The organism is Lachnoanaerobaculum sp. ICM7 (assembly GCF_000287675.1).
Lineage (GTDB): Bacteria > Bacillota > Clostridia > Lachnospirales > Lachnospiraceae > Lachnoanaerobaculum.
In genome coordinates this window covers 1-115,343 of record NZ_ALJL01000021.1, presented here as the reverse complement: position 1 = coordinate 115,343, position 115,343 = coordinate 1, and the positions used below count along the sequence as shown (strand labels likewise).

Annotated in this window: 102 protein-coding genes, 1 tRNA gene and 3 pseudogenes; 95 read left to right on the top strand and 11 right to left on the bottom strand. The window is 35.4% G+C overall.

Going from position 1 to position 115,343, the window contains the following annotated elements; genetic code table 11:
• Positions 1–217: 217 nt before the first annotated feature.
• Positions 218–895, bottom strand: coding sequence for an adaptor protein MecA (locus HMPREF1140_RS05625; protein ID WP_009662859.1), 678 nt, complete (start codon positions 893–895; stop codon positions 218–220).
• 96 nt (positions 896–991) lie between these two features.
• Positions 992–1,062, bottom strand: a tRNA-Gly gene (locus tag HMPREF1140_RS05620).
• A gap of 235 nt (positions 1,063–1,297) precedes the next feature.
• On the opposite strand from HMPREF1140_RS05620, the gene ssnA reads away from it, so the two are divergent.
• The 11 genes from ssnA (at position 1,298) to moaC (ending at position 14,326) form a co-directional block, all read left to right on the top strand.
• Positions 1,298–2,641, top strand: coding sequence for a putative aminohydrolase SsnA (gene ssnA, locus HMPREF1140_RS05615; protein ID WP_035619971.1), 1,344 nt, complete (start codon positions 1,298–1,300; stop codon positions 2,639–2,641).
• Positions 2,641–5,625 carry a putative selenate reductase subunit YgfK gene (ygfK, locus tag HMPREF1140_RS05610; RefSeq protein ID WP_009662928.1) on the top strand — a complete coding sequence of 995 codons (2,985 nt, stop codon included), beginning with the start codon at positions 2,641–2,643 and terminating at the stop codon, positions 5,623–5,625. The genes ssnA and ygfK overlap by 1 nt, the downstream gene beginning before the upstream one ends.
• Before the next feature lie 79 nt (positions 5,626–5,704).
• The gene (gene hydA / locus HMPREF1140_RS05605; RefSeq protein ID WP_009662876.1) at positions 5,705–7,096 is read left to right on the top strand and encodes a dihydropyrimidinase; all 1,392 of its coding nucleotides are present in this window, start codon (positions 5,705–5,707) and stop codon (positions 7,094–7,096) included.
• 144 nt (positions 7,097–7,240) lie between these two features.
• Positions 7,241–8,272, top strand: a complete 1,032-nt coding sequence (locus HMPREF1140_RS05600; protein ID WP_009662921.1) for a molybdopterin-binding protein — start codon at positions 7,241–7,243, stop codon at positions 8,270–8,272.
• Between the two features lie 20 nt (positions 8,273–8,292).
• Positions 8,293–9,321, top strand: coding sequence for an XdhC family protein (locus tag HMPREF1140_RS05595; RefSeq protein ID WP_009662855.1), 1,029 nt, complete (start codon positions 8,293–8,295; stop codon positions 9,319–9,321).
• Between the two features lie 8 nt (positions 9,322–9,329).
• Positions 9,330–10,301 (top strand): GTP 3',8-cyclase MoaA, encoded by a 972-nt coding sequence (gene moaA / locus HMPREF1140_RS05590; protein WP_035619969.1) that lies wholly within the window; start codon positions 9,330–9,332, stop codon positions 10,299–10,301.
• A complete protein-coding gene (gene mog / locus HMPREF1140_RS05585; RefSeq protein WP_009662908.1) occupies positions 10,301–11,230 on the top strand; it encodes a molybdopterin adenylyltransferase in 930 nt (309 codons plus the stop codon). Before moaA ends, mog begins: the two co-directional genes overlap by 1 nt.
• A 19-nt stretch (positions 11,231–11,249) precedes the next feature.
• Positions 11,250–12,155, top strand: coding sequence for a molybdate ABC transporter substrate-binding protein (gene modA, locus HMPREF1140_RS05580; protein WP_009662882.1), 906 nt, complete (start codon positions 11,250–11,252; stop codon positions 12,153–12,155).
• Positions 12,148–12,816, top strand: a complete 669-nt coding sequence (gene modB, locus HMPREF1140_RS05575; protein WP_009662933.1) for a molybdate ABC transporter permease subunit — start codon at positions 12,148–12,150, stop codon at positions 12,814–12,816. Before modA ends, modB begins: the two co-directional genes overlap by 8 nt.
• A gap of 1 nt (position 12,817) precedes the next feature.
• The gene (locus HMPREF1140_RS05570) at positions 12,818–13,849 is read left to right on the top strand and encodes a sulfate/molybdate ABC transporter ATP-binding protein (RefSeq protein WP_009662863.1); all 1,032 of its coding nucleotides are present in this window, start codon (positions 12,818–12,820) and stop codon (positions 13,847–13,849) included.
• 12 nt (positions 13,850–13,861) lie between these two features.
• Positions 13,862–14,326 carry a cyclic pyranopterin monophosphate synthase MoaC gene (gene moaC / locus HMPREF1140_RS05565; RefSeq protein ID WP_009662902.1) on the top strand — a complete coding sequence of 155 codons (465 nt, stop codon included), beginning with the start codon at positions 13,862–13,864 and terminating at the stop codon, positions 14,324–14,326.
• Positions 14,327–14,398: 72 nt separating this feature from the next.
• Here the strand turns inward: moaC and HMPREF1140_RS05560 are convergent, their stop codons facing one another.
• Together HMPREF1140_RS05560 and HMPREF1140_RS05555 are read right to left on the bottom strand one after the other, a co-directional pair.
• On the bottom strand, positions 14,399–15,280 hold the full coding sequence (locus tag HMPREF1140_RS05560; RefSeq protein ID WP_009662890.1) for an SH3 domain-containing protein: 882 nt from the start codon (positions 15,278–15,280) through the stop codon (positions 14,399–14,401).
• 203 nt (positions 15,281–15,483) lie between these two features.
• On the bottom strand, positions 15,484–15,852 hold the full coding sequence (locus HMPREF1140_RS05555; protein WP_007596054.1) for a RidA family protein: 369 nt from the start codon (positions 15,850–15,852) through the stop codon (positions 15,484–15,486).
• Positions 15,853–16,044: 192 nt separating this feature from the next.
• Between HMPREF1140_RS05555 and HMPREF1140_RS05550 the strand changes: the two genes are divergently transcribed.
• Genes HMPREF1140_RS05550 through HMPREF1140_RS05515 form a run of 8 tightly spaced genes read left to right on the top strand, consistent with a single transcriptional unit; the run spans position 16,045 to position 23,825 of the window.
• Positions 16,045–17,319, top strand: a complete 1,275-nt coding sequence (locus HMPREF1140_RS05550; protein ID WP_009662858.1) for an SPFH domain-containing protein — start codon at positions 16,045–16,047, stop codon at positions 17,317–17,319.
• Positions 17,320–17,333: 14 nt separating this feature from the next.
• Positions 17,334–17,810 carry a methylglyoxal synthase gene (locus tag HMPREF1140_RS05545; RefSeq protein WP_007596063.1) on the top strand — a complete coding sequence of 159 codons (477 nt, stop codon included), beginning with the start codon at positions 17,334–17,336 and terminating at the stop codon, positions 17,808–17,810.
• A 1-nt stretch (position 17,811) separates the two neighbouring features.
• The gene (locus HMPREF1140_RS05540) at positions 17,812–18,147 is read left to right on the top strand and encodes a zf-HC2 domain-containing protein (protein WP_007596064.1); all 336 of its coding nucleotides are present in this window, start codon (positions 17,812–17,814) and stop codon (positions 18,145–18,147) included.
• Positions 18,148–18,157: 10 nt separating this feature from the next.
• On the top strand, positions 18,158–20,800 hold the full coding sequence (gene polA, locus HMPREF1140_RS05535) for a DNA polymerase I (RefSeq protein ID WP_009662906.1): 2,643 nt from the start codon (positions 18,158–18,160) through the stop codon (positions 20,798–20,800).
• On the top strand, positions 20,800–21,360 hold the full coding sequence (gene coaE, locus HMPREF1140_RS05530) for a dephospho-CoA kinase (RefSeq protein ID WP_009662836.1): 561 nt from the start codon (positions 20,800–20,802) through the stop codon (positions 21,358–21,360). The genes polA and coaE overlap by 1 nt, the downstream gene beginning before the upstream one ends.
• Before the next feature lie 4 nt (positions 21,361–21,364).
• A complete protein-coding gene (locus HMPREF1140_RS05525; protein WP_009662904.1) occupies positions 21,365–22,159 on the top strand; it encodes an MBL fold metallo-hydrolase in 795 nt (264 codons plus the stop codon).
• A 20-nt stretch (positions 22,160–22,179) separates the two neighbouring features.
• Entirely contained in the window at positions 22,180–22,452 is a 273-nt protein-coding gene (locus HMPREF1140_RS05520) for an ACT domain-containing protein (protein ID WP_009662872.1), read from the top strand.
• Positions 22,453–22,460: 8 nt separating this feature from the next.
• Positions 22,461–23,825 (top strand): PFL family protein, encoded by a 1,365-nt coding sequence (locus HMPREF1140_RS05515; protein WP_009662946.1) that lies wholly within the window; start codon positions 22,461–22,463, stop codon positions 23,823–23,825.
• 61 nt (positions 23,826–23,886) lie between these two features.
• Here HMPREF1140_RS05515 and lepB read toward each other — a convergent pair whose 3' ends face one another.
• Complete coding sequence (lepB, locus tag HMPREF1140_RS05510; protein ID WP_009662907.1) at positions 23,887–24,426, bottom strand: signal peptidase I; 540 nt, start codon at positions 24,424–24,426, stop codon at positions 23,887–23,889.
• A 362-nt stretch (positions 24,427–24,788) separates the two neighbouring features.
• On the opposite strand from lepB, the gene glgB reads away from it, so the two are divergent.
• The 8 genes from glgB (at position 24,789) to HMPREF1140_RS05470 (ending at position 33,842) form a co-directional block, all read left to right on the top strand.
• Positions 24,789–27,032, top strand: coding sequence for a 1,4-alpha-glucan branching protein GlgB (gene glgB / locus HMPREF1140_RS05505; protein ID WP_009662839.1), 2,244 nt, complete (start codon positions 24,789–24,791; stop codon positions 27,030–27,032).
• A gap of 41 nt (positions 27,033–27,073) precedes the next feature.
• Positions 27,074–27,988, top strand: coding sequence for a mechanosensitive ion channel domain-containing protein (locus HMPREF1140_RS05500; RefSeq protein ID WP_051000442.1), 915 nt, complete (start codon positions 27,074–27,076; stop codon positions 27,986–27,988).
• A 258-nt stretch (positions 27,989–28,246) separates the two neighbouring features.
• Positions 28,247–29,092 carry an amino acid ABC transporter substrate-binding protein gene (locus HMPREF1140_RS05495; RefSeq protein WP_009662837.1) on the top strand — a complete coding sequence of 282 codons (846 nt, stop codon included), beginning with the start codon at positions 28,247–28,249 and terminating at the stop codon, positions 29,090–29,092.
• Positions 29,093–29,247: 155 nt separating this feature from the next.
• Positions 29,248–29,898: an amino acid ABC transporter permease gene (locus tag HMPREF1140_RS05490; RefSeq protein ID WP_009662943.1), complete on the top strand. Its 651-nt coding sequence runs from the start codon at positions 29,248–29,250 to the stop codon at positions 29,896–29,898.
• A 6-nt stretch (positions 29,899–29,904) separates the two neighbouring features.
• A complete protein-coding gene (locus HMPREF1140_RS05485) occupies positions 29,905–30,660 on the top strand; it encodes an amino acid ABC transporter ATP-binding protein (protein WP_009662918.1) in 756 nt (251 codons plus the stop codon).
• 17 nt (positions 30,661–30,677) lie between these two features.
• Positions 30,678–31,880 (top strand): cofactor-independent phosphoglycerate mutase, encoded by a 1,203-nt coding sequence (locus HMPREF1140_RS05480; protein WP_009662936.1) that lies wholly within the window; start codon positions 30,678–30,680, stop codon positions 31,878–31,880.
• 71 nt (positions 31,881–31,951) lie between these two features.
• Positions 31,952–32,524 carry a DUF1836 domain-containing protein gene (locus tag HMPREF1140_RS05475; protein WP_035619984.1) on the top strand — a complete coding sequence of 191 codons (573 nt, stop codon included), beginning with the start codon at positions 31,952–31,954 and terminating at the stop codon, positions 32,522–32,524.
• Between the two features lie 121 nt (positions 32,525–32,645).
• Positions 32,646–33,842, top strand: a complete 1,197-nt coding sequence (locus HMPREF1140_RS05470) for an N-acetylmuramoyl-L-alanine amidase family protein (RefSeq protein WP_009662929.1) — start codon at positions 32,646–32,648, stop codon at positions 33,840–33,842.
• A 31-nt stretch (positions 33,843–33,873) separates the two neighbouring features.
• Here HMPREF1140_RS05470 and HMPREF1140_RS05465 read toward each other — a convergent pair whose 3' ends face one another.
• From HMPREF1140_RS05465 to HMPREF1140_RS05450, 4 genes are all read right to left on the bottom strand, one after another.
• Positions 33,874–35,148: a glutamate-5-semialdehyde dehydrogenase gene (locus tag HMPREF1140_RS05465; protein ID WP_009662885.1), complete on the bottom strand. Its 1,275-nt coding sequence runs from the start codon at positions 35,146–35,148 to the stop codon at positions 33,874–33,876.
• A gap of 63 nt (positions 35,149–35,211) precedes the next feature.
• The gene (locus tag HMPREF1140_RS05460; RefSeq protein WP_009662942.1) at positions 35,212–35,541 is read right to left on the bottom strand and encodes a branched-chain amino acid transporter permease; all 330 of its coding nucleotides are present in this window, start codon (positions 35,539–35,541) and stop codon (positions 35,212–35,214) included.
• Entirely contained in the window at positions 35,534–36,232 is a 699-nt protein-coding gene (locus HMPREF1140_RS05455) for an AzlC family ABC transporter permease (RefSeq protein WP_009662883.1), read from the bottom strand. Before HMPREF1140_RS05455 ends, HMPREF1140_RS05460 begins: the two co-directional genes overlap by 8 nt.
• Before the next feature lie 107 nt (positions 36,233–36,339).
• Positions 36,340–37,551, bottom strand: a complete 1,212-nt coding sequence (locus HMPREF1140_RS05450; RefSeq protein WP_009662843.1) for an FprA family A-type flavoprotein — start codon at positions 37,549–37,551, stop codon at positions 36,340–36,342.
• Between the two features lie 382 nt (positions 37,552–37,933).
• Between HMPREF1140_RS05450 and ppdK the strand changes: the two genes are divergently transcribed.
• From ppdK to HMPREF1140_RS05265, 42 genes and pseudogenes are all read left to right on the top strand, one after another.
• The gene (gene ppdK / locus HMPREF1140_RS05445) at positions 37,934–40,567 is read left to right on the top strand and encodes a pyruvate, phosphate dikinase (RefSeq protein WP_009662925.1); all 2,634 of its coding nucleotides are present in this window, start codon (positions 37,934–37,936) and stop codon (positions 40,565–40,567) included.
• 233 nt (positions 40,568–40,800) lie between these two features.
• Positions 40,801–41,250, top strand: a complete 450-nt coding sequence (locus HMPREF1140_RS05440; protein ID WP_009662853.1) for a DUF6075 family protein — start codon at positions 40,801–40,803, stop codon at positions 41,248–41,250.
• 22 nt (positions 41,251–41,272) lie between these two features.
• A complete protein-coding gene (locus HMPREF1140_RS05435) occupies positions 41,273–41,452 on the top strand; it encodes a hypothetical protein (RefSeq protein WP_009662954.1) in 180 nt (59 codons plus the stop codon).
• 28 nt (positions 41,453–41,480) lie between these two features.
• Entirely contained in the window at positions 41,481–42,263 is a 783-nt protein-coding gene (locus tag HMPREF1140_RS05430) for a ParA family protein (RefSeq protein ID WP_009662898.1), read from the top strand.
• Positions 42,256–43,134 (top strand): ParB/RepB/Spo0J family partition protein, encoded by an 879-nt coding sequence (locus tag HMPREF1140_RS05425; RefSeq protein WP_009662845.1) that lies wholly within the window; start codon positions 42,256–42,258, stop codon positions 43,132–43,134. The genes HMPREF1140_RS05430 and HMPREF1140_RS05425 overlap by 8 nt, the downstream gene beginning before the upstream one ends.
• Positions 43,135–43,150: 16 nt before the next feature.
• Positions 43,151–44,209, top strand: coding sequence for a DUF6017 domain-containing protein (locus HMPREF1140_RS05420; RefSeq protein ID WP_009662916.1), 1,059 nt, complete (start codon positions 43,151–43,153; stop codon positions 44,207–44,209).
• A 221-nt stretch (positions 44,210–44,430) separates the two neighbouring features.
• Entirely contained in the window at positions 44,431–45,234 is an 804-nt protein-coding gene (locus HMPREF1140_RS05415) for a KilA-N domain-containing protein (protein WP_009221108.1), read from the top strand.
• Positions 45,235–45,322: 88 nt separating this feature from the next.
• Positions 45,323–45,808: a PcfB family protein gene (locus HMPREF1140_RS05410; protein WP_009662874.1), complete on the top strand. Its 486-nt coding sequence runs from the start codon at positions 45,323–45,325 to the stop codon at positions 45,806–45,808.
• A gap of 266 nt (positions 45,809–46,074) precedes the next feature.
• Positions 46,075–46,815, top strand: a pseudogene (locus HMPREF1140_RS05405) (type IV secretory system conjugative DNA transfer family protein); the annotation flags it as partial.
• 97 nt (positions 46,816–46,912) lie between these two features.
• Complete coding sequence (locus tag HMPREF1140_RS05400; RefSeq protein WP_009662864.1) at positions 46,913–48,763, top strand: recombinase family protein; 1,851 nt, start codon at positions 46,913–46,915, stop codon at positions 48,761–48,763.
• Between the two features lie 71 nt (positions 48,764–48,834).
• Positions 48,835–49,359 carry a PadR family transcriptional regulator gene (locus tag HMPREF1140_RS05395; protein ID WP_009662866.1) on the top strand — a complete coding sequence of 175 codons (525 nt, stop codon included), beginning with the start codon at positions 48,835–48,837 and terminating at the stop codon, positions 49,357–49,359.
• Between the two features lie 3 nt (positions 49,360–49,362).
• On the top strand, positions 49,363–49,764 hold the full coding sequence (locus HMPREF1140_RS13735) for a HEAT repeat domain-containing protein (protein ID WP_009662851.1): 402 nt from the start codon (positions 49,363–49,365) through the stop codon (positions 49,762–49,764).
• Between the two features lie 57 nt (positions 49,765–49,821).
• Entirely contained in the window at positions 49,822–50,013 is a 192-nt protein-coding gene (locus tag HMPREF1140_RS13730) for a hypothetical protein (protein ID WP_242822868.1), read from the top strand.
• Positions 49,997–50,461, top strand: coding sequence for a hypothetical protein (locus tag HMPREF1140_RS05385; protein ID WP_009662862.1), 465 nt, complete (start codon positions 49,997–49,999; stop codon positions 50,459–50,461). Before HMPREF1140_RS13730 ends, HMPREF1140_RS05385 begins: the two co-directional genes overlap by 17 nt.
• Before the next feature lie 179 nt (positions 50,462–50,640).
• Positions 50,641–51,057, top strand: a complete 417-nt coding sequence (locus tag HMPREF1140_RS05380; RefSeq protein WP_009662919.1) for a sigma-70 family RNA polymerase sigma factor — start codon at positions 50,641–50,643, stop codon at positions 51,055–51,057.
• A gap of 68 nt (positions 51,058–51,125) precedes the next feature.
• On the top strand, positions 51,126–51,392 hold the full coding sequence (locus tag HMPREF1140_RS05375; RefSeq protein WP_035619966.1) for a DUF3847 domain-containing protein: 267 nt from the start codon (positions 51,126–51,128) through the stop codon (positions 51,390–51,392).
• Positions 51,393–51,799: 407 nt separating this feature from the next.
• Positions 51,800–53,434 (top strand): MobQ family relaxase, encoded by a 1,635-nt coding sequence (gene mobQ, locus HMPREF1140_RS05370; protein WP_009662938.1) that lies wholly within the window; start codon positions 51,800–51,802, stop codon positions 53,432–53,434.
• 85 nt (positions 53,435–53,519) lie between these two features.
• Positions 53,520–54,233, top strand: coding sequence for a hypothetical protein (locus HMPREF1140_RS05365; protein ID WP_009662931.1), 714 nt, complete (start codon positions 53,520–53,522; stop codon positions 54,231–54,233).
• 174 nt (positions 54,234–54,407) lie between these two features.
• The gene (locus tag HMPREF1140_RS05360; RefSeq protein ID WP_009662867.1) at positions 54,408–55,523 is read left to right on the top strand and encodes a PDDEXK nuclease domain-containing protein; all 1,116 of its coding nucleotides are present in this window, start codon (positions 54,408–54,410) and stop codon (positions 55,521–55,523) included.
• An 88-nt stretch (positions 55,524–55,611) separates the two neighbouring features.
• Positions 55,612–55,797 carry a transposon-encoded TnpW family protein gene (locus HMPREF1140_RS05355; RefSeq protein WP_009429691.1) on the top strand — a complete coding sequence of 62 codons (186 nt, stop codon included), beginning with the start codon at positions 55,612–55,614 and terminating at the stop codon, positions 55,795–55,797.
• 11 nt (positions 55,798–55,808) lie between these two features.
• A pseudogene (locus HMPREF1140_RS05350) lies at positions 55,809–56,630 on the top strand (VirD4-like conjugal transfer protein, CD1115 family); the annotation flags it as partial.
• Between the two features lie 70 nt (positions 56,631–56,700).
• On the top strand, positions 56,701–56,862 hold the full coding sequence (locus tag HMPREF1140_RS13520; protein ID WP_009662834.1) for a hypothetical protein: 162 nt from the start codon (positions 56,701–56,703) through the stop codon (positions 56,860–56,862).
• Between the two features lie 209 nt (positions 56,863–57,071).
• On the top strand, positions 57,072–57,404 hold the full coding sequence (locus tag HMPREF1140_RS05345) for a single-stranded DNA-binding protein (RefSeq protein ID WP_009662910.1): 333 nt from the start codon (positions 57,072–57,074) through the stop codon (positions 57,402–57,404).
• A complete protein-coding gene (locus HMPREF1140_RS05340) occupies positions 57,404–57,619 on the top strand; it encodes a Maff2 family mobile element protein (protein ID WP_005541812.1) in 216 nt (71 codons plus the stop codon). The genes HMPREF1140_RS05345 and HMPREF1140_RS05340 overlap by 1 nt, the downstream gene beginning before the upstream one ends.
• Before the next feature lies 1 nt (position 57,620).
• Positions 57,621–58,484, top strand: coding sequence for a VirB6/TrbL-like conjugal transfer protein, CD1112 family (locus HMPREF1140_RS05335; RefSeq protein WP_009662878.1), 864 nt, complete (start codon positions 57,621–57,623; stop codon positions 58,482–58,484).
• Positions 58,485–58,577: 93 nt separating this feature from the next.
• A complete protein-coding gene (locus tag HMPREF1140_RS05330) occupies positions 58,578–58,871 on the top strand; it encodes a hypothetical protein (protein ID WP_009662846.1) in 294 nt (97 codons plus the stop codon).
• The gene (locus HMPREF1140_RS05325; RefSeq protein WP_009662884.1) at positions 58,859–59,251 is read left to right on the top strand and encodes a PrgI family protein; all 393 of its coding nucleotides are present in this window, start codon (positions 58,859–58,861) and stop codon (positions 59,249–59,251) included. Before HMPREF1140_RS05330 ends, HMPREF1140_RS05325 begins: the two co-directional genes overlap by 13 nt.
• A gap of 43 nt (positions 59,252–59,294) precedes the next feature.
• Complete coding sequence (locus HMPREF1140_RS05320) at positions 59,295–61,721, top strand: VirB4-like conjugal transfer ATPase, CD1110 family (protein WP_051000441.1); 2,427 nt, start codon at positions 59,295–59,297, stop codon at positions 61,719–61,721.
• Positions 61,722–61,799: 78 nt separating this feature from the next.
• Positions 61,800–64,127: a C40 family peptidase gene (locus HMPREF1140_RS05315; protein WP_009662961.1), complete on the top strand. Its 2,328-nt coding sequence runs from the start codon at positions 61,800–61,802 to the stop codon at positions 64,125–64,127.
• 13 nt (positions 64,128–64,140) lie between these two features.
• A complete protein-coding gene (locus tag HMPREF1140_RS05310; protein ID WP_009662887.1) occupies positions 64,141–64,437 on the top strand; it encodes a hypothetical protein in 297 nt (98 codons plus the stop codon).
• Positions 64,418–65,269 (top strand): CD1107 family mobile element protein, encoded by an 852-nt coding sequence (locus HMPREF1140_RS05305; RefSeq protein WP_009662945.1) that lies wholly within the window; start codon positions 64,418–64,420, stop codon positions 65,267–65,269. Before HMPREF1140_RS05310 ends, HMPREF1140_RS05305 begins: the two co-directional genes overlap by 20 nt.
• A 174-nt stretch (positions 65,270–65,443) precedes the next feature.
• Complete coding sequence (locus HMPREF1140_RS05300) at positions 65,444–66,190, top strand: hypothetical protein (protein ID WP_009662952.1); 747 nt, start codon at positions 65,444–65,446, stop codon at positions 66,188–66,190.
• A 190-nt stretch (positions 66,191–66,380) separates the two neighbouring features.
• On the top strand, positions 66,381–68,102 hold the full coding sequence (locus HMPREF1140_RS05295) for a DNA topoisomerase 3 (protein ID WP_009662899.1): 1,722 nt from the start codon (positions 66,381–66,383) through the stop codon (positions 68,100–68,102).
• A 3-nt stretch (positions 68,103–68,105) separates the two neighbouring features.
• Positions 68,106–68,360 carry a hypothetical protein gene (locus HMPREF1140_RS13930; protein WP_009662963.1) on the top strand — a complete coding sequence of 85 codons (255 nt, stop codon included), beginning with the start codon at positions 68,106–68,108 and terminating at the stop codon, positions 68,358–68,360.
• Between the two features lie 126 nt (positions 68,361–68,486).
• The gene (locus tag HMPREF1140_RS13925; protein ID WP_009662895.1) at positions 68,487–68,657 is read left to right on the top strand and encodes a hypothetical protein; all 171 of its coding nucleotides are present in this window, start codon (positions 68,487–68,489) and stop codon (positions 68,655–68,657) included.
• Between the two features lie 45 nt (positions 68,658–68,702).
• On the top strand, positions 68,703–69,506 hold the full coding sequence (locus HMPREF1140_RS05285; protein WP_009662852.1) for a hypothetical protein: 804 nt from the start codon (positions 68,703–68,705) through the stop codon (positions 69,504–69,506).
• A pseudogene (locus HMPREF1140_RS14130) lies at positions 69,506–70,411 on the top strand (phage NrS-1 polymerase family protein); the annotation flags it as partial. The gene HMPREF1140_RS05285 and the pseudogene HMPREF1140_RS14130, both read left to right, overlap by 1 nt.
• 958 nt (positions 70,412–71,369) lie before the next feature.
• On the top strand, positions 71,370–71,828 hold the full coding sequence (locus HMPREF1140_RS14125) for a TnpV protein (RefSeq protein ID WP_442852171.1): 459 nt from the start codon (positions 71,370–71,372) through the stop codon (positions 71,826–71,828).
• A 338-nt stretch (positions 71,829–72,166) separates the two neighbouring features.
• Positions 72,167–79,900: a helicase-related protein gene (locus tag HMPREF1140_RS05280; RefSeq protein WP_442852170.1), complete on the top strand. Its 7,734-nt coding sequence runs from the start codon at positions 72,167–72,169 to the stop codon at positions 79,898–79,900.
• 112 nt (positions 79,901–80,012) lie between these two features.
• Positions 80,013–80,984 (top strand): single-stranded DNA-binding protein, encoded by a 972-nt coding sequence (locus tag HMPREF1140_RS05275; RefSeq protein WP_009662958.1) that lies wholly within the window; start codon positions 80,013–80,015, stop codon positions 80,982–80,984.
• A gap of 147 nt (positions 80,985–81,131) precedes the next feature.
• Positions 81,132–81,608 carry a hypothetical protein gene (locus HMPREF1140_RS05270; RefSeq protein ID WP_009662842.1) on the top strand — a complete coding sequence of 159 codons (477 nt, stop codon included), beginning with the start codon at positions 81,132–81,134 and terminating at the stop codon, positions 81,606–81,608.
• A gap of 361 nt (positions 81,609–81,969) precedes the next feature.
• The gene (locus HMPREF1140_RS05265; protein ID WP_009662962.1) at positions 81,970–82,281 is read left to right on the top strand and encodes a hypothetical protein; all 312 of its coding nucleotides are present in this window, start codon (positions 81,970–81,972) and stop codon (positions 82,279–82,281) included.
• A 185-nt stretch (positions 82,282–82,466) separates the two neighbouring features.
• Here HMPREF1140_RS05265 and HMPREF1140_RS05260 read toward each other — a convergent pair whose 3' ends face one another.
• Complete coding sequence (locus HMPREF1140_RS05260; RefSeq protein ID WP_009662893.1) at positions 82,467–83,837, bottom strand: relaxase/mobilization nuclease domain-containing protein; 1,371 nt, start codon at positions 83,835–83,837, stop codon at positions 82,467–82,469.
• Complete coding sequence (locus tag HMPREF1140_RS05255) at positions 83,837–84,205, bottom strand: plasmid mobilization protein (protein WP_009662915.1); 369 nt, start codon at positions 84,203–84,205, stop codon at positions 83,837–83,839. Before HMPREF1140_RS05255 ends, HMPREF1140_RS05260 begins: the two co-directional genes overlap by 1 nt.
• 950 nt (positions 84,206–85,155) lie before the next feature.
• Between HMPREF1140_RS05255 and HMPREF1140_RS05250 the strand changes: the two genes are divergently transcribed.
• The 26 genes from HMPREF1140_RS05250 to HMPREF1140_RS05130 all read left to right on the top strand — a co-directional run.
• On the top strand, positions 85,156–87,330 hold the full coding sequence (locus tag HMPREF1140_RS05250; RefSeq protein ID WP_009662905.1) for a hypothetical protein: 2,175 nt from the start codon (positions 85,156–85,158) through the stop codon (positions 87,328–87,330).
• Between the two features lie 116 nt (positions 87,331–87,446).
• Positions 87,447–87,872 (top strand): hypothetical protein, encoded by a 426-nt coding sequence (locus HMPREF1140_RS05245; protein WP_009662844.1) that lies wholly within the window; start codon positions 87,447–87,449, stop codon positions 87,870–87,872.
• A 20-nt stretch (positions 87,873–87,892) separates the two neighbouring features.
• Positions 87,893–88,321 carry a hypothetical protein gene (locus HMPREF1140_RS05240; RefSeq protein WP_009662959.1) on the top strand — a complete coding sequence of 143 codons (429 nt, stop codon included), beginning with the start codon at positions 87,893–87,895 and terminating at the stop codon, positions 88,319–88,321.
• A gap of 179 nt (positions 88,322–88,500) precedes the next feature.
• Positions 88,501–89,028: an FHA domain-containing protein gene (locus tag HMPREF1140_RS05235; protein WP_009662935.1), complete on the top strand. Its 528-nt coding sequence runs from the start codon at positions 88,501–88,503 to the stop codon at positions 89,026–89,028.
• 10 nt (positions 89,029–89,038) lie between these two features.
• Positions 89,039–89,530 (top strand): FHA domain-containing protein, encoded by a 492-nt coding sequence (locus HMPREF1140_RS05230; protein WP_009662841.1) that lies wholly within the window; start codon positions 89,039–89,041, stop codon positions 89,528–89,530.
• 110 nt (positions 89,531–89,640) lie between these two features.
• Positions 89,641–90,465, top strand: coding sequence for a protein phosphatase (locus HMPREF1140_RS05225; RefSeq protein ID WP_009662947.1), 825 nt, complete (start codon positions 89,641–89,643; stop codon positions 90,463–90,465).
• A 14-nt stretch (positions 90,466–90,479) separates the two neighbouring features.
• Positions 90,480–92,330, top strand: coding sequence for a PP2C family protein-serine/threonine phosphatase (locus HMPREF1140_RS05220; RefSeq protein WP_009662870.1), 1,851 nt, complete (start codon positions 90,480–90,482; stop codon positions 92,328–92,330).
• Positions 92,331–92,410: 80 nt separating this feature from the next.
• Entirely contained in the window at positions 92,411–93,712 is a 1,302-nt protein-coding gene (locus tag HMPREF1140_RS05215) for a hypothetical protein (protein ID WP_009662930.1), read from the top strand.
• Positions 93,713–93,737: 25 nt separating this feature from the next.
• On the top strand, positions 93,738–94,430 hold the full coding sequence (locus HMPREF1140_RS05210) for a hypothetical protein (protein ID WP_009662861.1): 693 nt from the start codon (positions 93,738–93,740) through the stop codon (positions 94,428–94,430).
• A gap of 122 nt (positions 94,431–94,552) precedes the next feature.
• Positions 94,553–97,150: a molecular chaperone gene (locus tag HMPREF1140_RS05205; protein ID WP_009662924.1), complete on the top strand. Its 2,598-nt coding sequence runs from the start codon at positions 94,553–94,555 to the stop codon at positions 97,148–97,150.
• A gap of 19 nt (positions 97,151–97,169) precedes the next feature.
• Complete coding sequence (locus HMPREF1140_RS05200) at positions 97,170–97,946, top strand: hypothetical protein (RefSeq protein ID WP_009662896.1); 777 nt, start codon at positions 97,170–97,172, stop codon at positions 97,944–97,946.
• Between the two features lie 45 nt (positions 97,947–97,991).
• Positions 97,992–98,957 (top strand): FHA domain-containing protein, encoded by a 966-nt coding sequence (locus HMPREF1140_RS05195; RefSeq protein ID WP_009662926.1) that lies wholly within the window; start codon positions 97,992–97,994, stop codon positions 98,955–98,957.
• Between the two features lie 45 nt (positions 98,958–99,002).
• Positions 99,003–99,479 carry a hypothetical protein gene (locus tag HMPREF1140_RS05190; protein WP_009662879.1) on the top strand — a complete coding sequence of 159 codons (477 nt, stop codon included), beginning with the start codon at positions 99,003–99,005 and terminating at the stop codon, positions 99,477–99,479.
• Positions 99,476–100,828 (top strand): hypothetical protein, encoded by a 1,353-nt coding sequence (locus HMPREF1140_RS05185; protein ID WP_009662940.1) that lies wholly within the window; start codon positions 99,476–99,478, stop codon positions 100,826–100,828. The genes HMPREF1140_RS05190 and HMPREF1140_RS05185 overlap by 4 nt, the downstream gene beginning before the upstream one ends.
• Positions 100,829–100,885: 57 nt before the next feature.
• Positions 100,886–102,127, top strand: a complete 1,242-nt coding sequence (locus HMPREF1140_RS05180) for a hypothetical protein (protein WP_009662912.1) — start codon at positions 100,886–100,888, stop codon at positions 102,125–102,127.
• A 163-nt stretch (positions 102,128–102,290) separates the two neighbouring features.
• Complete coding sequence (locus HMPREF1140_RS05175) at positions 102,291–103,367, top strand: PAAR-like protein (RefSeq protein WP_009662956.1); 1,077 nt, start codon at positions 102,291–102,293, stop codon at positions 103,365–103,367.
• A gap of 12 nt (positions 103,368–103,379) precedes the next feature.
• A complete protein-coding gene (locus tag HMPREF1140_RS05170) occupies positions 103,380–103,670 on the top strand; it encodes a hypothetical protein (protein WP_009221016.1) in 291 nt (96 codons plus the stop codon).
• Positions 103,667–103,987, top strand: a complete 321-nt coding sequence (locus HMPREF1140_RS05165) for a hypothetical protein (RefSeq protein WP_009221017.1) — start codon at positions 103,667–103,669, stop codon at positions 103,985–103,987. Before HMPREF1140_RS05170 ends, HMPREF1140_RS05165 begins: the two co-directional genes overlap by 4 nt.
• A 110-nt stretch (positions 103,988–104,097) precedes the next feature.
• Complete coding sequence (locus HMPREF1140_RS05160) at positions 104,098–104,673, top strand: hypothetical protein (protein WP_009662857.1); 576 nt, start codon at positions 104,098–104,100, stop codon at positions 104,671–104,673.
• Between the two features lie 3 nt (positions 104,674–104,676).
• A complete protein-coding gene (locus tag HMPREF1140_RS05155) occupies positions 104,677–105,240 on the top strand; it encodes a hypothetical protein (RefSeq protein ID WP_009662911.1) in 564 nt (187 codons plus the stop codon).
• Positions 105,241–105,335: 95 nt separating this feature from the next.
• Positions 105,336–110,507, top strand: coding sequence for a DUF6531 domain-containing protein (locus HMPREF1140_RS05150; RefSeq protein WP_009662850.1), 5,172 nt, complete (start codon positions 105,336–105,338; stop codon positions 110,505–110,507).
• Complete coding sequence (locus HMPREF1140_RS05145; RefSeq protein ID WP_242822867.1) at positions 110,494–111,018, top strand: hypothetical protein; 525 nt, start codon at positions 110,494–110,496, stop codon at positions 111,016–111,018. The genes HMPREF1140_RS05150 and HMPREF1140_RS05145 overlap by 14 nt, the downstream gene beginning before the upstream one ends.
• A gap of 763 nt (positions 111,019–111,781) precedes the next feature.
• Positions 111,782–112,180 (top strand): sigma-70 family RNA polymerase sigma factor, encoded by a 399-nt coding sequence (locus HMPREF1140_RS05140; protein WP_009662950.1) that lies wholly within the window; start codon positions 111,782–111,784, stop codon positions 112,178–112,180.
• 560 nt (positions 112,181–112,740) lie between these two features.
• Positions 112,741–112,899: a hypothetical protein gene (locus tag HMPREF1140_RS13515; protein ID WP_009662903.1), complete on the top strand. Its 159-nt coding sequence runs from the start codon at positions 112,741–112,743 to the stop codon at positions 112,897–112,899.
• Between the two features lie 37 nt (positions 112,900–112,936).
• Positions 112,937–114,634, top strand: a complete 1,698-nt coding sequence (locus HMPREF1140_RS05135) for a recombinase family protein (RefSeq protein ID WP_035619963.1) — start codon at positions 112,937–112,939, stop codon at positions 114,632–114,634.
• Positions 114,635–115,021: 387 nt separating this feature from the next.
• Positions 115,022–115,343: KilA-N domain-containing protein (locus HMPREF1140_RS05130; protein WP_009662932.1), on the top strand; the 322-nt coding region annotated here is incomplete at its 3' end.

Below are 115,343 nucleotides of genomic sequence, written 5' to 3'. Positions count from 1 at the left end.
TTCTATAATTCATTTATTTTGTTATCATGAAACCCGGGTGAAAAGGTATTTTTCCCCTTGATACAAAATATAAAGTTATGTACTCTTTCAAGTACAATTAACCTTATTAAAATATACATAACAATTTGGAAAAAAGCAATAATATTTTGAACTTTGTTAAAAAAAATACGAAATAAAAAAGCACTGAATAAGGCAGTGCTTTAAAATAATTAAAATATTATATTTTTGATATCTGTGAAATGGCATTTTCCCTGACCATCACCTTAAAATGTTCTTTATAATAGTCTTCACTGAATGTGGTAGCGGAAAGCTTCACACCGTATTCGGAAAGAATATTTGCGGCCGAGGCGAAATCCTTTTTATTCTCGTTCTTTTTAAGAACAAGAATAAATCTTTTATTTACTTCATCCTTATAAAGAGTGTTTTCGCCGGAATAGGTTTTAACAGCTTTGGCAGCCTCTATAAGTTCATCTAAAGTTTCAAATGAATATGCCCTTAAATACGGCTCTTTTTGAGATTCGCCAGCGTTATCGTCATCAAGATCAAGCGCACCCTCAAGAAGATTGTTAAACTTCATATCAAAAGAAGCAAACACATCATCAGCCATAGTAGGAGAGAACTTTGCAAAACGCGTATCAAGCTCGTCCGGATCGTCAACTTTTGTTACATATATAATAATGCTTTCATTTGAGAGAGGAACCGCCTCTATCATCAGAGGAGAGTCATCCGCATCAAATCCTACCTCATAAGAGGCTTTGCTTAGCATTTCCTGAAACAATGCCTTGGCATTGTCACTGCCGTAGGCCAATTCAACTACATTTAAATTTCTGTTTTCCAAATCCACATTTGACAGTGTACATCTTATCTGGTTGGTACTAATCCTTTCAATTCTCAAGGTATCACCCCTTTCTATAGGAATTGTACAAATATATTGTACTTATGTTTTACAATTATGTAAAGAGAGTAAGTGCCTAAAGAAAAGCACAAAAAAAGCAGGTGATGGGAATCGAACCCACGTATTCAGCTTGGAAGGCTGATGTTCTACCATTGAACCACACCTGCAAAAAATTACTTTGTCATGATATCAAAACGAAAGATAAATGTCAAGTGGAAAAAATAGAATAAATATGAATTTTGTGTATATTTTTTAATACATTCCTGTTTGTCTTAAAATATTTTAGAAATAATAAAATATAATTAGATAAGTATTGAAAAGGTTATAGAAAAATGTTAAAATACAAGCTACATTATTAGGTTTTTGTAATTAAAACTGCATAATTCAGAGAGGAGATTTACAATGCTACTAATTGGTAATGGAAGGGTAGTTACTGGAAATCAGGAACAGCCATTGATTGAGGATGGGTCTGTAGTACTGGATGGCAACACAGTTTTAGAGGTTGGAAACTACCGTGATTTGAAGGAAAAATATGCGGATGCAACTTTTGTGGATGCAAAGGGCGGGCTCATAATGCCGGCATTCATCAACACACACGAGCATATTTATTCTGCAATGGCAAGAGGCATGAGCATCAACGGTTACAACCCAAACGGATTCTTGGAGATCCTGGACGGCTTCTGGTGGACCATGGACAGAAATTTAGACAACGAGCTCACATATCTTTCTGCTATGACTACTTATATTGACTGCATCAAGAATGGTGTTACAACTATTTTTGATCATCATGCAAGCTTCGGTGAGATCGAGGGAAGTCTTTTTGCTATTGAAAAGGCTGCGAGAGAGACAGGTGTTAGAAGCTGTCTTTGCTATGAGATATCTGATCGTGATGGCGAAGACAAGATGAAGGCGGCTGTTAAGGAAAACGTTGATTTTGCAAATCATGCAAAAAAAGACGATTCAGACATGATTGCAGGTATGATGGGAATGCACGCAAGCTTCACAATTTCTGACAAGTCAATGGAATATGCTATGTCAAGAAAGCCGGAAGATATCGGATGTCATATCCACGTGGCTGAAGGTATTGAAGATTTATATTCATGCTTAAAAGTACACAACCAAAGAATTGTTGACAGATTATATGATTGGAAAGTTCTTGGCGATAAGTCATTACTTGCACACTGTATTTATATTAATCCACACGAGATGGATTTGATTAAGCATACAAATACATGCGTAGTACATAACCCGGAGTCAAACATGGGTAATGCATGCGGATGCCCTCCAACAATGGAACTTGTTCACAGAGGAATCGTATGCGGACTCGGAAGTGACGGCTATACACATGACGTTTTAGAGTCATGGAAGGTTGCAAATGTACTTCATAAGCACCATTTATGCGATCCTAGTGCAGCTTGGAGCGAAGTTCCGAAGATGCTCTTTGAGTACAATGCAAATATTGCAAACAGATACTTTAAGAAGCCGCTTGGAGTATTAAAGCCCGGTGCAGCAGCGGATGTTATCGTTGTTGATTATACACCGAATACACCTATGAACGATTCAAATATCAACAGTCATCTATTGTTCGGAGTATGCGGAAAGGATGTCAGAACTACAATTGCAAACGGAAATATCTTGATGAAAGATAGAGAGCTTCTTCACATTGATGAAAAAGAAGTACTTGCTAAGGTAAGAGAAGGTGCTATGAGACTTGCAAATAAGATCAATGGAAGGGGAAATGCATAATGGGCGATATAATGACACCCATTCCTTTTGATAGGATCATGGGAAGACTCCTTGAGGAGATGGAAAAAGAAGGCTCTTGTTACGGAGTAAAGAAGGCTTATAAGGCTGATAAGAATAAATTTTACACTATTTTCGGAAGAAAATTGGAGACACAGATAGGTCCTGCAGCAGGTCCTCATACACAGCTCGCACAGAATATTATCGCAGGATATTATGCAGGTGCAAGATTCTTCGAGCTTAAGACAGTTCAGAAGATGGACGGTAGAGAGCTTGCAGCTTGCGTTGCCAAGCCATGTATTACAGCTGAGGATGAGTGCTACAACTGTGAGTGGTCTACAGAGCTTACAGTTCAGGAGGCTTTTGATGAGTATATCAAGGGTTGGTTTGCACTTAAGGTTATTTCAAAAGAATGGGATCTTGGCGGTAGCGACGGCTTCCAGTTCAATATTTCAGTAGGATATGACCTTGCAGGTATTAAGCTTCCTAAGGTTGATAATTTCATCAACGGAATGATGGATGCTTCAGAAACACCTATATACAAAGAGTGTAAGGAATATCTTGAGAAGAATTTAAGCAAGTTCAAGAAGTTTACAAAGGCTGATCTTGATGCTATCACTCCTGATATTGTAAATTCCGTAACAGTATCTACATTGCATGGATGTCCTCCACAGGAGATCGAGGCTATTGCATCATACCTTATTACAGAAAAGGGATTAAATACATTTGTAAAATGTAACCCTACTCTTCTTGGATATGAAGTTGCAAGAGAGATGCTTGACAGCATGGGATATGACTACATTGCGTTTACAGATCTTCACTTTAAAGAGGATTTACAGTACTCGGATGCAGTTCCTATGTTAGAGAGACTTATGGCACTCGCTTCTTCAAAGAACCTTGAGTTCGGTGTTAAGATTACAAATACATTCCCGGTTGATGTAAAGAACAATGAACTTCCGTCACAGGAAATGTATATGTCAGGAAAGTCACTTTATCCACTTTCACTTCTTGTTGCGAGAAATCTTTCAAGAAGCTTTAACGGTAAGCTTAGAATTGCATATTCAGGTGGTTGTGATTACTTCAATATAGATAAGGTTGTCGGTAGTGGAATCTGGCCTGTAACAGTGGCTACTACTATCTTGAAACCGGGCGGATATCAGAGATTTATTGAGATGTCAGAAAAGCTTGAAAAGCCTGAGATTAAGGCTTGGTCAGGAATTGATGTAGAGGCTCTTGAGAAGCTTGTTTCAGATGTTAGAAGTGATAAGCATCACGTTAAGCCTGTTAAGCCGCTTCCAAACAGAAAGGCTGATAAGAAGGTTCCTTATCTTGATTGCTACATGGCACCTTGTGTAAACAGATGTCCTATCAATCAGGATATTACAACTTACGGAATCCTTGTTAATGAAGGAAAGTATGAGGATGCTCTTAATGTCATCTTAGAGAAGAACCCGCTTCCATTCATGACAGGTCATATCTGTACACATACATGTCAGAGTGCTTGTACAAGAAATCACTATGAAGAAGATGTGCAGATCAGAAGAAATAAGCTTATTGCGGCACAGAACGCATTTGAAAAGGTTGTACCTACTTTAAAGAGCGCTGATAAGAAGAACTTAAAGGTTGCTGTAGTAGGTGGTGGTCCTGCAGGTATCGCAGCTGCATTCTTCCTTGCAAGAGAAGGTGTGGATGTTACTGTATTTGATGAGAGAGATACCATGGGTGGTGTTGTTGCAAACATCATTCCGGGATTCAGAATTCCTGCTGATGATATCCAGAGAGACGTAGAGCTTGCAAAGGCTTACGGAGCAAAGTTTGTTACAAACAAGAGAATTGATGATATAAATGCACTTAAGGCTGAAGGCTTTGATAGGGTTATTCTTGCAATCGGTGCACATAAGGAGCTTCCACTTGAGCTTGAAGAAGGAAAGGCAATCAATGCACTTCACTTCTTAGAGGACTTCAAAAAGACTGAAGGAAAGATGGATCTTGGCGAGAATGTTATCGTTGTAGGTGGTGGAAACACAGCTATGGACGTTGCAAGAGCGGCTAAGAGAGTTCCGGGTGTTAAGAATGTATACCTTGCATACAGAAGAAATGCAAGATATATGCCGGCTGATGAGGAAGAACTTAACGAGGCAATTGAGGACGGCGTAGAGTTCGTTACACTTGTTTCTCCAAAATCATTCAAGGGCGGAAAGCTTGTATGTGCTAAGAATGTACTTGGTGAGCCTGATGCAAGCGGTAGAAGAGGTGTTAAGGAGACAGACGAACTTGTTGAATTACCATGTGATACACTTATCGCATCTATCGGTGAGAGTGTAAGAGGTGACTTCTACACAAGCAACGGTATTGAGATCGACAAGAAGAATCTTCCGGTACTCGATCCTGTTACTCTTGAGACAAATGTTAAGGGAGTATATGCTGCAGGTGACGGCGCTAAGGGCGCATCTGTTATCGTAAAAGCTATTGCTGACAGTAAGAAGGTTTGCGAGGCTATCGTAAATCATGCAATCGGTGAGCTTAAGATTTCCGATACTACTGACGAGAAGGTATACTCATACAGAGGAATCCTTGAAGAGGTAGAGGAGAAGAAGGCTGACAACAGATGTTTAGCTTGTGACTATATTTGTGAGAATTGTACAGAGGTTTGTCCAAACAGAGCTAATGTATATGTTAATGTAAAGGGTAGCCATCAGATAGTTCATGTGGATTATATGTGCAATGAGTGCGGTAACTGTGAGACATTCTGTCCATACGCTTCTGCACCATACAAGGATAAGCTTACATTATTCGCAAGTGAAGAAGACATGCTTGATTCAGAGAATGACGGTTTTGTAATCGTTAAGGGAAGCAAGGATGTTAAGGTAAGAATTGACGGACAAAATCTTGTATATAGAATAGGCGAGAGCAATGACAAGCTCAATTATAGATATGCTGAACTTATCGACACTATCTATAATGAATATGAGTATTTGCTCCTATAATATAGACTGAGATAAAATATGATATAGTTAAGATATGCCACCCTAAAAAGTGGCATATTTTGCTATGTAAGGAGATAATATGAAGAGAGTTTTTATTAAGGGTGGAAAAATAGTAAATTCCAAAGAAAGCTTTGTTGCCGATATACTCATTGAAGATGAGAAAATAAGCAAAGTATTTAAAAACGGTGAGGTAGCCAAGCTTGATGAAGGTACAAAGGTAGTAGATGCTTCCGGTAAGCTTATATTCCCGGGATTTATTGATGCACATACACATTTTGAATTGCATGTGGCAGGCACAGTGACATGTGATGACTTCTATTCAGGAACAAGAGCGGCGATAAGCGGTGGAACTACAACTATTATCGATTTCGGAACCCAGTACAAGGGAGAAACTCTTAATGAGGGCATGGACAATTGGCTTGAGAAGGCTAAAGATGGAGTATTCTGTGACTATGGAATACATATGTCAATCAGTGATTGGAATGAAGAGGCTAAACGCCAGTGTCAGGATATGATGGACAGAGGCGTTACCACTTTTAAAATCTATCTGACATATGATATTCTCCTGCATGACAATGAGGCTTTTGAAGTACTGCAAAGACTTAAGGAAGTAGGAGCTATTACAGGAGTACATTGTGAGAATGCCGGACTTATATTTGCACTTCAACAGGAATTTGTGGAAGCGGGATTACAGAACAAGGTTTCATCTCATTATAAGACCAGACCGGCAGCTGCGGAGGCGGAGGCTATTAACAGAATACTTCATCTTGCCGAGGTTGCAGGGAGCGATATAATTGATGTCCATCTGACCTGTAAGGAAGGACTTGATGAGATAAGGGCTGCAAGAGAAAGAGGACAGAAGGTATATGCGGAGACCTGTCCACAGTATCTTACGATGACCAACAGTCTGTATGAGTTACCCGGATTTGAAGGAGCCAAGTATGTTATAGCGCCACCACTTAGAGAACAGTCCGATATTGATGAGCTTTGGAAGGCTATTGCGGACGGAGAAATTCAAACTGTAGCAACAGATCACTGTTCTTTCACATATGAGCAAAAGAAACTTGGAATGGAAGATTTCAGAAAGATTCCGGGAGGAATGCCGGGTGTAGAGACAAGAGGTATTGTAATGTATTCCGAAGGCGTTGCTGCGGGCAGAATCAGTGTAGAAAAGATGTGTGAAGTACTTTGTGAAAACCCTGCAAAACTCTATGGACTTTATGACAGAAAGGGATTCATAGAGGAAGGCTTTGATGCCGATATCGTCATATTAGATCCTAATGCGCAGACTAAGATTACTGCCGCTGCTCAGGTTTCAAAATGTGACTATGCACCGCTTGAGGGTAAGGTTCTGAGCGGACATATCGACACAGTATTCTTAAGAGGTAGCGAAATAGTTGACAATACCAAAATCAAAGATACTCCTGAAGGTAAGTTCTTAGCAAGAAAGCCGTATCAGAAATTTTTATAATAATTAGTTTTTTAGACGCCATGATTTATTCTGTATTTAAATAAATCATGGCGCTTTTATTGATTTTATAGTATAATGCTCTAATATAGAAAAAAATGGTGTAGCGGATTGGCTCAAACCGTTACGGAATATAGAAGGGGAAATATGCGACTTATTGATACAAAAGATGCCGTAGGGCATATGCTCTGTCATGATATAACGCAGATCATAAAAGGTGAGAAAAAAGGTCCTGTGTTCAGAAAGGGACATATAATAAGAGAAGAAGATGTGGAGGTACTGCTTTCAGTTGGTAAGGATCATATCTATATCTGGGAAGTAAATGAAAATATGCTGCATGAAAATGATGCGGCACTTATGCTTTATGATATGTGTAAGAATGAACATCTTACAAGAGATCCGGATATAAAAGAGGGTAAGGTCGAGTTGATTGCAGAATGTGACGGACTCTTAAAGATAGATAAGGAAAGAATCAACAAGCTCAATTCACTTGGTGAGATGATGATTGCGAGTATACATGATAACTTCCCTGTAAAGGCCGGTCAGCATCTTGCAGGTATGAGAGTCATACCGCTTATTATAGAAAAAGAAAAAATGGAAAAGGCAAAGGAAATTGTGGGAGATAAGCCACTATTTGAACTTTTACCATATAAACAAATGAAAGTCGGAATAGTGACTACAGGTAATGAAGTTTACTACGGAAGAATAAAGGATACCTTTACACCTGTTGTTATAAACAAAATGAAAGAATACGGTGCTGAAGTTATAGCACATGAGATAAGCAGTGATGACGTGGAAATGGAAATAGAGTGCATAAAAAAGGTCATGGCTACAGGAGTGGATATTGTACTTTGTACAGGCGGAATGAGTGTGGATCCTGATGATAAGACACCTTATGCTATAGGACAGAATGCAAGCAGGGTTATTACTTATGGTGCACCTGTACTTCCGGGTGCCATGTTTATGCTTGCTTACGGCGGTGAAAATGAAAATGTAACCTTTATGGGACTTCCGGGCTGCGTAATGTATGAGAAGAAAACAATATTTGATATTGTATTGCCAAGAATTATGGCAGGGGAAAAGGTGGAAAAGTCTGATATTGACTGTTTGGGAGTAGGCGGATATTGCATGCATTGTCCGGTATGCATATTCCCGAATTGTTCATTTGGTGTGTCATAATTTTTTAAAGGAGCGAGGATATGGACAAGGAATTATACAAAGTTATAGCTGAGTCAAAGAAAAACGGATTAAGAACATTTGTATTTACATCATTGGGTGATAAAGATTATGGCAGTAAGGCTGTAATAAGAGAGGGAGAGCTTGTATGGATAAGTAAGGATACAAGCTTTTTCAAGGAAAATCTTGAACAGATAAAGGAAATAAATAAATCCGGTATGGTAGAGATAGCCGGTAACAGAGTATATGTAGAGCATATATGTAATACAAGCAAGATTGTAATTTGCGGTGCCGGTCATACAAGTATTGCTATGATTAAGATAGGTCAGATGCTTGGCTTTGAGATGGTAGTTGTAGAGGATAGAGAAGAATTTGCAGCCAAAGCAAAGAATGCAGGTGCAGACAGAGTTTGTTGTGAGGATTTTTCATCGGCACTTTCAAAATTTGAATCCGACTATGATACATATTTTGTAGTAGTTACAAGAGGACATCAGTGGGATAAAGAATGTATCAGAGAAATCCTTAAGAAACCATATGCCTATGTAGGACTTATGGGTGCAAAGAGAAGAGTCGGCTTTGTACTTGATGCCATCAGAAGTGAGGGTTATGATGAAAAGAAGATTGATGAAATCTATAGTCCGATAGGACTTGATATAAATTCAGAGACTCCTGTAGAAATAGCTATTTCAATTTTTGCCGAGATAATATCTGTAAAAAATGCAAAAAATAAAAATGTCGGCTATATAGACGGAATGCTTGAGAAGATAGAGAGCAGTGCCGAAAGAATGGTCATGGCTACTATAGTAGGAAAAAAAGGTTCAGCGCCAAGAGGTGTCGGAGCTAAGGCATTGTTTTTAAAAGACGGCAGCTTTGTCGGAACTATCGGCGGAGGAAAGGCCGAACATGACATTATGGTCAAGGTAGAAGATATACTTAAGAAAGAAGATGATATGCAACCATATTTATTAAATGTTGATCTTACAGATGATGAAGCGAGCATTGAAGGTATGGTTTGCGGCGGAAGAATAGAAGTACTTCTTGAACTTGTTTAAGATTAAATATGAGAGATTGTTACAATAGAAAAATTGACTATATGAGAATCTCCGTTACCAACAGATGCAATTTCAGATGCACATACTGTATGCCTGAAACAAAAAAAGTGGAAGAGACTCTAAGCCTGGATGAAATATATGAAGTGGCATTTGCGGCAAGCGAATGCGGTATTACAAAGTATAAGATCACAGGTGGTGAGCCTCTTATAAGAGACGGTATAGTTGATTTTATAAAAAAGCTTCATACCTTGGATAATATAAAAGACATTACAATGACAACAAACGGGTTTTACCTTGAAAAGCTCGCTAAGGATTTAAAGAAAGCGGGACTTTCAAGTGTAAATATAAGTCTGGACACTCTTAAGAAAGAGAAATTTAAAAAAATTGCCGGTGTTGATGCATTAAATGATGTAATGTCAGGTATAAAAGAAGCTATAAATGCAGGAATAAGTACAAAGATAAATACAGTAATACAAAAGGGTGTAAATGATGATGAGCTCTTTGATATTATAGAGCTTGCAAAGAATGATAAATTAAATATCAGATTTATAGAGATGATGCCTATAGGGCATGGCAAGGAATCAATCGGGATGAGCAATGTAGAGATCCTTGAAAGAATAAAAGAAAGATACAATGTTGCCGAGGATAATAAAAAGTATGGTAACGGTCCTGCAAAATACATAAAACTTGAAGGATTTACCGGAGCTATAGGCTTTATCAGCGCAATGCACGGAAAATTTTGCGACAATTGTAACAGAATAAGATTTACATCTACAGGAAAACTAAAACCATGTCTTTGTTATGAATCAAATATTGATGTAAAGGATATTTTAAAAAATACTGAAATCGGATTCGAAAAAAAGCATAATATATTAAAAGAAAAAATCAGAGAATGTATAGCAGGAAAGCCCGAAGCTCATGCTTTTGAAGACTTGTCAAAGATCAGTGAAATGAAAGATATGGTAGAAATAGGTGGGTAATGGAAAATAATATAGAAGTTTTAGCAGTATGTATCAGTGAGAAAAAAGGCACTGAGAAAAAAGAAGTAGAAAAAATTGTATTAAAAGAAGATTGGGGCATCGAGGGAGATGCACATGCGGGAAAATGGCATAGACAGGTCAGTTTATTGGCATTTGAAAAAATAGATGCTTTCAGAAAAAAAGGCGCCGAAGTAGATTTCGGAGCATTTGGTGAGAATATAATTGTGGGTGGCGTAGACCTTAGAAGTCTGCCTGTGGGAACTGTACTTGAAATAGGAGAGGCAAAGCTAAAAGTTACACAGATAGGCAAGGAATGTCACAGTCACTGCAATATATATAAAAAAATGGGGGACTGCATTATGCCAAGAGAAGGCATATTTGCGGAAGTATTAAAGGGGGGAGTTGTACAAAAGGGAGAGAGTATAAAAGTTATTGAAAAAGAAGAAGGTCCGTACAGAGTGGGTATAATTACCGTTTCTGACAGAGCTTCAAAGGGGGAATATGAGGATAAATCAGGTCCTGTGATAAAGGAATTGGTGGAAGCTGCCGGAATGGAGGTAGTTGATTATATTATAGTTCCGGATGAGAAAGGCCAAATAGCAAAAAAACTGTTGTATTTCAGTGATCAAAGACAGGTGGATTTAGTATTTACTACAGGTGGTACAGGATTTTCAAAAAGAGATGTTACTCCGGAAGCAACAAAGCAGGTTGTGGAAAGAGAAGTACCCGGTATAGGAGAGGCGCTTAGAGCCTATTCTCTTACAATCACACCGAAGGCTATGTTAAGTCGCCAAACTGCAGGTATAAGAGGAAATACTCTGATAATAAATTTACCGGGCAGTCCGAAGGCTTGTAAAGAGAATATTGAATATATAATGACACCGCTAAAGCATGGACTTGGAATATTAAGCGGTAGAGAGACAAATTAAAGATAAAAGGGAGACAGTTATGAGATTAAAGAATATTTGTAAGGTGTTTAGTGTAGTTGCAGCATTGACATTAGTAGGTTGTGGCGGACAAAAGGCCGCAGAAACCACAGCGCCTGAAACCACAACAACAGCAGAGTCAAAAGCAGAAGAGACTAAGGCAAGTGAAGAAACAACAAAAGCCGAGAACACAGCAGATGCATCAGCAATCAATGTATTTGCGGCAGCATCATTAAAATCTGCAATGGAAGAAATCATTACAGAGTACAATAAGGCTAATCCTGATGTAAAGATTGCTTTAAATACAGATTCATCAGGTAAACTTCAGACTCAGATTGAAGAAGGGTTTGCATGTGATATTTTCTTCAGTGCCGGAAAGAAGCAGATGGAGAAGTTAAAAGAAGGCGGATTTATCAAAGAAGGTACAGATGTTGATCTGCTTCACAATAAGCTTTGTATAGTTGCTCCTAAGAACTCAGAGACCAAGGTTACAGGCATTGCCAATATAAAGGATGCCAAGTCAATATCAATCGGTGAAACCGGCGTTCCTGCAGGTGCATATGCAAGAGAGGCGCTTTCAAAGGCTTATCCTGACCTTGGTATCAGCAAGGAAAGCACAGGTGCCGAGCTTCAGGAAAAGCTTGGACTTGAAGTGATTGAAAACTCTAATGTTACAAAAACACTTTTATCTGTTGTAGAGGGATTTGGTGAAGTAGGATTTGTATATGTTACAGATACTTATGGAAAAGATGATGTTCAGATCATTGAAAAGATAGATGAGAGCCTCACCGGAAAAATTACATATCCTATAGCAAGAGTAAACAATGACGAAGCTGATGAGAAGATAAGTGCCGAAGCCGACAAGTTCTATGATTACTTAAAGTCAGATGATGTAAAGAAAGTATTTGAAAAATATTTATATGAATAATGTTTTAGCACATTTAGACTGGAGCCCTTTTTTTATAACTCTAAAAATAGGGCTTCTTTCTACAATAATATGTTTTTTTCTGGGTGTGGGACTTGCCTATGTCAGTCTTTACATGAACAAAAGGATAATGGCGATATTTGACAGCATACTTACATTGCCCATGGTACTTCCGCCTACAGTAGTGGGATTTTTCCTGCTTCTTATATTTAGCCGAAGAAGACCGGTAGGCATCTTTTTATACAGTAATTTTCATATAAAAATAGTACAAAGCTTTATAGGTTGTGTACTGGCGGCATTCATTATAGCTTTTCCGCTAATGTATAAAAATGCCAAGTCGGCTTTTTTACAGCTGGATAAGAATCTTATATATGCAGGCAGAACTTTGGGGCTGTCGGAGTTTCAGATCTTCTTTAAAGTGGTATGTCCTATAACATCACCGTCACTTTTTTCGGGTGCGATTTTAAGCTTTGCAAGAGCGATAGGGGAGTATGGTGCTACATCCATGCTTGCCGGTAATATATCGGGAAAAACCTCCACAATATCACAGCAGATAGCTTATCTTGTACAAAATCAGAGTTATCTTGAAGCCGGAATATGGGTAGGTATTGTACTGTTTATCGCATTTTTAATAATGCTTTTGATGGAGTATATACAGAGGTAGTATGCTTGAATTAAATATAAAAAAGAAACTTAATAATTTTACTTTGGATATAGAATGTAAGCTGAACAGAAACAGAATAGGAATACTTGGTGGTTCAGGAGCCGGAAAAAGTATGATTTTAAAAATGCTTGCCGGTATTGAAAAACCTGATATAGGCTATATAAAACTTGATGATCGACTGCTTTTTGATTCTGAGAAAAAAATAGATATAAAACCTAAGGACAGACATATAGGATATTGCTTTCAAAACTACGCACTCTTCCCAAATCTTACAGTATATGAAAATATAGTTATAGGTCTCAGTAAGTCTGAGAGAGCTGATGCAGATAAGTATCTTGAGAAGTTTGAACTCACAAAGATAAAGGATTCGAAACCGAATAAGATAAGCGGAGGTCAGGCGGCAAGAGTTGCAATGGCAAGGATACTTATCAGAAAGCCGAAAGCATTACTGTTTGATGAGGCATTTTCTGCACTTGATATTTATCTTAGAGATCATATACAGGAAGAAATAGCACAGATTTTGGAAGACTTTGAAGGCAGTGCAATATTTGTTTCTCACTCAAGAGATGAGGTATACAGACTTTGTGACAGTATGATGGTAATTGATTCCGGTAAAATTTCAAATCTTGGAAATACAAAGAAAATATTTAAATACCCTGAGACAAAAATAACGGCAATACTTACAGGTTGTAAAAATATTTCCGATATAAGGTATATTTCAGATAATACTATAGAGGCTATAGATTGGGGAATAAAGTTTAAGTTTTTAAAAGAGCTGCCAAAGGATATAAATGCCATAGGCATCAGAGCTCATGAGTTCGTGCCTGTATGGGAAGAGACCGGTAATAATCTGATAGAGTTTAAATTAAAGAGTAGGGCAAAGCTGCCATTTGAGGATAATTATTATCTGTATACAAACGGAAGTTCAGACATTACCTGGCTCGTACAAAAGGATATAAAAGAAAAGATTGACAGCAGGGGATTGCCCAAATTCCTACAGATATATGAAGAAAATATATTATTATTGAAATAGAATGGAGAAGATATGGAATTTACACATTTTGATGATAACAAAAATGCGGTAATGGTAGATGTTTCAGATAAAGATATTACAAACAGAGTTGCGATTGCAACAGGAAGAATTACTCTTTGTGATGAAGCCATGCAGGCGGTGATGGGTAAAAAGATAAAAAAAGGTGATGTACTTACGGTGGCTCAGGTTGCAGGCATTATGGGACAAAAAAGAACTTCAGAGCTTATTCCCATGTGTCATAATATAAATCTTACAAGTTCAAAGATAACCTTTGAAATTGAAGGAAATGATATAATAGTATTTTCAAAATCAAAGACTACCGGTAAAACAGGTGTGGAGATGGAAGCATTGATGGGGGTAAATATTGCACTGCTTACCGTATATGATATGTGTAAAGCTATTGATAAGAGAATGCGTATAAGCGATATTCATCTTTTAGAGAAAACCGGAGGAAAAAGCGGAGACTTTTATTTTTAATAAAGAGTGAGGGTGTAACTTAGCTTTAAGTCGCACCCTCATTTTAAAATATTATATTTAAGTATAAATGTTTTATTGTGCCGGCTTAATATAAGCTGTAGCTACATAAGCCTGTCCGCCGTTATAATTGATAATAGACCATGTTGAATCATGTTCTCCTGCATAATCTACACTTACACCTACATTTAAAGTTGCAAGTATGTCTCCGTCAAGGCTTGGTGAAGAACGAACATGTAACCTTGCTGTTGTAACATACTTAACACTTGCAGCAGTCTCAGGTGCAGTCTCCGCACTTGTTTCTGAAGTATCGGTACTGTCTGATGAAACGGCTGTAGTAGTTGTAGTATTTGTTGTATTGGTTTTCTTCTTTGAAGGAACAAGTGATCTAAATAAAAGAATCAAAACAATAAGTATTACAAATCCTATGATTACCTTGGTCAAGTCTGCAGTGTTAACTGTAGGCTTTTTCTTGTTCTTTGAAGATTTTTTTACAACTCTTCTTCTTTGAGAACCCTCAGTACCTGTACTGCTTGCTCTTTTTTGAGAACTGTCATTTCTAATAGGTGTAACCACGGGTGATACACGGGTTTTTCTTGGAGAGTACTCATTTATAAATGTCTGTACTTCCTCCGAGAGCAATTGACAAGCAAAAGTTGCATTAAACTCCTCGTTATTATTTTCAAGTATCGCTTTATTTCCTATAGAACGAATTTTATGATAATGTTCAAATGAGTCATATGAAATAACATTACTTGTATACAAAGAATCTATAATATCGGTAATACTCTGCTCATCGTCATCATCACGACCGCTGAGTTGCTTTATTATGATTTCCAAAGTCTGTTTTGCCTTAATCATTGACAAGTTATACTCTTGAGCCGCCAAAAGCTTTTGGGTATCATAAACTCCGTTTTGAATCTGCTGCCATGCAGTATTGTTGGTTGAGTTTGCCATCAGGTAAACCTCCTATAAAATCGATTATATATCTGTGAATAAAAGTTCAAATACAAAGCTCACAGAAACCTAGCTTTATTATACAATATAAGCTGTATAAAAGACAATATTTAGTGAGAATTATTCGCAAAAAAGGAGATAAAATTTATAAAAAAATCGACTCTTCACAAGAAAGAGCCGATTTATAATTAAAATATTTTATTTTATGCCTCAGCGATGCACTCGATTTCGCAAAGAACTCCCTTTGGAAGATCTCTTACAGCGAAGCAGCTTCTTGCAGGCTTTGATGTGAAATACTTTGCATATACTTCATTGAATGCAGCGAAATCAGCAATATCTGCAAGGAAACATGTTGTCTTTACAACTTTGTCCATTCCTGAACCTGCAGCCTCCAAGATAGCGGCTACATTCTTGCAGCTCTGCTCTGTCTGTGCTGTGATTCCCTCAGGAACCTCACCGTTAGCAGGATTTACAGGAATCTGTCCTGATGTGAAAACAAGTCCGTTTGTGATAAATCCCTGTGAATATGGTCCTATTGCACCCGGTGCATTTTTTGTATCGATTACTTTCATGTGAATCTCCTTTTTCTTTTTCTTATATTTTATACTAATTTTTAGATTTGTACACCCTCTTTTTACTGTTGTATGTGAATTTTATTTGATTATAAATATTTAAGAATTGATTTACTGGTATTGATTGTAAAAAATTGATATAATTACATTATTATTGCTTCAAAGACTAAGCGTAACAGGAGGTTAGAATCTATGGGACTTATTTCAGCTATAAGCGGTGCCGCAGGAGGCGTACTGGCAGATTCATGGAGAGACTATTTCTATGAAGATTCGCTGGAAGGGGATATAATTGTAACAAAAGGTAAAAAAAGAGTGGACCAAAGAGGTTCAAATAATAAATCCACGAATAATGTTATTACTGACGGTTCTATTATTGCAGTGGCAGACGGACAGTGTATGATAGTCGTTGAAAACGGAAGAGTAAAGGATGTCTGTGCGGAAACCGGAAAATATGTTTACAGTAACACTGAAGAGCCTACGATTTTTGCAGGTAATCTGAAAGAGACAGTTAAAAGAACCTGGGAACAGTTTAAGAACAGACTTGTATTTGGCGGTGGTGCTACAGGAGACAGCAGAGTCTATTACATCAATACAAAAGAGATACCGGGATTTAAATTCGGGACTTCAACACCGATACCATATAGAATAGTTGATTCAAATATCGGATTTGATTATGAGACAAAAATCAGATGTCATGGCAGTTACTCTTTTAAAGTTGTAGACCCTCTGCTTTTTTATCAAAATGTATCAGGAAATGTAGACGGTGATTATAGACTTGAAGGACCTATGTTAGACCAGATGAATGCGGATCTTTTGAATTCACTTCAGCCGGCATTTGGAAGACTTTCAGGAATAGGATCAAGATACAGTGATATTCCAAACCATGCTATGGAACTTGCAGATGAACTTAACAGTATAATGTCAAGCAAATGGGGAGACAGACTGGGAATTGAAATCGTTTCATTTGCAATAAGTGGAATATCCATTCCACCGGAAGATGAAAAAGATATAAAGCAGATGCAAAGAGCAGCTGTTTTACAGAATGCATCTATGGCAGCCGCAAATCTTACTTTGGCTCAGGCTGATGCTATGAGAGATGCGGCAAAAAATTCAGGCGGTGCAATGATGGGATTTGCAGGCATGAATATGGCAGCCCAGATGGGTGGAATAAATGCAAATCAGCTCTATCAGATGGCTGCAGATGATAAGGCCAGGCAGCAGATGAATCAGGCCGGGCAGGCAAATACCATGCAGCAAAACGGAGTATCTCAGCAGGGCAGTACTCAGCAGGCGGCAACCACATGGACCTGCAGTCACGGACATGGAAACAATACCGGAAAGTTTTGCTCCGAATGCGGAGAGCCGAAGCCTGTGGCGGCTTCAATTCATTGCTCAGCTTGCGGATATACTCCAAACGATCCGAGCAATCCGCCGAAATTCTGTCCTGAGTGTGGAAAACCGTTCTAAAGAATGGAGATATTATGAATAATATAGATAAAGTAACACTTACGATACCAAAAGAGAAAAATATTGCATTGATTGCACATGACGGCAAAAAGCCTGATATTATAAACTGGTGTGAAGAACATAAGGATGTTTTGGCTAAGCATAAATTATACGGAACAGGTACTACAGCCAGACTTATAACCGAAAAAACAGGTCTTACAGTAAAGGGATACAATTCAGGTCCCCTTGGTGGAGACCAGCAGATAGGTGCAAGAATAGTGGAGGGAAAGATTGACTTTGTTATATTCTTTACCGATCCGCTTACTGCGGCACCTCATGACCCTGATGTGAAGGCACTGCTTCGTATAGTTCAGGTATATGATGTACCTATGGCTATAAACAAATCCAGTGCGGACTTTATAATAACATCATCACTTATGGATACCGAATACGATCATGATGTTATAAACTTCAAAGAGAACGTTTCACAAAGGGTTAAGGAAATGTCATAAAATGACTTGCAGAGAAGCCAGAAAGCTCATCATACCCTTTATACATGATGAGCTTTCAATGGAAGAAACAAGAGATTTTTTGCAACATGTAAGGGGTTGCAAAGCATGTATGGATGAGCTGGAAATCTATTATATTGTTGATGTGGGCCTGGATAAGTCGGATGGCGAAGATATCGATTACAATCTGACTGCAGCTCTAAACAGCCATATAAGAGAGGCCTACCAGAAGATTTTTATATTATTCATAGGTAGGGTGCTTAAGTATTCCATAAATACACTGATGTTTTTCGGAGTGTTTATTATTGCCATGATGCAATTACGAATTTGGTTCTTTTAGTAGGAGATATATGAAGAAATTAGTTCTGATAGACGGACATAGTATTTTAAACAGAGCATTTTACGGAGTTCCTGAGCTTTCAAACTCACAAGGATTACATACAAATGCGGTTTACGGTTTTTTAAATATCATGTTCAAGATTTTGGACGAGGAGGCGGCTGATTATATAGCAGTCGCTTTTGACTTGTCTGCCCCGACATTTAGACATAAGGCATATGCGGAATATAAAGGCACAAGAAAGTCAATGCCTGATGAACTCAGAGAGCAGGTTCCGCTTATAAAGGATGTGCTTTCATCCATGAATATACCTATACTTACCAAGGAAGGGTATGAGGCTGATGATATTATAGGAACCATCGCAAAGAGATATCAAAGCGATGAAGTTTTTGTAAGTGTAATATCAGGTGACAGAGATCTTTTGCAGCTGTCCGATAAACATATAAAGATAAGGATTCCAAAGACTTCAAAGGGTGTTACAACAATTCATGATTACCTTCCTGAGGATGTAATGAATGAATATGGAGTTACACCGAAGGAATTTATAGATGTAAAGGCTCTTATGGGAGATACCTCCGATAATGTGCCCGGAGTCCCTTCCATAGGAGAAAAAACGGCTACAAAAATCATACAGGAATATCATTCCATAGAAAATGCAATTGAGCATGTGGATGAATTAAAGCCGCCAAGAGCTTCAAAAGCACTTAGTGAGCATATAGAGGATGCAAAATTTTCAAAGATGCTTGTTACTATAGTGACCGACGCTCCAATAGAAACCGATATTTCGGATATGGAAGTTGGAAATCTCTATACCAAGGAGAGTCTTGAATGGATAAATAAACTTGAGTTTAAATCCTTCCTTAAAAGATATGAAAATGTAGAGATAGAAGCCGGTATAGAACTTGATACAACTGTAATTGACAAACATGATGCATGGGAGAGCCTTTACAATGAGCTGAAAGATTCAAAAGAATTCGGTATTTCCGTATGCCTGGAAGAGACAGCTATAAAGAGCTATCATGTAAATTCGCTTTATGCCATATCAATTACCTTGGAAAATAAATCCTATATCATAAAGGATATAGAAAATATTGCGGACATACTTGAGGAGATTATCCGTTTGGATGCAAGAAAGTATGTACTTTCATTAAAGCCTCTTATAAAGCTTGTAAAAGATATGAAGGCTGCAAAGAACTTCTATGATATTTCAGTGGCGGCATATCTTATCAATCCTTTAAAAGACAGCTATTTTGTAGAGGATATTGCAAGAGATTATATGGGAAGTGCCTGCTCTTCAAAGAGTGAGATGATAGGCAAGGCCAAGCTCAATGAAGTCTTGAGATTTAACGATGAAAAGGCAATAAATTATTTTGCAACAGAAAGCTATGTGGCACTTCATTCCGGAGAAAATATTTTAGCAAAGCTTGAAAGTTTGGAACTTACAGAGCTTTATGAAAATGTGGAAATGCCTCTGATATATTCACTTGCGAAGATGGAAAACACCGGAGTAAGAGTGGATGAAGAAAGGCTGAAAAAATATGCAGATACATTGCTTGAAAAAATAGCAAAGCTTGAAGAAAGCATAATAACAAAAGCCGGAGAAAGCTTTAATATAAATTCTCCAAAACAGCTGGGAGAGATACTTTTTGAAAAGCTCAAGCTTTCAGGCGGAAAAAAGACAAAGACAGGTTACTCCACTGCGGCGGATGTACTTGAAAAGCTTGCGCCTGAGCATGAAATAATAAGAGATATACTTGAATACCGTCAGCTTACAAAGCTTAATTCGACCTATGCTACAGGACTTGCGGGATATATAAGAGAAGACGGCAGAATACATGGTACCTTCAATCAGACAATTACCGCTACAGGACGTATTTCATCGACAGATCCGAACCTGCAAAATATTCCGGTAAGAACCGAGATGGGAAGTAAGATAAGAGATATATTTGTACCGAAGGAAGGCTATGTATTTGTGGACGCCGACTACTCACAAATAGAGCTTAGAGTTTTGGCTTCACTTTCAGGTGATGAAAAACTTATAGAAAGCTATCACTCGGCAGCGGATATTCACGCTGCTACGGCATCACAGGTTTTCCATGTGCCGCTTGAAGAGGTGACACCGGAGCTTAGAAGAAATGCAAAGGCTGTAAACTTCGGAGTGGTTTACGGTATTTCCGCATTCGGACTTTCGGAAGATTTAAGTATATCCAGAAAAGAAGCACTGGATTATATAAACAATTATTTTAAGATATATGGCGGTGTAAAGAAGTTTTTGGACAAACAGGTGGCGGATGCCAAAGAAAAAGGCTATGTAAAGACAATGTTTGGCAGAATCAGACCGATACCTGAGATAAAGAGTTCAAACTTTATGACCAGATCATTCGGTGACAGAGTTGCAATGAATTCGCCTATACAGGGAAGTGCTGCGGATATTATGAAAATATCCATGCTGAAAGTGGATGAGGCACTGGAAAAGAGCGGGTTTGATGCAAGAATTGTATTACAAATCCACGATGAGCTTTTGGTGGAAGTAAAAGAAGATGAGGCGGCAAAAGTTTCAGAACTTGTAGAAAAGGCTATGAAAGAGGCGGTAAGCCTTAAAGTTCCGCTTGAAGTGGATGCTCATATAGGAAAAACCTGGCTGGAGGCAAAATAATGAATATTTTGCTTTTGGGAGGTATAGGCTCCGGAAAAAGTGAAGCCTTAAATATACTTAGAGAAGAGCATTTTGCAAATATCATAGAAGCCGATAAGGTGGCACATTTTTTATATGAAAAAGACAGGGCAGGTTACACTGCCCTTAGGTCTGTTTTTGGGGATATTATACTGGATGATAAAAAAAACATTGATAGAAAAAAATTAGGTGATATACTTTACTATGATAAAGAAAAATTAAAGCTGGTAAACAGTATAATACATCCTTTGGTATATGAAGAAATCAAAAACCGACTTTTAGAGAACAGATTGAATGTGGTGGAGCAGGCACTTATGCCTGATAATAAAGACATCTATGATGAGATTTGGTATCTGCATACAGATATTGAAATCAGGATAGACAGACTTGTATTATCACGAGGGCTTGAAAAAGAGAGAATTGAGCAGATAATCGCAAAGCAGCCGAAAGAGTCGGAGTTTGAGTCTATTGCGGATAAAATTATACAAAATAACGGATCCAGGTCTGATTTGGAGAAAAACATTAGAGAGGCTTTGAGGTGATACTTTGAGACTGGTTAGCTTGGCAAGCGGAAGTGACGGAAATTCCACTTATATAGGCAGTGAGAACACACATATTCTGGTGGATGCCGGTATTTCAAATAAAAAAATAGAGACTAGACTGAATGAATTGGGGCTTTGCGGAAAAGATATTTCAGGAATATTTTTGACACATGAACATAGCGACCATATATCAGGTCTTGAAGTCTTCGTAAGAAAAAATGAAATTCCGGTTTACGCTTCGGAAGGTACGCTCAGATATTTAAAAGACAGAGATAAATACGCTAAAATTAAAGATTATTTTCATATAATACAATCAAAAAAATATACAAGTCTTGGAGATTTGGAAGTTTTGGCATTTGATATAGACCATGATGCAAATGAGCCATTCGGATACAGGGTGGAGTGCGGAAATAAAAAAATTGCGGTAGCTACGGACCTTGGAAGATATACAAAGGATATTGTGGATAATCTTTCAAATCTGGATGCATTACTTATTGAAGCAAATCATGATATCAGAATGCTTGAAACAGGTCCCTATCCCTATGAGCTTAAGAGAAGGATATTAAGTGAAAGAGGACATCTTTCAAATGAAAATTCGGGAAAGCTTATATGCGAGATCTTAAATGAAAATATCAAGAAAATCTTTTTGGGACATCTTTCAGATAAGAACAATCTTCCGGAGCTGGCTCTTGAAAGTGTAAGATATGAAATTTTTGCGGATGAGAGACCTTACAATCCTAAGGATTTTGATATAGAAGTGGCAAAAAGAGATGCTTTATCTGAAATTTGCTATGTGTAGTGTTAGGAATGGAGAATTTTATGAACAAGGTTATAATAACTGTGGTAGGCAAGGATACAGTAGGTATTATAGCAAGAGTATGTACATATCTTGCAGACAATAAAATAAATATATTAGACATATCACAGACAATAGTAAGCGGATATTTCAATATGATGATGATTACAGATATGGAAAATGCCACTGAAAAATTCACAAAAGTTGTTGAGGATTTGGATGCCCTCGGGGAAGAAATCGGAGTAAAGATAAAAGCTCAGAAAGAAGAAATTTTTGAATCCATGCACAGACTCTAGGAGGAAATATGCTGAATATGTTTGAAGTAATAGAGACTAACGACATGATTGACAAGGATCTGTTGGATGTCAGAACTATTACTATTGGAATAAGCTTACTTGACTGTATAGACACGGACCTAAATAAGCTTTGTAAAAATATATATGATAAGATAACAAATACCGCAAAGGACCTTGTAAGAGTAGGTGACGAAATATCAAAGGACTTCGGTGTACCTATTGTAAACAAGAGAATATCGGTCACACCTATCGCCTTGGTGGGTGGAAGCGCCTGCAAGACAAAAGAAGACTTTGTACAGATAGCAAAGACACTTGATAAGGCTGCAAAGGACCTCGGTGTAAACTTTTTAGGCGGATATTCAGCCATAGTTTCAAAGGGAATAACTGAGGCGGACAGACTTCTTATTGAGTCAATACCACAGGCAATGAATGAGACGGACTTTATTTGCAGTTCCGTAAACTTAGGCTCCACAAAGACCGGACTTAATATGGATGCGGTAAGGCTTATGGGTAAAATAGTAAAAGATACCGCAATTATGACAGCGGACAGAGATTCTATCGGTTGTGCAAAGCTTGTAGTATTTTGCAATGCTCCTGATGACAATCCTTTTATGGCAGGTGCATTCCATGGTGTTACAGAGGCGGATGCCATTATAAATGTAGGTGTCAGCGGACCGGGAGTTGTGCGTGCGGCTTTAAAGAGAGCCGAAGGCGAAAACTTTGAGGTGCTTTGTGAGACTATAAAAAAGACAGCATTTAAGATTACAAGAGTCGGACAGCTTGTGGCAAGAGAAGCGTCAAAAAGACTTGGTATTCCTTTCGGAATAATAGATCTTTCATTGGCACCGACACCTTCCGTAGGAGATTCCGTAGCTGAAATACTTGAAGAAATCGGACTTGAAAGAGTAGGTGCACCGGGAACTACAGCGGCACTTGCACTTTTAAACGATCAGGTGAAAAAGGGAGGTGTTATGGCATCTTCATATGTAGGAGGACTTTCAGGCGCATTTATTCCTGTATCGGAGGATCAGGGTATGATAGATGCGGTGAATGCCGGAGCTTTGACTCTGGAAAAGCTTGAAGCAATGACCTGCGTATGCTCTGTAGGTCTTGATATGATTGCTATACCCGGAGATACTTCGGAAGAGACAATAGCAGGTATTATTGCGGATGAGGCCGCTATCGGTATGATAAATCAAAAGACTACCGCAGTAAGACTTATACCTGTTATCGGTAAAGGAGAGGGAGAAGTGGTAGAGTTTGGAGGACTTTTAGGCTATGCGCCTATAATGCCTGTAAACAGCTTCTCATGTGAGAAATTTGTAAACAGAGGCGGCAGAATACCTGCACCTATACATAGTTTTAAAAACTAAATTTAATATCAAAAAACAGGCATATATCATTGATATGCCTGTTTTTTAAATTCAATTCATATTACTTCAACATCTTAAATCCCGGGAAGTAGCGGAAGATTACCTTTGCAATTATTTTCTCTTTATATACATATGGGTGTACCCATCTTCTGGAGTCTGCAGAATTGTTTCGGTTATCACCTAAACAAAAGTAAGCTCCGTCAGGTACTTCAAAATGCATATCGGCCTCGGGTATCATAGGCTCCTTTATATAATCTTCTTCAAGCGGAGTTTCGGAATTGTTCAAATACACTTTGCCGTCCTTGATATCTACAATATCTCCCGGCTCACCGATAATTCTCTTTACATAGTATAGACTCTCATCATCAGGGAATTTAAATATTATGATATCCCCACGCTTCGGTTCCTGGAAAAGATAAGTGAGTCTGAATCCGACAACTCTGTCCCCTGTCATTATAGTATTTTCCATAGACGCAGACGGAACTCTCGAATTTGCTATAATAAAAAGGTTTAAAACAAGCGCTATCACAGCAGCTACCACTATTATAGAAATCCAACTGAAAATTTCTTTTACAACGTCAAAATCTGAATTGTTATTCATCATCTTCTCCAATCTAATTTTCTCTCACAATTTTTTCTTTATTTGAACTCATACTATTTTACGATAATTGAATTTATAATACAACCAAATGATAAAATAATTATGAAAATAATAATAAACATATTTTGGAATACTTTAAACATCTTGTGTTTTGTTTTATGGTATAATAATAGAAGTAAAAAAGTATAATGATGTATAAAAATAATAAGTAATAATAGTCATATTTAAACAGTGTAGTTTATAACATTTACTTTCATGTTTTGCAAAAGAATAGTATAATCTATATAAATGTTATGGAGCGGATAAGTAGGCAGTATATTATCTGAACTGTTACTCATAATGTTAGAAGGAAGGGTTAGGCTATGGATAAGAATTTATATGATTTGATGGATTGGGCAGCGATAGAGGAGATCACTTATTCAGAATGTGACAGACCAAAAAAGATTCTCGGTTCACATAGAGTGGATGGCGGTTTTTTGGTTCAGGCTTTTATACCAAGTGCAAAAGAGATGGCGTTGTTGATTGACGGGAACAAAAATCCTGTTGCAATGCAATGCATGGATGAAGCCGGATTTTTTGCATGCTTTGTGGGAAGAAAGCAGGAGTTTAAATATAAATTTATAGTTAAATATGATAATGAAGCAGAACAGACCATATCAGATCCGTATTCCTTTGACAGTATATACTCCGAGGAAGATTTATCAAAATTTGATGCAGGAATCAACTATGAAATCTATGAAAAAATGGGTGCAAAGCCTATGACAATCTCAGGAGTGGAGGGTGTAAACTTCTCGGTGTGGGCACCTGAAGCTATGAGAGTATCTGTTGTAGGTGACTTTAACCTTTGGGACGGCAGAAGACATCAGATGGAGAGACTCGGTGATTTCGGGGTTTTTGAAATATTTATACCGGGAGTAAGTGTAGGCAGTCTTTATAAATTTGAAATAAAGACAAAAAAGGGAGAGCCTATGTTAAAGTCTGATCCTTATGCATTTTATTCAGAGCTTAGACCGAATACTGCAAGTATAGTTGCGGATATTTCAGGCTTTGAATGGAGTGATGAGGCTTGGATGAAAGACAGAGAAAATATCCAATCTACAAAGATGAATGAATCTGCAGCAATGAATATCTATGAATTACACCTTGGTTCATGGATAAGAAAAGAAATGCAGTATGATGAGAACGGTGAGGAAGTAAACGGCTCTGTATTCTATAATTATCGTGAGATAGCACATAAACTTTCTGTTTACGTAAAGAAGATGAATTATACTCATGTGGAGATTATGCCTGTAATGGAGCATCCGCTTGATGCAAGTTGGGGCTATCAGGTGACAGGATATTACAGTCCTACAAGCAGATACGGTACACCGGATGATTTCATGTACTTTATAAACTATTTACATAAGAAGGGAATCGGAGTAATACTTGATTGGGTACCTGCTCATTTCCCAAGAGATTTGCACGGCCTTGCATGTTTTGACGGTAGTCATTTGTATGAGCATGCAGATCCCAGACAGGGAGCACATCCGCATTGGGGTACATTGATATATAATTATGCAAGACCTCAGGTAAGCAACTTCCTTATCTCAAATGCACTTTTCTGGGCTGATAAATACCATGTTGACGGTATAAGAATGGATGCGGTAGCTTCGATGCTCTATCTTGACTACGGTAAGAACTCGGGAGAGTGGGTTGCAAATATATATGGCGGCAATGAAAATCTGGATGCTATAGAGTTCTTAAAGCATCTGAATTCAATTTACAAAAAGAAAAATCCTTCAAGCCTTTTGATAGCCGAGGAGTCTACAGCATGGCCTAAAGTAAGCGGTGATTTAAATGAAGGCGGACTTGGATTTGACTATAAGTGGAATATGGGTTGGATGAATGACTTCCTTGAGTTTATGAAGCTTGACCCATATTTTAGAAGCGGAGATTATAATGCTTTGACATTCTCACTTTTCTATCACTACAGTGAGAACTTTATTCTTGTTTTAAGTCATGATGAGGTGGTTCACGGTAAGGCTACTCTTGCAGGAAAGATGCCGGGAGCAACTCAGGAAGAAAAGTTTGCAAACTTAAGAGCGGCATACGGATATATGATGACTCATCCGGGAAAGAAGCTTCTTTTTATGGGACAGGAATTCGGTCAGATGAATGAGTGGAATGAAAATGTATCACTTGAGTGGAATCTGCTAGATTACGATATTCACAGTAAGATGCAAAAGTATTCAAAGGCTTTGAATAAACTGTATCTGGATTATCCTGCACTGTATAAGCTTGATTATAATCCTGACGGATTCGAGTGGATAAACTGTACATCAAAGGATGAGAGTACGGTTGTATTCCTTAGAAAGACCGAGAATGAGGAAGACACATTGGTTGTGGTATGCAATTTCACACCGGTTGTTTATGAAAGAGAAATCGGTGTTCCATATAAGGGAACATATACCGAGATCTTCAATTCAGATGATAAGAAGTATGGCGGAAGCGGAGTCGGAAATAAGAGAGCGAAGAAATCTGTTAAGAAAAAAGTGGACGGCAGAGAAAATTCACTTAAGATAAAGGTTCCTCCAATGGCTACAATAGTATTTAAGTGGGCGAAATAGTGGATTTTTATAATATATTAAAAAGCTTTACCGGAATTTATATGACCGGTGAAATAAGTTCAAGTTTACCGAGTATTTCTGAAAGTGAAGTTGCCGAGTCTGTAGCACAGGATATAGAAAAGCTTAAACCAAGTGTTATGATGCAGACTTTAAAAGAGCTTTCTCCGGTATTATTGGCAATAGCCTATAATATTGTAATAGTGATAATTACATTTATTATTGCCGGTCAGGTGATAAAATTTTTATCACGAATGCTTGAAAAGTTTCTGAAAAAGATAAATGTTGATTTGACTGTAAGAAAGTTTCTTCTGTCTACGCTGAAAGTATTACTGTACGCCATGGTAGTACTTGGACTGGCCGGGAGACTGGGAGTAAATCAGGGCAGTGTGGTAGCGATACTTGGTTCTGCAGGTGTTGCGATAGGACTTGCATGGCAGGGAAGCTTAAGCAACTTTGCAGGTGGAATGATAATACTTGTCAGCAGGCCTTTTGTCAGAGGTGATTATATAATTACACCGAAGGCCGAGGGTATTGTAGATACAATAGGAGTAATATATACAATACTTTTGACGGCCGATAATAAGAGAATATCCATACCCAACGGTGCGCTTGCAAACGATGTTATAACAAATGTTACTGCAAATGATACCAGGAGAATAGATATTCAAGTAGGTGTGTCATATGATTCCGATATCAGAAAGGCAAAGAAGCTTATAAAAGACGCCATTGATGAAAACGGGCTGATATTAAAAAATAAAGAGATTTTAACATATGTTAGCGATTTGGCATCATCTGCCGTAATCCTTGGTGGAAGAGCCTGGTGTAAGACTGATGATTATTGGACCGTCAAATGGGGCCTTATAGAAGAAATTAAGGTTAAATTTGATAAAAACGGAATAGAGATTCCTTACAATCAGTTGGAAGTACATTTAAAAGACAATTCTTACGATAAATAAATTTTTACAAGAGCTGTTATACAAAAGTCTATAATATGAGTTGAGCAGATGATCAATATATATTATAGAATTTGATTGGTATAGCGGCTCTTTTTATATAAGTATAAAATATTTCTATACTATAGTAGAGAGATAATGTATTGATAATTACACTTTATCATGGTAGTAAAATAAAGTGTTGACAGATATACTTTAGTATGCTACCATAATGAACTATAAAGAGAAAAAGAAAGTCAAAGAAAGTTATGAGGTGTATTTATGAAAAAAATTTATTTACTTGGAATCTTAGCAACAATTATGTTAGCAGGTTGTTCATCAGCAAAGACTGCAGAGAGCACTTCAGCATCAGCCGATACAAGCGCAGTGGAGAGCAAGGCGGATGAGACCACCACAGCGGCATCAGAAAATAAGACTACTTTTACAGTTGGATTTGATCAGGACTTTCCACCTATGGGCTTTGTAGGAGACGACGGAGAGTTCACAGGATTTGACCTTGAGCTTGCCGCAGAGGTTGCAAAGAGAATGGGCAAGGAGATCAAATATCAGCCTATATCATGGGATGCAAAGGATATGGAGCTTACATCGGGAAATATTGACTGTATCTGGAACGGCTTCAGTATTCAGGGTAGAGAAGATAAGTACACATGGTCAAAGCCATATATGAAAAACGATCAGGTATTTGTTGTAAAATCAGATTCAAGTATTGATTCAATAGAGGATCTTGCAGGAAAGACTGTAGAGGTTCAGACAGATTCATCAGCAGAGGCGGCATTGAAGGAAAACACCGAACTTGCAAATACTTTCGGTAAATTACAGACTGTAGCGGATTATAATACAGGTTTTATGGATCTTGAGATGGGTGGTGTGGATGCCATTGCAATGGACAGTGTAGTAGCAAACTATCAGATTACAAAGAGAGGCGGAAACGGATTTACAGTACTTGATACACCTCTTTCAAGTGAGGAATACGGTGTCGGATTTAAGCTTGGAAATGAAACTTTAAAAAATGAAGTACAAAAAGCACTTGAAGATATGAAAGCGGACGGAACAATGAAAACTATTTCAGAAAAATGGTTTGGTAAGGATGTTACAACTTTAGAGTAAAATTAAGACGCCGACAGATATATGCCGGCGTTTTCTTTTTCTTATAGATATAAGACTTTTATTTTGCAATTCTGCAAAGCTTTAAGAAATAACTTATGGTAGGATTGTAAAATAAAGGATATAATAGTAAGATATTTACACTGATTGGAGATTTTATGAATATTCTTGATATTGCATTAAAGCTTGTACCCGGAATGTTGGTCAGTATACAGATATTTTTTGTCACACTGTTACTTTCACTTCCGCTGGGATTGTTGGTTGCCTTCGGCAGATTGAGTAAAATAAAGTTTATTTCATATCTGTGCAAGATATATATTTCAATAATGCGCGGTACACCGCTTATGTTACAGCTGATGGTTGTATACTTCGGACCATATTATATTTTCGGAGTGTCCACATCGGGAAATTACAGAATAGTTGCTACCATAATAGGTTTTGTGGTAAATTATGCGGCATATTTTGCAGAGATATACAGGAGCGGAATTCAGTCCATGCCAAGCGGACAGTACGAAGCCGCAAAGATATTGGGATATAGTAAATCTCAGACTTTCTTTGTTATAATACTGCCACAGGTAATAAAGAGAATTTTACCGTCTATAACAAATGAGGTAATAACTTTGGTAAAGGATACATCTTTGGCCTTTACAATAAGCGTGGCCGAGATGTTTACAATGGCAAAGGCACTCGCAAGCAGTACAACAAGTATGTTACCCTTTGTGTGCGCCGCATTGTTCTATTATATATTTAATTTAATAGTAGCGTTTGTAATGGAAGCAATAGAGAAGAAATTAGAATATTACAAGTAGGTGATTATGTCATTATTAAGTATGAAATCAGTAAAGAAATCCTTTGGCGGTGTGGAAATTTTAAAGGATATATCACTGGAAGTAAAAGAAGGTGAAATTTTGAGTATTATAGGTCCGTCAGGTTCAGGCAAATCCACACTTTTGCGCTGTGCTACATTATTGGAAGAAATGGATGACGGAGAACTTAGCTATAACGGAAACTCGGTTTGTAAAAGTGTAGGCGGTAAGGCGGTTTATGAGAGCCAGAGTAAATTGAAAGAAATTTCTGAATGCTTCGGCCTTGTATTCCAAAACTTCAATCTCTTCCCACATATGAATGTATTGCAAAATATCTGTGATGCACCGATAAGAGTACAAAAAAGGGATAAGGAAGAAGTGAAAGAAGAAGCCTTTTCTCTGCTAAAGAAGATGGGGCTTGAGGACAGAGCCGAAGCATATCCTTATCAGCTTTCAGGCGGTCAGTCTCAAAGAGTCGCTATTGCCAGAGCATTGGCGCTAAATCCGAAGATACTTTTCTTCGATGAGCCGACATCCGCACTCGATCCGGAGCTTACGGGAGAAGTTCTCAGAGTAATAAAATCTTTGTCCGATTTAAAAATTGCCATGGTCATTGTTACACATGAGATGGCGTTTGCTAAAGAAATATCCGACAAGGTAATATTTATGTCTGACGGAGTGATAGTTGAGTCGGGAACTCCTGAGGAAGTCTTTGCATCAACTAATGAAAGAATGAAGAACTTTATAGGTGCATTAAGCAAATAAACAAAAAGGTGGATAATATGAAATACATAGTTATACTTGGAGACGGAATGGCGGATAAAGATATTCCTGAACTTGGCAATAAGACAATACTTGATGTAGCTAAAAAGCCACATATTGACGGGCTTAAGGGTGTGCTCGGTATGGCAAGAACAGTGCCGAAGGAGCTAAAGCCGGGAAGTGATGTGGCAAACCTTGCAGTAATGGGATATGATCCTCTTAAGTGCTATACGGGTAGATCACCGCTTGAAGCTGTAAGCATCGGCATAAACATGAAAGAAACAGATGTTGCAATAAGATGTAATCTTGTTACTCTATCAGATGATGAGGACCCGAAAAAAAGAACGATGTTTGACTATTCTGCAGGTGAGATATCCAGTGAGGAGGCAAGAGAGCTTATTGAAGCGGTGGAAAGAGAGCTTGGAGATGATGAATTCAAGTTTTATCCCGGAATATCATACAGACATTGTTTGATATGGGACAACGGAAAGACCGGACTTGATCTTACACCTCCACATGATATATCCGACAGAGTAATAGGTGAATACTTGCCGAAAAATGATAAGATTTTATCTCTTATGGAAAGAAGCTACAGTATTTTAAAGGATCATCCTGTGAACTTAAAGAGAAAGGCGGAGGGTAAGAATCCTGCAAACTCCATATGGCTTTGGGGAGAGGGTACAAAACCTAATGTAGAAAACTTTGAAAAGAAAAACGATCTTAAAGGTGCTGTTATCTCAGCTGTGGATCTTATAAAGGGTATCGGTATCAGCGCAGGAATGGAGAGCATTGATGTAGAAGGTGCAACAGGTACTGTGGATACCAATTATGAGGGGAAACTTGCAGCTGCTAAAAAGACCTTGCTTGAGGACGGAAATGATTTCTTATATATTCATCTTGAAGGACCGGATGAGTGCGGACATCATGGAGATACTGAAGGTAAGATATTAGCGGTGGAAAGAATTGATGAGAAAGTTGTAGGACCTCTTTGTGAGGCACTTAGAGAAGCAAATGAAGATTTTGCAATGCTTATAATGCCGGATCATCCAACACCTATTGAGACCAAGACTCATTCTTCAGACCCTGTTCCTTTTAAGATATACAGATCAAATAATGAGGCGAATGTTGCAATAAACTATACAGAAAAGAATGCAAAAGAATCCGGAATATTTATAGAGGAAGGATATACACTTTTAGAGAAGTTTATCAATAATAAATTGTAAGCTATAGAGTCGCTTATGGCGACTCTTTGATTTTACTTGATATATGGTTTTTAATACTATATACTGATGTTATGAAAACTAATAAAGAGATTATCAATGATATGATAAAGCATTTTGAGGGCTTGGATATTGTAAAATCGGAAGATATTCCTGATATTTCTTTGTATATGGATCAGATGACAAGTTTTATTGATGAGAAGCTTGAGAGTTTCAAACGAGAGGAGGATGATAAGCTTCTTACAAAAACCATGATCAATAATTATACGAAGAACAAGCTTTTGCCGCCTTCCGATAAGAAAAAATATACCAAGAATCATGTGATGCTTCTTATACTTATATATTTTTACAAGAATGTACTTTCCTTTGCGGATATTAAAAGGCTCTGTGACTTAAGTATATACAATGATTTCGGAAAGGGAGATGAGTCCCTTTCGCAGCTCTATGATATGTTGATTCACATAGAGGATGACAAAAAAAACGAGATTGTAGATGATTTGAAAAAAAGACTTGAGTATGCAAAAAAGAGAGTAAATGGTTTTGACAAAAAAGACGAAAATGTTGAGTTGTTTACCTTTTTATCAGATATTGTACTCGAAGTTTATTTTAAGCAACATTTGATTGAATATATTCTGAATAAAATTTGAGTCAAAAGATATGAATAAGTAAGAAAATTTTAACTGTACATATACACTCAAATTACATATACTTATATTATAAATATATTTGTATCGGATGATATGATATAAAAAATATAAGGAGGAATATATGAGGTTAGCTAAAAAAATAGCTATTTTCGGAACTATTTTATTATGTTCACTTTTATCAAAACCTGCTTATGCTGCAAATAAAACTATTAGCTCAGTCACGATAAAAGTAAATTCGGATTTGAGCATAGGAGATCGTACAGATAATCTAAGTATAAACTACGGAAGTAGCTCAGGCGGAGATATAAATGTATATACCACATCCGACAGATTCAATATAGCGGATGCCGAGATTACAAGCGGAAGAAGCAGCCTGAACATAGGTGATGAAGTAAAGATGAAAATAACTTTGGAAGCAAACAGTGACTATTCATTTAAGGGTACATATTCATCTTCAAACATATCTGTGAACGGTGGAAAGTTTCTTTCTTCATCCAAGAAAAACGGTGATTTGGTAGTAAATATCAAGTTAAATCCGTTAAAGGGAACTTATGAAGCTCCTGAGGATGTAGAGTGGAAGGACAGCGGTATAGGTATTGCCAAATGGGATGAACCCTCTGAGACTTCAGGATACTATGAACTTATACTGTTGCGTGGAAGTACACAGGTCACAAGAGTTGAAAACTACAAGGGCAGCAATTATAATTTCAGAAACGATATGACTCAAAAGGGTACATATAAGTTCAGAATCAGAACTGTTTCACATGGAGACAAGGACTATGGAAGACATTCCGAGTGGATTACTTCAGATGAATTCTATCTGGATGCTTCAAATGTATCAACAGGAAATAACAATGTAACAACTCAGGTAGGAAGCGGAGTAGGCTGGAATAAATCCGGAGATACATGGTATTTCAGATTCCCTGACGGAAGTCTTAAGACAAACGGATGGGAATATATAGCAGATAAATGGTATCTTTTTGATGATGCAGGCAGAATGCTTACAGGTTGGCAGAAGGTCGAAGGAGAGTATTATTATATGAATTCCTACGGACATATGACAACAGGTTGGCAGCAGTCAAACGGTAAGTGGTATTATATGAATGCGGAGGTTCCAAGAGGTAAGATGCTCAGCAATACATGGCTTCACAGCAGTGACGGAAAGTATTACTACCTTGACAGCAACGGTGCTATGTGTGAGGGATGGACACAGATCAGCGGAAACTGGTACTATTTCTATCCGGGCTCAGGATATATGGCTACAAATACAACAGTTGATTCATTCAGACTCGGCGCAAACGGTGCATGGGTAAGATAAGTATAAAAGAGGAAGGGGATTACCCTTCCTTTTATAATTCTCTAAAATGAAATTCTTTATTTCCGTTTGCATAGTCTGCAACTATATCGCCGTTTCCATAGAGCTTGTATTTGTAAGTACAAAGACCTTCAAGACCTACAGGACCTCTGGCATGAAGCTTTCCGGTACTGATACCCACCTCGGCTCCGAAACCGTATCTGAATCCGTCGGCAAATCTTGTGGAACAGTTCTTATATACATTTGCAGAATCAACCCTGCTCATAAAATAATCTGCATTGGCATCTATATTTGTAAGTATGGCATCTGTATGATGTGAGCCGTATGTATTTATATGAACAATTGCTTCATCAATACTCTTTACAGACTTTACATTGATAGTCTTTTCAAGATATTCCGTATGGAAAGACTCATCATTTGCAAGATTTGCATTATCAAAATATGACAAAACATCATTGTCGGCATATACCTTAATGCCTGCCGCCACAAATGCTTTATTAAGTTCCGGTAAAAGCTTTGAAACCGCCCTTTCATGAACCAACAAAGTCTCTGTAGTATTACATGCGGAAGGGTATTGAGTCTTTGCATCTATCAAAATTTTTACAGATTTTTCAAGGTCAAAGTCCTCATCCACATATGTATGACATACACCGTCGGCATGTCCCATAACAGGAATACTTGTATTGTCCATAATATATTTTACAAAAGAGTTTGAACCTCTCGGTATAAGTAAGTCCACATATTCACTGCAGCCAAGTAACTCGCCAACATCACTTCTGGCTTCAAGCTGTATAAGTATATTTTCAGGCAATCCGGCTTCTAAAACGGCTTCTTTTATACTTTCAAAAAGTGCTCTGTTTGTAAGCTTTGCTTCACTGCCGCCTTTAAGTATGGCTGCATTTCCGCTCTTTATACATAAAGAAGCAATCTGAACAAGGGCATCAGGTCTTGCCTCAAAGATAACTCCTATAACACCTATCGGAGTTGTTGTTCTGGTAAGTGTAAGTCCTGCATCAAGCTCTCTTTTTAATGTAATCTTTCCTATAGGATCTTCCATCATTATAAGGTCATTGATACCTGCTATAACAGTATCCATCTTATGTTCATCAAACAAAAGTCTTGAAAGTATGGAAGAGGATATATTTTCAGCCTTTGCATTTTCAATATCCTTTTGATTTTCCAAGAGAATATGTTCTCTGTTTTTATTTAAATTATTTATAATATTTTGAAGACAGTTGTTTCTCATCTCATTGCTGCTTGCCATAAGAATAAAACTGTCCGCTTTCACCTTTTTTGCAATCTCTTTCATAAATCTCCTTAAATGCGTAATCTATAATAAAGATATATTAATTAATAAATAATTGCAAGCAATTTATTTGAAAATAAATTGTATAAGAAACATATAAAGTATTGTACCTGCTGAAATAGAAAGTATCATCTGCCTTTTCCAAAAATGTAATATTACAATAACCGCAATGATTATGGCTTCAGGCAAAGCATGGAACTCATTAAATATTGATACATCTTTAAGAGAATATACCACTAAAAGTCCAAGTACCGCTGCCGGCAAAACCTTGCCGAGATACTTTATATATGAAGGAGTTTCCTTGTTTGCCGGAAAAACTATAAAGGGTAAAAATCTGGTTATCATTGTGGCAAATGCCACTATCAATATTATTATAAGCTGTTGTATTTTACTCATGTTTTTCCAATCTCCCTCTAAGTAATGTAAGTACACTAAGTATTATAATCATTGAAGGAATGATAAAATTTGTACCCTTAAAAATTATAAGACATATAAATGAAATAAAAAGTCCGATAACAGAGGCGCTGTGATCCTTTTCTTTAAGCCAATTTTCAAGGAATATAACCACAAAGAGTGCAGTCATAACAAATTCTATTCCTTTGGTATCAAAGGGGATAAAGCTTCCGAATATTCCGCCTATAGTAGCACCTGCTACCCAATATATCTGGTTTAACATGGTTACAAAGAACATAAACCAGCCCTTATCAATTTCTTTTGGAACATCTACCGTGGCATTAATTGAGAAGGACTCATCACACATGCCGTAAATTAAATAAAGTTTCTTCCATCCCGGAATATTATATTTTTCAAGCATCGAAAGCCCGTAGAATAAATGCCTTGCATTTATCATAAGAGTAAGGAAGAAGATATTTACAGGATCAAAGCTCCCAAGCAACCACGAAACGGTAGCAAACTCCACAGAGCCTGCAAATATGATAAAACTCATAAACATCGGATAGTAAAATTTAAAACCGGATTGATTCATATATATGCCATAGGCAATACCTAAGAATAAAAATCCGGCCAAAATAGGGATTGTATTTGGAAATGCCGCAAAGAAAGCGGCTTTTATCTTTTTATAAACCATAAAAACTCCTTGTAAATTAAATCAAGTTACAAGCTTACTACCGGGTTATAAAAAAATCAATAAAAAATGTATACCCGCATAAATACAGGTATACATATAAAAACATTTTATTTCTTTAAGCATTCAACGATCTTGTCAGCCATTGCTACCGTATCAGCATACTGCTCCTTTGTAAGAAGAGATTTGATACTGATTGTTTCTTCGGCAATATTTACCTTCTTTAACTGACCTATAATCTCACGCATACTCTTGCCTGCTGTAAGAGCCCATGAACCGTTTTCAACCACGAAAACATCTCTGTTCTGGAAGTTATGTGCAACCAAGTCCATAAGGAAGTTTTCCATAGGAGTGAAAAGTCCGCCATTGTAAGAAGATGATGCAAATACAAGTACCTTTGCTCTGAAAGCTTCTGAAAGGAGGTAAGATACATCAATTGATGATATATCAAGAACCTTTGTATTTCTGATACCTCTTTGTGCTACCAGAGTGGCAAGTAATGTTGAAAATTCTTCTGTATGTCCGTAAACGGAACCTGAGAAGATAACCACCTCATCATCCTCAGGAGAGTATGAACCCCAGGTCTGATACTTTTTGAAACATGCAAGTATATCTTCTTTTCTTCTATAAATAGGACCGTGAAGTGAACAGATAAGCTCTATATCCAAATCGGCAAGCTTCTTTAAGATATTTAATACCTGTAATCCGAACTTTCCTACAATATTTGCATAATATCTTCTGGATTCAGGATACCACTCACATTCGTAATTTAATTCATCTGCGAATATATTTCCTGAGAGTGCGCCGAAGCAACCGAAAGCATCTGAAGAGAAGAGTGCTTTTGATTTCTCATCATACACCATCATTACCTCAGGCCAGTGAACCATAGGGGCAAAATAAAATCTAAATGTATGCTCACCTGTGCTTAATGTGTCGCCTTCTTTTACTTCCAGGAATCTGTGATCCAAAGAAAAGTCAAAGAACTGACCGATCATTGTCTTGATCTTCGCATTACCTACTATCATCATTTCAGGGTGCATATTTAAAAGGTCGCCCAAAGTAGCAGCATGATCAGGCTCCATATGTGTTATTACTACGTAGTCAAGGGGTCTGTCACCAAGTGTTGCCTTTAAGTTCTCAAAGAATACTCCCTCTACAGATCTGTCAACAGAGTCAAAGAGTACAGTTTTTTCATCCAATATAACATATGAGTTGTAAGCCATTCCGTTCGGAATAGGATAGGCATTCTCAAAAAGTCTCTGCCTTCTGTCACTTCCACCTACATAATATAAATTGTCCTTAATACATTGTTCCTGATGCATAATTCCTCCATATACATTTGCATAGATAAAGCAGCCGAAGCTACTATATTATTAAATAACTTATTCTTACTGTTTTACATCTAATAGTATAATGCAAAAGTTTATATTTGCAAGATTTTTATATAATACAATTTTATAAAGTTTTATTTTGCTGTGGGTTTTGTGAATTTAATGACTGTAAAAACAAATTTTGACGAAAACAGGCGGAATATTGTATACAAGATTTTGTTAAAAATCACCATTATCATCTTTTTAGTAAGAAAATATCAAAAAATCAATGTAAAAGGTAAATAATTTTCTTTTTTATGCTTTGCTATATTATATGAATATGGTATAATGGTGGACGGAAAATACAGGAAAATACATATGGAGGTTTTTACGTATGGCAAATAAGTGGGTATACCTTTTTACAGAAGGTAACGCAACAATGAGAAATCTTTTGGGTGGTAAGGGTGCAAACCTTGCAGAGATGACAAATCTCGGTTTACCTGTACCTCAGGGATTCACAATCACAACAGAGGCATGTACTCAGTACTACGAGGACGGCGAGAAGATAAATGATGAGATCATGGGTCAAATCATGGAGAATATTACTAAGATGGAAGAGATCACAGGAAAGAAATTCGGTGATAAGGAAAATCCACTCTTAGTTTCAGTTCGTTCAGGTGCAAGAGCATCTATGCCGGGTATGATGGATACAATTCTTAACCTCGGTCTTAACGAAGAGGTTGTAGAGGTTCTAGCTGCAAAGTCAGGTAACCCAAGATGGGCTTATGACTGCTACAGAAGATTTATCCAGATGTTCTCAGACGTAGTTATGGAAGTCGGTAAGAAGTATTTTGAGGTTCTTATCGACCAGATGAAAGAGAAAAAGGGAGTTACACAGGACGTTGACCTTACAGCTGAAGATTTGAAGGAACTTGCAAATCAGTTCAAGGCTGAGTATAAGTCAAAAATCGGTTCGGATTTCCCTTCAGATCCGAAGGAACAGCTTATGGCTGCCGTTAAGGCCGTATTCCGTTCATGGGATAACCCACGTGCAAATGTATATCGTCGTGACAATGATATTCCATATTCATGGGGTACGGCAGTTAACGTACAGATGATGGCATTCGGTAACATGGGTGATACATCAGGTACAGGTGTTGCATTTACAAGAGATCCTGCTACAGGTGAGAAGAAGCTCATGGGTGAGTTCCTTATGAACGCTCAGGGTGAGGACGTTGTTGCAGGTGTTCGTACACCACAGCACATCGATCAGTTGAAGGAAGTAATGCCTGACGTTTATAACGAGTTCGTTGAGATCTGCCATAAGCTTGAGGATCATTACAGAGATATGCAGGATATGGAGTTTACTATCGAGGATAGAAAGCTTTACATGTTGCAGACAAGAAACGGTAAGAGAACAGCATTTGCTGCACTTAAGATCGCTTGTGACCTTGTAGATGAGGGAATGATTGATGAGGCTAAGGCTGTTTCTATGATAGAGCCAAGAAACCTTGATACACTTCTTCACCCGACATTTGATACAGAGGCTGTTAAGAAGGCTACACCTATCGGTAAGGGTCTTGCTGCTTCACCGGGTGCTGCAAGCGGACAGATCGTATTTACAGCTGATGATGCTAAGGCATGGGCTGAAGCAGGTAAGAAGGTTGTTCTTGTAAGACTTGAGACATCACCTGAGGATATCGAGGGTATGAAGGCTTCACAGGGTATTCTTACAGTTCGTGGCGGTATGACATCACACGCAGCCGTTGTTGCTCGTGGTATGGGTACTTGTTGCGTATCAGGTCTTTCAGAGATCATTATGGATGAGGAGAACAAGAAGTTCGAGCTCGGCGGAAAGACATTCCACGAGGGAGATGTTATCTCATTCGACGGTACAACAGGAAATGTTTATGACGGTGCTATCCCAACTCAGGAAGCTCAGATTGCAGGTGAGTTCGGAAGAATCATGGGATGGGCTGATAAGTATAGAAGACTTAAAGTTCGTACAAATGCAGATACACCTGAGGATGCAAGAAAAGCAAGAGAGCTTGGTGCAGAGGGTATCGGTCTTTGCCGTACAGAGCATATGTTCTTTGAGGGCGATAGAATTGACGCATTCAGAGAGATGATCTGTTCAGATACAGTAGAAGAGAGAGAGAAAGCTCTTGATAAGATTTTACCTGTACAGCAGGGAGATTTCGAGAAGCTTTACGAGGCACTTGAGGGTAATCCTGTTACAATCAGATTCCTTGATCCGCCACTTCATGAGTTCGTTCCTACAGAGGAGTCTGAGATTGAGAAGCTTGCAAAGACTCAGGGCAAGAGCGTAGCACAGATTAAGGCTATCATCGCTTCACTTCATGAGTTCAACCCAATGATGGGACACAGAGGACTTCGTCTTGCAGTAACATACCCTGAGATTGCTGTAATGCAGACAAAGGCTGTTATCAGAGCGGCTATCAATGTAGCTAAGGCTCATCCTGATTGGAACCTTAAGCCTGAAATCATGATTCCGCTTTCATCTGACTCTAAGGAGCTTAAGTACGTTAAGGATATCGTTGTTAAGACAGCAGATGAGGAGATTGCGGCAGCAGGCTCAAACATCAAGTATGAAGTTGGTACAATGATTGAGATCCCAAGAGCATGTCTTACAGCTGATGAGATCGCTAAGCAGGCTGAATTCTTCTGCTTCGGTACAAATGACCTTACACAGATGACATTCGGTTTCTCAAGAGATGATGCAGGTAAGTTCCTCAATGCTTACTATGACAGAAAGATCTTCGAGAACGATCCGTTTGCTAAGCTTGACCAGGTTGGTGTAGGCAAGCTTATGAAGATGGCTATCGAGCTTGGAAAGCAGACAAGACCTGAGATCCACGTAGGTATCTGTGGAGAGCACGGTGGAGATCCTTCATCAGTTGAGTTCTGCCACAAGATCGGTCTTGACTATGTGTCATGTTCACCATTCAGAGTGCCGATTGCAAGACTTGCAGCAGCACAGGCAGCGATTGCGGAAAAGAGGAATTAGGCAGCAATATATTTATTTTTGCAGCTTAACGGTGAGGCGAGCGGATGTGCAGGCATTTATGGCTGAACATCCTGAGTACACAAAGGCAAACAGATTTAAAGATATTGAAGTAAAAGTCTATATATAAAGTTCTGCAAGGGAAAGCATTTATTGCTTTCCCTTGTTTAATGTTTGGGAATAAGCACTTTTTATAGGTGTTTGTTCCCTTTTTTATATCTATAAGGAGGTTCAATATGAACAGTACAGCGTTAAGGGCAAAAAACACAGATAAATGGGAAATTATATTTATCAATGAAGCACATGAAAAATTCTACTATGAAAAACTAAAAGAAGTAAGGGAACAAGATGCCTACCATAAGGCACTTTGCTATTGTCTGGGTATCAGCCCTGATACGAGAAGAAATATTAACAGTATTTATGATTTTAAGGCCGGTGATATAAAGACCGAGTGTTTGCGTGAAGGGTGGCAAACCGGTAGCAGTATGAAGGTAGTGAGACTGGCGTTTAACCTTTATTGTAACACTACACCGAGTGTAGATGATTATAAAGAACCGGAAGAACAGATGGATGAGTGTATGAAGTATACAGTAGAAGATTTGTTTTGTTGTACTTATGCACCATTCTTTTGGCAAGCGATACAGATTCGCTATCCTGACTACGCTAATTATAATTGTGAGATATAAGCTTTATTGGAGGTGCAAACTAATGCTGAAAATCAGATTGATGGGAACAAAGAGTGATATTGCATGGTTTCAAAAAATATTAAGCAGTGATAATAAAATAGAAGTTCTGGAGATATCAGAGCTTTATAGCAATAAGGGAACAAGAAAATATTACAGGGCTTATGCACAAGTGCAGAAAGTAAATTTGAAAAAAGACAACTAAAATAGTAGAACAATAGGAGAATTATATCATGTGTAGAGTTATAGCTATTGCAAATCAAAAAGGTGGAGTTGGAAAAACCACAACAACAAGTAACTTGGGAATTGGACTGGCAAGGCAAGGAAAGAAGGTTCTGTTGATAGATGCAGATGCACAAGGAAGCCTTACGGCAAGTCTTGGGATTAGGGAGCCGGATAGATTGGAAATTACACTTGCAACTATAATGGGAAACATTATTAATGATGAGGAAATAAGATCAGATTGTGGAATTTTAAGCCATGATGAAGGAGTTGATTTTATACCCGGAAATATAGAACTTTCAGGTTTGGAAACTTCACTTATTAATGTGATGAGTAGAGAAACAGTACTGAGAACCTATATAGAGTTGCAGAGAGACAATTATGATTATATTTTGATTGACTGTATGCCATCCCTTGGAATGATTACAATAAATGTTTTTACTTGTGCAGATAGTATTTTAATTCCTGTACAGGCGGCATATTTACCGATAAAAGGTTTGGAACAACTTATTAAAACCATAGGGAAAGTAAAGCGTCAGATTAATCAGAAACTTGAGATTGAGGGAATTTTGCTAACAATGGTTGACAACCGTACCAATTATGCAAAAGATATCAGTAATCTGCTTATTGAAAATTATGGTAGCAAAGTTCATATATTTGAAAATAGTATTCCAATGTCGGTAAGGGCAGCGGAAATTTCTGCGGAAGGTGTGAGCATCTACAAGCACGATCCGAATGGGAAAGTGGCAAGTGCATATCAGTCATTGACAAAGGAGGTGCTTTGCAATGAATAAGACAGGAAGTGCCACAAAGGTAAAGCTTAACAGCTTTGATGATTTATTCGGGATTGAGCAGACACAGTCAGGAATAGAGCAAGTACAGGAAATTGCATTAACAGAACTTCAAGGGTTCAAAGAACATCCGTTTAAGGTATTGGATGATGAAAAGATGCAAGAAATGATTGAAAGTATAAGAGAGTATGGAGTATTGATGCCGGGCATTGCAAGACCGATGAAAGGCGGCGGTTACGAAATTATCGCCGGACATCGTAGAAAATATGCATGTGAAATGGTTGGACTCTCTACAATGCCGATGTTTATTCGTGATTATACAGATGATGAAGCTACAATTATCATGGTAGATTCTAATATTCAAAGAGAAGATATTCTGCCAAGCGAGAAATCAAAAGCGTACAGAATGAAATACGATGCAATGAAACATCAGGGAAGTAAAACAGGTGGATTTACACTTGGAGAACTCGGAGAAGCGGCAGGAGAGAGTGCAAAGACTGTTCAGAGATACATATGGATTTCACGCTTGGCGGATGAGTTGCTTGATATGGTGGATATAAAGAAAATAGGTATAATGCAGGCAGTTGATTTATCATTTTTATCAGAGGATGCACAGCAATGGGTTTTGGCTGTAATACAGGAAACAAATATTATTATTTCAACTTTGCAGAGTGCCATGCTCAAGGAAAGCGATAAAAAAGGGGAGCTTACATTTCCGATGGTTCGTATGTTGCTTGAAAAAGAGAAAACTGTGGAACGAAAGGTTGTTATAAAAGCAGAGCGTATAAACAGTTACTTCCCTGTAACATATAGCAGGAAAGAAATAGAGAACATTATTTATCAGTTATTGGATAACTGGAAGAACAATCAGTAGAAAGGAGGAGCCGGGAATGAGTGAAATATTACAACTGGATTATTATTATGGGATTGAAGCGGAGCAGTTCTCATTCTATAGAGTTCCTCGCTTGCTTATTAAGGATGAACGATTTAAGAAATTATCAAGTGATGCAAAACTTTTATATGGTCTTATGCTTGATCGTATGTCCTTATCTATAAAAAATAAATGGTTCGATGATAATAATAGAGCATATATAATATATACCATAAGTAGTATTATGGAAGATTTGGGATGTGGAAAGGAAAAGGCTGTTAAGGTTCTTGCAGAGCTGGATAATACCAAGGGAATTGGTCTGGTAGAGAAAGTTCGTAGAGGATTGGGCAAACCGGATATTATATATGTCAAGAATTTTGCTTCGTCGGAGGGAAATGTAGATAAAAAAGAGGTAGTAAACACTGATAAAATCACTGAAGTCGGAAAATCGGACTTCAGGAAGTCGGAAAATCAAACTTCAAGAAGTCAGAAAACAGGACTTCAGGAAGTCGGAAAATCAGACCTCAAGAAGTCAGAAAATCAAACCTTTGGAAGTTCGGAAATCGAAACTCAAGAAGTTGGAGAATCGAACCCTAATTATACTAAATATAATAAAATTGATTTAAACTATATTGAGGAGAGTTATATCAATCCTATCATTCAATCCGGGTCAGAGAAGAATGATGTGATAGATGATGTACAGAAATGCATAGAACTGATCAAAGAAAATATCAGTTATAATCATCACATGCAATATGATAGTTATGGAGAAAAAGAACTCTATGATGAACTGTTTCAAGTAATATGTGAGGTAGTCTGTGTGAGGCGTCCAACAATCAGGGTAGCCGGAGAAGAATATCCATATGAGCTTGTGAAATCAAGATTTTTGAAACTGGAGGGCAGTCATTTGGAATATGTGATTGAATGTATGAAGAATACAGCCACTAAAATCACAAATATTAAGGCATATATGATTACGGCACTTTATAATGCAACCACTACAATAAATCATTTTTATCAGCAGGAAGTAAATCACGATATGTATGGAGGAGGCTGGTGTAAAAAGGATATTATTTAAGGTAATGCTGTTATTGCTTTTGATTGTAGTGTAGAATAAAATACAAGGTATATAAAGAAACTGTGTATCTGCTTTTTTATAACTTCTGGTCATAATGTCCAGAAGTGGGAAGGAAAAAAATGATGCAGGTAAGTGAAGATTATAAGGTATGACGACATAATGGTTGCAGTGGGAAAAAGGTATAATAGTTATAATTTATTTAAGAATTGAGAGGTGATTTTGTGTCTAAAATAAATGTTGAAGGATCTGAAATCAGCATTATAGCCATAGATGATAAAGATTATATTTCTTTAACTGATATGGTAAGAAATATTGAAAACGGTTTAGCTTTAATCGAGAAGTGGCTAAGAAATAAAAATACAATAGAGTTTTTAGGTATTTGGGAGGAAATGTATAATCCTGATTTTAATTCCCTCGAATTCGAGGGAATTAAAAATGAAGCCGGACTGAATCGCTTTGTTTTATCGGTAAAACAGTGGGTAGAAAAAACCAATTCTATCGGTATTGTTGCAAAAGCAGGAAGATACGGAGGAACTTACGCACATAAAGATATTGCTTTTGAGTTTGCTTCTTGGGTATCCCCATACTTTAAGCTGTATTTAATAAAAGAATTTGAACGCTTAAAAGAAGAAGAACAAAAGAAGCTCGGTTGGGATATAAAAAGAAATTTGGCAAAAATCAATTATAGGATTCATACTGATGCTATAAAGAATAATCTTATACCTGAAAAACTGCCAAAGGAAAAAATCAACTTTATTTATGCAAATGAGGCTGATATTTTGAATATGGCTTTGTTTGGAATGACTGCAAAGGAATGGAGAGATGAAAATCCAAATTTAAAGGGAAATATCAGAGATTATGCGGATATATCTCAACTTGTTTGCCTTTCTAATCTCGAAAACCTAAATGCAGTATTTATAAATGAAGGGATGAAACAGTCGGACAGATTGGAAAAATTGAATTCTATTGCAATTGAGCAGATGAAAATATTATCTGAAGCTGAAACTGTAAAAAAGCTGAAGTAAAATGAAACTTAAAAGAATCCTGTAAAGAGGTGATTAGAGTAACATCTAACTACCTTTTTTTCTTGTAATAAATGAAGGAGGTGAAATATTGATCAATGAAGAAGTAAACAGACAAGTTATTGCTATAGTAAAAAGTGGAAACATAAAATCAGCAAAAATGATAATAGATCTTATGAAAAAAATGTTAAACATGGCAGCCAAAAAAGGGAAAAGTCTAAAGGAATTTATAGAAGAAAAGAAACCGACAACCGTAAAAGAGTTGGTGAAGAAAGGAAAGGTTGAAACCTTAGAACTAAATGACCTTGATTTTAAGGGCTTGAAAAGAGAGCTAAATAAAAACGGAGTAAAATTCAGTATAAAAAAAGATCTTACTACAGGAAATAATATCATCTTCTTTCATGCAAAGGATGAAAAGGTTATGGAGCAGGCGTTTAAGGAAGCAGTAGAAAAATTTGCCGGAAAGAATAGGAAAAGAGAATCGGTAATGGTCAAACTAAATCAATTCAAAGAAAAGGTAAAAAACGCACCTAAGAAAGATAAAATCAAAGAAAAGCTTAAAGAACAGAGTTTGTAGAAGGAGGGGTAAATACGAAGATATTAGAAGCAATACTGAAAGATATAAAAAATATATTTCATATAAGAGATAAGAAAAAGTTTGTAATTCAAAACTTACCTTATCTCTTTTTATTTTATCCGGGAAACATCCTATCAGCTCATGTTAGAAGTTATATAGGTGGAGATATTTTGTATAAGATTTTTAAGGCGATTTTAGAAATTGGCAAAATAAGTTTTATTCCAAGTATTCATTTAATAGATATAATGGTGGGAATAATAGTAGCAGCCCTAATCAAAGTAATTGTCTATACCAAAGGAAAAAATGCCAAGAAGTTTAGGCAAGGTAAAGAGTATGGATCAGCAAGATGGGGGAACTCAAAAGATATAGAGCCGTATGTAGATGAGAAGTTTGAAAACAACATACTTTTAACTGATACGGAAAGACTTACCATGAATGGTAGACCTAAAAATCCTAAATATGCAAGGAATAAAAATATACTTGTGGTGGGAGGCTCAGGAAGCGGAAAGACCAGATTTTTTTTAAAGCCCAATCTTATGCAAATGCACTCATCCTATGTTGTAACAGATCCTAAGGGTACTGTTCTTGTAGAGTGTGGAAAGATGCTTGAGAAAAACGGATATGATATTAAAGTGCTAAATACTATAAATTTCAAAAAATCCATGCACTACAATCCATTTGCATATCTAAGAAGTGAGAAAGATATTCTAAAACTTGTACAGACGATTATGGCAAACACAAAGGGAGAAGGAGAAAAATCTACTGAAGATTTTTGGTGTAAAGCAGAACGACTTTATTACACCGCACTGATCGGATATCTTTACTATGAAGCACCAGAGGAAGAGCAAAACTTCGAAACATTGCTTGCCTTTATTGATGCCAGTGAGGTAAGAGAAGAAGATGAAAACTTTAAAAATGCAGTTGACTATATATTTGAAGCACTGGAAAAAGAAAAGCCAAACCACTTTGCGGTAAAGCAATACCGTAAATACAAGCTTGCTGCGGGAGTAATAGAATTAAGAAGAACACTTCATCACTACTTGAGTGAAAAATGTTTTGCTTAATTCTTTTTTTATTGAAGAATTTGAGCGAAAGGAGGTAATCATGAGAAGTTATGAGAAAATAACCGCTTTGTATGAAAGGTTAAGCCGAGATGATGAACTACAAGGCGAGAGCAATTCGATCGTCAATCAAAAGAAAATTCTTGAAGAATATGCAAGCAAAAATAATCTATTCAACATCATTCATTTTACCGATGACGGAATTAGCGGAACACAGTTTGACAGACCGGGATTTATGGCAATGATGAACGGAGTCAATCAAGGAAATATCGGTTGTATCATCGTAAAGGATATGTCAAGACTTGGCAGAGATTACCTCAAAGTCGGTCAATGTATGGAGATATTAAGACAAAAGGGAGTAAGACTCATTGCCATAAACGACAATGTAGACAGCTTTTACAAAGACGATGATTTTACTCCATTTCGAAACATTATGAACGAGTGGTATGCGAGAGATACCTCAAGGAAAATCAAGTCCACATTCAAAGCTAAAGGCGAAAGCGGAAAGCATACAGGAAGCAGTCCACTCTATGGCTATATAAAAGACAAGGACGATAAAAATCAGTGGATTATCGATGAAAAAGCGGCAGAAGTTGTCCGAAGAATATTCCATCTGACAATGGATGGAAAAGGACCCTATGCCATTGCAAGGATATTAGAAGCCGACAAGATAGATATACCCGCCTATCATCAGCAGAAATTGGGATATGGACTACATCAAAGCAAAGTGTTTGAATATCCATATCGTTGGTGCAGTTCCACGATTGCAAGTATCTTAAAAAAGCAAGAGTATTTAGGGCATACAGTCAACTTCAAAACCAGAAAGCATTTCAAAGACAAGAAAAGTAAATATGTATCCGAAGATAACTGGTTCATCTTTGAAAACACCCACGAGCCAATCATAGACCAAGAAACCTTTGATAATGTGCAGAGAATACGAGGAAATGTCAAACGGTATCCTGATGGTTGGGGCGAATACCACCCCCTTACAGGACTGATGTATTGTGCCGATTGTGGCAGTAAAATGTATGTTCACAGAACGAGCAACTACAAGAATATCCCCTATTATACTTGCAGTGCCTACACAAAAGTACCTTGTGGAACACTTTGTCCCTCCGCTCACAGGATAAAAGCAGAAGTAGTCTTAAAGCTCATTCAAAGCACCCTACAAGACATTAAGAAAAGCCTTGATGAAGATAACGAAGCCTTTCTCCATTCCATTCAAAACGAAATGGAAGAAAGCGAAAAAATGGAAATGGAAAAGAAAAAGACAAGGCTCACAGATAGTAAAAACAGACTTCAGGAACTGGAACGCTTAATGTGTCGGATATATGAAGATATGATACTGGAGAAGATACCGAATACCCGATATGAAATCTTAAATAATCAGTATGAAACAGAGCAAAGAGAACTCAGCAAAGAAATCGATGGGTTGGAAAAAGCCATCAAGCGATACGAAAAAGAAACCGACAGAGCCAAGAAGTTTATCCGGTTGATTGAACGCTATGATAACTTTGACGAACTGACACCGACCATCATTAACGAGTTTGTAGAAAAAATCTTAATTCACGAACGAGATCGAAAAGGCAGTCAAACCGCCAATCAGAAAGTCGAAATCTACTTCAACTTTATCGGGAACTATGAACCGCCAAAAGAAGAATTGTCCGAAGAAGAAATGCAGAAATTAAGGGAGGAGGAAGAAAAAGAACGAGTAAGAAAAGACAGGCTTCATCAAAACTACCTCAAGCGTAAAGCAAACGGCAAGCAAAAAGAATATGAGGACAGATACAAAGAGAAAAGGGAGCAACTCAAACAGGAGAAACTCAAAACGCTGAAAAAAAGCGGAATACCACTAAATGAATATAAGAGGATAGAAAAAAATTATCCTGCATAGATGTTTCCTCTTATTGAATACTATAAAATATAGTGATATAATTTATAGTAGTTTTTTATGGAGGAGAAAATATGTCAGCAATAGATTTGATTGTTTTAGGAATGATTAAAGAAAAAGAACAGAGTGCTTATGATTTACAAAAAAATGTGGAGTATCGAAATATTTCTAAATGGATTAAAGTGAGTACCCCATCCATTTATAAGAAAGTTGTTCAGTTGGAGGAAAAAGGATATATAAAGGGCAATGTGTCAAAAGAGGGAAATATGCCTGAAAAGTCCATCTATCATATCACAGAAAAAGGAAATAAATATTTTCTTGAGCTGATGAAGAAAATTTCTGCTCAAATGGTAAATATATTTTTGGATTTTAATGCTGTCATCATCAATTTGGAAATGGTATCTCCGCTTGAACGAAAGGAACTGACAGAAAATATCGAGTATCAGATCCGTCAATTTCAAAAAGCGGTATTACAATTGAAGGAAGAGAGGACGGATATTCCGTTTACGGGCAAGACTATTCTAAAACAACAAGTATTATTATCAGAAGCATTGAATAAGTGGATTGAGAACTTTAGAGAATTGTATTTAAAGGAATAAAAAATGGCAAATAAAAATGAGGATAAAGAAATCCTGAAGGAATTAAGAGAAATAACAAAAACCAAAGAAAACTGGGGAGAAGTGATTGATGATGTTGCAAATAAACTCAATGAAAATCATTCTGTTATTGTAAAAGCAAAAATCTTGTGGCTTCTTGGAGAAATGGGATTAAATTATCCGAAGCAAGTAGAAACATATATTATAGATATTGCCTTTTGTTTAGATGACGAGCATTCAAAAATTAGGGAGCGTGCGGTTAATGCTTTAGGAAGAATAGGCAGAGCAGATAAAAACTTGATTATCCCTTATTTCGATAAAATAATGAAAATGAGAAAAGATCAAGTAGATGATGTTAGGCTTGCTTTTGTTTGGGCTTGTGAAAATATTGCAACCAACGCTCCTTAATTATTTTGCGAAAGAATGGATCTGTTTTGTGAAATGATACAAGATAGAGGAGTGAGAGTGCGGATAGAAGCTCCGGAAATGTTTCGAGTAATGGGAAAAAGAAAACCGCAGTGTGTAAAGCCTTATTTAGAAAAATTACAATGGTTTGCAGATAATGATACAAACCCTGTTGTTCGTATTCATAGTGCCGGTGCAATACGAATTACAAAAAAAGCATTGGAGGAACTCAAGAATGCCACAGATGACTAAGGGGGGAAAATATATTTTTGGTTGGTCGAGGATAAGAGTAAATGGAGAACTGATCTTTCCGAGAATGGCGGTAGATGAATATAAGCTAAAAGAAGAAAATCACATTTATATTGTTTCAGGAAGTAAGCAAACAGGAGGGTTTAGTGTAATGACCGAACCTTTACTTTCCCATTCAACACTCAAAAATGTTTTGGAAGAAAATCCAAGTTTAGCAGACAGAAGTTTGAGCGAGGGAGAGTTGATTGCTTACAAAGGAAGAAAATACGGTTGGCTTTCACTAAAAGAAAATACGGTATATCTTTCAAATGATTTGATGAAGATGTTAGAAATAAAAGTCGGGGATAAACTCTTAGCTATTCGTAGCAGTGATATTGCTTTTACAATGGGTGTAAAGGGAAGCTTGATAGAGAAAGCGAACGGCTATCGAGGAATTATTGAAGAATTTTGAGTAAGAAAACTACAAGGAGGTTGAAATAAAATGATATTTTGAAATGATAAAAAATAACAGGTTAATTTTAATAGAAAACTTTTTTTGATACGAGAGGACTGTTTACGCCAAAGTGTAGAAGTCCTCCTTTTTTATGCTCAAAAACCAAAATCAGAGAGCAGAAAAAGGAGGATTACACAATGGATAAAAAAGAATATTTCCTTTATGTCAAAGGAAAAGCGGTTAAGGTAAATGAGGAAATATACAGAGCTTACTGGAGAATAACGGAACACGAAAAATATCTCCAAAGAAAAGATTGGAAGTATAACGTACTTCCCTTTTCTGTATTCGATTATGATGGTCATTTTATAGATAACATCGCAGATGAAAGCATGGATATTGAAAAAATTGTAGAAGTAAAAATGCAAATTGAAGAACTGAATAAGGCATTAGCTACCCTTACAGAAGAAGAAAGGGACATCATTACTGCCATATTTTTCAGAGAGGAGAGTTTACGGTCTATTGGAGAAAGAAAAAACAGAAGCTATCAGGCAATCGGGAAAAGGAGGAATAAGATTTTAGAGAAATTAAGAAAACTCTTAGAGGGTAAAATCTAATAAAGCGAAAAGGTTAAGTGCGAAATGTGCTTAACCTTTTCTCATAAAGATGAAAGCGAGGAATGGATATGAAAGATAATAGGACAGAACTACAAAAAGTAAAATCGGAAATTGAACTCAAAGAAAATGAGCTTGAAAAGTACGAAAAGAAGTTGGTGCAGTTAAAAAATCAGGAAAAGAAAATCAGAAAGCAAGCGAGCCTTGAAGAACGCAAAAAGCGAAACCATAGATTGATAGAACGAGGAGCAATCTTAGAAAGTTTTATTGAGGGAGCAAGCAAGAAAAGTAATCAAGAAATAAAGGCTATCTTACAAAGAATATTTCAAAAAAGATAAGAAAAGCAAGGACATCATATAATCGCAATTCCCTTAGATTTTCTAAGGGCGCAATTATACACCCTAAAGGGTGTCCTTGCGTCCTGCGGAGCCTTTACCCTTGCAGGGAGCAAAAGAGGAGTAGCAAAGATGATTGCATATCCCCCATTCCCTTTTTTATCGTCAAGGGTAAAGTGCATTCGCTACCGCTCACCCTTGACCCTAAAAATTTGAAACGGATACTACTTATCAAGCCGACATACTGAAACAACAAAAGCAGTTGCAGTATAGTCGGCTTTTTCTATTGTACCGTTTCAAAACGGTCATTCACTTTATGGACTATCCGAGAAGAAAACCGCTAAGACCGACACTTAAAACAACAAAAGAAAAGAACAAAGACAATCTAAAAGCGAAAGGAGTTGATAAGAGTGGCAGACAGTTTTCACTTTAATATTTCCATCATCTCAAGAGGTAAAGGAAAAAGTGCAGTCGCAAGTGCTGCCTATATTTCTTGTGAGAAACTCACGAATGAATGGGACGGAGTAACCCACGATTATCACAACAAAAAAGGCTTGGAGCATAAAGAAATCTTCTTGCCGGAAAATGCACCGAAAGAATTTTTAGACCGTTCCATCTTGTGGAACAGTGTGGAGTTAAATGAAAAAGCCATCAATGCACAGCTTGCAAGAAACTTCATTATTGCCCTACCCAAAGAGTTGAGTTTGGAAGAAAACAAAGACCTCATCAGGGAGTTTATACAGGAGAATTTTGTATCCAAAGGAATGATTGCAGACCTTGCCATTCATCAAGGAAATGATGAGGGAAACGGAAATATTCACGCTCATATAATGACAACTGTTCGCCCCTTAAATCAAGATAGCACTTGGGGAGCAAAGAGCAAAAAAGAATATCTTCTTGATGAACAGGGAAAAAAGATTTTAGGTAAAAACGGAAAACCTAAAACAAGGAAAATCGACCTCACTGATTGGAACAACAAAGAAAATGCCGAGAAATGGAGAGAACATTTTTCCACACTTTGTAATCAATATTTAGAAACAGCCGGAGAACAAAAACGAGTGGATCATCGCTCCTATAAAAGACAAGGAAAAGAAGAAATTCCGACCATTCATTTAGGAGCAAGTGCCGGTGCCTTAGAGCGAAAAGGAGTGGAAACCGAGAAAGGAAATATCAACCGAGAAATCAAAAAGCATAATTCTATTGTGAAAGCAGTGAGAGAAAGAATTGCAGAAATCACCTCTTGGTTGAATGACTTTACCAAAGTCTTATTTGACAAATATGAGCAGTACAAACAGGAGAAGAAAGAAGAATATGAGAACAAAGCGGAACTCTTTAATCTCTATGAGTACATCAGTATTTATTATGACTTACAGGGAGAAAAAGCAAGAAAGTTAAACCCCTATGCAAGTAACAAAAAGATAGGTGCAGACCTAAGAAGATTTTCAAAAGCAAGGATATATCTAAAGGACAATAACCTTAAAACCATAGCCGAATTGCAAGAGAAAATAAGTACCTTACAATCCAAGAATAAAAAGATTAGTCAAGATATTAAGGCGAAAACCACAAGAATAGAAAACTTAAATAAATGCTTTGCCTATGCGGACATCATCAAGGATAACAAACAAGTCTTTGAGGAATGGAACAGTAAATCCCTATTCAAAGACAGCTTTTACAATTCCCATAAAGATGAGATAGATAAATATAAAAGAGCAAGGGCAATCCTTGAAAAGATAACAGGCTTATCGGCTATCAAGATAAAGGACTGGAAAAAAGAAATCCAAAGCCTTGAAAGTGAAATATTAAAACTCAATATACAATCTCAAAAAGTCAAAGAAGAATACGAAAGTATCAACCATATCAAGTATGCAGTGAAAACAGTCAATGATGATTATGGCATAGACCTATCCATTGAGATTGACAAGGCAATCAAGAGAGGAGAAAAACCAAGTGTCATTGCACAGATTAAGAAGTATCAAGAGCAGCAAGAAGCCTACGAAAAACGAAAGGATAAAACAAAAGACTATTACAGGAAAGAGGAAAGATGAAGTCCTAAAATGGGATAACATCAAAAACGAAGAATGTCGTAAATCACGACATTCTTAAAAAACTAAGATAAGAGAGGAAAGAAAAATGGCAGATAAAAGAATGTTTTCACTCAAGATAGTAGATAGCGACTTATTTTTGGATATGCCTTTAAGTAGTCAATGCCTATATTTTCATCTATCAATGAGGGCAGATGATGACGGCTTTGTAAATAATCCTAAGAAAATCATCAAGATTATCGGAGCGAATGAAGATGACCTGAAAATACTTATTGCCAAAGGCTTTGTGATTGTTTTTGAACGAGGAATTATCGTCATTACGCATTGGAAAATCAACAACTTTATCCGTAAAGACAGATATAAACCGACCTTATATGAAAATGAGGTGCAGAGCTTATCTCAAACTAAAAACGGAATGTATATCAAAGAGGTTGGTTGTCATTTGGTTGACCAAAGGTTGACAAGTGGTCAACCCAGTATAGATAAGGGTAGATTAGATAAGGTTAGTATAGATAAGGGGAGAGAAGAAAGCACCCCGCCCCCCAATTCAAAAAAATATGGAGAATATCAAAACATTATCCTTACAGACGAACAATACAAGGCATTACAAGAAAAGCTACAAAGTCATACCGACACGATGATTGAAAAACTGTCAAGGTATATCAAGAGTACCGGAAAGACATATCAAGACCATTATGTAACTATCCTTAATTGGTATGAGCAAGACAAGGATAAACTATCACAGAAAAAGACCGGCAAGATTCCAACTTTTGAAGATTATGATAAGGGGGAACATTTATAGCTATCATACAAGGCGGTGTAAAGGCATTTTTAGAGCGTTAAGACTAAAAGAGGTATTAAAGCATGTCTATGGATAAAATCAGTCTTAAAACTCAACTTGAAGGAAATTAGCAGATGAAAAATATTGATAAATTTGGTATAATTAAATATTATTATGAGTGAGGAGGTATGATCTTTGGATAATAAAGAGCTGTCTATCACAAGTGATAGTGAGTATAAAAAGCTATTGTCAGAGTTAAAAGAGAAAGTAAGAAGTAGCCAGCTTAAAGCTGCAATAAAGGTAAATTATGAGTTGTTAGATTTATATTGGACTTTGGGAGAATACATTGTAAAAAATCAAGAACAACATTCATGGGGAGATGCCTTTATAAAATCGTTAGCTAAAGATTTACAAAAAGAATTTCCTGATATGAAAGGTTTTTCTGAAACAAATATTAAGTATATCAGAAGATGGTATTCATTTTATATAAAAGGGCTACAAGGTGTAGCCGAAATAGAAAATAACGACAGCAATTCAAAAGGACTACAGCCTGTAGCCCAATTTGATGAAAGAGTTATCAACCATATTAAACAGATACCTTGGGGACATAATCAAAGGATAATAAATAAGTGCAAGACCATTGATGAAGCCATATATTATGTTGATAAAACTATTGAGAACGGATGGAGCAGGAATGTACTCGTACATCAAATTGAAAGTGGATTATATGGCAGGGAAGGAAAATCTATAACAAACTTTGAAAAAAGGTTACCCGCTTTGCAATCAGATCTTGCAAGACAGACATTAAAAGATCCATATAATTTTGATTTTCTTACCATTCGTGAAGGATATGATGAAAGGGAACTTCAAAAAGAACTGGTTGACAAGATTTCTGATTTTTTACTTGAACTTGGCGAGGGATTTGCCTACATAGGCAAAGAATATCACATAAATATAAATGGGGATGATTTTTATATTGATTTACTGTTTTACAATTTGAAACTCCATTCTTACATTGTTATAGAACTGAAAGCGGAGAAGTTTAAGCCGGAACATTTAGGACAGCTTAATTTCTATGTAACAGCAGTGAATAGAGAGCTAAAAACTGATAGAGATAATGCTACGATTGGACTTCTTATTTGCAAAGATAAAAACGATGTCGTTTGTGAATATTCATTAGAACAAATATCGCAACCTATAGGTATAAGCAAATATAAGATTACTAAATTACTTGAAGCAGAATATAAGAGCAGTTTGCCGAGTATTGAAGAAATAGAGAAAAAGATCAAAGAAATAGATACGGATAATTAAAAACATCAAAGAAATGAATAAATATTGGCTAATGACGATTGGAAAAAATCACTAATCGTCATTTTTTATTGCAAAGAAAGGAGAAAATATGCAAGAAAAAAGAAATGAACAAACTACAGGAACAAAGACGATAAAGAAGATTGGAAAGACCACTTATGAGGTGATTGTCCATTTTAATGATAAAAGCAGTGAAACTATGCAAGATAAACTAAAAAGGATAATGTTGAGGGAATTTCGGAGAAAATCGGACGAAAAAAAAGATGATTTTGATTAAAAAGTCCTTGACAAGTAGCAACAGGAAAAACTGCAAAATCGATTCTTATAAGCTGTGGTGCAAGGCTTGCTCCATTTGATATTGAGGAGCTTAAAAACCTTATGGAGTATGATGAGATGGGCTTAGATACTATAGGAGATAAGAAAACAGCCCTATTTATTATTATTTCAGACACAGATGATACATTTAACTTTGTAGTGGCAATGATGTATACTCAGCTATTTAATTTACTTTGTGATAAGGCGGATGATGTCTATGGCGGCAGACTTCCCGTTCATGTAAGGTGTTTATTGGATGAGTTCAGTAACATCGGTCAGATTCCAAAGTTTGAAAAGTTAATTGCAACCATTCGTTCAAGAGAAATATCTGCAAGCATAATCCTTCAGGCAAAATCACAACTTAAAGCTATATATAAAGATAATGCCGATACGATTACAGGCAATTGTGATAGTGAATTATTTTTGGGTGGAAAGGAAGGAACAACCATAAAGGAGTTGTCAGAGAACTTAGGAAAAGAAACCATAGACCTGTATAACACATCGGAAACAAGGTCAAATCAAAAATCTTTCGGACTGAACTATCAAAAACTTGGAAAAGAACTTATGAGCAGGGATGAACTTAAAGTGATGGATGGTGGGAAGTGCATACTGGAGATAAGAGGAGCAAGACCTTTTTATTCAGACAAGTTCGATATTACAAAGCATAAAAATTATAAGCTGCTTTCAGACTACAACAAGAAAAATACCTTTGATATAGAAAAATATTTAAGAAGAAGAGATAAGGTCAACTTAAAAGAAGAAATGAGGGTAAAAGTGGTGGAGGTTGATAGGTAAGATTAAGGATAACTTTAGTTCAAAATGAGTAGAAGTTCATATTAAACCAGATTTTTGAAAGGATTAGTAAATGGATGAATGGGAAAAGATAGAAATGAGAATTAAAAAAGCAGGGAAGAGGTTAGGGCAGATAAAAATAAGAATAAGCATATTAAATCAAAAGCTCAAACATTTAAAAGCTAAGAATGAATTTCATAAAGCATATAGCAGCCAAAGTAAAGGATTAAGATAAATCAAATCTTAGTCTTTTTTTGTTGAAGAAAAGGAGAAATGGTTAAGTGAAAGCAAGGGTAAGAAGCCCTCCGACTTCAGTTCAAAATGAGCAGAAGTCGGAATTAAAGCTATAAAATTAAATATAAAAAATATAGACAAGACTATAACAAATTAAAAAGAAGTTGAGGCCTTTTTTTGATTAAATCAAATAGAAAACGGAGAAATTATATGCAAAAAGAAATGCTTAACATCAACGGAAATCTGATTAATGAAGTAGAGATAAAAGTTATTAAGGGTAAGGACGGCGAAGTTAAAGCTGCTAATTTTACCCTCTTTAGAAAGATGGGAAAGGTAGGAGAAAAAAAGAAGGAATACATAAATTGTAATGTTTACGGTGAAAAAGCCGAGCTTACGAAGGACTTTGAAAAAGGGGATTTTATTCATGTTTTCGGCTATTTTAAAGAGGTTAAAAAGGAAGATAAAAGTTATAGAAACTTTATTGTAAAACATCTTAACAAGGCAGATAAGACAGAAGAAATAGAAAATAAGGAGGAAGAATAATGGCATTTTTTACACAGGCAGTAGATGTATTAAAGATTTTGGTAACAGCAATAGGGGCAGGACTTGGAGCATGGGGAGTCATAAACCTGCTTGAAGGTTATGGAAATGACAACCCCGGAGCGAAATCACAGGGAATAAAGCAGCTTATGGCAGGGGGAGGAATAGTTTTAATAGGGCTAAAACTAATTCCGCTACTTGCCACTGTACTTAATTAATATGTTGGATTTATTTGGAAAAATAGATGAGTTTTTCAAGAATATCATGATTGATGTAATTAAGGATAATCTATCGGCAATGCTTTTAGATATTAATGAGAAAGTGGGAACAGTTGCCGGAGAGGTTGGTAAAACTCCGAGTTCATGGAACTCGGAGGTATTTGCCTTCATAAAATCAATCAATGAAAATGTTGTTTTACCCATAGCAGTAATAATCCTTACAGCAATCTGTTGTATTGAATTAATTCAAGTGGTAATGCAAAAAAACTCCATGCATGATACGGATACCTTTGAGTTTTTCAAATACATCATAAAGATGTGGATAGCTGTATGGCTTGTATCCCACGCTTTTGAGTTTTCCATGGCGGTCTTTGATGTTGCACAGGAAATGGTAGGAAAGGCAGCCGGGGTTGTGGGAAGTAGTGCGAATATTGCACCGGGAGATTTTGATGCTATGGTTGATGCCCTAAAAGAGAAAAGTGTTGGAACACTCATCGGAATTTCACTTGAGACAGGACTTGTTAAAATCTCTTTAACAATACTTTCTGTTTTAATTACAGTAATCTTATACGGAAGAATGATTGAAATTTATATTTACTGTTCCGTAGCCGCTATCCCTTTTGCCACAATGGGAAATAAGGAATGGAGCAGTATAGGAACAAATTATATAAAAAGTTTGTTTGCACTTGGACTTCAAGGACTGTTTATTTTAATCTTTTTCGGGATCTATGCGGTACTTGTAAAAACCGTAAACTTTACGGATATTCATGTAAGTATTTTAAAGGTGCTGTCATACGGACTGATACTTGGGGTAATGATGATGAAATCGGGAAGTATCGCAAAGGCTATTCTTAACAGTCATTAGATGACTTTTGTTCAAAATGAGCAAAAGTGAAATGTCAAACAATGAGATCAAAACAGTGGGTTTAAGTAAAAATATAAGTACCGGGAGGTGGCAATGAAAATATTAAATAAGAAAATGAGAATAATATCAGGAGTAGGAGTAATGTTTTTTATAGGGGTGTTGCTTGGAAAGATTGTAAGCAGGAAAAAGCAGGATATATCAGTACCCTTAGATAAAGATTTTGACTTTGTAAAAATAAAAGATGATGAAAATATCTTATATAAAGCTGATTTTGAACTTGCAGAAGAATTGCAGAAGATAAAAGAGGAAATCATCTCACTTTGGGAACATATAGAAGCACTTTCAAATAGCGAAGAATCAAGGGAGAAAAGTTTATGGCATATGTAAAAGTACCGAAGGATCTTAGCAAAGTAAAAACAAAGGTAGCCCTTAACCTTACTAAAAGGCAGTTAATCGGCTTTAGTATAGCAGTATTATTAGGTTTTCCTGTTTATCTGTTATGTAAAAACTTTTTAAGTACGGATATTTCAATGATACTGATGAGTATAGTCGTGCTACCGATTTTGTTTGCAACGCTTTATGAAAAAGATAACCTGCCATTTGAAAAGCATTTGGCATATATAGTAAGGTTTCATAAAGCCCAAAAGATAAGGGTTTATAAATCAAAGAGTATTTATAATACGGATAAGGAAAAAGATGAAATAAAAGGCATAACGCCTATAAGTAAGATGGCTTTAAGCACTAATAGGAGGAGAAGAATTGAATAAGGAGAAGAAGAAAAAACAAGAGCAAAGAATACAAAGGGATGAAATGGAGCTTAGGAAAAACAGTAAGGAATTATCCGAGTTAAAAAAGTTAAGCAGGAAGAATACAGGCAATAAAAAAGATGGGAAATCATTCATAAAAAAGGGATGGTTTCCTTTTCTGATTAAGGCTAAGAAAAAGGAAACGGTACAGGATACAATTCCCTATAAAAGAATGTTAAAGGATGGGATCTGTCAGGTTGAAAAGGATAAATACAATAAAACCATTCGTTTTTTTGATATTAATTACAGGCTTATGGAAGAAGAGGATCAGGAGGGTATATTTGCCGACTTTTCTTCCTTTCTTAATTTCTTTGATTCAAGTGTGGAAGTGGAGTTTAACTATATTAACAGCATAGGTGAGAATGAAGAAAGGAAAGAGCTTATTAATATCAAAGAAACCGAGGATGATTTTAATGAGATAAGAAATGAATACAGACAAATGCTCCTAAATCAAAGTAGCAAGGGAAACAATGGACTGTCAAAAAATATGTATTTAACCTTTACCATAAAAGCTGAGGATTTAAAACAGGCAAAAAGCAGACTGGAGAGAATAGAATCGGATATATTAAATAACTTTAGGCAGATGGGTGTAAAGGGCTATGTTTTAGACGGAGAAGAACGCTTAAAAGTCATTCATGATATATTAAATCCTGATGACAGGTTTATTTTTAACTTTGAAGATTTGAAATATAGCGGGCTTACAACAAAGGAATATATTGTACCGACTTCCTTTAATTTTTCAAAGCCTACCTATTTTAAGATGGGAGAAGTATTTGCAGAAGTAAACTTTCTACAGATTTTAGCATCGGATATAAAGGATGAAATGCTTTCAGAATTTTTAGAGGTGGAAGAAAATATGATCGTTACCTTTCATATCAAAGCTGTTGACAGGATGGAAGCGATTAAAAATATAAAAAGAAAAATAACAGATCTTGATAAGATGAAACTTGAGGAAAATAAAAAAGCAATCAGAGCAGGATATGATATAGACATACTGCCAAGTGATCTTGTAACTTATGGTGCGGAGGCAAAGAACTTACTTTCTGAACTTCAAAATCATGATGAAAAGATGTTTTTAGTAACGATCCTTATTATGAGTACAGGTAAAAGTAGGACTAAGCTTGAGAATACCGTGTTTACATTAAAATCTATTGCAAACAGGCACAACTGTAACCTTAAAAACTTAAACTACAGGCAGGAACAGGGGCTTGTTGCAAGTCTTCCGCTTGGAATAAATGAGGTGGAAATAGAAAGAGGACTTACCACAAGTTCGGTGGCTATATTTATTCCCTTTACAACGGAGGAACTCTTTATTAAGGGTGAAAGTCTGTATTACGGCTTAAATGCTTTAAGTCGAAATATTATCATGGCTGATAGAAAGAAACTTAAAAATCCGAATGGGCTGATACTTGGAACACCGGGTAGCGGAAAATCTTTTGCGGCAAAGAGAGAGATTACCAATGCTTTCTTGATTACGGATGATGATATTATTATTGCAGATCCTGAGGCTGAATATTCTCCGCTTGTTAATGCCTTAAAAGGTCAGGTTATTAAAATATCACCGATTTCAAAAGACTATATAAATCCCCTTGATATCAACACCGACTATGCGGATGAAGATAATCCGTTGTCATTAAAATCTGATTTTATACTGTCTCTTTTTGAACTTGTAGTTGGAGAGAAAAAACTTAGTGCGGAAGAAATCTCAGTTATTGACAGGTGCTTGCCAATTCTTTATAAAGCCTATTTTGAAAACCCTATACCTGAAAATATGCCTATACTGGAAGATTTATATAATCTTCTTAGAAAACAGGAGGAGAAAATAGGAAAGAAACTTGCGGTAGAGATGGAGATCTATGTAAAGGGAAGCCTTAATGTATTTAATCACAGAACGAATGTAGATACAAACAACAGGGTGGTTTGCTATGACATTAAAGAACTTGGAAAACAGCTTAAAAAAATAGGGATGTTAATAATTCAAGATCAGGTTTGGAACAGAGTAACGATAAATAGGGCAAGTAAAAAAGCAACGAGATATTTTGTTGATGAATTTCACCTTCTTTTAAAAGAACCGCAAACAGCCAACTATTCTATAGAAATCTGGAAGCGTTTTAGAAAATGGGGAGGTATGCCGACAGGCTTAACACAAAATATTAAGGATCTTCTTGCAAGTCCAGAGATTGAAAATATCTTTGATAATACAGACTTTATTTTAATGCTTAATCAGGCGGGAACGGATAGAGATACACTGGCTAAGAAGCTTAATATTTCAAAGCACCAGCTTTCCTATGTAACAAACAGTAATGAGGGAGAAGGTTTAATCTTCTATGGAAATACCATTGTACCCTTTATAGATCGGTTTCCTAAAAATACAAAACTGTACTCACTGATAACAACAAAATTAAGTGAGACAGGAAAAGATAAAAAGTGATGAAGTAATGAGAGAGAGTCAAGGTAAACTAAGAATATTTAGAAGTGGCTAATAAAGATTGAAAGTGAGGTGAAAAACTTGATAAAGAAAAAGAATATAAGGTATAAAAACAGTAGAGAAAAGCCGTTAAATCAAGAGATACAGCCTTTTCCATCTGAAAATCAAACAGGTTATAAAAGAGAAGATGTTCAAAATCAGGATTTTCTTATTAAATATAATATGCCGGCTGAAGTAAAGACATCTTCATCTAAGAAAACATTTATAAATCATCCGGATAGGGAAAATAAATATAAGGACTTAAATAAAGGTAGTGATTCTTATGAGATACCGGGTAAGGGAAATATAAGTCAAAATAAATCTTTTCTTGAGCCAAAAAAGGATAAAAAGGTCAGGCAAAAGCAGATAAGTAGATTTCATAACAAAGAAAAAGAAATTCATGAAGATTTATCTAAATATAGTGATAAAAATATAGCGTCTAATCAGTATGATATGGGCTTTAGGGATGATAAAGACCTGCAAAAGGTATCAGCCAAGAAACAAAGGCATAAAGAAAATACCGCCGCCATACAAACTGATAAGTATAAAAATAAAGTAAGAGCAAATAGGAAACGATATAAGAAAATTTTGCAAGAAAAACACTCTAAAGAAGATTTAAGCTTAAAAGACCACCCAAAGAAATATTTTAAAAGTAACTTTGAAGATGAAGAATTTACAAGGACTAAAAATAAGAAAAAAACTCTAGACACAAAGGATGGTGTAAAAGAAAAAAATGATAATAAAGGAGAAATAGCGGATAATTCAAAGCCTAAGCCTAAAGAATATTCAAAAAAAGCCAATGATAAATTTAGAAAGCAGGAAAAGAAGGTTTTAAAGCTTCAGCATAAAAAGCAAAGCTTTGAAAAGAAACTCAAATATAATAGCAAGGACAGCATATCTTCTAAGAGTGCAGTAGTTGTGGTAGGAGCGGTAAACAGGTATCTTGAAAGTGGACAAGAGGATAATGCCGGTGTCAGTGCTGCCCATAAGACCACAGAAGGCATAGAAAGTCTTGCAAGAAAAGCCCACAATCATGGAAAAGGTAGGGTATTAAAAAGACAAAAAAGGATAGTAAGGTTTGTAAAAGATATTGAAAAACAGGAAAAAAAGCTGTTTTTTAAGAAAAATATGGAAGAATTTAAGAAAAGTAGTGAGTATCAAAACACTTCAAGGTTAAGACAGTTTTTTAAAAGGAGGCAGTATAAAAAGCAACTTCAAAAGAAATATAATGATAAGATAAAGAATGGGCTTAAAAAATCCTTAGCAAAGGGAAGCAAAAAGTTTGCAGAATTTATAAAAGAAAGAAGTAAAAAGATAATGTTCCTAATACTTTTGGTGGTAGGAACATTTTTTATGCTCTTTCAGGCAGGAAGCATGGTGATGAATATAGGAACAGGAACAATCAGTGATACCGTTTCTACAACCTATCTTTCCTCAGAAGAGACCTTAAGGAATATCAATCAGGAATTTTCTTCTTTAGAACAGGGACTACAAGAGGAAATGGAAAGCGTAGAGGAAACTCATCCGGGATATGATGAATATATAATAAACGGAAAAGAAAAAATCGGTCATAATGTCCATGAGTTGCTATCTTATATAACATCTCGATATGGTGTGGTAAAAGAAGTATCTGAAATAGCCGGGGAAATACAACAGCTGTTTAATCAAATGTATACATTGACCTATGATGAAGAAATTGAAATCAGATATAAAACCGTTACATCAAGCTATACAGATGAAGCAGGGAATGAGAAGACAGAAAGCCATGAAGAAGCTTATGAATATAAAAAACTCATTGTAAACTTAGAAAAAAGAGAAATGGACGATATCATCAGAGAAGTATTTAATTCTTATCCCAACAATTTAACTCACTATGAAGCACTGCTTTCAAGTAAAGGCAATATGGAACTCGTTTTTGGGAGTGATAACGGAGATTTATCGGAGATTATAAACAATCCCGACTTTTCAAATCCGGGAATTGCCTTTAATGATGTAACGGTTAAGGCATTGTTTAACGAAGCGGAGAAACATATAGGTAAAAAATATGTATTTGGAGCAAACGGACCGAATAACTTTGATTGTTCGTCCTTTGTATGCTGGAGTTTTACACATTCAGGAGTTAAAAATATGCCAAGAACCACTGCTTGGGGGATTTATAAAACTTATTGTAGTCCTATATCTCCAAGTGAAGCAAAAGCGGGAGATATTATCTTCTTTAAAAACACTTATAACAGCAAGAGTCCGATATCCCATGTAGGTATCTATGCAGGAGACGGAATGATGATACATGCAGGCAATCCTATTCGCTTTGTAAGTATCAATACACCTTACTGGATAGAACATTTCTATGGTTTCGGCAGAGTTAAATGACAGGAGGAAGAAGTTGAATAAAAAGTATCAAAAGAATATCGAAAATCAAAAAGCGATAGAAGAAAAAATAGAAGAACTTAGGCTGAGGCAGGAAATACTTAAAGAAGAGCAGGAGGAAATGGAGCAGGTTGAGGTTCTAAAAGAATATAGGAGCATTGATATTTCACTTGATGAGTTTTTAGAAATGATGAGAAAGTATAAAAAGGAAAGGCAAAGCGAAAAGAAAATGAAAGAGCCGGAAAATTCTAAAGAAGTAGAGGAAAACAGAGAAAAAATCATGGAGGATACAAATGAAGGAAATGAAATCTAAAAAGAACAAGGTGAAAAGATTGGTAGGAGTTATTTGCTTACTCGTGATGTTTATTATAGGGAATATATACCCTACATATATTTTTGCACAGGTTAATGAAAGTGAAATAGAAACTGAGGAGACTAGGGAAACAGCAAGTAAAGATAATAAAGAAGAAAAGGAAGTACGCTTTCCGAATAAACTGGAGGCAAAAGAGCCTCCAAGTGATAATCAGATAGGCAGCCAAGGTGATAGTATAAATAAAGGTATTCCCACAGCAGAAGGCAGTGCAAAGGCGGAACTTATAGAAAATGTAAATAATGCCAATCAGGACTATCCTATTCATCATGGAGAAAGTACGGAGGATGAAAGTGGCAAATATTTTGCTGATGCCAGACAGTTCATTACATTTAAAACAAAGTCGGGAAAGACCTTTCATCTAATCATTAATTATGATGAAGAAGGACAAAATGTCATGCTGCTTACAGAGGTAAGTGAAGATGATTTATTAAATATGGTAGAAGTAAAAGAAAAACCTAAAGAGGAAGTAAAAAAGATAGAAGAGGTACCACCACCAACAGAAGAAACAAAAGAAGAACCGGTAAAGGAAGAGCCTAAAAAGAAGGAAGAAAGTAAAGGAGCAGGGCTTTATATATTTTTAGGATTGCTTGTCATGACAGTTGTCGGAGCAGGATATTATTTTAAGATTTATAAGAAAAATCAGGAAGAAAGTGAGGATGAGGAAGACTATAATGAGCTTGAGGATGATTATGAAAGAGAGGATAATGTAGAGGTTCCAGAAGAAGTCGATGATATGGCAATAGATGCTTATGAGGATGAAGATGAGGAGTAAAAATGTAAAGAATATATAGTGTATTTTTGGGCTTAATATAGTATGATATATACGGATAAAGAAGTATAAAGTGGTGGGGTTAATAGGTGGCTTGTATTTGATACATGTATTTAACAAATTAGAAGTTTTAGAGGGAATTTATAAAATATAATATATCATACGAGAGGTGGGTATATGGAGAAAAAATTTAGAAAAGTAGTAGTCATATTCATAGATATCCTAGGTTCACAGACCAGAATAAATTTTGATGAATGGTATAATGTTATCAGCGTTTTTAGCCGGATGGTAGAGCGTGAAAAAGAACTGGATAATAATCATCCATGGACTGTTTACAAAAGGGAGATACATGTTTTTTCGGACTGTGCATACATTATCTATGACTATAAAGATAATATTGAAGATAGTCGAAAAGATATGTATGAATTAATGGGAATAGCATGCTATAACACCGAAAAAGTATTGTATGAATTTTTAAAGAATGGATTTATTGCTCGTGGTGCAATTACGTATGGCGATTTATTTTATGATAATGAAAAGAATATTTGGTTTGGTCCAGCAATGAATCGTGCATATTTTCTAGAATCAAAGTTAGCGATATTTCCTAGAATTATTATAGATCCTGAATACGCAGAAAAATTATTTGAATTTAATGAGACCAAATATCGTATGAGTACTGAACAAAAAATGGTTAATGGTGAAATTTTGTATCGAGATATGGATGGTTTCGTATATTTAAATTATTTAAATAGCGGGAAATCAGGTATGAATCAAATGGAATATATGAATGTTATAGAAGCTGCACTTCAATTATGTGATATAGAAAGAAACAAAACAAGAGAAACAGAAGAAATACAGAAGTCTATTAAAAATAAATATGATTGGTTAGAAAAATATTTGTTAACCCCTAACAATAGGTTATAAACTGTATGACAAGCCCAGTTTCTGAAGCTTATATGAAGTAACCCCAAAAACTTTGCAAGAAAAATATGAAGATAGAAATTCAATCAAAAGCTGTAAATAGGCAATAATATAAAAATCAAATACCAAAAACCAAAAGGCAATCAGATAACTTCTGATTGCCTTTTTTCATACAAAAAAGGAGGATTTATAAATGAATTTAGTGATATGTGAAAAGCCGAGTGTTGCAATGAGTATCGCCAAGGTTATCGGTGCAACCGGTAGACAAAACGGATATTATGAAGGAGGTGGATATATTGTAAGTTGGTGTGTTGGGCATTTGATACAGATGGCAAGTCCTTCAGCTTATGATGAAAAGTACGGTAAGTGGAGATTGGAGGATTTACCGATTATCCCTAGACAGTATAAGTACGAAGTGGTAAGGGCAACTAGGGGTCAGTTTAACACTCTTAAAAAGCTGATGAACTCTAAAGAGATTGAAACGGTTATTAATGCTTGTGATGCGGGGCGTGAGGGAGAGTTAATCTTTAGGCTTGTGTATGAACAGGCAGGTTGTAAAAAGAATATCAAAAGGCTTTGGATCTCATCAATGGAAGATGTAGCAATAAAAGAAGGCTTTAGGCAGTTAAAAGATGGAAAAGAGTATGAAGCTCTATATCAATCAGCCCTTGCCAGAAGTAAGGCTGATTGGCTTGTCGGTATGAACATGAGCAGGTTGTATTCACTTATTTATAATCAAAATTATTCTGTTGGAAGAGTACAGACACCCACGCTTGCTATGATTGTAAAAAGAGATGATGAAATAACGGCTTTTAAGAAAGAAAAATATTATACAGGCGAGCTTTATTGTACAGGCTTTACTCTTTCAACAGACAGGATCGACAGCCTTGAGATTGTAGAAGATTTAGTAAATGTGGTAGGAAATAAAATTATAGTAAGAAATGTGGAGAAAAAGGAAAAGCTTACAAAGCCTGACTTGCCGTTTGATTTAACAACACTTCAAAGAGAATGTAACAAGTACTTCGGATTTTCAGCAAAACAGACACTTGACTATGCACAAAGTCTTTATGAAAAGAAGATGATTACATATCCGAGGACGGACAGCCGTTATCTATCTGAAGATATGATTATAAATACAGTAAACAACATACTTGGCAAAAATGACTTTGATACAGAGAGAATTAAAGTTATTTTTAACTCAGCTAATGTAACAGATCACCATGCAATTATACCTACAGTAAGTTCTTTAAATGAAGATATGTCCACAATTCCTGAAAGCGAAAGAAAAATATATAACCTTATCTTAAATAAAATTCATGCAAGTGCAGGCTATCCCTTAATTGAAAACATAACAAAGATTGTTGCGGTATATGAAAGTCAGGGTGATGTATTTGAATTTAAGGCAAGCGGTAAGGTCATTATAGGTGAAGGTTTTACAAAATATCTTAAGCAGTACGGCTCAAAGAAAAATGAAGATATTTTATTACCTGATTTAAATGTGGGAGATGTACTTGAAATCAAGGATAAAGAGATAAAAGAAAAATATACGACACCACCAAAGCATTTTACAGAGGATACTTTACTTAAAGCTATGGAAACGGCAGGTAATGATGCCCTGGAAAAAGGAGCTGAGGTTGAGCGAAGGGGACTTGGAACACCCGCAACAAGAGCAGGCATTATAGAAAATCTGATTTCCAAAGATTTTATAGAAAGAGATAAGAAAAATCTTATTGCAACGAAAAAAGGAAAAGCTCTTATAGAAATCGTGGAGGATAACTTTAAATCGGCTAAAACAACAGCCAAGTGGGAAATTAAACTGTCTGAGATAGCACTGGGAAAATCGTCAAATGAAGCATTTTTATCTGGTATTGAAACCAAGATAAAAGAAACTATTGCCAAGTATCAGGGAAGATAATATATGTTTGATACATTGATGAAACTTGATAAAGACAGAGAGGTCTTGGATTTTTATGCCACAGATAAAAGAGCAACAAAGGAGCTTTTAACAAGAGAAAATTTCAGAGAAACAATATATGAGACTGCCTGCGGTCAGGGGCATATCGGAAAAGTGCTGGAAGAGTATGGATACAGGGTAAAAGCGGAGGATATTTGTTACAGAGGGTATGGAAGCGAAAGAGAGGTGGATTTTTTACAGTTAAGGAAAATACCTTAGACATAGTAACCAATCCGCCTTATTTTTGTGCGGATAAATTTCTAAAACACGCCCTTGAAATATCTGTACCGAAAGTAAAAATAGCAATGCTTTTTCGCTTAGCATTTTTGGAGGGACAAAAAAGGTATGAGTTATTTAAAAAAATATCCTATAAAAAAGGTATATGTATTTTCCAAAAGACTTAACTGTGCTAAAAATGCCGAGTTTGAAAAGTATAAAAGCAATGCTATTGCGTTTGCATGGTTTATATGGGAAGTAGGTTATACAGGAATTACGCAACTAAAATGGATCTTATAAAAAATAGTATAAAAACAATAAAGAACAGAATTTAAGGAGGACGAAATGAACGATAATAAAAACATTCAAAGACAGGAAGAACAGACAAAGGAAGTTATAAATGAGATCAAAGCAGAATATACAAAAACAGCCGACTTTTTAGAAGAAAATACCGATACACAGCTTAAAATTGCCGGGGAGCTTAAAGAAGAGCTAAAAAATAATGACTTTGATGTAAATATTGAAGAGTTAAAGGCACTTAAAGATGAAATAACAGGTCTTAAGGCGGAGATCAAAAGACTTAATGAAATGGATAATATAAGCCTTAGCTCACTTATTGCCAAGGATATTAGGGCAGTAGGGAAATCTCTTATTAATCTTCAGGAAAAGGCGGTAGGAAGTATTAAACATCTTTATGACAACATGAAACATCAGCTTACCTACAGCCTTACCAAAGCACAGGAAAAGTTTGTTGAGATGAAAATAGGAATTGTAAAGGGACTTGTAAACTCAATGCAAAGTTTCATAAAGGAGCAGCAAAAGAAGCTTAATAACTGCCTTGAAAAACTGGATACCTTATCTAAAGAGATACAAAAGGATGAGGAAAAATTAAATAAGGGAAATAAGGAAGAGATTAGTCAATCGGATAATGAAAATAAAGACATTAAGTCAAGTGAAAAAACAGTTGTGAGAAATGGAGTCGAAAGGCAAGGTACAAACATTCAAAAAAGCAATGAGAAAAAGCCCAAAAGTATGGAAAGAAAACCTTCAGTATTAAAAACACTTAAAGAAAATCAGCAAAAGATTAGACTTGAAGAAAATGGGAAAGGAGAAAAAACAGTAAAAAAGGATAAGGGAATGGAAATATAATGAAAGAAGCTGACCTTATCAAATATAAAAATATTCCGGATGAATTAAGGCGAGAGAAAAGATGGTGTCTTTATAAAATCATTGTAAGAGATGGAAAAAACACAAAAATGCCTATTATGCCAAGTGGAAAACCTGCCAAGTCAAATGATAAAAAAACTTGGCATAGTTACAAGGATTGCATGGATGCTTTATGTAAAAATCAAGGAACTGGCTTGGGATTTTTCTTAGGGGACGGGTATATAGGAATTGATATAGATAAGGTAAGTGATGAAATAATGGAATACTGTATGGACTTTAATGCCGCTTCAATGACAGCTAACTTTTTAAGAGGGATTTCCACCTATGCGGAAATCTCTCCGTCAAAAACAGGATTACATTTTATAGGAAAGGGTAAGGTACCGGGAGAGAGAAAAAGATATAAAAACCTTGAAATTTATGACAGGGACAGATTTTTTACAATAACTGGGAATATATTAAAGGATAAAGACAGAAGTAAAATAGTAAATATCAATCAAGAATTATTGCCGCTTTATCAAACATATATGCCAAGGATAGATTATGGGGAATCCAAAGTCGGCAGGATTAATCTAAGTCCAAGCAGTTTGGCTTATAAAAACAGATTTTCACAAGATGATATTCTAAACATACTTTTTAATAGGAGATACTTTAACTATAGCGGAGAAGATCTAAGACAAGTATATAATGGGAATTATCAAAACTATTTTAACAGCCAGTCCGAGGCTGATTTTTTTATGCTTGGGAGGTTGCTTTATTACACCGCAGATGTGGAAAAGTCAATCAGCCTTATGGAAAATAGCGGGCTTAAAAGAAACAAGTGGTATAAAAAGCGAGGGAGTACGGACTATATACACTATATTGCAGACAGGGCAATGAACGGCATAAGCAAGTTTTATGATTGGAATAAAGAAAAAGCTAATATTACAAAAAATGCAAAGCAAGAAGAGACTGAAAATAAGAAGAAGGAGGAAAAGATGCCAAGATATTCAACTGAAAAAATCAGTGATATTTTATCTCACTCTTTAGAGGAAATCAGAAGGGATGTATATGCCTACAAAGATTTTCTAAAGACAATGGGAAATAACTATAAATACTCATATATGCACCAGTTAAGTATTTACAGTACCTACAAGAGAGCAACTGCCTGTGCGGAGTATGATTTTTGGAAAAAGCTTGGAAGAAGTGTAAAAAGAGGAGAAAAGGGAATACCGATTCTTGACTTAAGCATGAGACTACCAAAGGTAAAGTATGTATTTGATGTCAGTCAAACAGTCAGTATAGGAAATAAGATCAATGAAGTAAAACTGTGGAAATATGAACCTGAGAAGCATACTTTAGCTATAGATTCACTGATTGACAGCTTTAAAGAAAGAAACAGCAGGTTGCTTTTTTCACAGGAAGAAAAGATAACTGCACTTATAGATTTATATGTTAGGAAAAGGATATATACCATCTTTGATATGTTGACGGATGATACGCTTAAGAGTTATACCAAAGTAGAACTGATGCAATTTATTACAGAATCCATAAAGACTTCATTGGCACAAAAAATGGATATAGGTATTTCTGTTGACGAGAGCAAACTGAAAACAGTATCAGGTATTAAACATGGACAGGATATTGACAGCATCCTTGGAGAAATATCTTTAATTTCTAAAGAAATGCTTATAGCTATCGGAAGAGAAATACAGAAAATAAGTGATAGAGAAAAACTTAAAGAAATAGAGAAAAAGGAGCAGACAAAGACCGACAAGGAGCGTTATAATAATACTGTAAACGAAACCGTTAAAAAAAGTACCGATACAATAAATAATGAGATAGAAGAAAATAAAGGAGGCTTGGCTGATGAGAGAAACAGTAATACTGGCGGACAGGGAATATCTTTTGGAGGAAGAAATCTACATTCCAATAATCAAGGAGAACCTGTTCGAGAAACAGGGGGGAACCTACAGTTTGGAGAAGATGGAAGATGGAGAGGAAGTTCTGATACCGAATATCAAGATGCCAAAGATAATAGATCAGAGCAGGCTGAACAGATTTGGCAGGGAGAGGCTCAAATTCCTGAAAGAAAACAGGGAGAATCAGTATCAGAGCATGTATTACAGAGGGACATTGATGGAGCATCTTCTAAATATAGAGGAACAGGCACAGGAGTTTTTGGAGAAGGAAGAGCCGAAAATGATGGAGGCTTGGGGGCTTACAAACGAACTGAAGTCGGAGGATTTTCTGAAATATACGGGACTGAAGAAAAATCTCGATATGACACTGACAAGGATGGTATTGGAACAGATAGTCTGGGCATAGATAGAAAAATACAGTCAAACAGCAGAGATAGTGAAAGGGAAGTCGATAAGACTTCTTTTTCTTTTGCCGGGAATGAAAGCGGTCAGGTAAGATTTAACTTGCCACTACAGCAAAAAGAAATAGATACGGTTTTAATTTATGGAGGAAATGAAGAAAATTTAAGATTAAAGGTTTTAGCTGAGTATTCTAAAGGAAAAAGTATAGAAGAATTATCCGGATTTCTTAAAGATACTTTTAAAGGTGGAAACGGTTATGAGGTAGGCGGAAACAAGGTTTGTGCATGGTATGATAAAGAAGGAATCTATTTATCCAATGATATTTCATCAAAAGAAAATCCGATGCAAATTTTATCATGGTCTGATGCTTCAAAGCGTATAGGTGAGCTTATTGAAAGCAGTGAATATGCAACCAATGTAGAGGTGGCGGAAGCCTTTTCCTATGAAAGAAAAGAACTTGCCGAAAAGCTGTGGTACTTAAAAAGAGATTTTGCAGATGATTTAAAAAAAGAATACCTAAAGGTTCTTGATCGAACAGAAAAACAAGGATTTCCTGACGAAACCGAAGAACTTTCAGAAAAGCTTAGAAGTCCTGAATTTAGAAATAGGCTTAGAGAAGAATATAGCATATTTTTACAGGACTATATGGAAAATAAGGGGATATTAAGATTTCATTTTCATAAGGTGGAAGAGATTTTACAAAGGTTAAATGATTTGGAGATACCAAGGAAGGAATTTAGTTCAGGTCTTATTGAACTACCGAAGATAAAAGAATTTATCACAGAAGATGAGATAGATGAAAATTTAAGACGGGGAAGCGGTATTTCAGGAGGAGGAAAACGGATTGCCGATTTTTTTAGAGAAAATCATACACTTTCAGAGCAAGTGGAATTTTTAAAAAATGAGTACGGCACAGGTGGAAGAACTCATGCTTTATCAGGAAATATGGGAAGCAGTGAATGGCATGATGCTAAGGGAATTGGGCTTAAAAAGGGAAACTCTCCGGAATTTATGCTTAGCTGGAGTCAAGTGGCAGTAAGGATTAAAGACTTAATAAAGAATGATCGATACGAAAATAAGGATGTTGTGTCCGATGTACAAAAACAGCTAAAACCAAAAGAAGAAAATATAGAGTCAGAGTATTTTAATCAGGAAAAAGAACAGGATATAACGGATAAAGAAAATGCTACCGCTATTAATCCTGATATACAAAGAGAAGAAGAAATTCTTTTAATTCAGGTTGAAAGAGAAATATCTTATGAAGAAGCCGAAAAGATCTATGAGTTGCAAATAGAAAGAGAAAAGGGTTTAAGTAAAGAAAATATATTAAATCAAAATACATCATATAAAGAGCAAAATCCAAATGATTACTGGGTGGTGGAATTTCATGAAAAATCAAGTCTAACAGAAAAAGATTATACAGGTATGATTGTTACAAAGGATCTTCTTAATGAAATAAAAGAGTTGGATGAAAAAATAAGTATACATAATGAAACTGTAGGCAAAGATAAGTATTGGCAAATGACAGATGAGTGGTTAGGGTATTCAAAGTTTTATTTTGACAATATCGTAGACGGCGAAGTAAAAGAACATTACAGAGTGGATATAGGGGATGGTAATGAAGCAAATGAAAGAGAGTTTGCCTATCTTTATAGAAACACGGCACCAACTCAGGAGATAATAAATGAAGTATATCAAGATACTGCCCATAGTAACAAAGAAAGTGAAATACAAGTTGATTTAGCTGAAGAAGAAAGTGAAAAGGTATTAGAGCTTAAGGCTAAGAATGATGTTATATCTGCTCTGACTTTTAAAGAAGAAAAAGAAGCCGGAGGATATCAGTATAACTCTCAAAATGAAGAATTTATTTTGCTTAAAAAGACTGTAGATGAAGGAAACTTAAAAGTACCGGAGCATATAACAAACAGCATAGACGGGAAAGTCGGGTATGAAGCAGAACTTGTCTTAGATATGAAAAATAGACAGATAAAGCAAAACCTGAGATACAATGGATATATGCTTAATTCTAATCGTGCAATCGAGTATGGAAGTTATCATGAAATGCTTAAAAACCTCTCTTACTTGCTTGATGATAACCATAGAAATGTACTTCTTACAGGTTATATAAATGAGCAGATTAAAAAGGCAAATGAACAAGAAAATGTAAATGAGCCGATTTTTAAAGAAGGTATGCAGGTAAGATATCAAGGAAAGGAATACCTGATTTCAGAAATAAGTGATTATGGAAACTATAAAACAATAAAATTGGATGATAATGAAGAGTATCTTAGCGGCTTTGTTACAGGAAGTGAGATCCTGACATTTAGAAATGAAAACGAACTTGACTTTGAGATACTTTCCACAGAAGAAAAATCACCGGAGAAAAGTGTATATAAAGAAGTTTTACCTGTCTTAAATAAAGAAGCTTTAAGTGAAGTACCAAAGCAAGAAGAATCCTATAAAAAAGAAGAGAATAAGAAAAACAATCTACCCGTCAATTACAGGATAACAAGAGAAGATGAAGTCCTACCACCGTCAGAACGATTAAAAAACAATATCGAAGCAATAAAGGTACTAAAACAGCTTGATAAAGAAAACAGAAATGCAAGTAAAGAAGAGCAGGATATTTTAAGCAAGTATGTAGGTTGGGGAGGGCTTTCAGATGTTTTTGATGAAGAGCGGGGTGGTCAGTGGCAGGAGGCAAGGATGTTCTTAAAAGAAAACCTATCAACATCAGAATATGAGGCTGCCAAAGAGAGTACACTTACCGCCTTTTACACACCAAAAGTAGTTATAGATGCTATTTATCATACTTTATCCGATATGGGATTTGAGAGTGGAAATATCTTAGAGCCAAGTATGGGAACGGGAAGATTTATCGGAAATCTACCCGTATCAATGCAAAACTCAAAGTTTTACGGTATAGAACTTGACAGTATCAGTGGACAGATTGCTAAAAAGCTATACCCAAATTCAAATATTCAGGTAAAAGGCTTTGAAAAGACTGCTTTTTCAAATAATCTTTTTGACATAGCTGTAGGAAATGTACCCTTTGGAGAGTATAGGGTATCCGATCGTGAGTATGAAAAAAATAACTTTCTTATTCACGATTATTTTTTTGCTAAAACACTGGATAAGGTGCGTAGCAAAGGAATAATTACTTTTATAACCTCATCAGGTACAATGGATAAAAGAAATGAGGATATAAGAAGATATATCAGTGAGCGGGCAGAGTTTCTGGGAGCAATAAGACTGCCGAATAATACATTTAAAGGTGAAGCCGGTACAGAGATTACAAGTGATATTATTTTTTTAAAGAAAAGGGACAGGCTATTAAAGATAGATGAGGACTGGGTTAAGATTGATAAGGACAGGCAGGGACTGACCTATAACAAATACTTTGTAGATAATCCACAGATGGTACTTGGCAGTATGCAGGAAGTACCGGGCAGGTTCGGCACTACTCTTTCTTGCATTGCAGATGAAAGTAAACCGATAAAAGAACAGCTTGAGGATGCAATTAAAAATATAAAAGGTACTTATGAAAAGGCTAAGTTAAACGAAGAACTTGAAACAGAAACACTTCCGGCTGATGACAATGTTAAGAATTATTCCTATGCAGTGATTGAAGATAAGGTGTACTTTAGAGAAAACTCAATTATGCAAAGGGTACTTCTAAATAAAGCTGATGAGGAGAAGATAGGGGCATATCTTGAAATAGAAAAAGCGTTAAGAGGAGTAATTACCTATCAAAAGGAAGATTATCCGGAAGAGGAAATAAAAGCCTTACAGAGCAGATTAAATAAACTTTATGATGATTTTTCAGGTAAGTATGGACTGATTAATTCAAGGGCAAATAAAAGACTACTCCAGGAGGATGCCAACTATTCTTTAGTGTCCACCTTGGAAAACCTTAATAAAGAGGGTAACTTTATCGGCAAGTCGGATATTTTTACCAAAAGAACCATCAAAAAAGCGGAAGTAATAGAACATACGGATAACTTAACTGAAGCACTGATCCTTTCCATATCTCAAAAGGGAAATGTCAACCTTGAGTATATGGAGGAGCTTACAGGAAATATAAGAAAAGAGCTGATAGAAGGCTTAAAAGGAGAGATATTCCTAAATCTTGATAGTTTTGAGCCAAGTGATATTACTCCTTTTTCATCAGCTTTAGATTTAGGAGATTTTTCAAGAAATTATGTCAGTGCAGATGAATACTTATCAGGTAATATCAGAGAGAAAATAGAAGTAGTAGACGCATATATAAAAAATATAGATTATGAAATTAAAAGGAATGAGGAAGAGTTAGATAAGCCTCATGAATTACAATCGGGATTAGAAGCAGGAAGATCCAATCAGGAAGAATTATCACATAAATCGGAAATAACAGAGAAAATTTCAGTATTAAAACAGGAATTATCCGATCTTAATTATCAGAAAAAAAGACTGGAAGAAGTAATGCCGAAAACTCTTGAAGCAAGTGATATAACTGTCAAGATGGGTTCTACATGGATACCTGAAAAAGACTATAAGAGCTTTATGTTTAATCTGTTAAAGACCTCCGCATCAAACAGATGGGATATAGATATTAAATATATGGATTTTACGGGAGAGTATAGAGTAGAGGGAAAAAGCACGGATAAAAATAACGACCTGGCTAATTTCACCTATGGAACAAGCAGAGTGAGTGCATATAAGCTTATAGAGGATAGTCTAAATCTTAGAGATACAAAAGTATATGACCGGATCATTGATTCGGACGGAAAGAAAACATCTGTTTTAAATCAGAAAGAAACCATGCTTGCACGAAGTAAACAGGAAATTATAAAAGAAGAATTTAAAAATTGGATCTTTGAGGATGCGGACAGAAGAAACCGACTGGTGAAAAAATATAATGAAAGATTTAATTCTATTCGATTAAGGGAGTATGACGGAAGTCATTTGCCTTTTGCTGGGATAAACCCTGAAATTGAACTTAGACCCCATCAAAAAGATGCAATAGCAAGGGGGCTTTTTGGAGGAAATACACTGCTTGCACATGAAGTAGGGGCGGGTAAGACCTTTGAGATGATAGGAATTTCGATGGAGTCTAAAAGGCTTGGAATGAGTTCTAAAGCCATGTTTGTAGTTCCAAATCATATAGTAGAACAGTTCGGGCGTGAGTTTAACGAGCTTTATCCGGCAGCCAATATACTTTGTGCTACAGAAAAGGACTTTACACCGGACAAGCGGAAAAGATTTTGCAGTAGGATTGCCACAGGGGACTATGATGCGGTGATTATCGGACATAGTCAATTTGAGAAAATTCCGATTTCAAAGGAAAGACAGGAGTATGAACTTAAAAGTCAGATTGATGAGATCGTGGAATTTATTGGAGAGTATAAAAGAGACAGGGATCAAAGATTTAGTGTAAAGCAGCTTGAAAAAACAAAGAAAAGTCTGGAAGCAAAATTAAAGAAACTTAATGATGATTATAAAAAAGATGATGTGGTAACCTTTGAGGAACTTGGAATTGATAAGCTTTTTGTGGATGAAGCCCATTCATATAAAAATCTGTACCTGTTTTCAAAAATGAGAAATGTTTCAGGAATCAGTGCAACGGATTCACAAAAGTCATCCGATATGCTTATGAAGTGCAGATATATGGATGAGATAACAGGCGGTAAGGGAATTGTTTTTGCAACAGGGACGCCTGTTAGCAACAGTATGGCTGAACTTTACACCATGCAAAGGTATCTTCAGTATGACAAACTTAAAAAAATGCACCTTCAGCATTTTGACTCTTGGGCATCCACCTTTGGAGAAACAGTTACGGCAATAGAACTTAATCCGGAAGGAAACGGATATAGAAGTAAGACAAGATTTTCAAAGTTTTATAATCTTCCGGAACTGATGAACATGGTTAAGCAGTTTATGGATATAAAAACAGCGGATGTATTAAATCTTCCTGTTCCAAATGCACATTTTGAAACCATAAAGACAAAGCCTAGCGAGGAGCAAAAGGAAATATTGGATTCTTTTTCTGAAAGAGCGGATAAGGTTCGAGCAAAACAGGTGGATTCCTCTGTCGATAATATGTTGCTTATTACTAATGACGGAAAGAAGATGGCACTTGATCAGAGGCTTATAAACCCCCTGCTTCCTGATGATGAGAACAGTAAGGTGAATACTTGTGTAAAAAATATCTTCAGTATATGGGATAAATATGCAGATAAAAAGTCGGCACAGCTTGTCTTTTGTGATATGTCTACACCCTCAAGCGAGTTTAATATTTATGATGATATTAGGAACAAACTTATTATGATGGGAATTCCAAAAGAAGAAATTGAATTTATCCATAATGCAAACAACAACAGGGAAAAGGATGCTATCTTTGATAAGGTAAGGAAAGGAGAAATTCGTGTGCTTTTAGGCTCTACACAAAAAATGGGGGCGGGAACCAATGCACAAGATAAACTCATTGCCATTCACGATCTTGATGTCCCTTGGAGACCTGCGGATCTTTCTCAAAGAGCCGGAAGAATCGTAAGACAGGGAAATGAAAATAAAGATGTTTATATCTTCAGATATGTAACTGAAAATACCTTTGATGCTTATCTTTTCCAAACACTTGAAAATAAACAAAAGTATATTTCACAGATAATGACAAGTAAAACACCGGTAAGAGTTGCAGAAGATGTGGATGAGGCTACATTAAATTATGCTGAAATAAAGGCACTTGCGACAGGTAATCCTTTAATTCGTGAGAAGATGGATCTTGATGTCGAGGTATCCAAGCTAAAAATGCTTGAGTCCAACTTTAAATCAAACCTGTATAAACTTGAGGATAAGGTGGTAAAGGTTTACCCTAAAGAAATAGAAAATTTAAAAAATAAAATACAAAACCTGAAAAAAGATATAGAAAGTATAGAGCCATATAGAGAAGAAAATACAGATAAGGCAGTATATATTCAGCCAAGTTTGGAGAATGTAGGAGAAAATTCAATAGAAACAGAGAAAAAGCCGGATAAAGAAGCAGTATCAAAATTCACCTCTCTTATTCTTGACGGCAAAAAATATACGGATAAAAGACAAGCCGGAGAATTTTTGATAAGCAAGATAAAAAGTATAAAAAAGACGGATGATTTTAAGTCGGAAGAAGTAAAAATCGGAGAGTACAGAAACTTTGATTTATTTGCATACTATGACAGCTTTTCCAATCAGTATAAATTTAATCTAAAAGGCGAAGAGAATCATTATGGTGAATTTGGAGCGGACGGTATAGGAAATATAACGAGAATGGATAATGTCCTTGATAAAATGCCTGAGAGGCTGGAGCAAACTTTAGGTAAGCTTAGTGATACTGAAAGTCAACTTGAAACCGTAAAACTTGAAATTCAGAAGAAATTTCCTCAGGCGCAGCTTCTAAAAGAAAAGACATTAAGGCTTGCTGAGGTAAATAATCTACTGGATATGGGGCAAAAAGAAGCAGTAACAGAAGGGAAAAATCCATTACTTGAAGAGGTAAAAGAAGAATTGATTCATTTCTTAAATAAGGAGTATGAGGAAAATCATAGTATAGAAGATTTTGATACTTTATTTCCTGATTTAAGCGATATAGGGCTTGCTTATACGACTACGCCGGATGAAAAGCATGAAATACAGACAAGCCTTGATTTAATCAATTATAAATTAAACACTTATGTTGATAATACTTTAGTTAACAGCTTTCAGTACACCTATGATCCTATTGATGCAAGCGATAGAAGAGAGCTTGTGCAGATAAAGGCAAACATAGGTTTTTGGGATTTTAATGAGCTTATCTATGTGGATGAAGAAAAGTTAAAAGAGGTGATGGGGCTTGAAATTGATGATGAGGGAAATTTCTATGATCCGTTAGAAAAAGATACGGACTTGGACGGTGTAGCGGACAGGTACGATGCAGACTTTAGAGACAGTAAGGTACAAAGTATCGGAGATTTTAATAAAATAGATAGAAACTCTGTAGTAGATAAATTAAATGGGTATAAGGAGCAAGTAAGTCAAACAGGTGCAAGGGAAAATCAGTTGGAATACTTTGAGGAGGCAAGGTAGGATCCGGATAAAAAATATCATATATAAATATGGGAAGAGAGTATCTTTTATGGGTACTCTTTTCTTGATCTTAATAGAAAAATAAAGTGTAAAGACAGAAATGGAGGAATTTATGAACTTAAAAAAAGGGGATATTATTAAAACGGCACTGGGAGAACATACAACGGTATTAGATGTAAAGAAAAATCAGGCAGTATTATTTACAGGTGAACAATTTGTTATAGCATCAGGAATTAAAGAAAATAAAGAAAACGGCAAGTTTGAGTGGGTAAACGGAAGATATGCAAATGATTTAAAAAGCATTTCAAATATGCAAAATAACAGCTTTGAAAGTATGAAAGAAACGCTATCATTCTTGGCGGAATACAATCATAGTGATTTTATCAAGGGAATAATATCACTGGAAACAGATATAAACAATGAAGATATACTTGATAATGCTTATGAAAACTATATGAATGACTCTTATATGGGGTTGATTGATGAAAGGTTTATGGACTTTATTGATGAAGACCTCAAGACAGCGAAAGATATAAAGCAGGAAGAGATAGAAAAAGATGCAGACATTCAGGAAAAAAGCAAAGAAGAAATAAGTGAAAACGAACAATACCAAACACAGGAAAATACAGTAAAAGAAAATACAAGTCTGAAAGATAATAATGATCAAGAAAAACAATATGTCAAAGGTAATCTTACCGGAGATGTTGAAATAAAGGATCTAAGGTCAAATAAGGGACAGGATTTCAGAGTTGCAAGTTTTTCTATCGCTCAAAATGACGGAATGGGGAATGTAAAGTTTATGAATTGCTTTGCTTATAATGAGCAGGTTCAAGCAGTAAAGGACTTTAAAAAAGGGGATTTTGTTTCACTTTCAGGAAAAGAAAAGCTTAGTATTGGAAAGAATGGAAAGCAATATACAAACTTTAAGGTATATTCCGCCAAGCTGTTAAAAGCCAGAGGACAATCTCAAGATACAAAAGAGAAGCCTTCAGCACTCAAAAAACTAAATGATTATAAGGAAAAAACGGATGGCAGATTAAAAGAACAAGTGAATATGAAAAGTGAAAAAGGGGTAGAACGATAAAAGTGTGGGGATTGGCAGCCTGATAAGCTGCTTTCCCCTGTCTTTTTTTGATTCTCTTTTAAACTTAAAATAAGGATTTGCTAAAAAAGGAGAGGGGCGTTATAGTATAAGAAAAATAGGATTATTTAGTAGAAAGGATGAAATGATATGATTGTTATTTTTATAGCCTTAATTATACTATATTTGGTAGTTATCCTGTTTGTAGGAACAACATTTGTAAAAATAAGCTTATTTGCAATGGATAAGCTTGCAGTATTTATAGCAAGTTGGTACTATACTCACCATTATTTTTCCATCAAGTTTTCATCCGGATATGCCGTATATTTTTGGGATATATTAGCGGCAATAGTGGCTGTAGTGCTATATTCTGTCTTATTTAAGCTCATTCATGATAAATTTGTATTGATTGGAAAGATTCTTAATTTAGCTATATCGTTTTTCAGCTCAATGACGGTATATTGTATTTTAGTACATGGATTTATTACAAATGAAAAATCTTATTTCATACCCCTTTTAAATAATGATTTAGCCAATCAGGTGGTAAACTATATCATAATAGGTACAATCTCTTTAGTTGTATGGAAAAGAAGAGAAGATTATCTTATAGAAATGGACAAAGTATAAGAAAACAGTATTATTAAAAAGCAGAGCTTGCAGAAAAATTTAACACAAGGAAAAGGAAAACTTCTTCGCCTAAAAGAAATGCTTAGAAGATATTCAATGCACCCTCAAAGTTCTGTTAGGTGGTATCATTTATATATTATAAGTGAGATGTTGCAATATACTTTTCCTTTGTGTAATTGTGTTTTTTTAAGTCTTAATGATATTTTGAGAAAACTTTTGGATACGGGCTTTTGGATATGTTTAACTGAAGCTATCTCATTAATGCTTTTTTTGTGTTATAATATACACGAAATAAATCTTTTTGTTAGAAATATTATTTATAGCAAAGGGTTGTATAATTTGATGATAGGGAGGCTAGTAAATGGATAAAGATACATTTTGTAGAATTATGATTGAAAGTAAGAGTTCATATAAATTTTTAGGTGCACCAGATGGTTTTTGGATAAGTGGTGGTGGCGTAGAGAAAATTTCCCCAATTGATGAAATGTCAGAAAAGCATAAAAAGAATTGTATAGAGTACCTAGAAAAACACAGGGAAGGAATTGGATATGGTACTTTTTTAGAAGGCATTGATGTTAAAAAGCTTAAACTAACAGAATCAGATATTGAAGACTTATATAAATTTGCAATTGAAGCTGTAGATGAAAAGATTAAGCAACTAAAGACTACTTAAAAATATCGTCTTATGTTTAGATAACTTAAATTTCATACACCCTAATGAAAATAGGGAAAATTGTAGATTTGCCTCGTATTATATATACTTTTTCAAAAATACACACCAATGTCTATGTATTTATTATTGATAAGAAGGAGGGATTGCTTTCTACCCAAAATTCAGGTAGGAGCGACCTCCTTCTTTTATTTTTCCAGATGGTTGTTAAGGTATATATCCGTATTTTTCTTTGCTTGTTGAAGATCGTGGAGCATGAAGTTTTGATAGGCATATTCTTTCATAAGGCTAATTTTTTTCTGTTCTAAAACAGCATATTTATTCGACAGTTCCGGAATACTTAATGTATGGTATCCTGATTTTTCAAGTTCTTTTAAGGCGATTTCATAGGCAATAATCTGTGGCTTATATTCTTCATAAAAGGCGATATTTTCTTTATCTTCAATATACATGTCATAGATCAATTGATTTTTAGAAAGTGTGTTTTTATTTTCTATCACAGAATATATGGATTTCATTTCCTGTTCATCTTGTTTTATCTGATCTAATAATTGTTGTCTGTCTGAAGCTGCCTTCTTTAATTTTGATTCCAGTTCTTCATAGGTGTTTATGCCATATCTTCTCATTTCGTTTAAAGATGAAGCCATTGTTTTCATGTTATGTTTACCTGCCCACACTTCATAACCTTTTGAGGATTTTACCTTTTCATTGTTCTTTATATTTACAATAGTACTAGGCTTTTTATAAGAGAGTTTGTCATAAAGCTGTTCTTTATTATAAATCTGCTGTTTGGTTGGATCTTCAATTCTTTCTTTAATTCGCTCTTTGGTATAATCTACTCCAAGCACATTTGCCTTTGTCCTTGTAAATCTGCCGCTGTCTTTTTTGTCTTTATGGCGGAATGAAAGGTACTTTCCAATCTTAATTTCATATCCTAAATCTTCCATTGCTTTTAAAAACTCTTCGTAAGTACCGGACTTTAGAATTGCTTTATCAATGGCAAGGTGAAGCCTGTTTTTCCAAGAACCGCCTTTCTTAAATTCCATATATTCAATATAGCTTTTACCGTTTGTGGAATATCTGTTCTTGAATTTTTTATAGTTTTCATCAATGACAGATAAACCGTTTTCTTTACAAATCTCATCACTGACAGTTCTGATTTGATGATAACTTCTTTTGTTACTTTGATACGCCTTACCTGTTACAAAACTTACATTATTAAATAAAATATGATTATGAAGATGCCCCTTATCTATGTGGGTAGTGAGTACATACTCATACTTTCCTTGAAAGACCTTTTCACATAGTTCAAGACCTATTTTGTGTGCCTGCTCAGGAGTGGTTTCTCCAGGAGCGAAAGATTGAATTAAATGCCTTGCCAATATTTTTGCCTTGGAATTACATTCTCTTTTCGTCTGCTCAAACTCAAGATGAGCAAGCTTAGGATTACAGTTAAAAGAGGAAATAAGGAATTTTTCATCGGTCTTATCAGCATTCATGATGTAGTTTAGGGCTAAGTGCAAAGTTTTTTCTATGGAATGAATCTTTGTAACAGCCATCAGATTTCCTCCGTATTTATTGTTTCTAAATTTCCAAGGTCATATAGTCTTTTTCGCATAGAGTAAATATCTTTCCCCTGCTTTTTTAGCAGCTCTTGTATATCAATGATGTCATCTTTATAGATAGCTGCGGTGGAATTTACCCGCTTTGCAATCTGATTGATGCTACCGGTTATCCTGCCGATACTTGCGGAAAGTTCCCTAAAAGCTGTCATATCCAATACAAAAATATCCTTGCCTATGATGCATTTCATAATAAACTGCCGCAAAGTTTTACAACCGGACAGCCTATATTTTTTCTCCAAAACCTTTAGTTCATCATCTGAAAGCATTAAATAAATGCCATGAGTTCTTACCCTGTTTGCCATGTCAAAACCTCCAAATCCTAAAAATAGCAAAAGAAAAAACCTGTAAAATCAAGTGCTAAGCTTGACTTACAGGTTTTGCTTTATAGTATATTTCTAAATCAGAAATCTCCTGTAGAGAGATAAAATAGTTATATAAGTTACAAGAGGATTATAACATTTTTGAAAGTAAGCTTCAATGAAAGAATCGAAAACTATTTCAAAAACTACTTAGGAAATGAAATCAACGAAGTTATTTATGTAGGGGTTTGGGGATATTTCCCAACAAGCAAAAATTGACTGAAAGAGTCCGATGCGAAAGCGAGGATTAAGTCAATTTTTCGTAAGTGCATACGCACTTACTGTGCTTGCTACAATTATCCGGAAAAGTCCACATAATATTTTTGTTTTTTAATCATTCAAATCATGTTGGTTTTAAATTTCAACTATAAAAAAGTCGGTATAAATTTTTGTTGAAATCATAAAAATAAAAAAAACAATAGAATTTACCATGGAATACCGCTCAAAAATGATATTTTAGTAGAGTTTACAGCTGAGAAATAGGTATAACTAACCTTAACTTTAATACTATTTTATATATCGTAGTATAGATGTAAATTATATTAAAAAAGCTTGAAATTATCCTGTACATATGGTACTATCGTAGACAGATAAGGGATATAAAATTTGTAAATAATATAGGTATAATTGTCGTTTTATTGTTATTAAGAAATTATTTCTTGGTAGAAATAGATACTGTTAGTAGCTGGAATTGGTTCTGATAGAGATAAATAACACAATTTATCTGTTGTTATTTTTCTATTAAGTCTATGTTCTGTACTGCCAACAATGATAGTTATTGGTTTTGTATCTTGTAGGGATTCCTACTGTTTATATTCCTTTTACCCGATATGTAATGAGATCTTAGAGTTTGTATTTTATGTAAGAATAATATAGATTTAAGGAGATGCAGGATGGCAGAGAGTATTATAAAGCAAACGAACCGTACTTTGTTGATTGAAGAGATTAATCCTGAAAAACTCAACTTACTTACCTTGGTTGGTGATGTAAGGGGACTGGACAGCCTAAGTGATGACAAGATAAAAGAAATCAATGAAGCACTGCTTGTCAGAAACTTTGAAGAGTTTTTAGAAAAGTTTGACCCTACGGTATATTCTTTTTTTAATGCCGCAACCGGAAAGATTGTGTATTCCAAGGAAAAACCGGCAGGTGTTCCTGAAAACATGCTGAGCATAGTTCATCTTAATGCACATAACGATTTTCTAAAAATGCTTATGACCTTGGTTGAGACCAAAAGAAGTCAGGGAATTATCAATGCGGATTTTAAGTTTGAAAAGCTTACAGAGATGATTTCCCCCTCAAAGGTTATGGATGATATAAAGCAGGTAAGAAAAGAACTTCAGTATACTTATGCGGAGTATGCAAAACTTGAAGATGGAGATCCTCATAAGCTTGATCTTGGTGATAAGCTTAATTCGATGTTTGAAGAAGCCAGTGCCAATTACCAAAATCTTATGGCGATGATTCCTCTTGCTATTTCAGATATAAAAACAAGACTTTTACTTGGAGAATCAAAAGAGTCTGAAAGTAATGATGCTCTAACATTAGGACTTCTTACCATGTCTTCCGAAGGAGAACTTACAGTAATAGAAGCTCCAAAGGTGGAAGAAAGTGCTTTGGTGGTTACGGATGACAATTCAAATGCAGGACTTATTGAAGCTCTTGAAGATGACTATGATGCTCTAAATTCTGAAGGAAACAGTTATGTAAAACAGTTGGTGGTAAGAACTTTTTGTCCTCTTAATTCATCAATGCAAAGTCAGATTGATGTTAAGAAGGAAGTGGACAATTATAACACATATCTTGAGTTTTATAAAAATGCCAAGGATGACTTTATAAAGGTTGTGAAACCTTTGGTTGAAAAGATTTTAGGTGTGTGGGCATTTTTTGAACAGTATCCCAAGCAGATAAAGGGAATGAGACCAAGTCTTCTGATTGCCAATGTAAAGAATGAAACTATGGCAAACAGCCTGAATGTACCAAAGCTTTGTGCTTATTTAAATACTGTAAATGAAAAGAATGATTATGGCAATACCGTTTGGTATGCAATAGTTGCAGGAGTGTCTTTGGATGAAAAATCAAAGATGAATGTTACAAGAGAAAGATTTAAGGGAAATAAAGACAGTGTAAAAACTGAAAATGTCAGTGTGGAGTCTTTGGCAAGAATCGCAGATGCATTAAAAGATTATGGAGTACAATGCTTTTATTCCTATGAAACAGGGGATAAGACAACATTTAACAGCATGGCAATGACTGGAGTGGGATTTTTTGACGATAGATGTGCAAGCCTTAGTGGTAAGCCATATTCAGAGTATTTGATTCCATGTGTACCGAACTTTACAATTATTCCAAAAGATAAATCAGGAGTAAAGCTTGAAAGCAGGATGATTGTAAATGAAAATGAAGCTGCTGAACTGTCAAAAGCCAAGGAAGATATCATGAAGCTTTGGATAGACGGAGTTTATATAGGTGCAGCATACGTAGCAGCAGGATTTGTGGCAAGTTATCAATCTCCTGAGTATCTTAAAGAGTATTTTAAGAAGGATGTGGATACGGATTTACCGGGTGTACGATTTGATATTGAAGCAAAGAATAATTCTCTCAAGATACATACCACCATGTCAAAGGAGATTACCGGATTTACGAACAGTGTAAAAGATGACATTAACAAAAGAGGATTTGGCTTTGTATTTTCTTCAGAGAATGCAGTATTAGATGGAGAAAATATCAGCCATATAATGGTATATAAAGCAAGAAACTTAAAACTTTCAGGTGGAAGTTATGAACCTATTTATAAAACTCAGACCGCTAACTATATTGAGAGGATTTTAAGGCACGCTACAGGAGATTTTAAGGCGGAAAATATAGCAAAGTTCTTCTCAAATAATCCGTCCAGTCAAAAAAGTATATGGCTTTCTAAAAAAACAAATATTAACGGTATACTGGGAAGTAATGATGATATTACTTATGAAGCGGATGAAACGGCAGGTGTATGTGCTATAGAGATAAGTTTTGGAAATGCCGTTAAGAGAGTTGAAGTGCCGCTAAATCGTGTGGCGGGAGAGTAAGGATACATATTAAGATGTGATATAAAATGAGAACTTCATTTTTGAGTTGATTACAAAAAAATTAAATATTTGGAGTAGTTTTATAAAAAATATATATTTTCATAGGAGGTAGCACAATGGGAATTAGGTTTAGAGTAACCGGTTCGGAAGTAGCAGACTTTGATGAGAGAAGCATAGTAAACGCAGAGTTTTTGTCCGAGTCTCCAAAGGATTCCAATGCCAAAGCAACAGATTACGGTCTTGGTGTAAAGGTATGGGGAAGAGTTTTATACAATGTCGGAGCGGATGTTGATGATGTATTAAAACTTGCCAAGTGGTCTCAGATTCCTTCCGAGAATGCGGATTGCTACAGAGTAGCGGAAGTAACAGTGGTATCTGCCGGCTCTGTTGTAAGAAAGTATGTAATTCCGAATGCATTCGTGGTGGAGTATTCTGAAAAGGCGGATGATGTAAACGGTACCGGAGAGTTTTATATCCATATCCGTCAAAAGAAGGATAATAATGCAAAGGTGGCGGTAGAAGGCGGATATGCCGGAGAATAAGAAATAGGAGGGATTAGAGCATGGCATACAAAGTAAAAATAGAAGGTAATGAAAGCTTTGAACTTGCAAAGGAATGTGTAAACAGCGTATTTTTATCTACAGACATTCCTATTGATTCAAATGCTCGTACCAATGATGCCGGTGCAACAATGGAGATTACCGGTAAGATTTTAACAGCAGTAGACGGAGATCCTTTTGACTCAACAAGAAATATGGCACTTTGGTCAATGGTTTCGGCACAAAATAAAGACTGCTACAGAAAGGTTACCGTAGAACAGATAGTAGCGGGAATTACCAAAAGAAAATATGTATTTCCGAATGCTTTTGTAGTGAACTACAAAGAAAGGCATGGGGATGAAGAAGGAGTAGGAAACTTTACTCTTGTAATAAAACAGAAAAAAGATAAGATGGCAGGTCTGATAGTTGAAGGCGGATACGCAGCCGAGTAACAAAAAATCAGTCGTTAAAAGTTTGGGCTGCAAGACATTTATTGTCATGCAGCCTATTTTTATAAATTATCTTAGAAGCCTACATAAAGGAAATTATCGCATTTAGGGAACACCACAATGATGAAGAGTAGGGAGATAAATATTCCCTATACAATTAAAAGTGGTTGGAATGGGAATATATGAATAGAAGATTTGTATTTGATGTTTCAGGAATAATTGCAGCTATCTTGTGTGTCGTAATTGTCGGATTTTTGGGAAGAGGATTAAAGGGCAGATATATATTTTATATGTTTTCTTTTTTAATTTCAGGTTCTTTGATTTACTTTGCAGTAAAGGACTTTTCTTTTAAAAAAGAAAAGATACAAGATACATTTTTGTCCGAGCTTGTACTTTTAAGTGAAGAAGATACAGTAGTAAAAACATGGAATATTTTAGGAAAAAACTCATTGGTAATCGGAAAGAAAAACAGTGAAGAGGATATAGATATAGATTTATCTGACACCTATTTTTCGGGAACCGTAAGTGATGTTCATGCAATACTTAACTATGTGGACGGGTCATGGTATATAGAAGATATGCAAAGCAAGAACGGAACACAGATTAAAGGATTTTTAGAAGATAAACTTTATAACATTAAGGACGGGCAAAGTAAGCTGGCAAAAAAAGACTATATTTTTATAGGGCTTAATAAACTACAGATAAGGTAAGGAAGTTATCATGGGAAATTTAATAAGATGCAAAAACGGACACATGTTTTCAAAAAGAAGATACGGAAATATCTGCCCGTATTGCAACATGGACATGACGGAAAGAAAAGAACTTGAAGAATCATTTAATGATAAGGAGCTTGAAGAAAGTTTGGTAAGAATAAAAACCAAACCGGTGTGTGCATGGCTTGTGTGCATCAAGGGACCAAGATACGGAAAAGATTATCGTGTGGTATTTGGGAAAAACTATATCGGAAGAACGGATGCCATGGATATTCAAATCATTGGAGATAATGCCATAAAGCAGGAAAACCATGCTATTTTATCCTTTGATGAAAAAGATCTTGAAGCAACTCTTATCTGTACAGAGGGTGGAGGAATTACCTACCTAAACGGAAAGGCAGTTTACACTCCACAGGCTCTTGAAACTTATGATGTCATTACCATGGGGGAAAGTGAGTTTTTATACATTGCTTTATGTGGAAAGCAGTTTTCATGGTAAATGTTTTTAATAAGCAATTGGAAAATTCCATAGGAATAGGGAAAATGTAATAGACATTTTCATGGAAAATATAATGGGTATTTCTAAAAAAAATTAAGGGGAAAACAGATATGGGGACTGCTTTTTGGATGGCTTTAATTCTTATTCTAACCGCTTTTTTTATTCTTTCATGGAGAGTGTATACATGGATCAAAGAAGAAAAAATCAGGATATACGATATAGGAGCCTTACTTGATATCGGAAAAAGACAGGTTCAGGCAAATGCATACGGATTCAAACAGGAAAAAGACAGACTTATGGCAATACTTAGCGCAGGGGAAGGAAAAGAGTATACCGGGAAGGTTGCAGCACTGACTACAGTAAGAACTTTCACTAAACTTTATAACCGATATGATAACAACCAAAGCAGTCGCTATTTCTTTGACAGAGCCTTTGAGATGGCTAACATGAATGTCTTAAATGCACTTAGAGGAGAAAACGGAAGGGCGTATGCAGCCTGTCTAATGCTTAGAGGAAATCTTTTAAGCTATGCCATTATGGGGCATATAAATATTTATATTTTCCGCAGAAAAGAACTTATACTTCTTAGCAAGGGTCAGATAATGGAAGAACTTATAAAAGAAAAGGTAAATAAGGGACTTTTAAGTAAGGAAGCAGCTCGTAGAATTTCTGATACGGATAAGGCATATAACTGTATAGGAAGGGATGACTATATGAAACCGCTTACGCCTAAAGAAGAAATAAGGCTAAAGAAAAAGGATATGGTTGTTATAATGACCGCCGGAGTAGAAAAAAACATCTCTGTCAGGGAACTTGAAATAATCATTTCAAGGAAACATAGCTGTAATGGAACGGCAAAAGAGATTATTGAAACAATAAAAAAGAAAAATAACGAAGACTTGGACAATCTTGGACTAATAATTATAGGGATTTAGGAGGCTTGAAGAAGATGCGTAAGCAAAACAGTAAATTCAATACAAACTTTATTTCGGAAGAAGGCAGTTCATTAAAAAACAGTGATTTTTTTGCTTATGCTGAACTTGATAACTTTGCCTGCTATGTGCTTGCTGACGGTATTGAAGATGTGGCGGATACCGAATCGGCAAAGGAAGCGGTGGAAAGTATCATAGCAAAGTTTCAGGAAAAGCCTTCCATATCTAAAGGGAAAATACACGGATACTTAAACCATGCCAATGAAGTGCTTTTAAAAGCTGAAAAATACATGAAGCTTAAAGCATCAATTGTAGTTGCCATAACTGATTATGAAAGTGTACGCTTTGCCTATGCAGGAAATGCAAGGGCAAAGCTTTACAGGAATAACAAGTCATTTTATAAGACTACGGATACATCACTAAGCAGTGAAATGGTATCAAAAGAAATGATTAGCGAAGATGCCCTGTCAAGACATGAACAAAGAAGTAATCTATATGCCTTTTTAGGGCAAAAAGGATTTTCACCGGTGATATCGAGAAAGATAAAACTTGTTGATACTGATATTTTAATTCTTTATACAAAAGGGGTTTGGGAAAATGTATCGGAAGGAGAGATTGATAACATCTTTGCCGACAGCGGAAAAGAGCCGAAAGATGCCATTGAGAAGATTGAAAAAGTACTTCTTGATAAAGAGTCCGAGTACATTGATAACTATACGATTGCCGGTATTTATATTGATAAGGTATTTGTCGAGTCGGATACCAAAAAGAAAAAAAGAAGGAAGATGATTTTAATAGTATCAATTGTGTTGGTGGTTGTGATACTTGCAGCCGTCATTGCCCTTTACTTTTATAACCGATACAGGAAAGAACTTAGGGAAGATATGAATACACACTATGAAAAGATGCTGAAATTTATAGAAATGGAAAACTATACAAAGGCGGATACTGAGTGTGAAGAGTCCATAAAGAAGGCGGAAAGCCTTAGAGATAAGGAAATGAAAGATCTTTTGTACCACTATGAGCAGGTTATAGAAGGAATACTTGAAGCGGATGAAAAGTATGATGCGAAAAGCTACAAGGAAGCAAAACCTTTATATGAATTTATACTTAGTGAAATTCCTTATGCAGACAATGCAGGACTTTCCTATGTAAGAAAGAGACTTGATTTTATTGCAGGGTATGAAAGTGTAAACTTAAGCCTTGATAACGGAGATATCCTTTTTGATTCGGAAATATATGATAAAGCAAGAGAAAGGTATGTTGATGCGAAAACTGAAGCAAGAGATATAGGATATGAAGAGGGAAAGTTAAAAGCGGAAGCAAAGCTTTTAGCGGTAGATCAAGCCATTGAAAAGGAAAATGAAGGGAAACAGGCGGAAGCTGATAAGCAATCTAAAAATCTGCAATCCGCAAACGATATGCTAAGTGCCGGAGATGAGGCACTAAGTAAAGGAGATTTTTTATCAGCAAGAGCTAATTATAATACGGCAAAAGATATTTTGGAAAAATCAGGTGAAAGTGCCGGACTTGAGGAACTTGAAAAAAAGATATCCACTGCGGATGAGAAAATAAGCTTAAGTGAAGAAGAAAAAACCTCTGCCACAAGTTACGCAATAACAGCAGATGAGGCTTTTTTAAAGGGAGATTTTGAAACGGCAAGAGATAATTATGAGTATGCCAGAAGACTTTATGTAAAACTTAATGATGAGATAAATACCATAGAAATGGATAAAAAGCTTAGTGATGTGCAAAAAAGAATTGATGAAAAAGAAAAAGAAGAACTGAAGGCGGCACAAACAGCAGCACAAACCACCCGGCAACAGACAAGTGAGGCAGAGACTTCTGCAAGCATAAATGCTGAGTAATCAGGTATTTATTTAAAACTTGTGTATCAGTGCAAGTGGCAATTGTTTTTACCTATTAAAGATAAAAGAGGTGTTTTAATATGGACGCAGCGTACTTGGATGAGTTTGACATAAAAAAGTATGTAAAGGACAGGCTTTCAGAGATAAAAGATGAAGATGAGTATGCCTTGGCAAAAAGTGTTCTATATGACGGTCTTTACAGGATGAGTGAGGTTTTTGAAGAAAGATACAGATCTTTATACAAGAAAGTCTATGATGAGCTTGAAAGTAAAGAAGAAAGTTATGAGATTGCAATACTTTTACTTTCAAAAAATGAAAACGTATTTTTAAGGATGTTTTTTCCGATATCGGATTTAGATGTTTTGGAAGATAAAAAAAATGATATTAAAGAAGACTATACCGAAAGTGAAGACCTTATAAAAACTGTTTATCTTAATGCAACCGATACTGTATGTAAGGAATTTTCACAAGAAAAGATAGGAGTAAGTTTTACAAATAACGGAGAAAAACACACACTTTCAGTACAACCTAAAAAAGCCCTTCGCTACAGAAAAGAAGTCGGTAAACTTTATGAAACTTTCTCTTATAACGAACTTAGATGGAATACAGTAAATACCGTCTACCTTGACCGCTTTTTTGATATTGACCTGTCCAAACTTCCTCAAAATGCAAGAGATGTAGAAGTAGACTATGGGAAATATGCCGATATGATAAAAGAAGAACTTTATCCGGTATGGAATGTAGAAAAAACAGTATTTAAGAGCAGCACATTTTTAAGTCCGAGTAAAGACGGATTATACTATGAACGGGAAATGGTTAAGCAAAGGGATAAGGAGATTATCTTAAGACTGGTGCAAAAGACTGAAGGCATGGTAGGAATAAGACAGGAAGAAGAAAAGATTATAGTAAAGACCTATGAAGAAAGTTATTCAGATTTGGAAGGATATCATATCTTTGATATACGATATACGAAAGAAGAATTACCAACCGGCTTAATAAGTAACAAAAGAGAAGATGGAATGATTGGACGACTTCTAAATAAAACAGAAGAAAAAATCCATACCGAGGCGGAAATAGAAAGGATTATTGAAGAACTTGATATTGGAGAGTATGTATCACTTAAATCCTGTGAAAGATTGCCGATATGGAAAGAAGTTTCGGAGGAAAGTAGAATACTTCCTGATATGAATAACTTTTCAAGTAGTGACTTTCCTATAACAGAAGAAAGCCCCAAACTTGTTTTAAGGTTTTCAAGAAACAGCGACAGCAACCTTTGTGAATCAATGGTAAGATATGCCGTTTCTCAACTACAGATAAGCTTTGATGAATATATCTGTGTAGGGGTTTTGGAAAACACCTATTATACAAAAGGGATTGTATAGAAAAAATATAGAACAGGAGCAAAGCATGAACTGTGTATGGGAGATTGTACTTAAGGCACAAAAAAGCAGATATAACTTAGAAGAGCTTAGATTTATAAACAGTGGGAGTCCAAGCCCTTATACTGAAAGTTCCTTTGATTTTCTAAATTCCGATGCCATTGAAGAAAGTGAAATAGAGGTAAATCCGCTATATCGTTTTGCAAATGAACTGGGCGAAGTATTCTTACCCGATGTGAAGGGGTATGGGAAGGCAAGAGAAATATTTTTAGATGTAATAATGCACTATGTAGCGGTATGGGATCTTAGAAGCGGAGGAGATAAAAAAGAGCTAAGGGCAATGTATATCTTAAAAGAGATAGAAGAGGGAAGATTTCTAAAAAGTATAAGAAAAACCCTACTTTCTCTTGACTTTGAAAAATCTAAAAGAATTATTTTTTGCCTGCTTGATTTATGCAAGTGCAAAGATTACATCACGATTTTTAGAAAGGCACTGAGAGAACTTTATCCTAAAGCAAGCCTTTACATCCACTCTGAGAATTTAAGGAAACTTACCGTTTTTACGGGGGTGGATAAGACAAAAGAAGATACGGAAAGAATTGAAATGCTGAAGAAACTTTTTTTGCCGATATCTTATGAAACGGATATTTTTTGGAAATATCACTTCGGTATTATAGGAGTTGATGAAAGTATGAAAATTGGAAAAACGGCAATGTACTAAAATATTTTAAGAGAAAATGCAATATGTGTTTTCCAGGCTAAAATCACAGAATCGTAGGTATTATCGACTTTTCATATGTGTTTTGGCATATACACAAAAAAAGAAGATGGAAGGAAACTAAGATGGGCTATAAGCTTAACAGAAACATAACCAAAGAAGAGCAGGCTGCGGCGTATACAAGAAAAGAGCTTGAGCTGATGAGTGAATATCGACTTAGAGAGGTTTGCCTAAGAGAGCGTATCGTAAGGGGACTTGATAAGGATATGACAAGTAAAGAGCTTATAGAGGCTATACTTTCCTACTGTCAAACCTTTGAAGATGAACTTATCAAAGAAGAAAAGGACGGCGGAAGAGAGAGGATTGAAGAGTGTTTTGATAAACTAAGCGTAAAAGAACCCGAAAAGGATGAACTTAGAATATCCGGCAAAATTAGTATTTATGAAGGAGCGGCACTTAATTTCCTTGATGATTATAAAATAGAATACAAAGAAAAGTTTCTAAATACCAATGCTTTGATTGTAAGCGGAGATAAAAAGGTATGTGCCGTATTAAATGTAGTTGCCATGGGAGATAAAAAAGATTCTTTATACCTTGTAAAAGAGGCAGCCCTTTCAGGTATAGTTACGGATATAAAAGACTATAGTCTATACCTTATGGAAAGAGATGCATCAAAGTTTATATACCGTATATATATGGGAGAAGAGGAAAAAGACCTTACAAAGTACAGGATATACAAGATTCCTTTAATGGACTTTGAAATTCTTCCCCTGATTGAACTTCACATGCCCATAGCACTTGATCTTGGCTCGACCAATACCACTGTAGCCATATATGCGGACAGCAGTTACTACAGACAGATACATACGGCAAAGCAGAGAGAAATCAAGGAAAACACTATATGTCATACCCTGTTTTTAGAGTCGGTGGGAGGAGAAACCTTTATTGAAAAGATGATACCGACGGTTGTAGCCGTAACAGATGTAAATGAAGACGGTATAGATTATGTTTTTGGAAGAAGAGCCTTATGGTTTGCAAACTTAAGCTATACGGATAAAGGATTTTCAGTATTTTATGATATTAAAAGATGGACAGGGGATTTTGAAAGAAAAGAAGAACTTACGGATGCCAAGGGAAGATACAGGTATGTACAAAGGATAGAGATTATAGCCGAGTACCTGAGATATGTACTTAACATCACAAGAGATAACTTCAAGTGTCAGATAAAAGAAGTATATATCACAGTACCGGTTAAGCAAAAGCATGTGTATGAGCAGATGTTGGGGCTTTTATCGGAAATGCTTTCTATAAGCCTAAAGGTTACCTTAGATGAAAGCACTGCCGTACTTTACAGCTTTATCAGTAAGATGAGAGAGAAAAATCGTCTTAAAGACGGAGAAAGTTATAAGGCACTGATAATGGACTGTGGGGGAGGGACAACGGATCTGAGTGCCTGTAAGTTTAAGGTACATGCAAAGGGTGATATACAGACCTATACTATGGAAAACAGCTATAAAAACGGTAATACGGATTTTGGAGGAAACAATATCACCTACAGAATCATGCAACTTTTAAAGCTTAAACTTATATCCAAGCTGTCAGGCTTAGACAGGGATTTTGGAAACGAAATAATTGATGGGTTGCCTACAGACCCGTATAGGTATATAGATGAAGAAGGTGTTGAAAGTTTCTATAAGGGCTTACAAGAGGCTTATGAACAGGCGGAAGAGATTTTACCTACAGCTTTTAAGCGTTTTGAAACTTATGGAAAAGAAGGGTATTACAGGGTAAGGAATAATTACTTTTTTCTATTTACATTGGCGGATGAGATTAAGCAGGAACTTTTTTCGGGAAATGATATCGTTATAGAAGTGCCTGAAGAAAAAAATGGAAAAATGGGACTTTTAAGACTGGAAGCGGACAGGTATAAGCTTTCAGTCTTTAGAGGAGAAAGGCTTGAGATTTTAGAGGGGATGCCGAAGCTAAGTTTTAACCGTTATGAGGCGGAAAGGCTGATTGCAGGAGAAATATATGCCGTTATGAAGGTTTTTATGGAAAGACTTTATAAAAACGGAGAACTTTATAACTTTGACATGATAAGACTTACAGGACAGTCCTGTAAGATAGGGTTATTTAGAGATGCTCTAAAAGAATTTGTACCCGGCAACATGATGCAAAGTGGAGGCAGTGTTAAAAAAGAAGAGCTAAAACTTGCCTGTGTGGACGGACTTATGCGCTATCTTTACGATAAAAGAACCGGATATGCGGGATTTGACATAAGAGAAGAAGAAGCTCTAATTCCCTATAAAATAAAAGCACTTTCATACTCAGGCAGACAAGAGATTCTTATAGACGGATTTGAAAGTAACAAGATGACGGGAAGCCTGCTTAGAAGCCTTGAAGATATCCTGCTTAGAATGTATTTGTATGATGCTTCGGAAAGTGTACGGTTTGAGTACCTGTTTCACTTCAAAAAAGATGAGGCAAGAGAAACTGACAGGATGGAGCTGGCGGGAAGGTACAGCGGCTATATAAAGCAGGAAGATACGGATGACATAAAAAACGGGGAACTTAAGATATTTGCTTTTGTAGATTATAAAAAATGGGGATTTCAGATCGTGCCGGTATACAGACTTGAAGACACGCTATACGCAGGAGAAGGACAGGAATATAAGTTTGAAACGGATGAGTGGATTTGTGATTTCTTTGATGGAGAACACTAAAGACATAAAGGAGAAGCTAATGGAAAACAGATACCCTTTGTTTGAAACGGGAAGAATCTTAAAAAAAGAAGCACTTGAGGTAATAAGAGACTATCCGAAAGACCTACTTTCTATACTTTATGATGGATATACAAACGGAGTCATAAGAGGATTAAGATTAAGTTCAGACCATGAAAACAGAACCCTTATTATAGGAAGGGGACTTGTAAAACTAAAAGGCGAGGTATACCTGATAAATAAAGAGGTAAAGGTATCCTACACCCATACCGAACAAAGGAAGTATCTTAGGTTAAAGCATAGTGAAATAAGGGATAAAGATTGGAAGGTAAGTGAAATAGAGGCTTTTCTGTCTGATGATGAAGAAAGTAAAGACGGAGAAATCCTGCTTTGCGACTTTTTATTAAAATCGGGTTTTGTATTAAGGGATACATATCTTGACTTTGCAGATATGAGATCGGAGTATGATACCATACATTTGATGAATGCCGATTATGCAGGGTATGAAGAAAGCTCCTTTAATATAGAGGTCTTAAAAGTATATGCAAGAGAGTACCTTAATACAAAAAAGTGCGAAGAAACGGACAGAATTTTTTGCTATATGGTATTAAACAGCATGGAAGGAATAGAAAGAAGCATTATAGAAAACTATATAGCAGTTAAAGAAGGAAAGGCAAAAGGAACAAGCTTAAGCAATAAAGAAATTTATACCGGACTTTTAGATATATTAAGCAGTGCAAAAGACCCGGATGGACATAGAAGCCTTGGATTTAGTCCGAGAAAGATTTTAGTAGATTAGTGATAATTAGGAGCAGGTAAGGTTGCGAATAGCAAGGAGGAGAAGATGTCAAATATTATGCGTTGCCCTTATGGACATGTGTTTTCAAAAACAAGGAACGGCACTATATGCCCGACATGCGGCTTTGACCTTGATACCCCTGAAAAGGTATATGTGAACTTACGGAAAGAGTGCGGCCTTTCCCTAAAGGAAGAAAGACCGGTATGTGCATGGCTTGTATGCATAGAGGGAGCAAGAAGGGGAAAAAGCTATGTCATAAGTTATGGAGAAAACTTTGTGGGAACGGATAGGGATAATGAGATACAGGTTTTAGGGGATGAGAAGATGCTTGGTAAGTTCACCTTAATAATTTTTGATAAAGGGACGAAGGAAGTCAATCTGATTCCAGCTAGAGCTGACGGCATTGTATATATGGATAATAAACCTATATATGATAAGTATGTTATTAAAAATAAAGATATCTTGGAAATAGGTGGAAGCAAGTTCATGTATGTGGATTTCCTGACTGAATGTAAGAAGTATTTAAATGACTTTGAATATGAAGAAACAGATAATGAAGATAAAGAAAATTTAATCCAAAAAGAGAAAAACTATAGGAAAATTAAAAGAGAAAAAGCTACTGAAGAAGAAAAATACCGAGATAAAATGCTAGGGAAGAACCTTTCCATGGAAGAAGAAAAGCCTATTTATGCATGGATTGTATGTATAGAAGGAACTCGTCAGGGAAAATCTTATAATATAACAGAGGGGAAAAATCATATAGGCAGTCATGACACCATGAGTATACAGTTTCTTGGAGATGAAGAGATAAGGGAGAAAAAACATGCCGTTATAGCCTATGATGAAAGAAATTTGCAGGGAACACTTCTTGGAGAAGAGTCCATGGGATTTGTAAGATTAAATGAAGCGGCGATATATACATCAAAAGATTTAAAAGAGGGAGACATCTTGGAGATTGGTAAGAGTAAGTTTTTCTACTTTGATTTTGCAAAAGAATACCATCAATGGTAGAAAACTTGGAACAGAAATGTAAAATAAGGTAATTATGGAGAAACTATGAAAGGAAGCTTACCGTATTTTTATATAAAAGAAAATCTTGAAAACATAAGAGGAATACGAATATATACATCAGATGATATCCCAAGGAATATGGATACTCTTAACGAAAGATTTTATGAACTGTCGAGGGATATTGTTCTTGAAATAGAAACAACAAAAATTTTTATATTTCCTGATTTGATGTTGAATGTATATCCTCTTATTTCAGAAAGATTTAAAGAGGTACTTGTTCTTTTTGATATAGAGATTTTTACAAAAAGAGTCATGCTGGCAGATAAAGCTAGCAGGAAGATAACAAGCTATTATTTACTGTATACTAAAAACTTATTAAAAGCTGATTTTAACAAGCATTTTAAAGCAGTCAGAGAAGATGATGGAAAAATAAAATTCACCATAAGCCTTGATTTTGCAGAAAGCTTAATAAGAAGAGGCGTTAAGGGAATAGAGTTTGTGGAAGTGGAGGAGGATGTATGAGAGAAAACCTTATAAAACTTGATATTTTTGATGTACTTGCAGTAACGACTTATGAAGCAAAACATGAAGTAGGTAAGCATGGCAGTGCAGTAATAAGAGCTATTATAGAAGAAAAAAGAGAAGACGAGTATGTAAATACCGCTAAAAATACAAGATGGGTAAGGGTTGATGCCCTTGATGAAGCGGATAAGGAGAGTACGATATTTTACGGACTGTTGGAAAGGATATGTTTTTTTAAGGAAAGCGGAAGTTTTCTTGTTGAAATGGAGTTGGTTACGGGAAGTGCCTTAATGGAAGGAAAAGTTCATACAAGAGGATTTTCTAAGGATACCGGAGAATACACCGATATACTTAATGCATTAAAAGAAGGATATGAAGAGGCATACTATATAACAGGAGAAGAAGGAAAAGGAGTATTACCCGGATTTTTGGTACAGTATGAAGAAAACGACTGGAACTTTATAAAAAGGATTGCAGCTTTAAAGCAGACAGTTGTAATGCCGGATTATCAGAGTAAAGGAGTGAAGTATTTTTTCGGTATGCCAAAAAGAGAAAGCAAGGTTTTAACTTCTGGTGATGTATGTATTGCCATAAATAAAGAGTATACAGTGTATGAAGTTAAATCAAGAGAAATCCATAGTTTAGGAGACAGGGTAAGCTTTAACAGAAAAGACTACCGTATAGTAAAAGTAGTATCTAAAACAGAAGGAAGCGAACTTTACCATACATATTATTTAACACAGGACATAGACTATATAGTAAAAAAAGAAAGCAAGTATGATTTAAAAATAATAGGAGCCTCACTTTATGCTAAAGTTACAAATGTAGAAAAAGAAAAGGTTAAGATAGCAATGGAGGATATAGAAAACAAGGATAAAGAGATAGGGGGATGGTTTGATTTTTCAACTGTATATTCTTCAAGGGACGGAGCCGGATGGTACTGTATGCCGGAAAAAGGAGACAGGGTAAGGCTTTATTTTCCTACAGAGAATGAAGAAAATGCCTATGTATGCAGTGCGGTACATGAAAATGAAGGAAACGGAATAAGAACCAATCCTGAAAATAAGATTTGGAGAAATAAGTACGGAAAAGAAATAAGACTGACACCGGACGGTATACTTATAAGTTCAGGTAGTGGGGACTATATAGAATTAAAGGATAATGAGGGAGTAAAGATAGTAAGCAGCGGAAGTATACATATAAAAGCAAGGGATACCCTTGAGATAAGCAGTGAGGATTCAAATATATCAATAGCAGCCGGTAAGAGAATCCTGCTTTTACAAGACGGCACACAGATAATATTAAAAGATGGAATAAGTGTAAGTGGAGATGGAGTTCATATAAGTTAATTGAAGATATCAGTGCTTTAAGAGTAATCTTATTACAGGCAAAAGGAGATTATATTTATGCTGATTATAGAAAATTTAGAGCTGGAAGTAAAACTGCCGATTTACAGGGTGGAAGGTTTTATGATAAAAACAGAGCCGAACATGCATGCAAGCCTTGCCATGTTTGGAGTACTTATGGAAAATCCGGCAGAAAGTATTTTTACTGATAAAAAGAACATGGATGTTCAGGTAAAACATGAGGGGAAGACTTTATTTAGGGGATTTGTAGAAGAACTTAAGATAGATTCCGATGCAAATGTCCACAGGTTTGAACTGAGTGCATACTCATACAGTAAAGAAGCGGATAAAGATAAACATACGGAGCTTTTTCAGGCTGTGAATGAAACATATATGGATATTTCACGAAGTGTAATAAAAAAATATCTTGGAGATATAAGAGTATATGATGTGAATGATAAAGATATTGAAAAGCCCCTACTTTGCTATAAGGAAAGTGCCTGGGAGTTTGCAATCAGAATGGCTTCAAACCTAAAAACTTTCATATATCCGGATATGACATCAGATAAGCCTATTATATCCATGGGGCTAAAAGAGGGAAAAGTTATTGAGTCTAAAGACATCATAAGTGAAAGCAGAGAAATAAAAAAGGATAAGGGGAATACACAAAGGAGCGAATATAGGCTAAGAACTTATGGCTCTTATGAGATAGGAGACAGGGTAAGAGTAGGTGATAGAGTTTTAGTTTTATATAAAAAAGAAGTGGAGTTTACAAAGGGAGAGCTTATATTTAATTTTTATGGAATAGAGAAAACAGATATAAAAGAGATGGCAAAACCCTTTTACAATGAAAATATCATAGGATTAAGCCTTATGGGAAAAATAAAAAAGTATGAGAATAAGAAGATATACATAAGCCTTGATATTGATAAAAAAGAAGCAAAATACGGGTTTGATTGGTATTCTGAAACCGGAAATACATTATATGCAGTACCTGAAGCAGGAGAAAAAGCGGAGCTTTATATAGCAGGTAATAAGCTGGGAGAAATGTATGTAATACGAACCTTTGGCAGTAAGAGTAAGGATGAAAAACAAAAGACATTGGAAATAGGAAATCAAAGTCTTAATTTGTCAGAGGAGGGAGTAAGCTTTAACTCAGATGATGTACTGATAATTAAAGATAAAAGTCTTAAACTTACAGGAAACGGCGGACTAAGTATAAGTGCAGCCGGAAGAATAAATATAAAGGCTAGAAATATAAGAATGAATAGTAAAGATGATATAGTATATGTAAGTGAGTAGTATGAATTATTAATAAAAGAGGTACTTAGAAAGTTATCAATAATAATTTACGATAATGTAAACCTATATAAAATATTTCATATCATAAAAGTAATGCCATATTTTAAGAGGAAGATAATATGTGAAAAAATGACAATATATACTAAATTTAAGGAGGTTGTTTATGAAAGAGAATGGGAACGGTTTAAAAGAAATGTATAAATATAAAAAACAATTATCTGAATCAGGGCATGAATATGTAGTGAGGGGAGCAAAAGTCTCTTGTTCAAAAGGAACTATGTCTACAGCAGTACAATTGCCAAATGATCATGGAGTATATGCAGCGGACAACCGTCCACTCATTACTCAAAGTGATGTGAGAAATGATAATATTAAAGGATTTGGTAAATGTAAAGCATCAAAGAATAAAGACGAATTATGTAAACCAGCCCTTTGTAATTGGATTACAGGAACAACAAATGTAAAAATAAAGAATTCAATAACTAAAAAGAATGAGTATTTAGTTGGGACAGATTCTATAGCAATATGTAGGTGTGGGGGGATTGTTAAAATTGAGTCATCAGGACAGGTATCACCATTTGCCCTTGTAAGTGATCCCTCTAATGCTATAAAGCAAATTAGATATGAAGGTCAAGTAACATGGCAGGAACTTAGTAAAGATAAAAAATATGAAGAGATTATTTTAAAAAATAAAGACAACATATTATCGGCGGCTAAAAAATATAATATAGATCCAAAGATATTAGCGGCTTGTATATATGTAGAACAGAGTAAGAATGTAGATTCTAAGGATTATCGGATAGACTATATGGTAGGAGAAGTAGGTTTAGATACTTCTTTAGGAGTCAGCCAAATTAAGTTATCTACAGCAAAGCTAGTTGAAGATAAAGGATACATAAACATAAAGGATGGAGATTATGAAGGATTCACTGATGTAAATACCGGTGATAACAAAAGATTAATTAATAGGTTATCTGATGATGAGATAAATGTAGTATATGCAGCTGCTTATCTTAGATATATGCTGGACGAGTGGAAGCCTCTCGCCCCACAAGTATCATCTCCAGAACTATTGGGTTCACTTTATAATTTAGGTCATCAACATCGAGGTGGTGGACCGTTGGGTTATATATTTGGAATTGGAAATACACCAAGACTGCCACATGATGATCCGCAGCCTAACCCTTTTGGAAACAGTGTCAAAGAAAGTTACAATAGAATGGGAGAATTATTAGAATAGGAGAATAAAGCATTGAGAAATTTATTTTATGCATTTATTTTAGGGTTATGCTTTTCAGTTTTTTACAGCTATATTTTGCATCCCATACATTTAACAGCTAAATATGGTGATAAAGTAAAGGAAATACTGGAAAAAGAATATAGTGATTATAGTAATTTGTGGGTATTTGTGCAGGGGGATACAAAACATGTGATTCGTGGTGTAATATTAAATACAGGACAAAATTTTTTGATAGTTGATATTAAACTTGCCGAATATGATTATAAGGCTATAAAGGTAATGATAGTAGGGGATAAAAAATGAGAAAATCTAAATATATATTAATAACAGTATTTTTTTTAATAGGATTTTTAATATATCCTTACATCAAAGTAGAAATATTGACATATTTGTATTCTAAAGAGTTTTTATATTTAGAAAAGGATAATTATTTTTTAGCAGATTATTATTATATAAAAGTATTTGATTATAGTAAAAATATAGCACAAATATATTACAGTGGAGACTCAATTGACTTGGTTACTTATATAAAAAAAGACGGTAAATGGGAACACTATATGTGGGAAACAATATGGTCTTCAGGAACTGCAGATGATTTTACATGGCCGTTTTATCCTTAATAATATTGATATAATTTTCAAATATAGTTCAGTAATATAAGTATTGTATAAACATATTAATGTAATATTTATATTACACAGTTCGTTGAATCTAATAAAAGGGGAATTTTATGAAAACACATATTGATGAAAAAGTCGTACCTATAAAACTTACAAATGAAATAGATTACACTATGTCATTGGATACAGGATATTATATACTGGGAAGTTTGGAGAAATTTGTCATTGAAGAGATATTTAATCAGTCAATTTCTGTATATATACCGTCTTCATTTATAGATATGCCTGACGAAATAAAGGCAATAAAGTACCCTACAAATTTCAGACCTGAAATAATAAAAACTAATCTTGTAGGAGATATAAATTTAAGTTTTAGTTTTTTTGAAGATAATGAGGATGTAGATATCGAAACTTTAGTGAAGGACTTTAAAAATCTCCTTTCTAAGACACATAAGGGTGTTAAGTTTTTAGATTCTACGAAACTTAAAAAAGAAGGTTATATTGAAATGCATTGTTTTGGTTTCATCCTACCCGGGATAGATGAAAAAATCTACCACATGATAGGTATGGGAAAAGCCGGTAGGAAAATAATACAGACAATCTTTAATTGCAGTGAATCAAGTGCGAATGCATGGAAAAAAGCGGTAACGGATATATTTCAAACTATTGAATTTATAAGAAAGTAGAAGATGAACAGAGAAAACCAAAAAACAAAGTATTTTGAAGCTTTCAGGTATAGCCGGATAAGTGAAAAAATCGTAGAATATAAAGATTATCCTACCGAGAGCTTAGAAAAAGAGATAGAGGCACTGCTTATTGATGCAAAAGAAGAACAGGTTAAAAGAAAAGCGGATAATTTGGCATATATTATACTGTTTTTTCTTAATACAAGTCTTTATACAAAATCTTATAAATACATGCTTATTGCGGCAGATGAAAGCCTGTATATAAATAAGCCACTAAGCATAAGATATTGGGTACCTGATTTTATAAATGAGGACGCAAGCCTTATCAGGAAAGAACTTGTACAAAATAAAGCAAAGATACCTGATTTAAGCGAAGCGGAGATAGAAGAAGGAATAAGAGTTGTTTTAAAAGGATATGAGGGCATTATTGCCATACTTTGGAAGAAAGCAGTAGAAAAGGTACTTTGTGAGGATATGTTTAAAAATAAAGATATAGAAGAAATACCGTCTGTTCTTATTGGAGAATATATGGGGAAATTGAAGAAAGTAGAAATTTTAACAGATTAATTTATAATGCAGAATGATGTGGATTTTAGTGGTGAGTTTAATGAAAATCATTTCAGGGATTAAAGCACTGCAAGTTTGAATGGAGGTAGCGTCTGATGAAAAAGGTAAAGAAAAGTTCCATAAAGTTAAGCGGTGATGTAAACATAGCGTCTAAAGAAGTGGTGCTTAAGGGAAAGAAATCAAAGGCATGGGAAGACTTAAAAGCACCGTACAAGGATAATTCAAAGGACTTTGAAAAGCTGCTTCCAAGGCTGCTTGGAGGTTTACCTGTCATGGCAGGGGTACCGAGTGAAAAAGATAAGCTTATGCTAAAGCTTATGGGAGGGCTTGCAGTCTGTGCAGGGGTAAACATTACTAAAAATCCTAACGGAAGCTATGGTGTATCCTATACCAACGCATTAAACAGGGTAAGAAATAATGCAAAGCCGGTTACCGAGGAGCTTAATGAAGAGCAGCTAAAGCAGGAAATCTACAAGATTATCTCAGGGATGCTTGAAAAAGGAGGTCCTGCATTTGCCTCATGGAATGCTTTGCTAAAAGACCTTATGAAAAATCATGGAATGGAAAATTTTCTAAAAGGTGCAAGAGCGGCACTTTGTGCCATGACAGGAGACCCCGTAAATGCCAATACCGGAAACTTTATCTATTCAAAAGAAGACCTTAAGATCCTCTCAAGGATACCTTTAAGCTTTACAAGGTTTTATAACAGTAAGGAAGAAAAATGTGGGGTGTTTGGAAAAGGGTGGAGGCATAGCTATGAAATATCCGTAGAAAAGGAAAAAAACGGATATATAGTACACCTTGCGGACGGGCAGGATGAAGCCTACCTTTTAGATGATGAAGGAAGGATAGTATCCGTTTTTGATGATTTTAACCGCCTTCAAAAAATAAAGGACGGGTTTGAGTATAAAAGCGGAGAAGGACTTTTGTATACTTTTAATAAAGAAGGAAGACTTCTTTGCATTAAGAGAAAAGACGGGGTAAAAGTATTATTTTCCTATGATAGTAAGGGAAGACTTTTAAGCGTGTCCGATAAAGTAGGAAACAGCCTTAATCTTTCTTATGATGAACAGGGGAAACTAAGAGAAGTAAAAGACCATAGCAAAAGAAAGATAGAGTACGGATATGAAAGCGGTCAGCTTACAAGAGTCTATTCTAACGGACAAAGAATGTATGATTATTTTTATGAAAAAGAACTTTTGATAAAAATAAAAAATCCTAGGGGAGTATATGTACTTGAAAACCTGTATGACGGAGCAGACAGGGTGAAGATACAAAGATTTGCCGACGGAGGAATAATAAGATATGAGTATGACAGCGAAGAAAGTAAAACCTTTGTAACAAACCAGAATGAAAATGTTGAAGTACACATACATGATGAAAGTTTCAGAAACATTGAAAGCGAGTATGCGGGAGAAAGTGAAAGTTTTACTTATGATGAAAGAAACCTTTTAACATCGTATAGTGATAAAAAAGGCAACACAACATTATATGAATATGATAAGGATGGAAAACTTACAAGGGTTATTTTTCCTGATGGACAGAGTGAAGGCATGGAGTATGACAGTGAGGGAAATATATCAGCTTATTATGTAGACAGTGAAGAAATAGAAAAATATTTTTATGATGACAAGGGAAGAATCATTGAAATAGAAAATTTATTAGGGGAAGTTACAAGGATAAAATATAGAGAAGAAAAGGAAGAAAGTGTTACAGTAATATTACCGGACAGTTCCACAAGAAAAGTTTACTATGATAATAGAGGAAACATACATTGCATTGAAGAAGAAAGTGGAAATGCAACAACTTATGAATATGACAAACTTAATCGTGTAAAAGCAAGTATTGACGGAGAAGGAAACAGAACAGAGTTTTTCTATAATAATGAAGATCTTTTAGTAGGGGTAAAAGATGCCTTGGGTAACACATGTGGATATAGCTATACCGAAAACGGAAAGTTGTCTGTTTTTGAAGACTTCAGAGGCGGAGTTACGAAGATAAACTATAACGAAATGAATAAACCAAAGGAGTTTATTCTCCCTGATGGCGAAATTTATCACATGGAATATGACCGTTGCCAAAATCTTACCAAGGAAATCCATCCTGACGGAGGAGAGGTAAGGTATGTTTATAATGCCGTAAATTTGCTGGAAAAAAAAATATTACAAAATAAAGGGGAGTATGATTATCATTATGATGCAAATGGAAACTTGACAATGATTACCGACCCTTTAGGAAACAAAGAAGAGTATGATTATGATGAGAGGAACAGACTTATATATTATAAAGATAAGGCAGGAGCTGTAACTGAATATGAATATGGGAAACATAGTTTAAATATAACGAATAAACTTGGAACGTATAAGGTTAAGTATGATGCCCTTGGAAGGATAATACTTGAGGAGGATGTTTATGGCAGCACAAAGCAATATGAATACAATGAACTTGGGAAAATAAAGAGAATAAAAACAGGAGAATTTGAAACTGTTTACGATTATTATAAGGGTGGACTTTTACGAAGAAAAACATATCCAGATAAAAGATATGAGATATTTTTCTATGATAAAAATCTTAATATAATAAGAAGAGAAAACGAAAAAGGAGATTTTATCTTATTTAATTATGACAAGCTGAATAGAATCATAGAATTAAAGAATAGTTTTTCACAAAGAAAATACTTTGAGTATGATGCTATGGGAAACATCATAAAGGAAACAGATTCTATGGGACATGAAACAATATATAAATACTCTTTAGGTGGAAAACTTATCTCGGTTTTGGATGCCATGGGAAACAGAACTGAATATGGTTATGATAAAGTAGGAAGGCTTATTACAGTATATAGGCATGAGGGTGATAAAGAGCTGTTGACAAGTATTAAATCCTATAAAGCTTATGAAGAAGAGAAACTTGAAACCGGTAATACTCCAAGGCTTACAAGATATAAAAGAGATTTGATGGGTAATATTTTATCTGTTACAAATGCCCTTGGACATGAAGAAACATTTTCATATGATCTTTTAGGTAGACCTGTGGGAAAGAAAGATGGGGAAGGCTATGAGACAACATATTCTTATACACAAGCAGGAGATATTAAGAGTATTCTGTATGGAGATGGAAGCAGTGTGGAATATACATATAACAGTCTTAGACAGCTGATTCAGATAAAGGATGCACTTGGTACCATAGAGATAGAGAGTGATAAGTTTGGTAGAGCTACAAAGGTTGTAGATTATCAAGGTGAGGAAGTAAATTATACTTATGGAAAGAATGGAGAAAGATTAAAGATCGCATATCCTGACGGGAAGAGTGTATCATATGAATATGACAAATATTTAAGACTTACAAGTCTCACATTAGGTAATAAAAGGGTAGATTACTACTATGATAAAGAGGGAAGACTCATCAGAAAAGATATGCCGGATGATGTAAGTAGTATATATGAATATAATGAAAGAGGACTTTTAAGCGGTCTTAGTCATTTAAAAGGAAATAAAAAACTTGAAGAGTACATTTATGCTTATGATCTTTTAGGGAATAAAACAAAGATTGTAAAATACCGTGATGTAAGTGAAAAGGGAATAAAGGATGGTAACAAAGAGGAAATCATTCATAGATTGTGGCAGGATTCAGGTATATTTAATTACAGCTATGACAGTCTAAATAGGCTGGTAGAGGTGAAAAGAGGAGACAAATTACTTCATAAGTATACCTATGATGCCTTCGGTAACAGGATATTATTAAAGAATGATGATAAAGAAATAAGGTATACCTATGATGCACTGGACAGACTTATAAAAGAGGGAGGATTGCAGGGAAGCAAGACATACGAATACGATAAAAGAGGAAATCTTACCAGTATAACAGACAGAGGAAGAAAAATAAGAGCCTACGAATATGATGCTAAAGGTAGGCTTGGCTTAAGTTACTCTTTTTTAGGAGAAGCAAGATGCTACAGCTATGACGGAATTGGAAACAGGATAGGAATAAAAGAATATGAGTTTGAAAGAGAAGGATTTGGAGAGAATAAATTAAAGGATATTTCTGAATTAAACTTGATTCAAAAAGATCCGATATATGAGGAAGAGTATATCCTAGACAGAACAAGGGCATATAATAATCTTTTGCAAAATAAAGTTATAAAAAGAGAAAATAAAACAGTACAAAGCTATGCATGGGACTTTAATGCTGTATTTGTTGAAGAAGATAAAAAAGAGTTCACATATCTCCAAGATGAGCTTGGAAGCATTATCCGCTTGCTTGAGGTAGAAAGCGAAGGACAAATGATATATGGATATGATGAATTTGGAAAAGATACCTATAATACACAGGGGGGAATGCAGCCCTTTGGATATACAGGATACAGATATGATAATGTGGCAGACACTTATTTTGCTCAAGCAAGAGAGTATGTAGCAGGTGTAGGAAGATTTGCAGGGAGAGATTGGGTAAATCCGGATTTATTTAATCCGAGTACATATAACAAGTACCTGTATTGCCATGGGAATCCTATAGTATATATAGATTTGGACGGGTTTAAAGAAGGATATGTTTATTATATTGATGATTTTAAGAATGAAGCCACATGGAGAGCAAAACAGCTTGAAAACCAAGGGGTAAATGTGAAAAAAATATCTTTGTCATTGCCTTCAAATCAAGATACTGATGGTAAGCAAGTTGCATTAGGGTTTATGAAAGAATGGAATAATATGGATGATACCGATACGATAGAGTATGTGTATATATTTAGTCATGGAAGTGAGCGAATGTTGCAGTTTGTGGATGGTTCTAAGCGTAATGCACTTACATTAAATGGGAAAAATAAAGCTGGAGATGCCGATGTGGCAGGTAGCATACAAGACTTACAGGGAAAGGATATAGAAAGATTATATATAGAGGCTTGTAATGCCGGTTTAGTTGAGTATATGCAACTTGTAGATGATGAATATACAAATGTAGCAAGTTTAATGTCTAAAAAGCTGATAGGTGATGGTGCAGTATATGCTTGGAATGGAAGCGTTTCATTTGGACCTCCGGCATTTAAACAGAAGTTTGATAAGATTGCAGGTAATGCAATAAGCTATGAGCCCAGAAGTTCTAAAAAGCAATCTCATTATGAGGAATTTTATAGTGAGTATATTGAAGCTGGGAAAATTAAGAATATGCATGTGCGATTGGGTCAAGTTATATATCATAAAGGAGAGTTTATGCGTAATGGATACTATCCAGGAACTTGCATAACTAATGGATGTGATGGGAGCAAATAGAACAATGAGAATTATACTGTTTACAGGAGTTGTAATTTTAATATTTCTAACAATATTTATCTTTAATATGAACAATAAAGGTATCTATGTTAAAGATTATTATGCAGTAGTAAATTTTGCGGAAAATAATTTTTATGAATCGGTTATTGTAAATAATGGTCCAATTAAGGAAATTAAAGATAGCAGTTATGGGGAATATGGATATGGTTTTAGAGAAGTATGTACTGCAGATGGAAGGAACTTTGTATTTGGAACAATGCGTGGTAATGTGGCTAGTTTGTGTAGAATAGAAGTTACTGGTACTAAATATAGGTTTGGGCGTTATAAAATAGGGGTAGGTACAAGTAAAAGTATTATTGAGAAAATATATAGGAATGCTAGATATTTTGAATATGAGCCAGAAGGATACTTGTCAGTTGTAGATGGTACATTTGAAATAAATTACTATTTTGATAAAGATGATAATGTATATAAAATAACTGTAGGAAAGCAAGATTTTATGCATTATTAGCACAAAGTCTGATAAACACGGTATGTAACTGTATTAAAACTAAATATACAGAGCTGATAATAGAGTATTATTTATATTATGGTTTAGAAAAACGCTTGGAAGGTAGAGATACTTTTCAAGTGTTTTTTTCTTGAAAATTAACGGCAAGCACTGTATAAGATAATGCCTTATATTCATCTAATAATGAAATAATATGTACCAATAACTGCATAGTACTGTTTAGTTATAGTAGTGTATAGTGATGCAAGTTTTAGGTACTTATGGCTCAAGTAGCTAAAGTTAAAAATTGTTTAAAACAATGATGGTGAAAAGTAATAGTTTTCCAGAAATAAAAATATCATGTATCAGTATAATAGGCACTTTTTGATAAAAAACTAAATTATGAGAAGGGGATGAACAAAAAAGCGTAAGGAGATTTCTATTTCGTACCTAACAAAAAAATTGGACAGTTAAATCTATTGTCGGAAATATTCACATAATTTAATTAAATATTGTATAATTAAATTGTAGGGCTTAGATAGATAAATATTGATGTAACTATTTTGATGTTAGGACATTTTAGCACTAAAAGGAAATCGGATATGTCTAATTTAAGGATAGAAGAAGTTTGCTGTTATAAGTTTTATTCCAGTGTTTAAATTACATATATCTAAACCATATTTTATATTTCATAGAGGATTTCGCATGCCAAAATGCAGGAGTCCTCCTTTTTTTGTTTAAAAAATCGGATTTGAAATTTTGGATGAAAAGGAGGATTTTAGAAATGACAGATGATAGAAAATATATCTATGTAAAAGGTGAAAAGATATATGTATCCGATGAAATATATAAAGCATATAAGAAGCAAGTCAATCATGATGCTTATTTAAATAAATCAGATAAAAAACATAAGGTTTACGGGTATGAAGATTACAAGATTGATTTGAATTCCGTTGTAGATGAAGATGTGGATATCGAAAAAATCATTGAAACTAAAATGAGAATCAAGGATCTATATCAGGCACTGCGAAAGCTAAATGATGAAGAGCTAAAGGTGATAGATTCTTTGTATTTCAAAAAAATGACCATTCGTGATTTAGCAAAAGAGCAACAGGTATCTTCTAAGAAGATTTTCAGTTTTAGAAATAAGATTTTAAAAAAGCTAAGAGAGATGCTTAAATAGTAACTAATTAAGTAGGGAGCAGACCAAATTTGTAGTTTGTTCCCTACTTTTTTAAAAAAATTTTAAAAAGTGGAAACAAAAGCATTTGAAAGTAAGGTTTATATATAGAGGGGAAAATTTTACCTTTGGAAAATTGAATATATTTTTGAAAATATAAGAATCTTGTACCTTGAAAGCTAAATAGACCAAAACAGGACATTAACCATTTATGGAGCATCTGTCAACAAACGCTAAGACCTTTCTGCTGAGAAGATGATGATTTGAGGGAATAACCACATATCCCCTTGTAATCTCGGTTTAAACATATACTTGCAAATACAAAGGATAAAAGAAAGTGAGCGACAAATTTGTATGACAAAAAATAGGTTTGGCAGTCTATTTGCGATGATGTAAATGGGGATAATGATACTTCTTTAGTGAAAGCTGGCTCATCTTGAAAGAGGCGGAGGTGAAATTCCTATGTTGTGTGCCAAGACACCTGTTAATGTCAGAAAACTTAAAGACATTTGAATTTTAAAAATCAGGGTAAACATACTTATAATATAAATACAAGGAGATTTATGAAAAGCGATATAACAAAATTACAGATTAATACAATTATAGCTTTAGCATTGATGAGATATTTATACAGAAAAAGAGAAATATCAGAAAAGGTTTATCAAAAAATCTTACAAAAGTATGGAAAGGTATTGATTGCCAAAGAGAGTAAATTATGTTAATATAAAATAACAAAACGAGGAGTACAAAAAAGATGAAATGATGGTAAAGAAAAGAGTAGTGGCTATATATGCGAGAGTATCGACTGAGCATGAGGCTCAAATTTCTGCATTGGGTAATCAAATTCAGTATTATGATGATTTATTTGAAAAACATCCTGAGTGGGAACTATATGATCGCTATATAGATGAAGGAATAACAGGTACTTCTGTTAAAAAGAGAAAAAATTTTATGAGAATGATGCAAGACGCATCAAAAAATAAATTTGATCTTATTGTAACAAGAGAGGTATCTAGGTTTGCAAGAAATACAGTTGATACACTACAGCAAACTCGTATATTAAGGCGAGAAGGTGTAGAAGTATATTTTACAGAAGATAACATATGGACAATGAATGATGAAGATGGTGAATTAAGACTGACAATTATGGCGACACTTGCACAAAATGAAAGCAAGAAAACATCCGTCAGAGTAAAAGCAGGACAAATGATTTCATTTAAAAATGGTGTTCTATATGGAAACGGTAATATACTAGGGTATGACAGAATTGGTAAAGAGTATGTGGTTAATGAATTGCAAGCAAGAACGGTGCGTAGAATTTTTGATTTATACTTAGATGGAAATGGTGTTAGAAAAATTCAATTTGTACTGGAAAAAGAAGGACATTTAACGGCTACAGGACTTACAAAATGGCAACCTGGAAATATCAGCAGAATATTAAGGAACTCCTTTTATTGTGGTACAATAGTTTACCGTAAGCAATTTGTTCCGGATTTTTTAGAACAGAAAAAAATAAATAATTTTGGTGAGGTTGATAAAGTCATTGTTGAAGGTAGACATACCCCAATTGTTACAAAAGAACAGTTTGAAAAAGTTCAGCAAATACTTAGTAGCAAGTCGGATTCTGTGCATAATAAAGGCTGTAGAGGAAAAAAAATCTCCAAAGATGTTTGGTGTCGTAAAATGAAATGTGAATGTGGTAGTTCCTACAATCGTGTTACATGGCACAAATCGTCTGAAGGACCTCAATATGCATACCAATGTTATAGCCAGATAAGGACAGGATCATTTAAAACTCGTGAGAGAAAAGGACTTAGTACTGAAGGAATTTGTGTAACTAAAATGGTTCCAAGATGGAAATTAGAAGTTATGGCTGATATAATATTTCAAAAATTTTGGAATGATAGAGAAGGAGTCCTTGCAATTGCTAACGAAATGCTGGACAATTGCTATGAAAACGAACATGATAACGAGGTGTTAGATCGTAAGCGTGATTTAGAAGATAAAATGGAACTATGGAATCGAAAGTATAACAATCTTTTAGACATGCGAATGGCTGGAGAAATTGAAAAAGACAGGTACGACGAAAAGCGTGAACAAATTCTGAAAGAACAGCAACATCTGAAAAAGCAGTTAGAAATAATAGGTGGAGAAACCGGTTTATCAGATGACATATATATGGACAAAGTTGAAATTCTTAAATACGGCTTAGAACAGAATTTCAATTTTTCAACGAGACATATTCCGGAAGAAGTTATTGATGCATTTATAAAGGAAATTATCGTATGCCAAGATGGATTTATATGGAAATTGAATTTAACTCCAGATGACGAGTTAAAGATGCAAGTGGACGGAAGAACAGACAATTATACAGTAACCCAAACAGAACTTTCCTCTGATATGACACAGCAGCACAGGCAGCTATCGCTGAGAGAAAGTAATATAATATATAGATAGATTTTGGAGCAGACGCGAAAGCGTCTGCTCTTTTTTGGTTCATTGTCAAATGTTGGGGGTGTGTTGATTTTCAACCAGCTCCTTTGATGTTTGAGGGAAGGCTCTGTTCGCAAGTAATAAATATATCAAAATGTTCTGATATTTGGTGTAAAAAGGATATTATTTAAGGTAATGCTTTTATTGTTTTTGATTGTAGTGTAGAATAAAATACAAGGTATATAAAGAAACTGTGTATCTGCTTTTTTATAACTTCTGATCATAATGTCCAGAAGTGGGAAGGAAAAAATGATGCAGGTAAGTGAAAATTATAAGGCATGACGACATAAAAGTTGCAGTGGGAAAAAGGTATAATAGTTATAATTTATTTAAGAATTGAGAGGTGATTTTGTGTCTAAAATAAATGTTGAAGGATCCGAAATCAGCATTATAGCCATAGATGATAAAGATTATATTTCTTTAACTGATATGGTAAGAAATATTGAAAACGGTTTAGCTTTAATCGAGAAGTGGCTAAGAAATAAAAATACAATAGAGTTTTTAGGTATTTGGGAGGAAATGTATAATCCTGATTTTAATTCCCTCGAATTCGAGGGAATTAAAAATGAAGCCGGACTGAATAGATTTGTTTTATCGGTAAAACAGTGGGTAGAAAAAACCAATTCTATCGGTATTGTTGCAAAAGCAGGAAGATACGGAGGAACTTACGCAC

Bases quoted from the DNA above. Each gene is read 5' to 3' on its own strand.
- ssnA (WP_035619971.1), top strand. From the start codon at position 1,298: ATGCTACTAATTGGTAATGGAAGGGTAGTTACTGGAAATCAGGAACAG.
- ygfK (WP_009662928.1), top strand. From the start codon at position 2,641: ATGGGCGATATAATGACACCCATTCCTTTTGATAGGATCATGGGAAGA.
- hydA (WP_009662876.1), top strand. From the start codon at position 5,705: ATGAAGAGAGTTTTTATTAAGGGTGGAAAAATAGTAAATTCCAAAGAA.
- HMPREF1140_RS05600 (WP_009662921.1), top strand. From the start codon at position 7,241: ATGCGACTTATTGATACAAAAGATGCCGTAGGGCATATGCTCTGTCAT.
- HMPREF1140_RS05595 (WP_009662855.1), top strand. From the start codon at position 8,293: ATGGACAAGGAATTATACAAAGTTATAGCTGAGTCAAAGAAAAACGGA.
- moaA (WP_035619969.1), top strand. From the start codon at position 9,330: ATGAGAGATTGTTACAATAGAAAAATTGACTATATGAGAATCTCCGTT.
- mog (WP_009662908.1), top strand. From the start codon at position 10,301: ATGGAAAATAATATAGAAGTTTTAGCAGTATGTATCAGTGAGAAAAAA.
- modA (WP_009662882.1), top strand. From the start codon at position 11,250: ATGAGATTAAAGAATATTTGTAAGGTGTTTAGTGTAGTTGCAGCATTG.
- modB (WP_009662933.1), top strand. From the start codon at position 12,148: ATGAATAATGTTTTAGCACATTTAGACTGGAGCCCTTTTTTTATAACT.
- HMPREF1140_RS05570 (WP_009662863.1), top strand. From the start codon at position 12,818: ATGCTTGAATTAAATATAAAAAAGAAACTTAATAATTTTACTTTGGAT.
- moaC (WP_009662902.1), top strand. From the start codon at position 13,862: ATGGAATTTACACATTTTGATGATAACAAAAATGCGGTAATGGTAGAT.
- HMPREF1140_RS05560 (WP_009662890.1), bottom strand. From the start codon at position 15,280: ATGGCAAACTCAACCAACAATACTGCATGGCAGCAGATTCAAAACGGA.
- HMPREF1140_RS05555 (WP_007596054.1), bottom strand. From the start codon at position 15,852: ATGAAAGTAATCGATACAAAAAATGCACCGGGTGCAATAGGACCATAT.
- HMPREF1140_RS05550 (WP_009662858.1), top strand. From the start codon at position 16,045: ATGGGACTTATTTCAGCTATAAGCGGTGCCGCAGGAGGCGTACTGGCA.
- HMPREF1140_RS05545 (WP_007596063.1), top strand. From the start codon at position 17,334: ATGAATAATATAGATAAAGTAACACTTACGATACCAAAAGAGAAAAAT.
- HMPREF1140_RS05540 (WP_007596064.1), top strand. From the start codon at position 17,812: ATGACTTGCAGAGAAGCCAGAAAGCTCATCATACCCTTTATACATGAT.
- polA (WP_009662906.1), top strand. From the start codon at position 18,158: ATGAAGAAATTAGTTCTGATAGACGGACATAGTATTTTAAACAGAGCA.
- coaE (WP_009662836.1), top strand. From the start codon at position 20,800: ATGAATATTTTGCTTTTGGGAGGTATAGGCTCCGGAAAAAGTGAAGCC.
- HMPREF1140_RS05520 (WP_009662872.1), top strand. From the start codon at position 22,180: ATGAACAAGGTTATAATAACTGTGGTAGGCAAGGATACAGTAGGTATT.
- HMPREF1140_RS05515 (WP_009662946.1), top strand. From the start codon at position 22,461: ATGCTGAATATGTTTGAAGTAATAGAGACTAACGACATGATTGACAAG.
- lepB (WP_009662907.1), bottom strand. From the start codon at position 24,426: ATGAATAACAATTCAGATTTTGACGTTGTAAAAGAAATTTTCAGTTGG.
- glgB (WP_009662839.1), top strand. From the start codon at position 24,789: ATGGATAAGAATTTATATGATTTGATGGATTGGGCAGCGATAGAGGAG.
- HMPREF1140_RS05500 (WP_051000442.1), top strand. From the start codon at position 27,074: ATGACCGGTGAAATAAGTTCAAGTTTACCGAGTATTTCTGAAAGTGAA.
- HMPREF1140_RS05495 (WP_009662837.1), top strand. From the start codon at position 28,247: ATGAAAAAAATTTATTTACTTGGAATCTTAGCAACAATTATGTTAGCA.
- HMPREF1140_RS05490 (WP_009662943.1), top strand. From the start codon at position 29,248: ATGAATATTCTTGATATTGCATTAAAGCTTGTACCCGGAATGTTGGTC.
- HMPREF1140_RS05485 (WP_009662918.1), top strand. From the start codon at position 29,905: ATGTCATTATTAAGTATGAAATCAGTAAAGAAATCCTTTGGCGGTGTG.
- HMPREF1140_RS05480 (WP_009662936.1), top strand. From the start codon at position 30,678: ATGAAATACATAGTTATACTTGGAGACGGAATGGCGGATAAAGATATT.
- HMPREF1140_RS05475 (WP_035619984.1), top strand. From the start codon at position 31,952: ATGAAAACTAATAAAGAGATTATCAATGATATGATAAAGCATTTTGAG.
- HMPREF1140_RS05470 (WP_009662929.1), top strand. From the start codon at position 32,646: ATGAGGTTAGCTAAAAAAATAGCTATTTTCGGAACTATTTTATTATGT.
- HMPREF1140_RS05465 (WP_009662885.1), bottom strand. From the start codon at position 35,148: ATGAAAGAGATTGCAAAAAAGGTGAAAGCGGACAGTTTTATTCTTATG.
- HMPREF1140_RS05460 (WP_009662942.1), bottom strand. From the start codon at position 35,541: ATGAGTAAAATACAACAGCTTATAATAATATTGATAGTGGCATTTGCC.
- HMPREF1140_RS05455 (WP_009662883.1), bottom strand. From the start codon at position 36,232: ATGGTTTATAAAAAGATAAAAGCCGCTTTCTTTGCGGCATTTCCAAAT.
- HMPREF1140_RS05450 (WP_009662843.1), bottom strand. From the start codon at position 37,551: ATGCATCAGGAACAATGTATTAAGGACAATTTATATTATGTAGGTGGA.
- ppdK (WP_009662925.1), top strand. From the start codon at position 37,934: ATGGCAAATAAGTGGGTATACCTTTTTACAGAAGGTAACGCAACAATG.
- HMPREF1140_RS05440 (WP_009662853.1), top strand. From the start codon at position 40,801: ATGAACAGTACAGCGTTAAGGGCAAAAAACACAGATAAATGGGAAATT.
- HMPREF1140_RS05435 (WP_009662954.1), top strand. From the start codon at position 41,273: ATGCTGAAAATCAGATTGATGGGAACAAAGAGTGATATTGCATGGTTT.
- HMPREF1140_RS05430 (WP_009662898.1), top strand. From the start codon at position 41,481: ATGTGTAGAGTTATAGCTATTGCAAATCAAAAAGGTGGAGTTGGAAAA.
- HMPREF1140_RS05425 (WP_009662845.1), top strand. From the start codon at position 42,256: ATGAATAAGACAGGAAGTGCCACAAAGGTAAAGCTTAACAGCTTTGAT.
- HMPREF1140_RS05420 (WP_009662916.1), top strand. From the start codon at position 43,151: ATGAGTGAAATATTACAACTGGATTATTATTATGGGATTGAAGCGGAG.
- HMPREF1140_RS05400 (WP_009662864.1), top strand. From the start codon at position 46,913: ATGAGAAGTTATGAGAAAATAACCGCTTTGTATGAAAGGTTAAGCCGA.
- HMPREF1140_RS05395 (WP_009662866.1), top strand. From the start codon at position 48,835: ATGTCAGCAATAGATTTGATTGTTTTAGGAATGATTAAAGAAAAAGAA.
- HMPREF1140_RS13735 (WP_009662851.1), top strand. From the start codon at position 49,363: ATGGCAAATAAAAATGAGGATAAAGAAATCCTGAAGGAATTAAGAGAA.
- HMPREF1140_RS05385 (WP_009662862.1), top strand. From the start codon at position 49,997: ATGCCACAGATGACTAAGGGGGGAAAATATATTTTTGGTTGGTCGAGG.
- HMPREF1140_RS05380 (WP_009662919.1), top strand. From the start codon at position 50,641: ATGGATAAAAAAGAATATTTCCTTTATGTCAAAGGAAAAGCGGTTAAG.
- HMPREF1140_RS05375 (WP_035619966.1), top strand. From the start codon at position 51,126: ATGAAAGATAATAGGACAGAACTACAAAAAGTAAAATCGGAAATTGAA.
- HMPREF1140_RS05365 (WP_009662931.1), top strand. From the start codon at position 53,520: ATGGCAGATAAAAGAATGTTTTCACTCAAGATAGTAGATAGCGACTTA.
- HMPREF1140_RS05355 (WP_009429691.1), top strand. From the start codon at position 55,612: ATGCAAGAAAAAAGAAATGAACAAACTACAGGAACAAAGACGATAAAG.
- HMPREF1140_RS13520 (WP_009662834.1), top strand. From the start codon at position 56,701: ATGGATGAATGGGAAAAGATAGAAATGAGAATTAAAAAAGCAGGGAAG.
- HMPREF1140_RS05345 (WP_009662910.1), top strand. From the start codon at position 57,072: ATGCAAAAAGAAATGCTTAACATCAACGGAAATCTGATTAATGAAGTA.
- HMPREF1140_RS05340 (WP_005541812.1), top strand. From the start codon at position 57,404: ATGGCATTTTTTACACAGGCAGTAGATGTATTAAAGATTTTGGTAACA.
- HMPREF1140_RS05335 (WP_009662878.1), top strand. From the start codon at position 57,621: ATGTTGGATTTATTTGGAAAAATAGATGAGTTTTTCAAGAATATCATG.
- HMPREF1140_RS05330 (WP_009662846.1), top strand. From the start codon at position 58,578: ATGAAAATATTAAATAAGAAAATGAGAATAATATCAGGAGTAGGAGTA.
- HMPREF1140_RS05325 (WP_009662884.1), top strand. From the start codon at position 58,859: ATGGCATATGTAAAAGTACCGAAGGATCTTAGCAAAGTAAAAACAAAG.
- HMPREF1140_RS05320 (WP_051000441.1), top strand. From the start codon at position 59,295: ATGGAGCTTAGGAAAAACAGTAAGGAATTATCCGAGTTAAAAAAGTTA.
- HMPREF1140_RS05305 (WP_009662945.1), top strand. From the start codon at position 64,418: ATGAAGGAAATGAAATCTAAAAAGAACAAGGTGAAAAGATTGGTAGGA.
- HMPREF1140_RS05300 (WP_009662952.1), top strand. From the start codon at position 65,444: ATGGAGAAAAAATTTAGAAAAGTAGTAGTCATATTCATAGATATCCTA.
- HMPREF1140_RS05295 (WP_009662899.1), top strand. From the start codon at position 66,381: ATGAATTTAGTGATATGTGAAAAGCCGAGTGTTGCAATGAGTATCGCC.
- HMPREF1140_RS13930 (WP_009662963.1), top strand. From the start codon at position 68,106: ATGTTTGATACATTGATGAAACTTGATAAAGACAGAGAGGTCTTGGAT.
- HMPREF1140_RS13925 (WP_009662895.1), top strand. From the start codon at position 68,487: ATGAGTTATTTAAAAAAATATCCTATAAAAAAGGTATATGTATTTTCC.
- HMPREF1140_RS05285 (WP_009662852.1), top strand. From the start codon at position 68,703: ATGAACGATAATAAAAACATTCAAAGACAGGAAGAACAGACAAAGGAA.
- HMPREF1140_RS14125 (WP_442852171.1), top strand. From the start codon at position 71,370: ATGAGAGAAACAGTAATACTGGCGGACAGGGAATATCTTTTGGAGGAA.
- HMPREF1140_RS05280 (WP_442852170.1), top strand. From the start codon at position 72,167: ATGCAAATTTTATCATGGTCTGATGCTTCAAAGCGTATAGGTGAGCTT.
- HMPREF1140_RS05275 (WP_009662958.1), top strand. From the start codon at position 80,013: ATGAACTTAAAAAAAGGGGATATTATTAAAACGGCACTGGGAGAACAT.
- HMPREF1140_RS05270 (WP_009662842.1), top strand. From the start codon at position 81,132: ATGATTGTTATTTTTATAGCCTTAATTATACTATATTTGGTAGTTATC.
- HMPREF1140_RS05265 (WP_009662962.1), top strand. From the start codon at position 81,970: ATGGATAAAGATACATTTTGTAGAATTATGATTGAAAGTAAGAGTTCA.
- HMPREF1140_RS05260 (WP_009662893.1), bottom strand. From the start codon at position 83,837: ATGGCTGTTACAAAGATTCATTCCATAGAAAAAACTTTGCACTTAGCC.
- HMPREF1140_RS05255 (WP_009662915.1), bottom strand. From the start codon at position 84,205: ATGGCAAACAGGGTAAGAACTCATGGCATTTATTTAATGCTTTCAGAT.
- HMPREF1140_RS05250 (WP_009662905.1), top strand. From the start codon at position 85,156: ATGGCAGAGAGTATTATAAAGCAAACGAACCGTACTTTGTTGATTGAA.
- HMPREF1140_RS05245 (WP_009662844.1), top strand. From the start codon at position 87,447: ATGGGAATTAGGTTTAGAGTAACCGGTTCGGAAGTAGCAGACTTTGAT.
- HMPREF1140_RS05240 (WP_009662959.1), top strand. From the start codon at position 87,893: ATGGCATACAAAGTAAAAATAGAAGGTAATGAAAGCTTTGAACTTGCA.
- HMPREF1140_RS05235 (WP_009662935.1), top strand. From the start codon at position 88,501: ATGAATAGAAGATTTGTATTTGATGTTTCAGGAATAATTGCAGCTATC.
- HMPREF1140_RS05230 (WP_009662841.1), top strand. From the start codon at position 89,039: ATGGGAAATTTAATAAGATGCAAAAACGGACACATGTTTTCAAAAAGA.
- HMPREF1140_RS05225 (WP_009662947.1), top strand. From the start codon at position 89,641: ATGGGGACTGCTTTTTGGATGGCTTTAATTCTTATTCTAACCGCTTTT.
- HMPREF1140_RS05220 (WP_009662870.1), top strand. From the start codon at position 90,480: ATGCGTAAGCAAAACAGTAAATTCAATACAAACTTTATTTCGGAAGAA.
- HMPREF1140_RS05215 (WP_009662930.1), top strand. From the start codon at position 92,411: ATGGACGCAGCGTACTTGGATGAGTTTGACATAAAAAAGTATGTAAAG.
- HMPREF1140_RS05210 (WP_009662861.1), top strand. From the start codon at position 93,738: ATGAACTGTGTATGGGAGATTGTACTTAAGGCACAAAAAAGCAGATAT.
- HMPREF1140_RS05205 (WP_009662924.1), top strand. From the start codon at position 94,553: ATGGGCTATAAGCTTAACAGAAACATAACCAAAGAAGAGCAGGCTGCG.
- HMPREF1140_RS05200 (WP_009662896.1), top strand. From the start codon at position 97,170: ATGGAAAACAGATACCCTTTGTTTGAAACGGGAAGAATCTTAAAAAAA.
- HMPREF1140_RS05195 (WP_009662926.1), top strand. From the start codon at position 97,992: ATGTCAAATATTATGCGTTGCCCTTATGGACATGTGTTTTCAAAAACA.
- HMPREF1140_RS05190 (WP_009662879.1), top strand. From the start codon at position 99,003: ATGAAAGGAAGCTTACCGTATTTTTATATAAAAGAAAATCTTGAAAAC.
- HMPREF1140_RS05185 (WP_009662940.1), top strand. From the start codon at position 99,476: ATGAGAGAAAACCTTATAAAACTTGATATTTTTGATGTACTTGCAGTA.
- HMPREF1140_RS05180 (WP_009662912.1), top strand. From the start codon at position 100,886: ATGCTGATTATAGAAAATTTAGAGCTGGAAGTAAAACTGCCGATTTAC.
- HMPREF1140_RS05175 (WP_009662956.1), top strand. From the start codon at position 102,291: ATGAAAGAGAATGGGAACGGTTTAAAAGAAATGTATAAATATAAAAAA.
- HMPREF1140_RS05165 (WP_009221017.1), top strand. From the start codon at position 103,667: ATGAGAAAATCTAAATATATATTAATAACAGTATTTTTTTTAATAGGA.
- HMPREF1140_RS05160 (WP_009662857.1), top strand. From the start codon at position 104,098: ATGAAAACACATATTGATGAAAAAGTCGTACCTATAAAACTTACAAAT.
- HMPREF1140_RS05155 (WP_009662911.1), top strand. From the start codon at position 104,677: ATGAACAGAGAAAACCAAAAAACAAAGTATTTTGAAGCTTTCAGGTAT.
- HMPREF1140_RS05150 (WP_009662850.1), top strand. From the start codon at position 105,336: ATGAAAAAGGTAAAGAAAAGTTCCATAAAGTTAAGCGGTGATGTAAAC.
- HMPREF1140_RS05145 (WP_242822867.1), top strand. From the start codon at position 110,494: ATGGGAGCAAATAGAACAATGAGAATTATACTGTTTACAGGAGTTGTA.
- HMPREF1140_RS05140 (WP_009662950.1), top strand. From the start codon at position 111,782: ATGACAGATGATAGAAAATATATCTATGTAAAAGGTGAAAAGATATAT.
- HMPREF1140_RS13515 (WP_009662903.1), top strand. From the start codon at position 112,741: ATGAAAAGCGATATAACAAAATTACAGATTAATACAATTATAGCTTTA.
- HMPREF1140_RS05135 (WP_035619963.1), top strand. From the start codon at position 112,937: ATGATGGTAAAGAAAAGAGTAGTGGCTATATATGCGAGAGTATCGACT.